We start from the raw sequence: 115,343 nt of genomic DNA on the forward strand, positions 1-115,343 counted from the left end.
ACTTGGTATTGAGCAAAGATCATCGCGAAAACAAACAAGTTGTCTACGCTCAATGATTTTTCTAGCAAGTAACCGGTAATAAATGACACGGTTGCTTTTTGGGCTGTGTATTCACTATTCGGCGCATAGATGTCCCAAAAAAGGTAAATGGAACCAGCAAATAAAAACGCGAGCACAAACCAGAAAACGCTCCAAATTGCCGCTTTCTTGATGGTTACACTACCACCACGAGTCTGATAGATATCAATAGAGACGAGAATGACTGTCAGCAGGAAAAAGCCCGCATAAGTCGTCATGATTGGCGATGAAAAAAAGGATTCACTATTTGTAGATAATAGAGATTGAGTTGAGTTCATTATTCCTCCGGGCGGAAGAACTGTACAAAGACCTTCCGCAAACAAAACTATCAAGTTCCACGACGGATCTTGATTGTGATTGCGTTGGTCTCGTTGAAGTGAAATATGGGATTTCACCTTTACATACCGGATAGACTCTTGGCCTAACGAGATGACGATATGTAAACTTGCGCTAACTACTCCCCAAACGCGTGGATAATATTCCTCTATCTTTGTTTCGTCTAGAAAAATTTTCGGAAATAAATAAAAAAGGAGCAAAACGCTCCTCATTTATTTCTATAGGCTTGTCAAAACGACATTCGTATTGATTCTGAGAATACTACTGAGAGGATTAACCCCTATTACCGTTACTCATGATACAAATCCGTTATTCAATGATACGAATAACGAACGAGTCTTGTACGCGCTTTGTCTGACAGCTCACTTCAAGGCACGCTACGTTATAAACCTGCAGCGGGTACCAAGTACACTAACGCAGACCAAACCGATACCCAACCAACCACCGCTACCGCATCTAACCAATCTTTCTTATCCATGCTTATCTCCACAAGAAGGCGACCTGCAGGAATAAAGCATAAACAATGCCAAATTTATAAATAGGCAAAACTAATAATACTAACCACAAGCATTACCTGTGCCTATCTAAATTACCTGTGACTATCTAAAACACTCCAAACAATTCAGCGGCTCGTTGTGTTGCAGTGACTCTGGGTGGTCTTGTAGAAACTCGATGAAACAGTCAGCCATTGAGTCGGTCGTAACCACGCCATCACCTATCATATCCAAGACGGCGTTATAGCCCTCTTTTCCTTTCATGGTATAGGCTGACGACGCGCCTCGGTAAATACGGTCACGAGAAACAGCCTGCCAGCCCAATACTTCAGAGTGAATTTCTAAATGGTGAACCCTATGCCCTAGAGGTGCTTCTTTGTGGTAACAAAACCTCAAGTTATGCGTATAAGGAAAGCTGCCTGAACCTGTCCCTACAACGCCATTATCCAAAGCATTGTTGATTGCACCTTCAAGCATGCCTGCGATCGTTTCACCTTTTACTTCATACACACCAATGGGTACGGCAAACGGTAGTAGTTTTCCGGCAATATCGGCAACAGAGACGTCGCCGCTATTCAGTGAATTTCTAACACCACCTGCGTTGTGAATGGCAAATTCAACCTGATGACCTTTTTTGTTCATTAGGTAGTGAAATGATTGAGCAACTAAGGGCGCTAGTTGGCTCGGGCCTTTCTCGTCCGGGATACGTATGTGGCGCAGTTTTGTATCTGCATGAGCAATAACTTGTTGCTGAAGCTTTCGAACTCTCGGCTGATATTTATCCGTAAGAATGCTCTGAAGTTCCGGATCTTTTTTACATACCGCAATATTGGGGTGGTTGTTCAAAAACTCACACGCCATATCGTGGGCATCGTCTTGCCCTACTTCACTCAATTTAGCGTCTATAAACAGTCGACGGCCTAACAGCAGTTCGTTCTTACCGTTGAAGTGAGTCACTTTGCCTTCAGCATCGAACTCGATTTCACAGTGTCCTAGACTCATTGCATGGAAACCCGCTTGCACAACATAAGTGTCACCGATTTTCACGCCGTAATCATCATCTTTAACTAAGCCAATATCAGAGAAATCACCTTGTAAGCGATGACTATGACCACCAACAATGACACCAATACCTGTTACGTTGGCTGCTAACTCTAAATCAGCTTCGTAACCAAGATGGCTAAGTAACACAATCTTGTTGATACCAGCTTTATGAATCTGCTCAATGGTCGCTTTTGCTGTTTCTAAAGCATTTTCAAATGGTGTATCGATATCTGGATTAGCAATGCCTGCCATCTTGTCGATGCTTAAGCCGAATATTGCAACCTTCTCGCCATCAAACTCTTTCGTTATAAAAGAAGCACTTCGCGTTTCAGTCAGATAAGGCTTAACAATTTCGTTGTCCGCTAAGGTATGAGTTTTATTGATATCCTCATTCGATAGATTCCAGTTACCGGCCAACAATGGGAATTTGATTCTTTTCGCGAAAATCGCAACGGGCTCATTACCCATATCTAGCTCGTGATTGCCAAGCGTCATGGTATCTATATTAAGGGCATTCAACAAATCGGCGTTGGCTTTTCCCTTGAACAAAGAAAAGTACAAAGTCCCCTGGAAGCAGTCACCAGCGTGTAGGAACAGGGTTCCAACCTTCTGACGCTGGGCATCTTGTTCTATTTGTTTAAAGCGTGTTGAAATTCGAGCAAAGCCACCTGCACTCACATAAGGTTCAATGATGTGGTTGTTCATTTTAAGTGATAGCTGTAACGAGGTTGGTTCAAAGTATGAGTGGGTGTCGTTGATGTGTGCCAACACTATTTTTGTCGGCTTATTCTTTTTAGTCATATTTTCTTCTCTCTTTGTCCCTTCATACTAGGTCGAGAATCATGACAGAATCGTGAATTTTATGAAACTGCACTGCAAAAAAATACTCGAGATAGATCAAAAATCTCGTTTCGATCCGTATAAATAAACAACGGGTTTTGTGACAGGTGAGCATACCGGATTGGTATTTTTCGATTATGATTAAAGATATCTGTTAGCTTTCAAATAATTAGCAGAGCCTTCCGTTAGGAGTAAGCCTATGCAACTAGAAAGAATCGAGATTTCTGGCTTTCGAGGTATTAAGCGCATGTCACTCGCGTTTGATGAGCTAACCACGCTGATTGGTGAAAATACTTGGGGTAAGTCTTCATTATTGGATGCCCTTTCCGTCGTTCTTCCCTCTGACGGTGTGCCATATCACTTCGAAATGACTGATTTTCATGTCGATTACTCGGTTTCACATCCACAGTCTCAACATCTTCAAATTGTTCTCGCATTAAAAGCCAATGACAAGAGCGAACTCAACGCTGGTCGTTATCGCAAGCTCAAACCTATCTGGGTTCAAGATGAGTTTGGCATCTATCGTATCTATTACCGAATCAGTGCCACATTAGAACAGTATGAAACGACCACAAACTACGCATTTTTAGGTTTAGACGGTAATCCGCTCAAACTTCATCACTCAGAAAAGCTCGCTCAAGAATTAATGACCTTACATCCTGTGATCCGTTTACGAGACGCAAGACACTTTGATCGCCCTTTCAACGGAAATTCACTCAACCACAATGCTCACCTGCCGACTAATGTTCACGCTAATAACGGTCACGCTAACAATGCAAACGGAAATGGGAACAACAACCCAAATAACGGACATGGGAACGGACATAATCACACGACCAATGGTCATAGCTCGAATGGAAATGGCAGCAACGGCAACGGCAATAGCAATGGCAATGGCCGTCAGGCAAGAATAGAAAAGCGCATCGACAACACCTGCCGCCGTCTTATGGCGATACCCGGACATGTTAATAAAGGTGAAATGCGCAGTAGTCTTGAGTCAATGCAAAGCTTAATAGAACACTACTTCTCGTTTAAGAGTGTCTCACGTAAGAATCCGAGAAAACCGCGTGACGGGCTACTGTACTCAGCTGGAGCGAACGACAAGAGCATTCATCAATTGGTCGAGGAGACCAAGAATAAGCAAACTCGGCTGTTATTCATGGGGTTACTTAACGCTTATCTACAGGCCAAAGGGCCGACAGACTTAAGACGATGTGCGCGCCCTCTTTTGATCCTTGAAGATCCAGAAGGTCGACTGCACCCAACGCACCTAGCAAGGGCTTGGAGCTTAATGCAGAAGTTACCCATGCAAAAAATCCTTACCACCAACAGTGGCGATCTACTTGCTGCTGTACCACTTCAATCGATTCGTCGTTTGGTGCGTCAGTCCGATAAAACCATCGCTAACCAACTTAACATGAATCACTTTAGCAAAGATGAGCTTCGTCGAATTGGTTTTCATATTCGTTTCCATCGTTCAGGTGCTCTGTATGCTCGCTGTTGGTTATTGGTAGAAGGTGAAACTGAAGTCTGGTTGTTTAACGAGTTAGCCAACCAATGTGGGTATAACCTTGCTGCGGAAGGCGTTCAGATTATTGAGTTCGCTCAATCAGGACTAAAGGCATTAATCAAAGTCGCGCAAGAGTTTGGCATCGATTGGCATGTCGTCACCGATGGTGATGCAGCAGGCAAAAAATATGCGGCAACAGTGCTATCTAAACTTGGGAACGATCAAGAGCGACATCGCCTCACAGAACTGCCTGATAGGGACATCGAGCACTACTTGTATATGAATGGGTTTGAGAACTTTTTCAGAGACATGGTTAAGATTCCTTACGATCACCCTATCCCAGCGAAAAAAGTCGTGGCTAAAGTTCTTAAGAAACACGCAAAACCAGATCTGGCTTTAGCGATCGTGTCTCATTGTGAGAATCAAGGACAAGACTGTATTCCCTTGTTATTAAGGTGGACGCTAAAACGTGTCATCACCATGGCAAACGGCAACACCTAAGCGCTTTAATTAATTGATAGATGCTATTGGTTCTTCTGCAGATGAATTTTTTGACTGATAGGCTTAACCAAGAACCAAAAAAGGCACACCAAGTGGTGTGCCTGTATAAATCGATATACAAATTAATTGGGGGTTATCTTGCAAGAGTTTACAGTCACTAAACTACGGCTTAACGTATTAATTAGGCCTTAGCTTGCTTAGTGTGTTGTTCAACCACTTCCGAAGATTGAGTCGATTTCTCGTGAAGCCATAGCCCCGTTGCTTTCATCAAGTATCCAAATACACCACCAAGCAGTAAAGATGGTACTACAAGTTGCCAATCGCCACCTGCAGCAAACGTCGCACAACAACCAATGAAGGTTCCTGGGATATAACCTAGCCACGCTTGTTTCGCTTGGATACACATAAAGAAAGCCACAATAGCGGTAATCATATAGCCTAAAATCTCTAACCCTGCGAAGGTTGAGCTTTCGATAATCACCATTGCCCAGAATACGCCTGTCATGTTGGTCAATAAGCTACCGGCTAGTCCTTTAACGCCGCCTGTTGGCGAAGCAAAATAACTGGTGCAACCTAAGAAACCTGCCCATGACAATAAGCCGAAAGAGATAGCAATCCATCCCCATAGACCTGACAAAATACCTGTTGTTAATGAAATCGCGACTAATGTACTCATACTATTTCTAAAGCCTAATTACGTAATTCATCGCAACCGGATTTAGCCTCACTTAAAATCAAGTAAGCATATTATGGGAAGAACGCCTTCTTTTAGCCGATCGTGATCACATTAATAATGTATGCGAACATGCATTTATCACCAGATAGAGACCGAAATCGCTTATCCAACACAATTGGTTATTAGTATTTTATCAAATCTACCTTACAGAACCGACGGTTTGCCTTTCATCATGCGCTTACCTTCTCGCTTAATACACTCAGCAAGCGGGTTTTCGGCCATATCAGCACGCCAGATAAACGAAAGCGTACGTTCCATTTCAAGCTCAGGAACATTCAAGGTAACGAGTTGGCCAGACTCAACAAACTGTTCGACATCGAGATAAGGTAAACACGTTAAATATGGGCCGTTTGCAACCAAACTTCTTAAAACAGGAACGTGTTCATACTCTCGCCAAACATCAAGATCACCAATTAAATGATGAATAGAGCTATCAAAAACTTTGCGAGTACCCGAACCATGTTCACGTAATACCCATTTTGCTTGTTCTAATTGCGCCAAGCTTACTCGTTCACGCTTGGCAAACGGGTGATGAGCCGATGCAACCACCGTTAAATGGTCAGTACACCACACTTCTTGGTGAACTCGGTTGTCATCACAACGACCTTCGATAACACCCAAGTCATATTGATAATCTAATACGCCATCAATAACCGCATCGGTACTTTGTACGCCGAGCGAGATTCGCATCTCAGGAAAGTCGTTATCAATAATACTGATGAGGTCAGGAACAAGGTGTTCCGCTGGTGTTTGGCTTGCACCGAGTTTGAGCTCTCCACTTAGTAAATGCTGCTCATAAAAACCCATCTCAATTTGCTGCGCATCTTGCAGTAAACGCTTCGCTTTAGGCCTTAGCCACATACCCCAATGAGTAAGGGCCATTTGCTTGCCCTGCCTTTCAAACAAAGGCCTGCCGAGCATTTTTTCCAACTGTGCAAGAGACATACTTGTCGCCGATTGAGTCAACGCCAATCTGTCTGCTGCTTGACTTACACTCCCGGAATCTGCCACTGCATCAAATACCGCGAGTTGCTTTAATGAATAACGCAAAATTCATCCTTAATTCTTTTAATAACTTGTGTCCTGTTGCTCGTTTTTTCTTAAGCCGATGAGCAATCAATTTCATTCTACGCGTAACCCAATCTATATCAATAAATTTGATGTGGTTTCTAAAAATTATCAATTTTACCTCTACCCCTCTACCCCCTAATCTGGAATGGCAGGACACAACGAGCCCTGCAAAAAAATCACGGATTAACCATTACGGATTAACCATTACGGGTTAACCAAGTCGTTAACACTAGGAATTACACATGACGGATTGTTCAAGGGGGGGATATGGCAACCAGCACTTCTGAAAATCAGCAACTGTTCTCGCCAACAGAAATGATGGCGGAAGCCGAGAAGTTTGCATTAAGCAAAGCAAATAAAACCAGCAGCATGACATTGAGTTTGGCAATCATGGCTGGCGCATTCATCGGGCTTGCTTTTTTATTCTACATCACGGTGACCACGGGTAGCGCTGATGCAGGATGGGGATTGAGTCGTTTAGCCGGCGGTCTTGCATTCAGTATGGGGTTAATCCTGATTGTGATTTGCGGTGGCGAGCTGTTTACCAGTTCAGTGTTATCAAGCATTTCATGGGCTAACAAGCAGATAACCTTCACCAAGATGTTGTCTATCTGGGGCAAGGTCTACGTCGGTAACTTTATCGGTGCCATGTTCCTATTGGCTTTGGTAAGCGCAGCAGGCTTATATCAACTGGATGGCGGTCAATGGGGCTTAAACGCTCTGAACATTGCTCAACACAAGCTACACCACAGCCCTGTTCAAGCTTTTGCTTTGGGTGTGCTTTGTAACTTATTGGTGTGTTTAGCGATTTGGTTAACGTTCAGCTCTGCGAACGCCATGACCAAAGCAATGATGACCGTATTACCCGTTGCAATGTTCGTTAGCTCAGGCTTTGAGCACTGTGTGGCGAATATGTTCATGGTTCCACTAGGCATCACGATTCAAACATTCGCACCAGAGAGTTTTTGGATGCAAATCGGAGCAACGCCTGCTCAGTACGCAGACTTAAACATCATGAAATTTGTCACCGCAAACTTAATACCAGTGACAATCGGCAACATCGTAGGTGGTTCGGTATTGGTCGGCTTAGCCAATTGGAGCATCTACCGTCGCCCGCAGCTTAAAGCAGCAAAAATTACAGCAATTACACAAACAACAGAAATTACGTCAGTTAAGGAAATCACTATGAACACAGCAACGACTATCAAGCAAATCATGAACACTCAACCAATTACACTGAGCGTAGAAATGCCTACATCAGTCGCGATTGACTCTCTTCTAGACGCTCAACTTGTTAGCGCTCCTGTTTGCGATGTTGAAGGTCGTCTAGTGGGTATCTTCTCTGTTCATGACGTAATGGTTGACCTTTGGTGCCAAGACTACATTCCAACTAAAGGCCAGAAAGTGGTAGACCTAATGAGCCGTGACGTAGTCGCTATCTCTGCTAGTGATAAGTTGGTCGATGTTGCTGAATTCCTATGTATCGACAAAGAGCAACTTTACCCTACTACAAGCATGGGCTACGCCACTCGCCTGACTTCTCTTTCTCTAGAAGAGCGTGCAAAAGCGATGAAAGTAAGCCAACCACATATGCTGCCAGTGTTAGAAAATGGCGTAATGGTCGGTGTGTTAACTCGCATTGAAGTGATGCAAGCACTACGTCCAATTTACGGTGACCGACTAAACGTGGTTCCAAAGGCTGAACTAGAAACGGCTTAACTAATCGTAAGTTGAACTATTAGGGATTAGTAGTTCAATTAGATAACTCAGTCATGGCAACGTTGACTGGCAGAAGTAAATGGTGGCTTAAGACGCAGTAAAAGGTTTGACACAAAACAGACCTAAACGCGTGGCCATTTACCTCAATAAAAAAGGCGCAAAGTGAAAACTTTGCGCCTTTCTCTATTTCTAGCTGTTTTACTACTTTCCCGATGACTAACTAACTAGCCAGCTGCTGACCTCTTTAGTATCGACCAAACTTTTGATGTTTCTAAAAAATGTTGATACCTGTCAGCGAATATTGAAGGCTAGATTATTTCTTTACACCTTCAACGTGCAGATCCATGTCTACATAGCTTGAAGCGCCCATTACTGGAATGTTGAAGTCAGCAAGCTCTAGACGAGTTGTACCAACGAAACCTGCACGCTCACCGCCCCATGGGTCTTGACCAGCACCAATGAATTCAGCTTCGATAACGATAGGCTTAGTTACGCCATGAAGTTTAAGGTCACCCATTACTTCAAGTTTGCCGTCACCTTTATCAACCACTTTCGTGCTGTTGAATGTAGCATCAGAAAACTTGCTTGCATCGATGAAATCACCGCTACGGATGTGCTTATCACGTTCTGCGTGGTTTGAGTCAAGACTTGTAGTATCAACCGTTACGTTTATTTTAGACGCTTCAACGTTGCTTTCATCAAATGAGAAATCACCTGAAAATGTGTTAAAACGACCTTGGATAAAGCTGTAACCTAGGTGGCTAACTTTAAAGTTAACTGAAGCATGCGCACCTTTTGTATCAATCACGTAATCAGCGGCGTTCGCAGCGAAAGGCATTGCCATAGCAAATGCTAATCCTGTAGCGATAATTGACTTTTTCATTTTGAAGCTCCTATCATTTTTCGTAGCGTATCGTCTTTGTCGATAACGTGGTGTTTTATCGCCGCTAAGGCGTGCACTGATGCCATAATGATCAGTACCCATGCAGCATAGTAGTGAACCGTACCTGCGAGATCAGATTGGTTTGCAAACAGTTCACCCATACTTGGTACAGTGAACCAATTGAAAACCTCGATCCCGCGGCCATCTGATGTCGAAATCAAATAACCTGAAACAAATAAAACTGCTAAGTTGATGTACATAAAGCCGTGAGCGATCTTCGCTGCTGCAACTTCATAGCTTTTACCTTCCACCTTAGGTGACGCGGTAACTAGTTTCCAAAGCAAGCGGAGAACAGTAACTGTAGCCAAAAGAATGCCTACCGAACGGTGGTAGTCTGGTGCTGTTTTGTACCACTCGCTGTAGTATGAAAGATCAACCATCCATAGGCCTACACCAAATAAGCCAAATATTGCGAGTGCTGAAATCCAATGCATTGCTCTTGCTAAGGGATTGTAATTTTTAACGTTGTTGTCCATGCATCTGTTCCGAATGTTAACGAGTCGTGTAATTTTGAAAAGCGTACCCTACACTAAGTTTGTGTAACATATTATTTACCAAGCTTTACATTAGTTACATCATTTCAAATTAAACAAGTTATTCAAAATTTTTGAACAAGTTGCTTTATTGACAAATTTCTTTGTCGAACAATCGTTTGCTGGGTCTATATTTCAACGATTTGTTCAATTTCATAGAGCTCATCTGAGATATCCAACATTTTTCGTTCCATGACTTTCTGAGCATCTTCTATCCCCTTGTTGTAATACACCGCACCAAACTTTTTGCTAATGAAGTCGACCAAGAATTCTGTGTCGAACTGACCGAGTTCTACATCAAGTTCATCTTGAAGGTACTTTTGAAGGGCATGGGTAAGCTCAGATTTTTGCTTCGAATCTAATTGAATGGTCATGAATGTTTCCAAATAAAGAGTAAGTAGATCAATTGTGATTAGCTGACTAAGATTAAGCTAGCCACCAGTAACTTTGCTAACTAAGCATAATCCTTCTAACTAATTAGAATTCCTAATAATTTAGAATACAGACAATTGAAGTGCCAGTGCTATCCATAAAATCGCTCGGCAATAGCTAATTTTGATAGAGGGATCAAGAACTCGCACTTTGGCGATAGGTAACGGAACCTCAATTACCGTACTATTGCCCATCAATAAGATAGTAACTGTGTATAAGGGACTTCATTGTTATTAGATCTAGTGATTAAAAGCGTCAATCAATTTCAAGATGATTGCCTAAAGCTATGTGAACGCCACTACCCTACGGTACACAATCAAGGAATCAGTGAGCATCACATCGGCAAAGCCTTTGCCCGACGAATGGAACACACCTTTGTTAGCTTTAACCATGCAAGCAACATCAGCCCACTCGAAATACTCTCTTCTGGTGAAAACCCTCGACACTTCCGAATCTCTTCTGAAATCGGTACCGTTTGGATGATCAGCCATCATATGGTGAGTGCAGGAAAAACCTGTCGTAAAAAGTTGATGCTAGACATTCATAACTGGCAGCAAGAGTATGGATTTGCCATTCAGCCAAATGACGTTTTGATCATTGTCTCCGACCATTGGATAAGCCGAAGTAAAAACAGTAGTGAGTTGTTACATTGGTGGATGGGAGAACTCCCAGACGAGATAACGGAATACAGCCAGCAGGGCATCACCCTAAGAGAGAGTGATTCTCAATTCGCTTCCGATTTAAATAACAATTTCAGAATCAGCCCTTGCTTTATTAAATTCAGCCACCCACTCAAACGGTCAGGAAATCAACAATTGGTTCGTAAATACCTGCAACTTTATGCGGTACTTCAATGGCAGTGATAATACGGGTCAACTTTTTCATTCAATATTGAAAGTAAATTGTTAGACCTTCATCCCAATATTTTATAAAAGACAACTCATTCCCTGTTCATTAATTATTCGAACCTTCTGTTTTAATTATTAATAGTTGTTGTACTTGCCGTCTCGATTTTGAGAGATAGATACCATTTCTATGTAACTCGCTTAGTCTCTCTGTTTTGTAACTTTGACATTCCCCCACAATCTAAGCCTTTAACCCTACTTTTCTCTGGTGTATCAGCATTCTAGCCTTATATTGGCTGGGGTTAATATGAGAGACGTTACTTAGCCATTAAATTCAGTGCAACTATCAAATGCAGTGAATGATAAGTAAATTTAATAGCTAATGTCATTTATCATGCTGATTTTTCGTTAATTATATTTATTTAAATATTGACCCTACAAATGAATTTTTATTAATTGACAATTTACTTACACCTGTCAATATTGTGACAGCCATGGCGTATATTTTCGTCATTAAATAAACACCTTTATTAGCGACTATGATTTTATCAGACAGAAGTGAATTTATTAGCTGTATATCTGTGGATGCCGATATGCAGTTTATTGCGAAATATCAAGACTTAACACTTAGAAGTGTCTATCAACCTATATTTGACAGTTCGATGACTCAGATAGGCGTTGAGGCTTTGGTTCGTATTTCGAATAGCAAAGGGGATGTTGTTCGTCCTGATCACTTCTTCCATTCCGACGATACCTTGTGCACTGACAAGATCAATGTAGAAAGGCTGAGTCGCGCTATCCATATCCGTAACTTCGCGCAATCGAATATTCGTCATTTACACCTCTTCCTAAACGTTCTTCCAAACGTTGGTGAGCTGTTTGCCGCAGAAAAAGTCAGTGACAGCCTGTTGGCTAAACGCCTGCATGAACTTAACCTTTCATGCGAACAAATCGTCATGGAGCTGGTAGAACTGAATGCAGAAAGTGAAGAACGCTTGAAAGATGCTGCTCACTCTCTCGCAGAGAACGGCTTTCAAATTGCTGTTGATGATTTTGGAACACAAGCGTCAACAGAACAGCGCGTTCGTCATATTAATCCTCATATCATCAAGATAGATCGCTCTGTCATGTTGGATTTTGAACAAGGCGACACAAGCGAGATGGAATTGGTTCTTAGCCTTGCTAATCAAATTGGTGCTAAGACCGTAATCGAAGGTATCGAAACCGAACAACAGCTCGCAGCAATGCAAAGCTTAGGCTTCGATATGTATCAAGGCTATCACTTAGCCATGCCAAAGCCGATTGAGTTAGATCTCCGCCTCGCAATCTAGAACTGCCCCCTATTCTCTATTCCCTATTCCCTATTCCCTATTCTACAGGAAGCCGCTTTACCATTGGTTAGCGGCTTTTTAATACCTATCTCTTTCTTAACGCAACGCTCGCTGACGCTATAGTCCCTTAGTCGCCAAATCACACCCATAAAAAAGCCCAATCAAAATTGACTAGGCTGGCTTAAAAGAATCTGTTTTATATCATTCCCTAATAACCCGCAGTGGACGGTTTGATTCTATATAGAATAGCGAACATCACTGGTACTACTATTAGCGTTAGTACTGTAGCAAAGCCTAAGCCTGCCATGATGGTAATCGCCATCGAGCCGAAAAATGCATCGAATACCAAAGGAATCATACCCAAGATAGTCGTCAATGCTGCCATAGATACCGGTCGCACACGACTAATCGCGCTGTCGACAACCGCTAGGTATGGGTCTTTACCTGTTGAGAGTTCGGTGTTGATCTGGTCAAGCAGGACGATTCCGTTTTTCAAAATCATGCCGCTTAGGCTCAGTAGGCCAAGGAACGCCGTGAAGCTGAATGGCATATTGGTACCTAACAGACCAATCGAAACACCAATGATAGAAAGTGGTACCGTAAACCAAATCACAAGTGGCTTACGAAGCGAATTAAACAAAAGCATGGTGATGATAAACATCAATAAGTAACCCATTGGTAGTGAACCAAATAGAGATTCTTGTGCATCTTTCGAACTTTCGTACTCGCCACCCCAGCTAATGTTGTAACCTGCTGCTAGCTCTAATGCTTCTACCTTTGGTTTAACACGAGCAAACAAGCTAGCCGGCGTTTCATCACCCAATACATCATGATCAGCCAGTACGGTTAGCGTACGTTTTCTATCACGACGTTGAATCAGTGGTTCAGACCATTGAAGCTCTACACCATCAATCACTTGTTCAACTGGAATGTAGGTTTGTAACGATGGGCTCCAAATCTTCACATTGTTTAGTGATTCAAAATCAAAACGCTCTGCTTCAGGTAAACGCGCAACAATAGGCAACATATGAGTACCATCACGCAGTAGACCGATGTTGTAACCGCCAAACGCCATCTGTAACGTCTCGGACAGATCCGTCTTTGAAATACCAAGACGACGAGCCTTTGATTCGTTAAACAGTGGCACGAGCTCTTTGGTACGTTCACGCCAGTCGTGACGAACATTTCGAGAGCCTGGGTCCGCTAACAAGATGTCTTCCACTTCAACCGCAATACTGCGCAAGATTTGTGGGTCGGCACCACTAATACGAGCCTCGATTTTTGAAGCTGGTGACGGGCCAAACTCAATCAATTTGAATTGGAACGTAGGTTGTTCAAATTTGTTGGCTAAGTCCTTGTCTAACTCTTCTAGGACTTCGAACATGGTGTCACGGTCAGTGGTTCTTACTTGTAACTGACTGTACGCTTCGTAGCTTTTCTCTGGTTGGTATGTCAGCGCGAAACGTTGCATGCCCTGCCCAACCGTTGTGGTTACAAACTCTACGTCGTCTTGTTGACGAATGTAGCTTTCGACTTTTTCTGTCTGCTTGATCGTTTCACGAACATCAGTACCTTCCGGCATCCACATGTCTACATAGAACATTGGCGTGTTTGATGGCGGGAAGAACTGCTGTTTCACCATACCAAAGCCGACAACGGAAACCGCTAATAGCGCAACCATGCTGACAACAGTAAGCCATCTAAATCGAAGCGCTACTTTCAGGCACGCACCAAATACAACGAACAAGATGCCTTTGTAAGGGTCTACGTTTTCATCAACCTTGTCTTCTTCTTTAAGCAACATCTCGGCCAGGAAAGGCGTTAATGTGAGCGCCGTTACCCAGCTCAAGAATAGCGAGAAACACAGTACCCAGAACAACGAGCCCATGAACTCGCCTGTCGCATCTTTCGACAAGCCGATAGGCGCAAAGGCTGTGATAGCAATAATGGTTGCACCCAATAGTGGCCATTGTGTTTGTGTCACGATGTCTTTCGCTGCTTGAAGCTTGGTTTTGCCTTTTTTCAGGCCAACCAGAATACCTTCAACCACAACAATTGCGTTATCCACCAGCATACCCAGTGCGATGATCAAAGCACCCAGCGAGATACGGTGCAGTTCAACATCGTTGTAGTCCATAAGAATGAACGTACCGAATACCGTCAGCAACAGAACCAAACCAATGATCAAACCACTGCGTAAGCCCATCGCGAACAGAAGTACGATGATAACGATAGCAACGGCTTCTACTAGGCTGATCAAGAAATCAGCAACAGACTTGTCCACTTCTTGTGCTTGGTTGTAGAAGTAATTCAACTCAACACCGGCTGGCTTAATGCTTTCTAAGCGCTCAAGCTCTGCATCGAGTGCCTGACCGATTTCCACTACGTTTACGCCTGAAGAGAATGCGATCCCGAGGTTGATGGCTGGCATACCATTGTAAGTGAGTACATTGCCTGGCTTTTCTTGGATTCCGCGAGTGACCTCAGCGACATCTTTTAAGCGAATTAGGTTACCTGTATCGCGGCCATGAATGATTAAGTTTTCTAGTTCTTCAACCGTACTTAAAGTGCCATTCGGTTTGATCGTTAGGCTTTGACCATTGAGCATTACCTCGCCTGCCGATACCACACTGTTTTGCTGTGCGAGCAATGATGTCACTGTCGACATGTCTAGGTTTAATGCCGCTAAACGCTCAAGTGACATCTCAACGAACAATTGCTCTTGTTGGTCGCCTGCGATACTTACCTTGCCTACGCCTTCAACCAGTTCGATTTCACGTGTGAGGTAATCAGCGTACTGTTTGAGCTCGACGTAATCGTAGCCATCACCCGTCAGCATAATCATCACGCCAAACACATCACCGAAATCATCAATGATCTGAACTGAGTTAACACCACTAGGAAGCGTGGGCTGTAGATCGTTGATCTTACGACGCATTTCATCCCAGATTTGAGGTAGCTCATCCGGACCATAGTCCATCTTCATGCTCACCATAATTTGAGACATACCATTCGACGACGTTGAGGTAATCTTGTCGATATAAGGCAGCTGTCTTATCTCTTTTTCAAGCGGGTAAGTCAGCTCTTCTTCAACTTCCATTGACGTAGCGCCAGGGTAAGTTGAAATAATCATTGCATCTTTAATGGTAAAAGCTGGGTCTTCCAAACGGGATAGATTACCAAAAGACGTAACACCACCAATGGCCAATATGACGAGAAACAGCCAGCTGATTACTTTGTTCTTTATTGAATATTCTGCGATGTTCATTCTGCTTTTCCTGACAATTTAATTCCGTCACGGAGTTTTCTTAGATTCGAGTTTACGAGTCGATCACCTTGCTCAACACCATGAGCGATTAATGCGCCTTGGCCACTGATCTTGTCGACTTCTACTTCGCTTTTGAATGCTTGTCCGTCTTCCATTTTCCACACATAAAACTGATTCGCTTCAGAACCCGCTTCTAAAGTTGTCATTGGTAATTGGTAGCCTTGAACATCGCTCAAGCCGGCTTTCGCCATATCCACGTTCACCGTAACGCTGGTACCCGGCAGGATTTCGTTTTTAGGTTGCTGCATCTGCATCCAAAATTCGTAAGTACGCGATTGCGGGTGCAATTCACTAGTGTGCTCCAAATACGTCAATGGATATTGCCCTGTATGACCGCCAAAGGTCGCCTCAGGACGATAGCTATTTGAACGCATGTCTGGACTGATCGATGCCAAGATCGAATCTGATACTTGAATTCGTACATATACCTTGTCGTTCTGGTACACGCTTAATAGTGTTTCACCCGGTGTCGTGTTTTCGAAACGTTGCTTGTCCACGGTAGAAACGGTCCCGGAAAATGGCGCTAAAAGCTCTGTGTAACTTAGCTTGCGCTCTGCAGCCGCCAAATTCGCCGATGCCAGCTTATAGTTAGCCGTTAGTTGGTCTAGCTCTGACTGCGACAACATCTTGCTACCAAACATCTCCGTACCACGGGCTAACTGCTTGCTCGCCAGTTTGAATTGAGAGTTAGCGTCAGTAAGATCTTGGAGATACGTTGCGTTGTCTAAGGTCGCAAGTAACTGCCCTTTTTCGACGTTGTCACCGGCTTCTACCAAGACTTGTTGGATTTCGCCTGCGAGCTTAAATGCCAAGGGGGTCAATTCAGCGGGCATTACCTGACCGTTAAAACTTCTGAATTGATCAGTCAGCGGCGCGCCAACTTCAAAGGTAGAAACTAACAGAGGGGGTTGTTCACGGTGTACGGCTTCACTGTTACAGGCTTGAAGCAACATAGCCGACGCGACAACAATTGATAATTTGGAAAGGTTCATTAAATACCGCCCTCACGTAACCAAGCTTTAACTTGCTGTCCATCGGATAACACATCCACACCCGCTTCAACGATAAGGTCGCCAGACGACAATCCATCAATAACCTTGCCTTGCTCATCAAGAAGGACTTGTACTTTAGAAATCAATTGAGACTCTGGGTTGTAGCGCCACAGTTCACCGTGGTCTGCTTCTTTGCTTAACCACGCTGAATCAACAATCCCAATACCGTAGTCAGATTTATGCTTCTGAACTTCAACTTGCGCTGTCATCCCAGAAAGTAAATTGATGCCTTCCGGCTTTTCGATGGACACAACCGCTTGGTAGCTGTTGGTGTCTTCATCTGGTTGTGTAGAGATTTCTTTAAAGCGAGTCGGGATACGAATACCACGGTGGCTATCCATCACAACCCACATGTTTGAGCTCGTTAGGTCTTGAATAGAACGGTCTTCAAGCTTTGATACTGGAATTGAAAACGTCACGTCCATCTCACTGTGATTCAAAATATTCAGTACAGGCTGCTTTTCTGCGATCAATTGATATTGTTTTCCAAACACCATCGATACCACGCCATCGAATGGAGCAACTAAGGTGGTGTAGCCAAGGTTTGTTTTTGCTTGGTCCAACTCAACGTCAGCGGCAGTAAAGGTGTTCACGGCTTGATCGTAGTAATCGGTACTGACTAACTTTTTCGCGTACAACTCAGAAGCTTGTTTGTATTGGCTATTCGCAAGATCAAATTTGGCTTGTGCTGCATCAACCGCAATACGGTAATCCGTCGCATCTAATACGGCGAGCACCTGACCTTTCTTCACTTCTTGTCCCATACGAACATCGAAGGTTTCAATGTCGCCTCCTACTTGGAAGGAAAGCGCAGCACGGTCGGTTGCATCTACTTTTGCGATAAAGCTATCAAGCTCGATATCCGTCTGCAAAGGAATCTCAAACAGCTTTACAGGCTTAACAACTTGAACCGTTTCTTCTGACTGAACCTTATTACATCCGGTCAAAGAGCCTGCGAGCAATAGTGCTGCAATCACAGCTCCCATGCGCTTGCTCGATATGGCATTGATAGACAAATTGGACTGCATGATGTCTCTCCATTTAATTATTATGATTTATTACACAGATGGGCAGTATATTCAAAAATCCATAATCCACAAGCTTTACTTTCCACCTGTGCAGTATTTTTTATTTGAGTAAAAACAGTGTAGAATGTGGTAATCAGGTAAATGTGTGAAATGAAGATGACTGAAAAGAAACAAGGCAGAAGAAGCGCAAAAGACGCTGAAGAGACGAGATTTTTGATCATGGGTGTTGCCGCGGATATGTTCTGTGAGCATGGTTATGATAGCGTTTCGCTTCGTAACATCAGTGAAAAAGCAGGCGTATCGCATAGCCTTATTCGCCACCACTTTGGCAGCAAAGAAAAAATCTGGCATGCGATAAGTGATTGTTTACACGCTTATTTTCAGTCTTATATTGCTAAGATAGTGGAAGAGTTACCAAAAGGCGTCGCACCAAACATTACTATCTATTTATTTAGTATGCGCCTCTTTAGCAACATGATTCACTCACGAAAACCGATGCAACTTATCACTGACTCTGTTCGTCAAAAAGACAACTTGGTCGATTACTTTATCGACACTGTTGGCGATGTCGAAAAAGAAATCAACATGTTAGCTGAACAATATAACGATGCGAATCCAAAGAACTTGATCAACATTTATGAGATTAAATGGCAAATGATCATGTATGCGCACGGAGCGGTATGCCTAACTCCCTTCATGGAAAGCACTTGGAATGAAGGCGATATGGTCACCTCGCCCGAAGATGCCCTACTTAAGCATTGGCAACTATTCAACTCACAAATGGTAAGTAAGTTTAGAATCGAAGACCAATGGGTGCTAAACCCAATTAGCCTAGATGAGCTAATTTATGAAGTGCCCTGTGTATGGAAGTGCAATCAAGAACATCATTAATCCAGTGTTTTATTTTCCTTGGTCATAAATTGATTTACTTGAAACAAAAATGCGCCGTTACAGAACCAACTGTAACGGCGCATTTTTATATCTATAGATCTTTAAACTAGAGCTTTGTCCAGCTTGTTAGCGACGTGCTTTACCGCGATTTTGGTGAATCTTAAGCTTCGCTTTCATCTTACGTTTTTCTGATGAACGACTTTTACTGCGACCACCGCGATCAGGGGCTACATCTTTTTCTAGACTTGGTTCAAAACCCTCTAACCACTCTTGAGGCAAGCGAGTATCAAGTAAGCGTTCAATGTCACCCAATAGGTACGCTTCATCCTGACTCATCAAAGAAATCGCTAAACCGGTATTACCTGCACGGCCAGTACGTCCGATGCGGTGAACGTAATCTTCAGCTTTAAATGGCATGTCATAGTTCACAACTTGTTCTAGCTGCTGGATATCAATACCACGAGCTGCCACGTCGGTTGCAATCAACGCTCTCACCTTGCCTGATTTGAAATCGTCCAGTGCTTTTTGGCGCGCACCTTGGCTCTTATCACCATTGATTGATGCCGCTTTGATGCCGTCTAACTTAAGCTCTTTAACTAGAGCATCAGTGCCCTGCTTAGTTTTCGTGAACACCAACACTTGTTGCCAGTTTTTTGAGCCAATCAAATAGGCCAACAGTTCACTTTTACGCGATTTATCAACCGGATAAACCATCTGGGTAACGGTGTCAGCGGTGCTGTTTTTTGGCGTAACTTGAATTTCGCTTGGTGACTGCATCATTCGATGTGCAAGCGCTTTAATTTTATTGTCGAACGTCGCAGAGAAGAACAGCGTCTGACGTACGTCGTTCATGCGAGAAAGAATGCGTTTGATGTCAGGCATGAAGCCCATATCTAGCATGCGGTCTGCTTCGTCTAATACCAACACTTCCGTTTGGCTCAACATGATGTTCTTGGTGAACATATGGTCAATAAGACGACCAGGCGTCGCTACAAGAATGTCGGCGCCTCCACGTAAGTTATCGGTTTGAACCTTCATGCTAACGCCGCCGTAAGCCACCACAACTTTAATATCGGTGCCTTTCGCATAACTCGTTACGTTATCAAACACCTGTTGTGCCAATTCACGCGTTGGCACTAACACAAGTGCACGAACGAGCTTAGGGTTCGGAATAACATTGTCTTTAGTCTCGATTAATCTTTGAATAATCGGCAAACCAAACGCCGCGGTTTTACCGGTACCCGTTTGCGCACCAGCCAGTACATCTTTGCCTTCCAGTACCAATGGAATAGCTTGTTCTTGAACACTAGTCGGAGCCGTAAAGTTTAGCTCTGATAGCGTTGTAAGAAGTTGCTCAGACAATCCTAGTTGGTTAAAAGATCGGGTAGATTCAGACATAGTATGATGCTCAAAGATTAAATAGGCGCGGATTGTAGCAAACCTGCATTACGCTGTTTACCTTTCCTTTTGATTTTTCTTCATTTGAAGTGCATTAAACTGCTTCGCTTCTTCTAAAACGCTGGGATACAGCTCATTAAAGTGACACTGCAACGTATCATAGTGACGTTCGAGGTCGTCGTAACAATTTTTGAGCATGCCTAACTTGGGCCTTCTCAACGCCATACGTTGCAATACCACCTCTATGGAAGACATGTCTTGATAGCTTTCCAGCCAACGTTGTTCTGCCATCTTTTTATGAATAGTAATGAAGTTCTCAGGCCAGTGAGGTTCTTGATGTTCAAAGATCTGTTGATGACTATCGAAACAAAAATGCTGTAACGTCTGCTGCGAGAACTGAGTCCAATGATTGGCTAAGCAGTGATCCCAAAATACATCCAGTGCAATAGGTGCAAAGCGACGCGTTTGGTCTAAAAAAAGCGATTTTGCCGATCGGGATACATCGTGGCGGTCTGTGTAACTATCCACGAATCGATGAAGTCTTATTCCGTCTGAAAGCGAGGTTGAATAGTGTTTATTAGGGTCGCCTTTAACGAAGTCACCTAGAAGGTTACCTGCTAAGTTGCTGTTACAGTGTTGAGCGATGTGGAGATGTGCGAGAAAGTTCATTGAACCTCATTAAAGTATCGAGAACTAAGTAACATGGTAAACGTACTCGTTTATCTTCGCGAACTTTAATGAGGATAGTTTTGTTATGACGTGTGAGCGAATGAGATTTGCTCAGTTTAAGAATTGTCTAATTTGAGAACGTTGAACTACAGAAACCTTTAGTTCAGGTAAAACCTAGTTCGAAGACTTAAAAAGTTCTTCTGCTAATTGTTTAACCGCCTGCTCGTAGTCAGATAAATCAATGCCAATTTCCATGGCATCTAACAACTCAAGACTTTCGTCATTAAAAGATTGGTCACTCATAGTGCCCCCTCTATTCCTTGATGCGGACATGATGTCCGATTAACTAGTGCACCATCTTGGACTTATATTATGTCACTTTGATGAACGCACTCTACTCTACCCATTCCATATTTATAGCTTGAAGCTACTCGCGATCATTAGCGCTTGTTTACGCTAAAGGGGTATACGCGAACGACATATGTACTGTCACCTTACACCAAGTACAACAAATTACTCTACAAATTTTGAAGCAGATCATGGTCAAACGTTTGCTTCGGGCATTTGAGTGCTTTCAACCCACCAGTCGTAAATTATAATTTACAGTGGATATTTTTAATTACATTAGACATTGCATTTGGAATTAAACTCAATCAGAATACTTTAAAATCGAGATATTCTTTGGGTTTATGCGCTTAAGCTAGAAGAATTACAATGAAAACACACCCTAACGTAAAGAATTATATACAATGAATAAATCAAAGGTTTTTGGTAGTACTTTGATCATTGCAGGCACCACTATTGGTGCTGGCATGCTCGCTCTTCCACTTGCTTCTGCAGGTATTGGCTTTTCAACCTCACTTTTTCTAATGCTTGGCTTATGGGCTCTAATGGCCTTTACTGCATTGTTAATGGTAGAACTACATCAATTCGCTGATTCTGACGCAACCCTACATACGCTAGCTGACAAAATTTTAGGGACAAAAGGTAAGTGGATCGCTAGCTTTGCAGTTATGTTCCTTTTCTACGCTCTGTGTGCAGCTTATATCGCAGGTGGTGGTGCGCAGTTTAATCAGCGTATCTCGGATATTTCAGGCTTTGAGCTTAATGGCCAAATTACAACCCTTCTATTCACACTGTTAGTTGCTGGCGTTGTGACGATTGGTACGCACAGTGTTGATAAAGTTAACCGCGTTTTATTCGGACTTAAACTGATTGCGATGGTACTGGTACTCAGCTTCCTAGCACCAAACATCACCTCTCAATACCTAATGAGCATGCCTTTACAGCAAGGGCTGATTGTTGCTGCAATTCCAGTTGTGTTTACCTCTTTTGGCTTCCACGGCAGCATCCCTTCAATTGTTCGATACCTAGATGGTGACGTTCGATCTCTACGTAAGGTCATGATTGTTGGTTCTGCACTGCCTTTGGTCATCTATGTTTTCTGGCAGAGTGTGACTCTAGGTGTGATCAGCCAAGAGCAGCTTTTGTCGGATACAAGCTTAGGCGCACTGTTAGTCTCATTGTCACAAACCGTTCATCAATCAAACCTTAGCGTGATCGTTGGCGTATTCGCAGACCTTGCACTGCTGACTTCTTTTATTGGTGTGAGCTTGGGGTTATTTGAATTCATGGGGGATTCACTGAGCAAGAAACTAGGCAGTGCAAAACGCGTTAAAACGGCCGCTATCACTTTCTTACCGCCATTAGGTTTTGCCTTGTTCTACCCACAGGGTTTCATTACAGCTCTGGGCTACGCAGCCATAGCACTTTCAGTGCTCGCAATTTTGCTGCCGACAGTGATGGTATACAAGATTCGTTACACGGATTTCTCTGTAGAACCTCAAGGCACAGAAGCGACTTACCAAGTGCTCGGTGGAAGTAAAGCGTTGTTTTTAGTTGGCAGCGTAGGCGTTTTTATCATTGCGATTCAAATCCTTATTTCAGTAGGGTTATTGCCTTCTCTAGGCTAATAAACCCATAGAGAACAAAAATACTTGATAGATATCTCATAAACGATATGTTGGTATCATTAATTTTCACAATTAGTCGATTGGCATCACATTTTTATTGAGGTCGGTTATTTAGAGTCCACGGTAAAGGATTTACCGTGGAGTTTTTATGAAAGAAGTACAATTTCGAACGATAGATAAACTGTTTATTAAAATGTCTATCAACGACAAGTTTTGGGTCATTTTCTTGATCTTTTTTGCCGCTGTGGCAAGCCTCGCTGGCCTCAACTACGTCAACAATATGGAACAAATTGACGCGAGTGCAAAACAGCAGGTTGAATATCAATTGCAAGGCATCTTATCAGCGTCAGATTCCCCTGCTTCCGTGCGTTCAGTTAGCCAACAAACACGTCCTCAAGAAACAACCATATTGAAAAGTGGTGCAGTTACAGCAACAGCCATTGCGCAAGATGGTAATTACTACTCTCTTACCGTTTCAAATCTCGATACACAGAATCAAAAGCAACAAGCACTGTACTCTTTATTACTCAGTTTTTTGTGGTGTATGCCTTTTGGTCTTTTCTGTTACTGGGTGGCGACTTTTCTAGGCGGCGCACTTTGGGTGCTTTACTCAACCACTCAAAAGATTGGTGATGGCGACTTAACATCACGCCTTGGTTTCCACCCTGGACGTGATGAGTTCGGTACGATTGGTTGTGCACTTGACCGTTCAATGGACACGCTTAGTGAGCTAGTCAACAACGTAAACCACAGTGCAGCGACACTAAGCGAAACATCGGCTTCTTTCGAAACAGAGATGAAGCGCAGTGAAACACAAATCATGAGCCAGAATGCGTCTCTAGACTCTGTTGCTACTGCCATGGATCAAATGACCGCTTCAGCCAATGAAGTCTCTAACATTTCAGCACGTTCAACTGAACAAACTGAACAAGACGCGCAGCAAATCAACGACAGCCATACGAAAGTTCAACAAGCCATCTCAGAGATCACCACGCTCTCTTCTTTGATTGAGCAAACCTCATCTTCAGTTACCAGCTTGAATGTGAACACTAGTCAAATTAATGAAGTGATCACGACGATCAACGCAATTTCAGAGCAAACTAACTTGCTTGCACTGAACGCGGCGATCGAAGCTGCTCGTGCGGGTGAACAAGGCCGTGGTTTCGCTGTTGTTGCTGATGAAGTAAGAACGCTTGCAAGTCGCACTCAGTCGGCTACGGTTGAAATCCAAGCGATGATAGAACGCTTACAGCAAGAGAGCCAAAATATCGCTAAGATCACCGAGCAAACGGTCGATCAAGCGCAAACTAGCAGCCAACTGATTTCAAACATTGGGGACGATGTAAACTCGATTGCCGACTCAGCTCAAGCGCTAATGGATATGAGTATTCAGATTGCAACCTCAGCGGACGAGCAAAGCAACGTAGCGAACACCATCGCAGCTGAGCTTAACGATATTCGCAGTCAATCCGATGTGATTAAAGAAGTGGCTCAAAACTCTTCAAATGGCGTGTCGACACTGACAGACGCATCAGTTTCTTTGTCTAAAACTTTGGCAAGATACCGCACTTAGATTTGAGTGTTCACTTAGGCTGACCAAGTTAAATTCAGCGAAACTAAAAAGGACTCATCATGAGTCCTTTTTTATCGACGTTCGTTAATAGCAGCGTCCGCCAATAGTAACGCCCGTTTATAGCAGCGTCCGTTAATAGCAACTTTCACTAATAACAACTTCCCTTAATAACTACAGGAAACACATGGTCTTTAACGATGAGATTATCATTACCATGAAGCAAGTCGCAAAGACGAGATTATCAAGTGTCAAAACTGTCTAATATTCGAGCTTAGGGGTAATCTAATTAAACGGGTCTTTTTTCGCTTACCCTCTTGCTGCAGGTGACACATAATGAATAAAACAGAAACACCAAACACCGACGACATTACATGCCCTTTATGCCAACACGACGAATATCTACTCTCAGAAAGTGGAGAAAAGTTTACTTGTGCCTCTTGCGGTTTTCACACTAAACAATTTAGTAAGGTAGTCAGCCTTCAGCTAGGCTCTACCCCACCAAAGCTGCAGGGTTCGGTATTCCACCACTTGAGCAGTGTTTGCCATTAATCCAAACCGAAATCTCTTCCAAACTGTAGATATCCTGAGCCGCTACCTCTGATGAGTCGGCTTCGGGATCTACGATTGATTCATTAATACTTGGGCGCAATCGGAATGATTGAATACCCGCACGAACACCCGCTTCAATTCCTTTCAAAGTATCGTCCACATAGATACACTCATTGGGTAAAAAGCCCATATTCATGGCTGTATACATAATCAGGTCAGGTTCTGGCTTCCAGCTGTTGGCATCAAAAGCTGAAAACACTTTACCTTTAAAGTCATCAAGCATTCCTGTCATGGCCAATGAAGATTCAACCCGAGACTTAGGCGCATTAGAAGCGATACAAAATTCGATGTCCTGTCGCTTTAGAAATTCAATGAGCTCGATAGCACCATCCATCGGCTTTAAATGACGTTGGAACAAGGCTTCTAATTCAATACGATATAACGGCTCAAGCGTATCAATCGAGATAGATAGCCCTAAACGTTCCTGTGTATCCATTAAGATGTCGGCCAGCTTTCCACCTTGAAAGTGCGCATAGCAGTCATTAACGTTTAGCTCCGCCCCAAAGCCGGTGAATACATTCACCAAGGCTTGGCAACAAAGCTTTTCGCTATCGATGAGTGTTCCATCACAATCGAAAATTACACATTTAGTCTGTTCTAACCGCATAGCTCTCTCACTCGCATTGAATTCAAGTTTTATCCTATAGTGTTCTTTCAATGCGCGGGATGATTGAGATAACAGTTTACAGACACAGGCTTATTTCTCTTCGCGAAATATGGGCTTGATCACCTTATGGCTCGACATAAGCAACAGCTTTCATCAAATTAACCCAGAATCTGCGAAACCAAATACTGCAAGGTTTACATAAATGACTTAATTTCAGTGGAAAATATAAATTGCCACGTCCTAGTCGGATTATGGCGAATTGATAAAGAAACCAAGACTTATAGACTATTCAGATAGAGCGAGAGTTAGCTAACAACCGACTCTTCTAATACCTTAACTTCAATCGAAGGTACAGACGCATATTCTACAGTTCCAGTATCGGGATACGAATCTCGGATGGCGACAAACTCGGGCAAGTGTTTCAGTAGCAGTTTGGTTAGTTTAGGGTCAAATTGATAGCCACACTCTCTATCGAACAAATCGACGACCATCTCTAATGGCCATGGCTCTTTGTAGCAGCGGGCACTAAGCAATGCGTCAAATACATCGGCTACCGCAGTAATGCGAGCAAACAAATGAATTTGTTCACCTACCTTACCATTAGGGTATCCAGTGCCATCCCAACGCTCATGATGTTCGTTAGCAATAATTGCTGCGAGGTTGGTAATATCACCCGCTCCGCTCTTCAGTAAATTGTAGCCCGCAGTGGTGTGAAGTTTCATTACATCCCACTCTTGGTCTGTCAATTTACCTGGTTTATCCAAGATAGATTCCGGAACCGAAATCTTACCTACATCATGCATCGGGCTTATGATCTCAATCATCTCGACCTCGCGATGGCTCAAGCCACGATACTTGGCAAGCAATGCGGATAACTTGGCTACACGCTTAACGTGATTACCCGTCTCGCCAGAGCGAGTTTCAATGGCTTCACCCAACACATGAATCATGTCCTTTTGAACATTCAAAGTTTGTTTCTGTAGAGCAAGGATTCGCTTGTTCTTTTTTGCCAACTCTTTCTTTTGGCGCAGGGTAATAAATTGCATCACGATAATCACGCTCAGCCCTGTAATGACCATGATTAAGCCCAACAACAATTGAAAGTTCTTTTGTAAAAAGGAGGAAGGCTCGTTAACAATCACAGATCCTGTCGGCAGTACATTATCACCAATACCAAACTTTTTAAGCGCCGGATAATTGAAAACAAAACGCTTGTTGTCACCGGGAACTAAAGGTGTAGAAAAATTAAGAGGCACATACTTATCCAATGCACTAACGGCCTCTTCGCCCATACTTCGCGAGTGGTTTACATAACCTCCGAGTACATCACCGACTATATTAAACTGCCATAACGCAAACACTGGTGCGGCGCTCGATGCAGATAAGGTTTCCGCGACCTCTTGATAGGTATGATATACACCTTGATCTAACTCAGTATTGTAGTGGCTCAGTAAGACCGCATCGTCAACAGAAACCCCTTTCAAGAACTCACTTGTTTGCTTGAGCGACAAATCGCGTATTTCTACCAAATTAATCGATGGAAAGTCTGCCATAATATGGCTTATATCTTTACGGATTAGCTCAGAAGTGACACTGTAATCATTGATGAAATAGAGGTTCTTTAGATTAGGTCTTAGTTTAGAGATCAGCTTAATATTGACGTCTATCTGATCGTTCTCATAAAGCACAGTCGCTCTATCAGACACCGCATACATATCGGTGCTTATGTCATTGATACCCGCCGCAACAATAGGTGTCGCACGGTCAATCAACGCACTCAGTGATTCAAGGAAATTAGCCGCATTATCGTCAGTCGCAATAACACCATCAAATTTATAACCTGCGTATTTGGCTTGTAAGTAATCGGTGAGAGAGTGGTAGTACTCAGAGCTATGGACGCGCTTTGTATCCAAATACTCGATTGAGAGTTTAACTTCGGTTTGAGATTGGCTGAACGCACTGTCTATCCCTTTCTGAAAGTCAGCAGTCCATTGGTAAGAAGGTTCGTATGAGTGTAAAACTAGGATGCGTTTGATATCCCAGTCGGTAGCAAAACTGACTGTAGAAAAAGCGCTAACACACAATACAGCGATTGATATCAATAGCTTGTACATACAAAACCCTTTAAAAAAGATGGGGTATTGTACTTAGATTAACGCTTTCTCAAAGAATCTTTAGTTCTCGACCCACACTTTATCGTGAGAAGCATGATCTTGTGCCCAAAAATCATGTAACTGCTTGGCAAAGCCGTTGATATCTTGACCGTTTTCAATAATCACGTCGGAGATCAACAGAGAGTCTTCCACTTCTGTGACAATAGCACTCGCCACAACATCACCATTTTGAGTTCCAATGTATAAAACATGCTCATCAGATAACATAATCTGACTCAAGAACTCAAGCATATGTGCCCTTTCGGTTTCATCGTGATAAACACTGGCTTGGTTAAGTGAAAAAAGTACCGTCAGTTTATGGAAATCGACTTTATGCAGTTCATCAATTTGGGAAGGAATTTGATCTTGAGCGAGGAGTTGGTAATTCTTGGATGGGAGTCTGCTTTTATAAAGTTCTCGACCTAGCAAGCTCTCCTTTGCGGGATAAGCAATGTCGAGTTGGCTAAACAGCCATTGGTTTTTCTTATGTGCGCTTTCAGGTATTTCGTTATTCATTCTTTTAGTACCTAAGATTAGTAACCCCAAATATCACAGTTATTTGGAAGACATATGGTCGGCGTAGGTGCCGAGCTACATGCAGAAAGGATACAGAGCATGACTAACGCCAACAAGTACTTTAAATGCTTCATATTTTTCATTCTCTCATAACATCCTTTCAGAACTCGGTGAAAAGCTCTACACTCGTATTCAAGCTTTCAATATCCTTATAGTAAACAGAACTATATAAATAAAAAGGACTTCTTATGAAAAAAGCCTTAATAGCAGCAGGTATCATCACAATGTTGGCAGGCTGTTCGGACAACGAGGTTGGCGACGTCTCTTTAGGATTCTTCACAATGAAGGATATCAAAATGTCATCTTTAGATGATGATAAGATCGAAGGTGTGACTTGTCACATTGCATCAATCGAAGCAAATCTTAGCCTTTCTGATCCAAGCGATAGCTCTATCTCTTGTCGTCAAACGGGCGAAATCACTCCAGAAATGATTGCTAAAATAGACAAAAGTAAATCAGGTGAAGTGGTATTCAAGCAGTCGAAAAGTATCTTTTTTAAAACGATGAAGGTTCGTCGTATCTACGATGCTGAGAATCAATCGCTGCTTTACTTGTCTTACACAACCAAAGAAACAGAAGGCAGTTTCAAACATAGCCTTTCAACCGTTCCGCTATGGGGTACAAAGGCTTACGTAGATCCGGCAACACTCGTTCCAGTCAAATAGTCTCACTGAAGCAAGAGTAAGCTGAATCACCTGTACAGACATTGCGCAGGTGATTCAAAATGTAATAAAAATGAAAGAAACAGAAACAAAATGTGATATCATGCGGCAAAATTTTTTCACTGTATTTGTCATATGAAATTTCCTGGACAGCGTAAATCTAAGCACTACTTTCCAACTCACGCCCGTGATCCGTTGGTCAACCAAATTCAACAAACACCTAAGCTTCACCGCGCAACAATTGTCGGTGTGGGTCAAACTATTGTTGATATCGAGGCCCGTGTTGACAACGCGTTCCTAGAAAAATACGAGCTGAGTAAAGGTCACTCACTAGTATTGGAAGAAAGTAAAGCAGATGCGCTGTATGAAGAATTAGTTCAACGCGGTTTGATCACGCATCAATACCCTGGCGATACTATCGGCAATACATTGCACAACTATTCCGTACTTGCAGACAGTAAATCTGTCCTGCTTGGCGTAATGTCTAAGAAGATTGAAGTTGGCTCATTTGGTTACCGCTACCTTTGCCGCACTTCTTCTCGTATGAACTTAAACCACCTACAAACCGTTGATGGTCCAATTGGTCGTTGTTACACGCTCATTACCGAAGATGGCGAACGTACGTTTGCGATCAACGAAGGACACATGAACCAACTACTCCCTGAAAGTATTCCTGAACAGATTTTTGAAAAAGCGTCTGCATTGGTTGTGTCTTCATACTTAATGCGCGGTAAGCCTGAAGATCCGATGCCAAAAGCGGTACAAAAAGCGATTGAATACGCGAAAGCGCACAATGTGCCAGTTGTACTGACGCTTGGTACGAAGTACGTGATCGAAGGTAACGCTGAATGGTGGCAAGAATACCTGAAAGAGAACGTAACCATCGTCGCAATGAACGAAGATGAAGGTGAAGCATTAACGGGTGAAAAAGATCCTTTGCTAGCGGCGAACAAAGCGCTTGAGTGGGTTGACCTAGTTCTGTGCACTGCAGGTCCTGTCGGCTTATACATGGCAGGCTACACTGACGAGCCAGCGAAACGCGAAACCACACTACCGTTATTACCGGGTAACATTCCTGAATTTAACAAATACGAATTCAGCCGTGCGATGCGTAAGCAAGACTGTAAAGACCCAGTCAAAGTGTACTCTCACATCGGCCCTTACTTAGGTGGCCCACTTGAGATTAAAAACACAAACGGTGCTGGTGATGGCGCGCTTTCGGCACTTCTACATGACATGGCAGCGAACAGTTACCATCACGTGAACGTACCGAATTCAGAGAAACACGAGCACGCGTGCTTAACTTACTCGTCACTGTCTCAAATTTGTAAGTACGCAAACCGCGTAAGCTACGAAGTATTGACTCAGCACTCTCCTCGCCTTTCTCGTGCACTACCAGAACGCGAAGATAGCTTAGAAGAAACATACTGGGATCGATAATCAACCATGCCAGGTTGTTAACTCATCAAAGTTGATGACCAGCTAGATTTTCCATTCCTGAAAGGCTGCTATATGCAGCCCTTTTTGTATTCAGTACTAATATAACTGCAGCTGAAGGTAGTCACATCGAATATTTTGCTCGTTTAACATTTGATCTCGCGCAATGACTCTTTAGATCTGTTATCTTCCAGCACATAATTCGTGTGGTTTGCCTTTACTTGGCAAATTTATGCAGTACTATCGCCACGCAAACGTTTACGTACCACCTTTCGGTTCTGATATAAGGATCAAATATGCTGTCTGATATTGATATTTGTCGCTCTACTCCCCTTAAAAACATCAGTGAAGTTGCCAAACAAGCTGGCCTGCAACACAACGAACATCAGCCATTAGGGCAATACAAATCTAAAGTGTCTCTGACATCACTTGAACGCCTCGCCAACCAACAAGATGGTAAATTGGTCGTGGTGACTGCTATCACACCAACGCCTCTTGGCGAAGGAAAAACCGTCACTACTATCGGTTTAGCGCAAGGCCTCGCAAAGATTAACCAATCTGCGATGGCCTGCATTCGCCAGCCTTCAATGGGCCCAGTATTTGGTGTCAAAGGCGGTGCTGCTGGCGGTGGTTACTCTCAAGTCGCCCCTATGGAGCAATTAAACCTTCACCTCACTGGTGACATTCATGCCGTGACAGCGGCTCATAACCTCGCCTCTGCAGCCATTGATGCACGCTTGTATCATGAGCAGCGTGAAGGATTAGAAGCCTTTGAAACGCGCTCTGGCTTAAAATCATTAGACATCGATCCAAGCAGAATCGTGTGGCGCCGTGTACTCGACCACAATGACCGCGCATTGCGCATGATCATAGTAGGCAAAAACGAAGCAGACAAAACAATTAATGGCCTTGAACGCGAAGACGGTTTTGATATCTCAGCCGCTTCAGAGCTGATGGCTATTCTCGCTCTTGCCGATGATCTACAAGATTTACGCAAGCGTATCGGCCGTGTGGTACTCGCATACAACAATCAAGGTTCGCCATTAACCGCAGAAGACTTCAACGTCGCGGGCGCTATGACAGTAACGATGAAGGACTCTATTGAACCAACATTGATGCAAACCCTTGAAGGCGTTCCTACTCTAATACACGCGGGGCCTTTCGCTAACATCGCACACGGTAACTCATCTATTATTGCTGATAAGATAGCGTTAAAGCTGAGTGACTTTGTGGTAACTGAAGGTGGTTTCGGCTCAGACATGGGTTTTGAGAAGGCGTGTAACATCAAGGTGAAAGCGTCGAACAAGAAGCCCGATTGCGCCGTAGTTGTCGCAACATTACGCGGATTAAAAGCCAACTCTGGTTTATACGATTTGAGACCGGGTACTCCATTACCTGATTCAATCTTTAATGACGATCAAGACGCGCTCACAGCAGGCTTTGAGAACCTTAAATGGCATATCAACAACGTTAAACAATACCAAGTACCTACTGTCGTAGCGATCAATCGATTCCCACAAGATTCAGCTCAAGAGCTCGATGCTTTGAAACAAATGATCATCGACTTTGACCCAAGTGTCAGCGTTGAAGTAAGTGAGGCCTTTGGTCAAGGTGGTGAAGGTGCAGTTCAGTTGGCTCACGCCGTGGTAAAAGCATGCCAAACAGAGAGTAAATTTAAGCCTTTGTACTACTCTGAGCAAAGCTTAGAAGAGAAACTGATGGCAGTCGCTGAAGTCGGATACGGCGCAGCAAGTATTTCACTATCACCACTGGCAAGAAAACAACTGACTGAGTTCAACCAACACGGCTATAGCGACCTATCGGTTTGTTTGGCAAAAACGCCATTATCGATTTCAACAGAAGCTCAAATAAAGGGTGCACCCACTCAGTTTGACGTACCCGTTAGAGAGTTAAAACTGTGTGCTGGTGCCGGCTTCATCTACGCTTTGTGCGGCAACGTAATGACCATGCCAGGCTTACCTGACAAACCGGCTTTCATGTCATTAGATATTGATAATAATGGCAATATTATCGGATTAAGCTAGGTAAAGTTAACGTAATACCTTTTGTTCAACGAAATTATTAACCACAACTGAACTAAGTGTACTTAAACGAGCAATGATTCCATAACGACATTACTGCTCGTTTCGCAACTCCAATTGCAAAAAGTTGCACTAAAACCGTAATAATATGCAGATCTTGTTCTAAGTTCTGGGTAAAGATCACATTAAAAACCCTATAAAATATATAGTATTGCGCTGATTCTTTGAGGACAGTGATGAATACGAGTATAAAAAAACTAATCAGCCAATTTCTATGCACCATATTTGCCCTAGGATTAGTCCCTGCCCTTTACATCAACTCTGAATTTGACCGGGTCGAAGCCCAACACACGTTAAATATTAAGCAATCCAGCCAAAATCAAATTGAATACAGCTTTCATGAGCTCGCAATAATTGTTGAGCAAATCTCCAACTCCGTGCCTTCTATTGCAAATTCTCAAACACTACTGCGTGCGATCGAAGAACCTTCGATTGTTCATAAAGAAGCGCTAGAAGATCTATGGGTGATGTTAGCGCGCGGACAACAATATTATTCTCAACTTCGCTACCTCGACTTAGAAGGTAATGAGGTTTACCGCATTAACTACAACAACAATAACGCGACGATAGTTCCAGTTAATAAGCTTCAAGATAAGTCGGCTCGTGGTTACTTTAAAACGCTTCAACAATTAAAAATTGGAGACGTCAGCTCCAACGGTATCGATTTAGAGATTGAAAATGGTGAAGTTGTCCATCCTTTGATACCAGCCCTAAGGATAATGACCCCTGTCGCATCAGAAGATCGTATTATTGGCTACTTTATCGCTAACTTGAATATGCTCGAGGTCTACGACCGTCTTCTTTATCAAATCGGTACATCATCCGCCGTCCCTGTCATTCTTAACAGGACCGGCCATGTCATCATGGGCCCGGATATCGAAGAATCGTTTGGGCATCTTATTGAATCTCGTTCAGATAAAACCTACGCGAAGCTTTACCCGGAACTTTGGAAAGCCATTCAAGAAAATACCTCTTCTAGCTACTTTGATGGTAAAAACTGGTATTTCCACTCAGATATCAGCCCTAAAATAAAGCAATTTGAAGGACCAATTTATTTAGTTCTTCATGTTGAAAACCAACTGTTCAGCAGCCAGTACCTACAAGAAAAACAAGCTATATTCGTGCAGGTCATCACCTTATCTTTCCTAATTTCTATGATCTCTGCTGGTTTTGTTTTGTGGAACAGTAACCATAAAAAGAACAGCATAGATAGCCAACTGGCCAAAGCAGCAATGAACGGTATGTCTGCACTGGTCATTACCGACAGAAATAACCGAATCATTAAAGTTAACCAAGAATTTACTCGAGTCAGTGGCTACGAACTGGAAGAAGTAAAAGGTCGACAACCATCGATGTTTGCCTCTGGGCGCTATAATCAGGAGTTCTACATCAAGATGTGGAGCGTAATCCAGAAGAAAGGCATGTGGGAGGGAGAAGTGATAAATCGTCGCAAAGACGGTTCATTGATTACCGAAATACTACGAATCCAAACCATCAAAGATTCGAAAGATGTGATTCAGTTTTACGTCGCTTCTTTTGTCGATATTAGTAAGCACAAAGAACTCGAGAAAAAGCTCAGAAATCTAAGTGAAAAGGACGCATTAGCCGGTTGCTGGAATCGAAGAAAATTTGACCTTGAACTTCGCGACGAATGTTCTCGTGTTAATCGTTACCCTACTCGCGAGCAATCTTGCTTAGCTATCTTGGATATTGACTACTTCAAACGCATTAACGACAGATTTGGACACGATTACGGTGATCGAGTCATTCAAACAGTCGCTCAAGTGCTTCAGCGTGAATGCCGTGAGACCGATTTTGTTGCTCGCATTGGTGGCGAAGAGTTTGGTGTTATTCTGCCTCACACCACAACAGAAGAAGCTGAATACGTTCTCAACAGGCTGAGGATTGCTGTCAGCCTTGAACTCGATAACGTAGTCACTGTGAGTGGCGGCATTACTAACGTCACCAATGATCCAGCGCTGAACTACAAGTGCGCTGATTTAGCGTTATACGAAGCTAAAGCGGCAGGTAGAAACAATGTATGCTTATTCCTAGACAAAGAAATGAGTGAAATAGCCTAACAAAAGATAGTACAAGCACTCTTGTTAGGCTCTCGATCAACTTGGGGCCGGATAAAACTCTAACTTGTTCCCTTCTACCACCAGAATACAATCCATGTTCGCAGCATGAGCAGCTTGCTTACCTAAGTTCGTATCTTCAAACACAACACACTGCTTTGGCTGTAATCCCATACCAAAACACGCATCTAAGAAGGTATCTGGATTGGGTTTGTGATTCTTAACATCTGTTGCTGTCACTAGGATATCCAGCTTGCTCAAAATGTCTGTTTTGTCCAACAACTGTTCGGCACTTTTACGTTGACTACCCGTTCCTACTGCAATCTTCTTATTACCCAGATGCTGTAACAGCAGAGAGTGAGTACAAGGGATAATATCTCCTTTGTCTTCAATCGCAGCAAACGACGCCATCTTAAACGTAGAAACCGCTTGTGGGTCGAGCGATAAACCGTACTTACTGTTCACTTCACTGGCGATCTTATAACTCGGCATGCCACCTAAGCTATGCAGCCAAGACGCTTCAAAATGAAAACCGAATTCTTCAGCCGTTTGCTGCCACGCCTTTACATGTGCTGGCATTGTATCGATCAACGTACCATCCATATCAAAGATTAATCCATCATATGCCGTTAAATCTATTTTCATCACTACTACCACTCTTTGAGAAAGTTACTGATACCATAACCAATATTCAGTATCATGACCCCATATTACCGTTCAAAATGGATGTTTATGTTACAAATATCTAACTCTGTTTCGATTCAAGACTGGGAACTCCAGTTAACTGCGATCAGAGCACAAGGAGCAGGCGGCCAAAACGTCAATAAAGTATCAAGTGCGATACATTTGCGTTTTGACATCAAGCACTCCACCCTACCAGATTTCTATAAAGAGAAACTGCTTGCACACAAAGATAGCCGCATTACTAAAGATGGTGTGATTATCATTAAGGCGCAGCAGTATAGAACTCAAGAACAAAACCGTGATGATGCTTTGGTACGTTTGAAAGAACTGATCTTGGAAGCAACAAAAGTTCAAAAAGTAAGACGAGCAACTAAGCCGACGCGTGGCTCTCAGAAAAGACGTTTAGAAGGAAAGAAACAAAGAAGCACCACCAAGCAACTGCGTGGAAGAGTAGAATAATTGTTTCATGTCATCAGTGAACACACCACCCATGAAACAACCGCTCTAAGTCTATTTATTTAGATAAAAAGACGATACCTAGTAGAACAAAACTCTACTGCTGTTTTTTAACCGACAAAATCAGCTTGATTAACAACATGCGCTCTTCGCTGGTCAGTAAACGACTGACCGCCGCTACGTCTTCCGCCGTCGCTTGTGATGCGCCAACGACATCCAGTACCACATCCAAATCGGTAACTTTCAACGTCCTCGTGAGCGAACGATACTGAGACATTTTGATATCAGCTTCACCACGTTCGATTCGTTGATAGGTTTTTAAACTCATTCCCGCACTTGAGGCTAATTTTTCCTGGGACAAATTGGCGAGCTTCCTACGATCAATCAGCGCCATGATTATGGGTTCTTGTGACATAAGCTTATCCTCAATAGACAGTTATGACCTAATTTCAGCAAGAAGCAGACCATATTGACTCGCAACGGTTTACATACGCCATTAAAGGCATATTATTCGATTATTAAAAAACGTTACGTTTCATAAACTTTGACACTTAGATCGGTCGTGAGCGTACTGGCTAGTAAACTTGAATATTCAAGTGTTGGGAAATAAGAAAAATTGCAAATTGCGAATAATGAAGGCGTCAAATTGGAAATTGCGAATCGCTATACATTGGCATTTCCTTGCATCAAGCACGCATTAGAATCAGAAAATACCCGCAATCAAATTATCGCGGTACAGCATAGGCTACTCACTTACAAAGAAGTGTTGTTGCACGGGAACATGTTGGAAGACAAGGAATTAAGACAGGCTTTTTCTGCGTTGAACCAAAATGAAAAAGATGTCGCGCAAGCTGGTATCAAAAGCATCAATGATGCAATAAAAGAGATGGATGAGATTCTAGAAAGGTACAGCCGAAAAACGTTTGTAGAACTGACTAACTAAGCAACTAAGCGGGTAAATGACTAAACAGCTAAACCTGCAGACATAAAAAAGTCGACGCTATCGTTAGATACAGCGTCGACTTGTTCAAAACATTGAAGTTCTAACGTAACACGGCTTTTCTAAGACCCGCGAACAACATCAGCATGCCTAGCAAACCAAATGAAACACTACCACCACTGCTACCAGAGCCAGTCGATGTACGTGCATTCACATAAGCTGTTCGCTTAGCATCAGTAGAAACAAACTTAGCGGTTTCAGTACCAGCAATAACACTGTCAATCCAATTTCTATAGTCATAGATTTCTGTGAACACAGAAGTTATGGTGGAGGTGCCACCACATGTGCCTGGACCGAAGCTAGTGATTCCAACCTGCCTATAGTCAACACCATCTCTCCAGTACACTGGACCACCTGAATCACCTTGGCACGTACCATTGAATAGTCCGGTAGATGAGCTGTAGTTGCCGTTAAAGCAGATCTGTTTGTTAGTTAAAGCTGCATCATCAATAAAATCGGCCGTTGCACAAGTCGCGTTATCTACATAATTAAGATCGGATTTTTGTAGCAAGGTAGTACCGTCAAAACCAGAACGTGTATCACCGTGACCCACAGCAGTAAACGTCTCTAAAGAACTACGATAGCCCTCAGAAATTGGTCGTTTAACAATATCATTAATTGAATCGACATTGAGTGCACTTTCAAGTTTTAAAATGGCTACGTCATTACGTAACAAAACATTCAAGCTATTAGAATAATCGCTAGGATAGAACACCTCTGAGACTCGGATTTTTTCAATGCTTCCTTTTGGGAATTGAGAAGTGTCTTGTAGTTGAGGGACTACGACAGTAAATAGCTGAGCGTTTTCATCTCCATAAATACAGTGTGCAGCCGTTAAAATATGCGTTGGATCTAAAATTGTCGCTCCGCAGTATGGGCCCGTCGAATACACGCCATCATAATCTATTCGATCGATGAACAAGCTAGCCATTGAAGGGAATTCCGTTACTGAAGCGTTACTACCATTCACAATATAAGGAGTGACACCAATATCAGGATTGATCTCAGCCGTGTTTTCCGTCGCCAATACACTAGATGTATAAATGAACGGTGCCAATAGCACTAAAACGGCTTTACGAACCGGACTCACTGTATAGTTCACATTCATAGTCAACTCCTTGTAACCACTACGACTTATTTATAAAAATGATGTGTGGCACCATAACACGGCATAACCCTGAGTATAGTAAGTAATTGTAACGATATAGCCACATATCTCATTTTATAAACGAATTTATAAACAACTTACCTCAGCTCATCATCTTAAGTTTTATACGTTGCGAAAAACAAAAAAGCCTACCGTCAAACATCTTAGTATAAAGAGGTAAACAATAGGCTTTGATTTAGCTTAGTGGTTTCTCTTAAAAGAGATTAGCCACGGTAGTAACGCTGAGGTACGAAAGGCATTTTTTCTACTGTCATTGGTAGCTTCTTGCCACGAACGTCAGCGAATACTTCAGTGCCAATAACCGCTAGGTCAGTGCGAACGTAAGCCATAGAAACAGGCTTGCCTGCGTTAGGGCCAGCAGTACCACTTGTTACAACGCCAATCTTGTTGTCTTCAGCATCGAACAATTCAGCACCTTCACGTACTGGTGCTTTAGTTTGACCAACTAGACCAACACGCTTACGTTGAACATCTTTCGTTGCGATTTGCTCAAGGATGATATCAGCGCCTGGGAAACCGCCTGCACGCTCACCGTCAGTACGACGAACTTTTTGAATACCCCATAGAAGGCTAGCTTCAACTGGAGTAGTTGTTGTGTCTAGGTCGTGACCGTATAAACATAGACCACACTCAAGACGAAGTGAGTCACGAGCACCAAGGCCAATCCACTCTACTTCTGCTTCTGATGTTAGTTTACGAGCAAGTGCTTCAGCGTGATCGTTCGGTACTGAGATTTCGTAGCCGTCTTCACCGGTGTAACCACTGCGGCTTACGATGCACTCTACGCCGTCAATATCGACTTTTTGAACGTCCATGAACAGCATGTCTGCAACACTTGGTTGGAAACGAGCAAGAACTTCAGACGCTTTAGGGCCTTGAAGTGCTAATAGAGCGCGATCATCAATCACTTCCATTTCTACGTCAGCTGGAAGGTGCGCAGTTAGGTGGTCGATATCTTGTGTTTTACAAGCCGCGTTCACAACAACAAACAGGTGATCGCCTAGGTTAGCCACCATAAGGTCATCCATAATGCCGCCCTGCTCGTTGGTAAAGAACGCATAGCGCTGCTTACCAGAAGGAAGGTCAATAATATCTACAGGAACCAAAGATTCTAAGACAGCTGCTGCGTTTGCGCCATGAAGACGAAGTTGCCCCATGTGAGAAACATCAAAAAGACCGGCAGCATCACGAGTGTGTAAGTGCTCTTTCTTTACACCTAGTGGATACTGAACTGGCATATCGTAGCCAGCGAAAGGAACCATTTTTGCACCCTCTTCAACATGAAGTGCATGTAGTGGTGTTGTTAGTAGGTCTTGATTAGCGTGTTCTTGAGTCATTTTCTTCTCCATGAAGCGTTGCAGGCTTTCCAAAGTCGAGTCTGCCGCTTATATCTCTATTTAGAGTCGTCTCTAACGATAAGTCTCATCATTAGTCACCTCAGCGTATTCGCGTTAGTCACCTTGACGTCTTAACCTTAGAAACAGTAGATAGTAAAAAGTGATGTCTTTTATATAGGCTTATATCGTTAGCTTGATAAATCAGGTTAGCTGTACAAAAGCTCTACAAGTCACTTTCTAAGAATTTACTTCAGTAAACTTCAATCAACATGAGTAAACCGTGTTCACTATAATAAACAAGCCTGAGTCAGTTTTACACCCTTAACAATAGTAAAACAGTTCAAAATGTGACATTTAACAATTTAAAAACAATTTTTCGATGTATACAAAAACGCGATATTGATGATTATCACATCAATATCGCGTCTGTTGGCTCACGTTAGAAATAATAGCAAACGGTTGTATTCACTATAAGAAATTCCAACTTTGTTAATTTATTTTGCTGTCACCCACAAAATGAGCGCATCTTCTGCGCTGGTCGAGATAAGCATGTGACCCATATTGGCATCGTAATACATGCTATCACCTTCACTCATTGGCACAGGTTCATAGAATTCTGAGTAGAACATCACATCACCAGAGATGATCATCAAAAACTCTTCACCGTCGTGACGTACCCAATCGTTATACTCTTCAAAAGTACGCGCTCTCACGCGACTCTTAAAGGGCATCATCTTCTTATTAGACAGCTCTGTTGCAAGCAGTTCATGCTCGTACGTTGGGGTTGGGTGAGGTTTACCTTGACCGGCCTTAGTTAAGTCACGACGCCCTGTTGCGACCTTTTTCCTTGGTGGCTCAAACAGTTGGGGCATATTTATTTGTAAGCCCATCGCTAGCTTTTGCATCGCTTGGAAGGTTGGAGAGATTTGCTCGTTCTCAATTTTGCTGAGCGTAGAGCGAGCTAAACCAGTACGTTGGCTCGCTTCTTCTAACGTAATCCCAAGCTTGCCGCGGATATCTTTAATGCGCTGGCCAAGCCTAAGTGGTTCGATATTCTGGTCTAACGTTTCCTTCGCCAACGTTAAAGATGGGTACTCATCATAAATGTCTTCTGACATAGGTCCCTCATTAAATTCTTGCTTCCTGTCTATTAATTTCATTGTTGCATGAAGCGCTTTGTTGATTAAAGAGCACACAGAGAAATAAAGCGTGCTCCCCGTAGCAAAACAAGAAAAGTTGTTTCCTATTGGAAATTTATGTTGAAAATTGATTTTATCGGAGCTATGTTATCGACTTGTTAGATGAAGAGATGCTACTTCAGCTTGCAGCAAATGATAGATTTAACATTTGTAAGAGCTGTTTTTTACCCGAACTTTTTGGGAAACAATTCGTGCTGCATTGACCCTACAACGATCGCTTAGACGCTGTAAGAGTATATTTATAACGCAATTCACGTTTATCTATACCTATATAGCGCAAACGATACCGATGCAGAAATCAACGTAAGACCTAATGGACTATAAAAATAATCACCATTAGCTTAATGAAAGGTCTCGACAATGAACGCTTACCAAAACCATAGCTTAGACAGTTTTTTCACTACGAACCTATCTGGTACTGACGACGCAGTATTTGCTGGCATCCAAGCAGAGAACACTCGTCAAAATGAACAAATCGAACTTATTGCTTCTGAGAACATCGTTTCTAAAGCAGTAATGCAAGCTCAAGGCACTTGCCTAACAAACAAATACGCAGAAGGCTACCCAGGCCGCCGTTACTACGGTGGTTGTGAACATGTAGATACAGTTGAAGCGATTGCGATTGAACGTGCGAAGCAACTATTCAAATGCGAATACGTAAACGTACAGCCTCACTCAGGCGCTCAAGCAAACGGTGCAGTTAAACTTGCTCTGCTTCAACCTGGCGACACTATTTTGGGTATGTCTCTTGACGCTGGTGGTCACCTTACACACGGTGCACGCCCTGCAATGTCTGGTAAATGGTTCAATGCCGTTCAATATGGCGTAGACCGCGATACTCTAGAAATCGATTACGAAGCAGTTCGTACTTTAGCTATCGAAAGCCAACCTAAAATGATTATTGCTGGTGGTAGTGCTATCCCACGCGTTATTGATTTCGCTAAGTTCCGTGAAATCGCTGACGAAGTTGGCGCTATCCTAATGGTCGATATGGCACACATCGCGGGTCTTATCGCGACAGGTGCTCACCCGAGCCCACTACCACACGCACACGTTGTAACCACAACAACGCACAAAACACTTCGCGGCCCACGCGGCGGCATGATTCTGACTAACCACGAAGACATCAACAAAAAGATTAACTCTGCAGTGTTCCCAGGCCTACAAGGCGGCCCACTAATGCACGTTATCGCAGCGAAAGCAGTCGCGTTTGGCGAAGCTCTTGGCCCAGAATTTAATACTTATATTGATTCAGTGATCGATAACGCAAAAGTTCTCGCTGAAGTGTTGCAAACTCGCGGTTGTGACATTGTGACAGGCGGAACAGACACACACCTAATGCTGGTTGACCTTCGCCCTAAAGGCTTGAAAGGTAACGTAACAGAAGAAGCGTTAGAGCGTGCTGGGATCACATGTAACAAAAATGGCATACCATTCGATACAGAGAAGCCTATGATTACTTCTGGTATCCGTTTAGGCACGCCAGCTGGAACCACTCGTGGTTTTGGCACTGAAGAATTCAAACTTATCGGTGAATGGATCGGCGATGTACTTGATGGCTTAGTTGAAAGCCCTGAAGGCAATGCTGAAGTTGAGCAACGTGTTCGCAAGCAAGTTAAAGAGCTTTGCAAGCGCTTCCCTCTTTACCGTTAAACCGTTTTTAAGATTTAAATTAAAACCTCATAAATTTTTGGAGAATAAGCAATGGACAATACACTAAAGTTTGCAGACAGCCACGAGTGGGTAAAAGACAACGGTGACGGTACTGTAACTATCGGTATTTCTGAGCACGCTCAAGAGCTACTAGGTGACGTTGTGTTTGTTGACCTGCCTGACACTGGGGACGAAATTGAAGCTGGCGAAAGCTTCTCTCTCGTTGAGTCAGTGAAAGCAGCTTCTGATATCTACGCACCAATCTCTGGCGAAATCGTAGAAATCAACGAAGAATTAGAAGATAGCCCAGAGTTAATTAACGAAGAATCTTATGAAGGTGGTTGGATTGTTAAAGTGAAGATGTCTGATGCGTCTGAACTAAACAACCTTAAAGATGCGGAAGAATACCTAAGCTCTGTAGAAGAAGACTAATAGGTAACCTCATTACGATAAAGCTGCTCTTGTGAGCAGCTTAATTTTAGGGGCTAGCTCACGGCTCCAGAGAGAAAGTAGAACATATCATGACTGAATTACTTCAAAGCCAATTACTGAAAGACTTGGGTACTCAAAACGAGTTTGTTGCTCGTCATAACGGCCCTAATAAAGCAGACCAGCAAAAAATGCTTGAAGCGATCAACGCGACTAGCTTAGACGCACTGATCGACGAAACGGTTCCTGCACAAATCCGTCTTGAAAAACCAATGACACTTGCTGCGCCTCTGAGCGAAATGGACATGCTGACCTCTCTTAAAGAGATCGCTAACCTAAACCAAGTGAAACGTACTTTCATAGGCCAAGGCTACTACAACACATTCACTCCAAACGTTATTCTACGTAACGTTTTAGAGAACCCAGGCTGGTACACAGCTTACACACCATACCAACCAGAGATTTCTCAAGGTCGCCTTGAAGCTCTACTCAATTACCAACAAATGGTAATGGACCTAACAGGTATGGAAATCGCGAACGCATCCCTTCTTGATGAAGCGACAGCGGCTGGCGAAGCTATGACACTGTGTAAGCGAGCTGGCAAAAGCAAGAGCAAAGTATTCTTCGTTGCTGACGATGTTCACCCTCAAACACTAGAAGTTGTTAAAACTCGTGCTGAGTACATCGGTTTTGAAGTAATGGTAGGTGCTCTTGAAACACTTCCAGAGCAAGACGTATTTGGTGCGCTTCTTCAATACCCGAGTACAACGGGTGAAGTTCGCGACCTAACAGACATCATTGCGAAAGCTCAAGCTAACAAAACACTGGTAACAGTTGCTACTGACCTACTTGCTTCTGCTCTACTTAAGCCTGCGGGCGAAATGGGCGCAGACGTAGTCATAGGTTCAGCACAACGTTTCGGCGTTCCTATGGGTTACGGTGGTCCACACGCTGCATTCATGGGTACTCGTGAAAAACATAAGCGTACAATGCCAGGTCGTGTAATCGGTGTATCTATCGATACTCACGGTAACCAAGCGCTACGTATGGCAATGCAAACTCGTGAGCAACACATCCGCCGCGAGAAAGCGACATCGAACATCTGTACAGCTCAAGCACTTCTAGCAAACATGGCGTCTTTCTACGCGGTTTACCACGGCGCAGAAGGCCTACGTACTATTGCTCGTCGTACACACCATATGACAGCTATCTTAGCGGCTGGCTTGACTAAAGCGGGTTACGAGCTAACGAACAACAGCTTCTTTGATACCATCACAATCAACTCTGAAGAGAAGACTGATGCACTGTACGCGAAAGCGCAAGCAGCAGACATCAACCTTCGTCGACTTGTTGGCAAAATCGGTATCAGCTTAGATGAAACAACCACAATCGACGACGTGAATGCCCTGTTCGCAATCTTCGACGTTAAAGAAGACGTTCAAGCACTATCTTCTGACATTGCATCAAACGAGTTTGCAGCAATTCCAGAAAACTGCCGTCGTGAATCAGAGTTCCTAACTCACCCAGTATTCAATACGCACCACAGCGAAACGCAAATGATGCGTTACCTAAAACAGCTTGAGAACAAAGACTTCTCACTAACGCACGGCATGATCCCTCTGGGAAGCTGTACGATGAAGCTGAACGCTGCTGCTGAGATGATCCCAGTAACATGGCCCGAGTTTGGTTCAATTCACCCATTCGCACCTCTAGAGCAAGCTGCTGGTTACACGGCACTAGCAAAAGATCTTAAAGAGAAGCTATGTGAAATCACTGGTTACGACGATTTCTCACTCCAGCCTAACTCTGGTGCATCTGGCGAATACGCAGGTCTAATCGCAATTCAACGTTACCATGCAAGCCGCGGTGAAGCTCACCGTAACGTTTGTCTGATTCCAAGCTCTGCGCACGGTACTAACCCTGCTACAGCATCAATGGTTTCAATGAAGGTAGTGGTTGTTAAGTGTGATGAAGATGGCAACATCGACATGACAGACCTAGCAGCGAAAATCGAGAAGCACAAAGAAAACCTATCAAGCATCATGATCACTTACCCTTCTACGCACGGCGTATACGAAGAGCAAGTGAAAGAAGTGTGTGAACAAGTTCACGCAGCGGGTGGTCAGGTTTACCTAGACGGCGCGAACATGAACGCTCAAGTAGGTCTAACTTCACCTGGCTTCATCGGTTCAGACGTATCTCACTTGAACCTACACAAAACATTCTGTATCCCACACGGTGGTGGCGGTCCGGGTATGGGTCCTATCGGTGTTAAATCGCACCTAGCACCTTTCCTACCGGGTCACATCGAAAACGGTGTACAAGGTTCTGACTACGCGGTATCAGCAGCAGATTTAGGTAGTGCTTCAATCCTACCTATCTCTTGGGCTTACATCGCAATGATGGGCGAACCTGGCCTAACGGACGCGACTAAAGTTGCGATTCTAAACGCGAACTACGTGATGGAGAAACTACGTCCTCACTACCCTGTTCTTTACCGTGGCACTAACGGCCGCGTAGCTCACGAATGTATTATCGATATTCGTCCGCTTAAAGAAGACACAGGCATCAGCGAAGAAGATATTGCTAAGCGTCTAATGGACTTCGGTTTCCACGCGCCTACTATGTCTTTCCCAGTAGCTGGCACTCTAATGGTTGAGCCAACTGAATCAGAAGATTTAGAAGAGCTAGACCGTTTCTGTGAAGCGATGATCGCAATCCGTCACGAAATGGCAGCAGTGAAAGCCGGTGAATGGCCACTAGACAACAACCCTCTAGTGAACGCACCTCACACTCAAGTTGACCTTTCAGGCGCAGAATGGGATCGCCCTTACTCTCGCGAACTGGCTTGCTTCCCATCGAAAGCAACGAAGAACTCGAAGTACTGGCCAACAGTTAACCGTGTAGACAACGTATACGGCGACCGTAACCTAATCTGTTCTTGCCCAAGCATCGACAGCTACGAAGACTAATTTTTGTAGATTTTAGATAAACAAAAGCGAACCACTTGGTTCGCTTTTTTGTTTAGCCCGATTTACGGACAGTAACTGACTACTTGAGATTACAACTTACTAGAGAACACTGATTTCTAATCAAGTGCTCTTGAGTTATTGCCAGTGAATTCTCCTCAATGAAGGTTAAATGCTCTCGGATTGATGCGCTAACAACTCTGTTCTTTAGCCTATCAAGCTGTTCTAGTTGCTTCAAAAATTCATCTAGCTTGTTGATACTTTGGAACAACTCCAGATTTTCGACAGGTACAATCCAATAGTGTTTATCATTACTTAGTTGGTCGATCATGTCTAAGCCTGCTGGATCGTAATCAAAGAAAAAACCCACCTCAACATCATTGCTGTCAAAGCACTCAATCATGGTAGGTAGGTCTTTTTGGTTCTTTCCGTGACCACGGTAGACGAGCACTGCGGATTGCCATTCCACAGGTAAAGAGTGTACGACATCTCTCCATCGAACAATAAGTTCACCATTTTCAATAATGAGGACACGGCTAAAACGCTGGAAATCAAGGTCATCCAATTCTACAGAAACAATATAGCTAGCTTCTTTCAGTACATCTGGCTGGTTCTTTAACGGGATATTCACATTACCAGCTAAGCTAATTAGTTGCTGAAATACACCACCTTTAGCTGATTTCTCATTAATACTAGGGCCTGCTGCGTCCAATCTTGAATTACTACACTGTTGAAAGGTCAATAAATTTTGCCCCAATGCAGAAGTAAAATAATTATCAATTTCCCTCAATTCGGAGCGGGATACGAGAATTGAATTGCCACTGACAGTCCCTACTTCCACGAGTCTGCAAACTTCAGTATTGGACTTGTTGGCAGATATCCTCTCCCTAGAACTGGCAACAATCCTCTTAGCTGCATTAATTAACGATCGAGATAACATCATTAAGCACCACCGATTGCTTCAAAAACAATGTCACTAATAATCACATTACCGTCATAAGGAAGTATTACTTCTCTTTCTTCCTTGATTTGGACAATGCTCTTCAAACCAATTTTTTGCGCACTAATGTATCCATCGACCAATAAAAGCCAGTCTTCTAATTCTATATTAAGGTCAAACATCATATAGCTTTGCGCAGCAGACAGAGGGAGAATGTTCAGATCAGTTTTTATAGCCTCAAACATTAATTCCAACGCTTCGTCTACCTCATTAAGTTCAAACTCTTCCTCATCTTCACGGACATCCATAACTTCGATACTGTCTAAATCTGAAGCTTTACCTTTCTTCCGCTCACCGCTAGCAAGAGCCCTCACTGCCAAATCGATTAAGTCATCAGCTTGGATCTCACTGTTAGTATTTCCATAGGCTCGTACTTCCGTTTCCGAAACCTGAGACAAGCAGTCAGGCAAGCATTCAATTGAATCTATGGATGGAGAGAAGGTTTTGTCATCTTGGAATTTAATTGCAAAAACATCAATAATACGATTAAGCTTGGACGATTTCTTATCTCGCTGAAGCTTTGCCAACATATCGACCATTTTTTTGTTTGATACATTTAAATCCTTCAATGCTAGATCAATTTTAGATTTAAGTACCTTAAGAAGGATTCTCTCAAGATGAATATCAGTTTGTACCCACTCCCTAAGCTTTTTCACACTTAAGTGCTCGAAGATATCATTGATTCTACCGATCTCACGTTTGCATCGACCGATTTGGCGAATTTTGTCATCAACATCCGTGACCATGCTAAATTCATCCGCAACGATCCTATGAAAAGAAGACACAGTCTCAACCAAGGCGTCATTTATCTCGACGGTTATCTCTCGAATTTCATCTAAATAGTTTTGTTTTTTATCATCATTGAAATCCTTAACTCGTCTATAACTATCAACGGCATAGTCCAAATTTTCAATCTGATTAGAAAACTCACCATGACGTTCTCTGAATCTATAACGGCTAGTCACCCTATCTAGTAAACGCTTAACAGACGAATGGATTTGGACTCCATGTTCATCATCTAAGTCATACGCTAACTGATGCTTTGTAAGCGCAGCGATTGCAGCCTTATTGCTTTCACTATAATGAAGTACTCCAGCATGCTCATAGCAAGCCTCGTCTACTACCTCAGTATGAGTACTCAGCGCTCGTACAGCTTCTTTTGACTCCACCTGTCGAGACATCTAAATTAACCCCATTTGAGTATCTAGTTGGTTTTCAGCATCAGCTTCGATTTCCAGCATCCCTTCATTAGTAGCGATAAACTCCAAAGTCTCATAAAGCAGCGACCATTTCGCTGTAGCAATAAAAAGAGAACCAGTTGAGGATGGAGATACAAAGTATCCTTCTTGGACAAGGTAATCTAAGATCGACCTCAGCTTCGTTTTACTCTCTTTGCTTTTATGAGCTCTTTTAAGTTTATGTGCAATATGATCAAGCTGATTTTGAAGAGAGTTACTTTCCTCTATTGCTGCGAGTAACTCTGACTCCGATAGTTTGCCACCAGCCATTATAGGTCTTGAGTCTGAGTCAATATTTCGGGCTAGCTTTAGCCAAGCTATTATCCCTTCCATTGTCTGCGAAAAAACTTCAAAGTCTTTGAGAACTTCGTTTTTCTTACGTGTGTTATCTATGTTCTCGTATCCACAGTAAAAACCTAGCCCGTCTTGTGTTTCGACTGTTGTCATACTTATTCGAGACAAGTATTGGTTCATGTCACTTCGATTTCTGGTATCGGATAAATATGTGTACTCAATAGGAGTCGCATACTCACAGATCACTTTTTTACTCATGAGCAGTCGGAAAACCGATTCGAACTTATTCATTCAACCACCTCTATAGACTGATTTTGCTTCGACTCAGAAAGCAATGGATTGACTTTGCTTCTACGTCCGCCAATAAATGATTTAACACCTACATTCTTCACTATGTGATTTTTAGTCGCGAAGTATTTGTAAGTGGCTGGATGCAGATCTGGTTGAGCAGTGAACAAGCAAATACCTTTTTGAGCCATCATGTCGAATAAAATAGCTAAGTTAGAAATAGAGATTTTCCCTAATTCGTCTAGCGGCCAGTGAATAACAACGTCTTCATCCTGGCACAAGAATCGAGTCATCCCACAGAAAACAACGATAATAGCTAGTTTGGAAATCCCTTCGGAGCCGACCTTTTCTAGATCTTCATCATTTCGAACCACTGCTGGGCGTCCATTCTCAACAATCGTTATCTCCATCTCGACCAAAGACTCTAGGTTCTTAGATATCTGAGCCTCTTTAAATGAAGCCAACAATTGCTTGAAAGAAGCAAGAAACGCTTTGGAAGGTAGACCTCTTGAGGTTTCGCCTGACCATCTATCCAACTCTACACTAAAGAGATTGAGGTCTTTCCAAAGATCAAAAGTATGGATCTTGCTTGATAGTTTGATGTGTATGCTGTCGATAGCAGGGAAAGGATTGCCTGTTTCAATCGACTTGTCCAAAGTGCTCGAAACTGAATCTACTTTACTATTCACCTGTTTAAGGGTTTGGTGGTAGTTAGAAACCTGAGTCGAGATTGAACGAAGAGTTTCAATTTTAACGTCCCTAACATCTGGAATCACGTTTAGGACAAGCTCTTCAAGGTCTCCCAAGCAAGCAAGGGAAAATTGAGGACTATCGTAGTTGATAGCATAGTCATAATTTTCTGAAAGCTTCGTCATGGTCGCAGAGCGCATCTGCTCCCACATCATTTTTATTTCATTGTTGTCGTCCAATCCTAAGATTGTGTTACTTACATCTTTTACTTTACTAACGATTTCTTTCTTAAGCGTGTTAATAGCAGTGATTTTGTCTGTCACTAGACTTACGGCATGCTCAACAGAATGAAACTCTAAATCTACAGATACATCTTCTAAGCTAGCTAAATCTGATTCATCGACTGCTTTTTCCAAGTTATTGGTACAAGTTGTAAGCTGCCCTATAGCCTCCTTGACTGAAATTAGCTCCTGTTCATCCAATTTAATTGAAGTCGCTACGTCATCGATTTTTCTGCCCACCGATTTTTCATAATCGTCTCTCTTCGCAACGCCTCTCGCGATCTGTCGCTCTAAATCCAGCTTCTCAGAATTATAAGTATCAATATATTTCCATTCTGCTTCGAGCCAAGTGTGGTAGTCGATAATTAAAGCTTGAAAAGATTTGATCTCCTCACACTGGCGTTCGAGCGCACACCACTTCGACTTGGCACTCTCGATGCTGACTGGATCTACGCCTTTATTCATCAACGCATGGTTGAACGCTAACTTGCAGTCTCTGATTCTGTCTGAAGTGACCGTTTCTTTATCTTTGATCAAAGCTTCAATAGCACTTTTTTTCGCGTCTTCTTCTGACAACCTATAGTCAAAATTAGCTTTTACCTGAACACGCTCCTGTTGGTGGCGCTGTTCTTCGTTTTCAAGGTTTGCTTTCAACTCGGACTTAATGGTAAAAAAATCAGACTCTAGTACGCTTTTTTGTTTCTTAACTTCGTATGTACGACTTTCAGCATCACTTTCAAACTGGCCTGTTTTTTGATCTTTTAGGAGGCTAAGCTTACTCAGTTCATCCTCAAAGACTTTTGATCTTTGACTCTGAATTTTCACTTCTTTCTGAAGATTCTCTGTTTCTTGCTCATCACTTTTGGCTCGACTCTTAGCTTTCTCTTCGCGTGTTTCTGTTTCCAACTCTTTAATTTTTAAAGTATCTAGACGCTCTAAAAGCTTTTCTTCACTAAGACAAAAATCAGGAAGCGCAATTGAATCAAGATCCAGATGAAGACCGAACATTGACTCAGTCGTATCGAGGTCAAAAATTGGCTTTAGATTCTTTGAATTTAACAAGTTAGGGGCGATTACTTTACCTATATTGCAACGCCAATCAGGCACTTTCTGTTCTAAAAACTCGTTGAGTGACCCTTTTGTAGGCAACAATACACGACTTACAGAAATGATTTCATCTGAGATTTCTTTCAGCTCATCCCTACAAGCATGGTAAGCCGATAGACTGTCCTCATGAGTTTTGGTTGCTTGACGAAGTTGCTCATTTAAATGAATTACTACACTTTGCGAAGCACTAAGGTCTTGGCGCTTACCCTCAAGATCATTTTCCAGACTACGTAATTCACCCTTTTGTTCTTGTGTGAACTCAAGAGATTGTCCTTCAAGAACTGCAAGTCGAACTTGTTCTTGTCTTATCTTTTCAGACTGTTCATCGAACTCATCTTGCAACCTTTTTCTTTCAAGGTGAAGGTCACTTTGCATCGCCTCTATACGGTCAGACTTGTGCTCGAATATCTTTTCCTTAGTTTTAAGTATGCCATTGATTTCTTGGTGCTTGCGAGAGCGGAAATCCGAACATTCGAGTTCCAGTTTTTGAACCTGAGCGTTAAATGTACTTTCTTCTGTTTGTACATCTTCCAGTAGATTGTCGTAATGGTTCTGGGCCGATTCCGCTTCCTTCAGCATATCGCTCAAGCTATTGTAAAACGTGATTTTTCCTAAAATATCATCTTCACTTTCATACTTGTCACGCTTATTGTAAATAGCATCAATAACCTTGGATTTCCTTTCAAACTCAGTTCGATGGATGCTTAACTCAGTGTCGAGCTTTTGAAGATGGCCTTTCCTCTCACCGACTAACGAGCTGTACAGCACCTTCTGCGAACGAATCTTGTCTGACAACTGAGTGTCACTAAATGCCAGTTGATGCAAGTAAGAAGAGATTTGAGCTCGGTACGAGTTTAATTGCTTGATGTACTCTTCAAGGCTGTCTTTACTTGCAACTGCTTCATCGAACTTGCCCTTTTTAGTGTCTAGTTGAACAAATACGTCTAGGCTATTTGCTAGGTTGATATACTCTTTCTTATATGGGACATCGTCCATCGATGTATTGTTCAAGAAACAATCTACAATCATCGTCTTAAAACGACTCAACATTTTCTTGTGGCGCATCATTGTCGCTGTCAAAATATCGATATGATTCATGCTATGGTTCGCAGAACACAACGAGTACTCATGAGCGATTGCAACTAAGTTTTTACCCGCACGGTGCCTATGGGCCAAACGCTTTTTGTTATTTAGAATTACTGAGCGGTAATCGACGCTGGTTTCTATTTGCGAACTTACCGACATTGACTGAGACACAACGTTTTTAAGCCATGTTCGAGTTTCACTTCCTTGCTTAATCAGCTCGTCGTACAAATGCTGAGAAAACAATTGTTCAGCGGTTCCCGTCAAAAATCTATAGGCGACACTGGAGCCATTCCGATACATTACAGAGCACTTTCTCTCACCAAGCTTTTCATATTCGAACACGATGACAGATTTTGGAGTCGGTAAATAGTAATCAACGAAGGAAACTTTATCCGCTTGTCTGTCCACCAGTTTACTTGGATCGGCTCCATAGAACGCAGGCAATAAGCTTAATAAAGTAGACTTGCCAGCTCCGTTATCACCTGTATTGTTGCTATGCCCAATAGCTTTGACCTTGAATAACTTTCCAGGGATAAATGAGTGAAAAAGTATGATTCCTAGTAGCTTTGAACTCTTCGTTTCAGTTTTATTTATTTCTTTCATTACAGTGCGGTAGAGATATTCTCAACCCCTCGGCTAGTGAATGATTTACAACAAACTTACTGACTCGGCTGCCATTAAGTTAATCCGTTATTTGCGCTTCCAACTTCCACTAGAGTTAAGAGACATTTTAAAAGAGAAATGCCTCAACACCCATAAGAGCCGAGTGTAACGTGTCTACTAGCGGTCAGATAATCAACTGATTTTATATTACACTGGTATCAAAAGATTCGTTAGAGTAAATTAGTACAGTTCATTTTGATAAGGGTAATCATTGTGCGTTGTGTTGAATCTCCACAAACAAAACGACTAAGGCTTATTGATTTCTATCTTTGCTTCTTCGGGAAAGTGAATCGCTCCGACCTTATTCAGCACGGTGATATTGCCGTTGCTACAGCAAGCCGCTCTTTTAACTCTTACAAGGAGCGTTTTCCCAAAAACACGGTTTTCAACGAAAGCATGCGAGCATATATGAGGTCAGCATCGTTTAGCCCTGCTTTTGAGCATGAACCAGAAGCCGCTCTTAGGTTAATCGCGTGGGGGCAGGAACTAAACTCTATTCCAGTAACAACTTATGGTGTAAGCAGCTTCGCGACAGTGTTAGATTCGCTAACAATTGATATCGTCTCTCAAGTCACAAGATCGATCCTGAATAAACACTGTATTTCTGTCCTGTACAGCTCCTCAACTAGCACCGAAATTAGAACCCTTACACCTCATTCTCTATTCAAAGGACTTGGGGCTTGGCACATCCGTGCTTGGGATAGTAAAAGACGTAAATTCCTGTGCTTTAGAATCAGTCGCATTCTTAAAGCTGAGCAAACTGACAGCTCATACGACAAGACTATAGAAGACGATTCTCTTTGGAACCGTGATGTCGTCTTAAGTGTTGCACCACACTCTAAGCATGAAAATAGAAATGACTTAGCCATTGATCTTGGTATGCAAGGTCAATACGTGCGAAACATTACAATCAATGAAGCGTTAGCGGGCTACGTGCTCAATGATCTTCACGTAGACTGTACGCCTGATGCTTCTTTGCCGCCGCATGCTTTCAACTTGCAGTTGATGAATAGGCACGAGCTAGAAAATGTAGATTCTATTCAGGCTTTAGTTCCTGGGTATTGAAAGATGGTAACAACCCAATGGTTACAAATGCTCTTTCATTCAGCTTCGAAAATTTGGAATCTCTTGAAAATTAGGCATCGACATAGAAGTCATTGATTTTTTTTTTTAATAAGCCTAGGCTTAGATACCCAAAAACACTGTACCTTTTCATCCGATTATAATCGACCTCGATAGGGGCAGCTATTGTCGCAGAATATGAAACAATTTAAATTGTTTATGCAATGTGATTAACCGTTGGTAAAGCGTAAGGAATAACGCCTATGGACAATTTAGACAAACAAGTTACTCAGGTAAAGACGCTGTTGTCTTTACCTCACTTAACTATTCCTGCCTACCAGCGACCTTATAAGTGGTCGCAAGAAAACTTGGCTGATTTACTCAATGACTTAAAGGTGTATCGAAAAAAATCAGCTTACCGTTTGGGTTCTGTAGTGTTTCACAAACACTCAGATGGATACTCAGAAAAGCTTGATATTGTTGATGGACAGCAACGCACACTAACGCTGGTGCTTCTGGTAAAAGCCCTATTAGAAGAACGCTTAGCAGGCTTAAAGCGCCAAGATGTTAAAGAAACACTTATCTCCCTTAAAGAACCTGTAAATGCCTTTTTAAAACGACAAACCTTCAATAGTGATATTTCACATCGAAATTTGCATCAAAACTTTATGGCGGCAAAACGTGCGATGGCACGCTGTGATTTTACTGAAGCAGATATTGAATTTCTTTTGAACCGCTGTGAAGTAGTTACCTTTGTTCTGGACGATATATCTGAAGCGTTTCAATTTTTTGATTCGCAAAATGCCAGAGGCAGAGATTTAGACCCACACGATTTATTAAAAGCCTTTCACTTGCGAGAGTTTTCGCAAAGTGAAGTGGATTTAAAGGCCAACTCAGTGAGCCATTGGGAAAGCTTGGAGAGCGAGCAATTAGCACGGCTGTTTGCCAACTATTTATTCCGTATTCGCAACTGGGCACAGGGTAAATCGGCACAGTATTTTAATAAATCACAAGTGAGTCTATTCAAAGGGGTGAACCTTGATCAGGTTGGGCTTTACCCTTACGTTGAGCCACTTCGTATTTCTCACCATTTTGTTGATGAGTATAACGGCCAGTACCAACGTTATATTGACCATCAGCATATGAGTTTTCCATTCCATCTTGACCAGATGATTATCAACGGCAGGCGATTTTTTGAAATGACCAGTCATTATCAACATAAGATTGCTGAGATAGTTAGTGGTGAGCGTAGCTATCCAATAAAAGAGAAAAATATAGATTCAAAACAAGCTATACGCATATTAGATCACGACCTAGAGCCTTTAGCTTGTCAGGTTCTACATACTCTTAATACCTACGGTTCTCGCACCCGCACAGGTGATGGTTATGTTCGTACTCTGTTTGATTGCGCGGTGATTTTCTATTTAGACAAGTTTGGTGCACATGAACTCTCACAGGCCATAGAAAAGCTATTTATTTGGGCATATAGCTGCCGATTACAAATGCAGGTAGTCGGTATAGAGCGAATGGATAAACATGCACTCACGCAAAATGTGTTCGAGCGCATCAAGCAAGCAGTGCAGCCAAGTGATGTTTTAAGTTGGCCGCTAATGACACTTAAGGCATCAGATTGTAAGGGAACTAAACTTGCTGAGATTACCGAACTGTTTAAGGAAATGAAGTACTATGAGTAACAAGCAAACGCCACAAATGCAGCGCAGTAATCAAAGCACTAGTACAGTAATTAAAAACTATAACGTTAAAGCACTATTAAGTGATACTAGCCATTATTTAGTACCTATGTACCAACGTAACTACGCTTGGGGTGAGGGTGAAATCAACCAGTTAATACAAGACGTATTGGACTACCAACAAAATAAACCTAATCAATCCTATTATATTGGCACTTTAGTGGTATTTGAGCGCAAGGATGGCAACTTTGAAGTGATTGATGGTCAGCAACGTTTTACCACGCTCACTTTACTCATTTTTGCACTCAAACGCTTATCTTCCGCAAGTAAAACTGTTGTCGATATGAGTTGGTATGACGTGGCAAACCTGAATTTTGAGAGCCGTCAGAAATCGTCAGATACCTTTGCTAGCTTGATACAGGGTGTGGCCTTAGAGTACTTGAAAACCGATGACTATAACCTTGATGTAGTAAATGGTTACGCACTTCTTGAGAAAGGGTTGATAGCTTTAGGCGATAAGCTTCAAGGGTTCTGCAATTACCTTTTCGAAAAAGTAGAAATAGCACGTGTTTTTGTTCCTAAAGATACTGATTTGAACCATTACTTTGAGGTTATGAACAATCGAGGTGAACAACTTGAAAAACACGAAGTGGTTAAAGCAAGGTTAATGTCGGTATTCAATAACATTGAAGACCAAGATGAGAGAGCACAACACGTACTTCTACTCAGTAAAGTGTGGGACGCAACCGCCAATATGGAACGTTATGTTCAGTATGGTTTTAGCCCAGACGAGAGGCACAATATATTTGGTAAAGAGGATTGGGGGCAATTTACACCAACAAACTACGCTGAGTTAGCTGCGACTATTGAAAATGTAGCAACAAAACAAAACGAGCAAACTAAAAGTGTATCGCTTTCGCTCAATGACATACTAGCCAAGCCGCCGCTATCGCCTTCTGGTACTGATATTACGCTAACACCAGAGCGGTTTAATAGTGTGATTAACTTTTCAAACTTCTTGCTCCATGTTTTGAGGGTTTTAACCGAGCAAGATATCGCGTTAGACGACAAACGTTTGTTAGAGCAGTTTGATGCCTATTTAAATGATAATAATAACAAAATCAAAGCAGTAAAAGACTTTGCATTTGCACTACTCAAGTGCAAATACCTATTTGACCAATACATCATTAAGCGCGAATTTAGTGATGGCAAAGATAAGTGGAGTTTGAAGAAGCTACACTTTTACAATGCTAAAAGCCAAAGCTATATCAATACCTTTGATGACAGCAAAGAGCAAGATGATGAAGATGGTTTTGAAGGGATAAACCGTCAGGTTTTAATGTTGTTAAGTGCATTACACGTTTCAACACCCACACTCGTTTATAAGCACTGGCTAAATGGCGCACTATTCCATTTATTCAGTATGGACAGAGTTACTCCTCGCCAATACTTGAAGAAACTAGAAAACCTAGCTCGCCAGTTTGTATATGGTCGATTTTTAAGTGTGGAACCCTCAGATTATTACCACATGATTTATAAAAATGAGGGCTACTCCGAATTTGATTCGACAAGCCAACAAGCAATGAAAAAGCTACGCTATGGCGTAATTGAAAATAACTTAGTGTTTAACTATCTCGATTATTTGCTTTGGTGTGATGGCATACAAAATGCGATGGATAGTGTTATCTCCCAATTTGAGTTTACCTTTCGAAGTTCTGTAGAACACTTTTATCCACAGCACCCTCTTGATGGGCATCGCATCCTGCCTGGTAATGTTTTACATCGTTTTGGTAATCTATGTTTAATTAGCCACAGTAAAAATTCAAAATTGAGCAACTTACTACCAACTGCTAAACGCGATCATTTCAAAGCAGCCATCGCAGATAAGAGCATTGATACCCTTAAGCTGTATGAAATGATTAAGGCAATGAATAGCGCTAACGAGTGGAGCGATGCTCAAATTTCCGCACACGAACAAGATATGTTAAGCGTCTTAGTTGACGACTCGAAAAAGGAGTTTAGCTATGAGTAATGTTGACAATCGCCACAGACTTAGTTGACTCCTTTTAGATAGACAAACAGGCTATCAAGTAGGAGCTTATTAAGCGTAGAAGCTTCACCTGAAAATGGTCATTTCAGTATTCTTCGCCTCAATCATGGTTTACAAGCGGGACTTTGGCTACAATAGGCTTAGGTAAGAGAAGGATTAGTCGAATTGAAAAATCCCTTCCACCCGCTCTATCGCCGAATTAATGTAGGTACTTCGGGAGAGGTTTAAAGTTAGAGCGACTGCGAAAAGCGTATATACAAAAGGTAATTCGGTGATATCACGCCCTCACTTGTGGGGGCGTTTTTTTTGTTTACAGATTTTGATCTCTAATATAAGAGGAGTTAGTTGATTTAAGTTTATCTACTTTTCTCAGCATAATGTTGTTTTTAAGAACATAATTCCAATTAAAAGACAGCCTTCGGAGGTGACTAGGTGACCCGAAATCTAACTGGTGCTCTGCTCCTGTAAGGCTAGTCAAACATCTTAGCGGCAGCTAGTCTCTGATCTATAGGGGCTTACTACTGATTCAGCATTCAAAACTCTTTTCTTATGATCATTTCATGACCACTTAATGAACCGAACTAGCAAAAACACCAGATTAATAAGCTAACTTGTGAAAAACATCAGATTATATGCAGCCAAAGGAAAAGTATCAGATTAAGAAGCTAGTTTGCGAAAAACATCAGAGTAAATGCAGCCAAAGGGAAAAGTATCAGATTAAGAAGCTAGTTTGCGAAAAACATCAGAGTAAATGCAGCCAAAAGGAAAAGTATCAGATTAAGAAGCTAGTTTGCGAAAACATCAGAATAAGAGGTTTGAAAGAGAGTGCCACAAAAAATGAAGCTCTTGCAGGCCATTTCTCAATGATGTTTAACTATATCAAACAGTGGCGGTTCGCTGTATGGAAGCTAAAACAGACTAATCACTACTACCCTCCTAGTTTCCATTTTAGTTATCGCTACGAAGTTCAACCAGACTTCCAAATTACCAAAAGTTTCCAACTTGGTTATCCTTAACGTGACTTCCAAACGATTGATACAGAAAGGTAGCAAGTTTCCATCTTAGTTATCTGTGATCAGTAGATTTTAGATAAACAAAAGCGAACCACTTGGTTCGCTTTTTTGACATCCTAGATTTTAATTATTAACTAATCTAACTTTAGCGCTGAATTATACTAATAGGGTTGTATTTTGTTGCTAAACACAAATAAACTAAAAGCTAGCATAGAACGGTTAATCCGTAAGTTCTCGTCGCACATCATTCCTATCATGCAAGACATTTTTTTTATATTTATTTATAACTGCAGTGACAACATCTCCATGCCTCATATGCGATAACACGATTTCACTACTTTGGGTAAACCGCTGGCTAATTTTTATAGTATACGACTTAAATAACCAGTTGAAAAAATTCTGGCAACATACAGCCTGTTCAAAATTACACCACTTAACTCCATATGTACCTTTACTCCACGGAAATATTCCAGAATAACACCACACCCCCGACTCATTGATATAAATCTTTACGCTCCTTATTTTAAATATTTTAAATATTATTCTAAATATATAAACGACTAAAAAAGCAATAACCACAATAAGTATAGATTCATGGTGGTCACGAGGGAATAGCCTGAAAATCAAAGGAAAGTTATACACTATGATAAAAAGGATAACTAAAGTTAGTACCGGGTCTATATACGCAGTCCACGATTTCCTAAAAACGTTATTCCCCTCTAGAACCAGACTATCCCTCACTGTGTGCACTCCTTTTAATTAAACTGTCATATTAAATATTAATAATTTTTAAAATCGCTTGTAATAATTTCATAGTTTTCGCGCTAAAAGTATTCTCGCATAGGTTTAACCAGTAAATATTCGACACAACTCACTAATGTAGGCCATTAAAAATGAACTACAAATAACTAAACCTAGTGACCAAAGTTGACGTATATTATTCGTTTTCAGCGCAACGACAAGCATATCTAGTCTTAGCGACGACTAATTCGTAGCTGTGCTAAGAAGCAAAACATAACAAAAGGCGAACCAAATGGTTCGCCTTTTGTTATTTGAAATTCAAGGTAAACAAATGCATTGACCTTACCGTAAGGGAAAGGTTTATGGTGATATGACGGTCACGATGAATTAGGAAATGATTATGGGATGTTGCAATAAAGCTCCGAAAGGTGGAGCCCCTCTTAGTTTACTTCTAAAAGTAACGCTTGGGATTGGGTTATTTGTGTTTCTGTTGGCTCTGTGGCAGTAGGAGGCTGATACGGTACTAGGTTTGAAGCTAAGAAATGATGGTATGTAAAAGATAGATAGCGCCAAATTAGCTATTGGCGCCATAGCCGTTTGTTAGCTTTGTACTCCAAGCTCGTGCATTAGCTTCTTTCGGCACTTTTCAACAGATTCAATCGCTGACGAATAACCTGGAACAGCAGATTCTAAAATTGCTTCGTCAGGATCATTGTTGAGAGCTAGCTCCATACTAGATAGCATCCCTATGGATTGAGATAAGTCTGATAAAGCTCGCTTTGCTGCTGAAGTAAGGTAAAGACCGTGAACCATTTTAACTTTATCTATAGCGACACGATAATAATGAAAATGTCGATTGTCGGCTAAAGTGTCGACATTCCTCCAGACGTAATGTTCATTTGGTGATCGTTCAGCAAGTTGCTTCCAACTGTATAAATGAATTTCTACGAGTAACTCATCAATAGCAGTCAGAGCGTCCAAGCTCTTAGATTGAAATGACTGACGAAGAGCCCCTTTTACATCAAGTTCTGTTTTGACCTTTTCGAGTTCAACGGCATGCTGACGTTTAATGGATTCTACTTGGTCTGTAATCTGCCCGATGTCTTCTTTTGTCGCTAAGTTTTTGGCTTTTTCAGACAAATACTTGGGAACGTAGTTTCTGACAAGAAAGCCACCGATGGATATGGATACCACCACAGCAATGTTTAAAATTAATACTAAATCTTCCAATTGACCTCCAAAAAAGCTAACAGTTCTTAGACAGAAAATCCTGCATTTAAATACAGAATATTTCTATCTAGCTCTTTATGCCATCAATTGTACTAGCCTTTGTCTTTCCATAACAATCACTTATACCACAACCTTAGTGATTAGCGTGGCAAATATAGAAATTATCCATCTAGCATGATTCACAATAAATCAATAAGTTACGTGAGTTGGTGTTGTGTTTTGACCATCAGAATCTGCCCCTACCTCAAAGCTAGTGAAACTCTATAAATCCAATGCTTGACCCTATACGGTAAGGTGTTTATATTGTCGCCCGCCCAACAGGGCACATCCTAAAATACACACCGGCCATCCTGCCATCATTCGTGTATTTATATTGGTGTTGTGAACTTCCATGCTAACGAAACTTCGTCCTTTTACTCGTGAATCGGGTGCGCTCATGCATCTTTCGATTCCAATCATTTTGACTCAAATAGCTACCCAAGCGATGGGATTTGTCGATACGACAATGGCTGGCCAAGTAAGCCCTGCCGATCTCGCCGCTATTGCACTTGGCACTAGCCTTTGGATTCCTGTGTTGCTGCTACTGCGTGGCGTAATTATGGCGTTAACGCCTGTTGTCGCTTACCACCGCGGCGCACGCGACTTTCAAAGTATCTCTGTCGAGTTCTTCCAGATGGTTTGGTTGGCATTAATCGCGAGCGTACTGCTTATCGCTTACTTGGTGAGTGCGAAACCGATCTTAGAATGGATTGGCGTAGCCGCTGAGATCATTCCAATTGGCAGTGACTATGCGTTTGCCCTAGCCTTTGGTGTGCCGGGTATTGCTCTGTTCTACACCTTGAACGGCTTCTGTGAGGGTATGAACAACACCAAAGTGCCGATGATCATTTCGGTGGTTGGTTTGTTGGTTAATATTCCTGTTAACTACGTGCTTATCTACGGAAAGTTCGGCTTCCCTGAAATGGGCGCTGTAGGTTGTGGTTGGGCAACAAGTTTGGTGTATTGGTTAATGTCGGGAATGCTGTATTCCTACATTAAAGGTCATCACCACTACAAGACCATTATTAGCTTTGCCGATGCAAAACCAAAAGCTAAAGAAATGCTTCACCTTCTAAGATTAGGTTTACCTATCGGAATGAACATCGCTGTATGTGGCAGTATCTTTGCGGTAATCGCTCTGATGATTGGTCGTATTGGTGCAGAGAACGTGGCAGCGGCGCAAATTGCTCTGAATATATCGAGCCTGACTTACGTGATTCCAATGAGTATCTCGTTTGGCATTACAATTCGTGTTGGGCATGCACTAGGCGAGAAAGATGAACTAGGCGCAATTGAACGCAGCAAAGTCGGTATCTTAGTTGCAGCATTAATCTCGCTTCTTTCAGTAGCGATGTTCTTACTGTTCCCTGAGTGGATCATTAGGCTTTACACCACCGACCCTGCAATAAGCGCTACAGCAGCGGTATTGTTGACCTTCACGGCGATGTACCAATTCAGCGATGCATTACAAACATCGGCTAACGGTGCATTACGTGGCTATAAAGACACTAAGATCCCAATGATCTTAGCCATCGCTTCATATTGGGGCTTGGCACTGCCACTCGGCATGGTGCTAGGACTAACAGACCATATTGTTCCAGCAATGGGTGAAGAAGGCTTTTGGATTGGTATCCTAACGGGATTAAGCGTTTCAGCGACGCTGATGCTAATTCGCTTGCGATACGTGATTAAGAAGCGTGGCTTGCCACCAGCAAGTACTCCATTGGTAAACTAAGACAAATCATTAAGCTAATACAAAAAAGCGCGTTATTGCTACTCGGCAATAACGCGCTTTTTTATTGAATTTCTATAAATCAGTTGGTGTGCTTGGTTTAACACTCATCGTTCATAACACGAACTGTACACTCACAACCATCTACTGGACATGTGTCTCCACTTGTCCTGCCGCCAAAAGAATCATAGAGAACATAACAACCCGAAGGTAAGGCATCGTCGGTAATATTATTGCTGTTCAGGTCCGCGTCGCTAAAAGGTTGATTGTATCCGACTACCGTATGTCTATTTCCATAATCTGAGATAATACTGTCATCATCTGACAATGTGAGGAAATCGAGCATGTTCAATTTATCCCCTGACTCCCCTCGGCTTTCAGGGCAAAGCGTTCCCCAGTCAACTTCAACACTGCCGATACCAAAATCGATCACATAGTTGCTCTGATCACCTGGGTTTGTTGCGTCCGGGTTAAGCCCAACAATAATGGCCTTAGAAGTCACCTGCGTGATAACGCCTTCCATCGCACCAGCAACCCCCTCTAGTACCGCTTCTCTTGCTGACTCTTGAATATTAAGAAACCTCGGGGCTGCTGTAACGGCTAATACTCCGAGTATCACGATCACAATGATTAATTCCATTAAAGTAAATCCGTTTTTCTTCATAACACCCACATCAACTGACAGCTAAAGATACAATTACTGAATGAATTATCAATAACTATACATCGTGATGAGATGCGGAACACCTTATGTGTCGCGTCAGAGTTGTTGTTTAGTCGATTTTTAGACCTTGCGCATGGGAGGATGAAAATTAGCGCCTTGTTGGCGCTGTCTTATTTGATCGCGTTGTTTTGAATGAGCTAAATTGTCGATATTACACTGCAGGTACATTCTTCATTTCTGTTGCGCTCTATCGGAGTATCTGTGTCTGCATATCGCAAAAAAAAGCGCTCATGTATGACATAAGCGCTATTAAATAACTGGAGACTCAACACATCTATCAAAGAGATATGTTGGGAAGTCTAGATTTTGAATGAACCGACATAACGATCGAGAACTTGTGATAACTCTGCCAGCTGCTGGCTTGATTGCTCTAACTTCTCACTTGCGCTCAAACCGTTTTTGACTGAGCTATTAACCGTATCCATGTTCATATTAATTTCATTCGCTACCGCTGACTGCTGCTCCGTTGCCGTTGCGACTTGCGTATTAATATCAAGAATAGCCAAAACTTGCGTGGAAATTTTTTCCAAAGCTTGGCGAGCCATTTCAGTTTCAGTCGTACCCTCTTCAATTAAGCTCTTACTATTACTCATCGAACTAACAGCGTTCTTAGCTTCGGTTTGAAGTTGGTTGATCATAGTGTCAATTTCATCGGTAGACTGCGCGGTTTTTGTCGCTAGGTTACGAACTTCGTCAGCAACAACCGCAAAGCCTCGGCCAGCCTCACCAGCACGCGCAGCTTCAATTGCAGCATTAAGTGCCAGCAAGTTCGTTTGCTCAGAGATACCTCGAATAACATCAAGAATAGTACCGATCGACTGGGTATTATCAGCAAGGCTAACAATGATGTCAGAAGCACTATTCATTTCGGCTTCAAGGTTCGAAATTGAAGTCGTGGTCTTCTCAATCGTCTTATGACCTTCTTGAGTTTCACTCGCAGCCATGTTTGCCGCGCTTGCAGCACCAGCTGCGCTAGATGCAATTTCATTAACCGTGGCAATCATTTCATTCATAGATGTCACGACCAACATGGTTTGTTCGTTCTGCTCTTGTCCTCTTTGCAATGCTTGCTGTGACTGCTCACGAAGCCCAATAGCGGTGCTATTTAATTCAACACCCGTATTCACTGTTTGAGTAATAATCTCGTGCACCTTGCCAACGAACACATTGAAAGCCGATGAGATTTGAGCAACTTCGTCATTCCCTTTGATAGGCAAGCGTACTGATAGGTCACCATCACCTTCAGAAATATCGTGTAATGTGTTTTTCAATACTAAGAGAGGCTGCATCAGTTTGCTAAGAAGAAGCGATAGAACAACGAGACAAACAACAAAAATGAAAACCATTGAAGCAAGCTGGTAGCTAATAATGCCATTCGTTGCTTGGCTAACCTCTGTGATAGGGATACCGATATCAAAAGTACCGTACAGCTCACCGTTGACGTAGATAGGTGCCATGATGTCAAACACCCACACTTGTTGAACATCAGCGTACCATTTTGAATACTGTTGTACGCCTTGGGTCGCGCCTTTAACGGTATAGCTATCTTCATAAACTTTATTCAGTTTATTTTTGTCGCTGTGAGCAATAGCACTTACGTTACTATCAATAACAATGGCATAAGTGACATCAGATCGCTGTTTCAGCTCGCCCACCAGCTTTTGTAAATCTTGAACTGGATTGTCCGAATTCTCTAAGATATACCCAGCATTCCCAGCCAAGAATTCAGCTTGAACTTGAGATTTATTCAATATTATCTCATCAATTTTTTCGCTTGAAATGAAATAAGTTGACGCCATACTCGCAGCGACGGCAATGCCAAACATAATAAAAACGGCAAATAGGATTGTTTTCTTCATTTAGGTTGTCTCGACGCAAGTTTGTTAAAAGTTCTCTAAAGGTTTCAAAAAGCGAAACCAAAGCTCGCACGTTTTATCTCGTGTTAGAGCTCGCCTCTATTCCTTTATCTGTAAAAAGCCCGATAACTTTAGCCGAAGAATACAAAAAACATATATTGATCACGTTTATGCAACACGTAAAATTCTTCAATAAAGGTCAATTAACTGGAAATCAAGTAGTTGGAGTTCAGGTTAGAAGAAAAAAATGTCGATGAACAAATAAGTGCAAGAACACCAATTAAAGTAGCGTCGGTTCAGGTCGAAATACCTAATCTAATCCAATCACATAGACAGCCCAATAAGAGCCTTCTTTGGTTCGCTTCGATACAAAAACACTCTTCCCATTAATCGACTTCTAACAAAGACGTCACCCATTTTTGTAGCGGATCATCGTTATACCTTGGGTGCCATGCGGCTATCACATCAAAACTCTCGGGTGATTGTTCCATTGGAATAGTCACCAAGTTCAGCCCTTCGATTGCCCTTGATGGTAAGAAAGCAATAGAGTCAGTAGTGTTTAAATACATAGGTACGATAGAGAAACACGGTGCAGATACCACCACGTTACGCTTTAACCCAAACTGACCAAACCATTCATCAATCGACCCTTTGAAGTTTGGACGCGATGGTGAAGCAATAATGGTTGGATAGGTCGCCACCTCCTCTAATGAAGGCTTGATCTGTGCTATTGAAGAATGAGGTGATGCAACACACACATGGTGCTCTTCAAACAGCTTGATTACTTTGTAGCTGCTTGGAATGTAGTCTGGAAACGCGATCGCTAAGTTAACTTTGCCGCTTTCCATTAGCTCGTGCAGGTTGTCGATTTCGAAGTCACGCACAATCAACTTTAACTCTGGCGCTTGTTCCCTTAGCTTTGCAATTAAGCTTGGTAATATGATCTGCTGGGCATAATCCGTCGCCGCAATCACAAACGTCCCGTTAGCTTTCTCTGGTACGAAATTTGTTCTAGATAACAACAAATTGAAATCGATCAGTAAACGATCAACACCAACAGATAACTCTTGTGCGAAGGTGGTCGGAACAAAGCCGTTGGTTTTTCTAACAAACAGCCTATCGTCGAACACTTCTCGCAGCTTCTTCAAATGCTCACTAACCGCTTGCTGGGTCAGCCCCAATTGATTCGCAGCTTTAGACGCGTTCTCTTCACGGATTAAAGCTTGGAAAACTCTAAGTTGCTTTATGTCTAATCGGTCTAGTTTGCTCACACGCACTCGCTTCGGTGAAGTTGGATTCCATGTCAGTGTAACACTCAACAAGTAAAACCAGTAACATTCACAACTAAGCTTTGTTTCTACTTGTTTGGCTCTTTGGTTAAAGTTCTTCCATCGAAACGAAACATATACAGATCGGAGAACAACATGAAAACAATCATTCTAATTGGCGCACGTGGCAAGATGGGTCAAGCAGCATTAATGGGCTTAGGCAATCATAACGTTATCACTGCGGGTCGCTCTGGCGATGTAGACCATATTGTTGACATCACTGACACACAATCAATTGAGGCGCTTTACAAGAAAGTGGGACACTTTGATGCGGTTGTGAACACCGTCGGCCTTTGCGAATACAATACCTTTGCAGATATGACTGAAGAACAGTGGATGACTACGGTAATGAGCAAAATGATGGGACAAATTAACCTTGTTCGTATCGGCCAAAAGTACATCGCTGAAGGTGGTTCATTTACGCTGATTAGTGGCATATTGAACGTTAAACCAATCCCTTTCGCTATTGCAGACGCAACCACCAGCGGTGCGATAGACACCTTCGTAAAGTGTGTCGCTTATGAAATGCCAAGAAACACACGTATCAATGTAATCAACCCAACGGTTCTTGCTGAAGCATGGGATGTTTACGGTGAAATGATGCCAGGCTTTGAACCCGTCCCAAGTAAGCTCGTGGGTAAAGCATTTGAGCGTTCTGTCGATGGCTTCATTACCGGTGAAGTGATTTTTGTAGATGCTTAGATTTAGCAAATGAACCGTGTTTATAAGCGCTCGCTTTTTATACGAATAGTTTTTACAAGCACATAGTCCATTTCTCTCTAACAAAAAAGGCGAGCCATTCGGTTCGCCTTCTTGTTTAAAGAGTCGTGCTTAAAAAGTCGTGTTTATCGATTTATCGCCAAATATGAGCCAGCAGCAATCATTATTCCACCTGCACTTTGATTTAACCTTTTATGTGCACGTGGCGTTTTCAGTAAACTGGCCATTCTGCCCGCGCCCATTGCAATTAGCATTAAACCAGACATCAGCGCAACAGCCGCCAAAACAGAAACCAATATGATATCTTTCGACTGCAAAACCGTCAGGTCAATAAACGTCGGCAAAAATGAAATATAAAAGAGAATCACTTTAGGGTTTGATGCTGAGATCAAAAAGCCTTGTGCGAAACTTGCGAGTTCTGATTTCTGACTTTGTTTGGCTGCGAGTTCCGCTGAGCCTTGCACTTCCGGTAGGCTCTTAAACATCTTGTAGCCTAAGTAAATCAAATAAGCCGCACCAACGTAGCGAATTACCTCAAAAGCAAACGACCAGTTCTCAGCAATCGTCGCGAGACCAAAACAGGCAAGCGCAAGATAGATAAGATCACTGCATATCATTCCTAACGAGAGAGTGATGCACTTTCGCCAACCGTTAACCATGCCTCGAGCTAAAATGGCAAATACGCCAGGCCCCGGAGTAATACCAAATATAAACATGGCAATAAAGAATGTAATCGCACCTTCTAATGACATTGGACTGTCCTTATCTATAACCCAACATAATTGATCATGAACGTATCATGGAGCTTCGATTCGGGTAAAGAACGTTTTTGACTAAGCACGTTTAACACAACTCATGTTTTGAATAAGTGTCACACGTAATTTCCCCGCTAAGCCTAACCTAAGCCTGAAACTGAAACTGAAACTGAAACTGAAACTAAGCGTTTTTCGTTAAGACACAAAAAAGGCAAACCTAATGGCTCGCCTTTGAAAAATATTGATTACAAATCAACGTAACAAGATTAGTTCGCTATTGGTGACAACAACTCTGGGTTTACAACTATGTTTCTCACTCCATGCGCGTGATCTTCGTTGAAGTCATTGCCTTCACACCAGCTGCCAACCGTCGCAATGTTTACTTTCGCGACTTGCGGTCTCACGCTCCATGTTACTTGGAACGGTGAACCTTGCTCATTGTAACCTGGGCCCGTTGTAGAGCCTGCGTATTGAATCGCTGACCCCGTATTTTGTGGAATATTTGGAGCTTGGTTTAAACCGTTGACTTTAGAGTGTTTCGCTAATGCTTCGAAGTCGAGAGCTTTGTCGTCATTAACTAATACATAGACTTGAGTTTCAACACGCAATTGTGGATTGGTAATCGCATCGTTAAAACAAGCGCCCAATGTTTCACCCGGTTCAACTTGCGCCGTTGAATACACGTAATGCACCTCAATAGTATCTCCCGAGTGAAGAGAACCATGATCACTTGGACAAACCTTTTGATCGAATGGTTTAAGTTCAACCGCACTTAGCTTACCTGTGTATTTGAAACCACTTTGGAAGCCCTTACCATCACCATTGCCAGCGTATTGAGTAAACTCACCCCCTTTATGCTCGGCGTTCTTGTGAAAGTGAATATTACATAAGTTCATTGCTGTTGAATCTGGCGCATCCGAAAACAGACGGGCGTTAGTTCCCTTTAAAGAGTCTAAATCTCGTGGGGCTTGCGGTCCAAAACCTTTCCCTTGAGTATTTTCAGAAAGGTTCGCTCTTTGTTCGGCGATAACTCCATCTGAAACAGCTTCATGATTCGCGCTAGATGCATTTGCTTGAGCCGATAACATGACCATCGCAACGCTTAAAAACACACTCTTGTTCTTCATATCTCTTCCCTAGAATATTGATAACTTAATCTAAACATCGAACTTCACAACAAACATATTACTATGCTCCAAAGTGAATATAAGACATTGTCTTAGCAAGATTAGATTTCATTGCTTACTTTTGGGTAAGAGTATTAAAAGCCTTGATGCATATAACAAGTCGAATACAGTAAATACGACTAGTCCCTTCCAGAACGAGAAAATTCCTACTTTAGTTGACTGTGTTTTGACTTAATCAGATAGAGCTGTGGATATTGAACAACAAACATAATAGCCAACAGAACGATGAGTTAATTAGGCTGCGATATAAAAAAGGCGAACCACTTAGCTCGCCTTCATCGCTTCATTAAAAAGTTTAGCTTGGAGTTCGCCCCCAACTTGCTTATCCATGGCCCGTCGCAAATATCCCGAAGGTCAGAATGTTCAATGTGTCTGTCACACCCTCTAACGATTTAATGACCTTCTTGGTTGGTTCATTATTTTGCAAGAAATAGTTTCCTATGCCCTTTTCACTATCGTGCTCATCGGGCGCGTGTTTTGCCGTTATTTGAGGGGTTTCTGTTGATGTAAGCTCTGTCTTAGCGTATGTATTCGAATCTTCATTTGAGTCAGACGATGTATTTACATCTAAAGTCGTATTTGGTTCTAGGTTCGCTTTGGAATTTGGGAGCACATTAGAATCATCGTTGCCACCAGCATCATATAAAGGCTCATCACCCGTTTTAGCATTTGCGTCAGTACCGGAGTTTGTTTCTGTACTAATGTCTAGATTGGTCTCTTCCTCTACACTTTTAGATACAGTGTCTTCGTTACTTAATGTCTTATCATCAAGTTGATTGTTGCTCGTTGTAGAACAAGCCGTCAAAAGAAATAGGCTAACGATGAATGTGATTAAATTTCTCAGCATAGGGATTAGAGTTTGAATTAATAAAACATTGTTCGATTGTAATTTATTTGCCTTTCAACATCCAGCATCTATTGGCTCTAAAGGCAGTTGGTGTGCTATTAACTTTCTATTAAACGGTCTGGTATTTTGCTCTCGCCAACATCTAGTAATTGGATATTTCAATCAGGTTCCCATCAGGGTCTCGAACATAGACAGAAACGATTTTACCCGTTGCACCTGTTCGCGGTACTGGTCCCTCTTCTATCACGACTCCTAGCGCTTGGATATGCTCAATAACATCAATCATGGGCGTATTGGTAATAAAGCAGAGATCGGCACTGCCAGCTTGCACGCACTCAGCCTTTGGCTCGAACTCATTACCTCTTTGATGAAGATTAATCTTTTGATTACCAAACGATAAAGCCAAACGCCCTTCACCGAATTGGATTGGCTTCATACCTAACACGTTTTGATAAAAATCCACCGTCACGGATAAGTCTTTAACGGTTAATACCAAATGGTCCAAATGGCTAATTTCCAATTTAATCATCCTTATCTCGTCGTTACTAAATGTTGAATATTAAATGCTGAATAACGCTAAGTTACATACTCTAACGTTGGATTTGCTAACACAAGATAAGCGTACACCCTCACTTCTCACTTTGAACGAATAAAGGGAGCACAGACTGCGCTCCCTTCTCATCGGTTTTAGCTAACTTAAATCACTTTAAGTCGTTTTAACTAGTCACAAGTACCTTCAAATACCCAGTACCAATAATTGTTGAACGGGTCGGCTCCCCAGTTATCCGCAGACGCTGAGAATCTATTGCCATAATATTGAATTGCTGTGCCTGCGGGGTAATAGTAATTTGGGTTCCACTCTTGAAGGTTATCGCACAAACCTTGTCGTTCTGGCTCTGGCTCTGGTTCTGGTTGTGGCTCAGGTTGAGGAGCTTCTAGGTCAGCACTCACAGCAACATACGCATCCATCGAACCTTGAGTCCCAGAGGCCATCACGTAAATGTCAGCGCCCGTTACACCATTGAGACCACAATATTCTCGGTTGCCTTGATTAGTTGACGCACAATCGTAGTCACTCAGCGTGGCTGGTCGACCGATTGCAACGTACATATCTACTTCACCGTACCCATTATAAGTCTGCACCCATACCTCATCGGCTGGTGTGTTTTTGAGAACGAACTGTTGCTGATCCTCGCCGTCACTCAAGATAGGCGTTGGCATATTGATCTCTAGGTCCACAACGTCTGAAGTTGGTGATGGTAATGGTGGATTAGGCTGACCAGAACCACAGTGTTCTACATCAATGCCTACTTCGTTAAAAGCAATCCTTACCGCAGAGGTTTCATAACCAAGATCTTGGGCCGCTTTGCAGACATCGTCAGCACCTTGTTGGAAATCCGAGTTAGGTGTCCAATAAAGTTGGTTAGCGGTCGCGTAGGCCTCAAAAGCTTTCTTAATTCCCCAGTTATTGCTTGTTGATAAATGGTAGAACGCTTTATTGAAAATGCCTGAACTATGGTGAACATCAATGCCATTGTAGTACTGGTTGACGTGGTCAATAGACACACCATCTTGGCTTGGTTGAATGAAGTAACGCATTGCATCACTATGTTTCATCACATGTTCGCCCATCTTCCAATTGAAGCTACCGTGTACATATTCACTTAATGCTGCTGCTGCCACATCAGAAAAGGATTCATTCATTCCTCCCGACATTCCACGATATTCTAAGCCTGAGTTTTGTTCAGTAAAGCCGTGGCTTACTTCATGGGCGATCACATCCCATGTCGCTAGCGGATACATCGATTGGTTACCATCGCCGAATGTCATTTGACGACCGTCCCAAAATGCGTTCCCATAATTCGAACCATAGTGAACACGCATAGTGAGCTTTTGTTTAATCGGACGTGTATTTAGCCAATCTTGGTACATGTCGAATACACGTTGGCCAAAATAATGAGCGTCATTCATCGGCGCATACGCACCATTCACTGCGCGATAATTGTTAACGTTCACGCCATTATTATCGCTACAGCTAAACTGATGTATCTGCCCAGAGCTTTGCTGATTGTTCATGTTCAGAGTAACGACGTTCTCGCTGTCCATTTGGCAATACGGGTTAACCTGAAAACCGCCATACTGTGTGTTTGAGCCAAAATAATAACGCCCACTTTTTTCGTTACCGCCAGGACCTTCAGCCTCAAGAAAAGCGATGCCTTCCCACTGTTCCAATAGCTCACCAGATTTAGCATCCACAAGCGTAATCGGCCTTGAAGGAGCCATCCCTTTAGTCTGTAAGAAATCAATTTTATAGATGAGCCGAGCAGACTGCTGATCATCAAGCCAAATAACAAGCTCAGTGTGAGGGTCACGGATAGTAGCTGCGGCAATACCTTTGTGTTGTGACTTCGCAATATCAACTGCCTGTTTAGCATTAATCATGGGCAGTGTTGAACCAATATCTGACTCAATACCGGTTAACACTTGGCCATCAACAGCTTTTGTCACACCTTGCTTAGAAAGATCAACGACCACAGATTGTCCATAAACAGGGATTCCATAATGGAGCTGCTTCTTACGTAAAAGTGTTGTTGTATTGGTGTTTACTCGGCTTATATCTTGATAAGACAGTGGTTCACTGGCTACTGTAAGCCCTTGTTTTGTATTATTAAGTACTTTAGACAAGTCAACCTTCGAATAGTCAACAACATTAGCAGCTTGAGAAGTAAACGCTATCGGGAATAGCATTATTAAATGTGCACTACGCATATGTAACCTTTTATAATTATGTTTTACAAATTCACCAACTTGATGAGCGCGTATCTTAACGATAGATATTCCACATATAGAAATAAACCTAGTTGCATACGTGAGCTTAATTCAAAACATAATTACTGGTGCAGGACGAACTGAGACATGCAGTCAAAAAAAGTAAGTGAAATCTGATGGTTAACTGAAGCAATGTAATAAGAAGAACGAGAAAATACGAATTTATCCTCATGTCTTTTATATCCATATACAAAGAACTGAACCCAAAAATTGAACATTATTCGTCGCCTCTTTTGGTTAACGACGACGAAAGCGCAGCGTCGACAAATTCAACGGTTTGAATTCCATGATTACCTTCCGAAGAATAACCATGATGAGTGCTTGCTGGTACTTTGGTGAAACGTGTTATTTATCAACCCATATCAGCAATAAACAGATATAGGTTGGAATTCATTAACTTAGTCTTCACGCTTGTTTAGTGTGTAGTTAACTACACTGTCTTCTCCCACAATGAACACCCAAACATTTTCGCCGTCGACAAAGTGAAATTCACTGGTCGATTCAGTCGGCTTTAGTTTCGCAATAAACTCGGACAATGCTGGCTCGTTGATGATAAAGCGTCCTTTTGAAGTATTCGCATCCAGATCGTTATTCACTTCAATATTCAAAGTAGATTTAGGCAGGATGTCGGGTAACCAACCTCTGTCAAACAAGCGCTCCTCTTTGGCTTGTGCATAAGTCGAGTATTCATCGCTGACTACATCTGAACAACCCGACATTAGGGCCAGAGCCGAAAATAAGACAGGGAGTAAAACGTTAATTTTCATTTAATTACCATTACTTGAAGATAAGGTTTTGAGATCGTGCTTTGCCACATAACCTCAAAGACATTCATAAAAGACATTTTATAAATCAATCGTAATCACCATTCAAATCAATTGACTTTATTTACATCCAAACCAGTCATTGAATACCAAACTCTTGATTGCTAAGTCATCGCGCTTTCACTCTCCCGCCGTTTAGCCTGTGACAGGTGCAGTAAATGCTAGATAATATTCAGACCAAAGACGCCTTTTACATCGAACAATACCTTTTGCGTTCTTTCCCTAGAGACTTCGCTACCATTTCGCAAAATATCGATGAGCTGCGCTTTGTCATCCAGCAACTCAGATCTTCTTTCACGAATAGGACGAAGCATCTCTTGCAGGCACTCTTCCAATACTTTCTTAGTTTGTCCATCGCCTAGCCCACCTCTTTGATAATGCTCTTTTAGCTGACTGACATAGTTAACGTCTGTGTGAAAAGCATCAAGATAAGTGAACACGATGTTCCCTTCTACCTTGCCTGGGTCTTCAATTCGTAGATGGTTTGGGTCGGTATACATGGATTTAACGGCAGCTCTGATCTCTTTTTCTGTTGCACCAAGATTAATGGCGTTGCCCATCGATTTAGACATCTTACTTTTACCATCGGTGCTAGGGAGACGAGATGCATTGCTTAGAAGCGGTCTACATTCATTCAAGATTGGTTTGCCAGCGAGCGAGTTAACCTTTCTTACAATCTCATTGGTTTGTTCTAACATCGGCAGTTGATCATCACCGACAGGCACTAAAGTCGCGTTGAAAGCGGTGATGTCTGCCGCCTGTGAGATGGGATAAGTGAGGAAGCCTGCTGGAATTGAACGTCCAAACTCTTTGTTCTGAATTTCACTTTTGACTGTTGGATTGCGTTCCAAGCGAGCGATAGAAACAAGATTACTGTAGAACATGGTGAGCTCAGCTAACACCGGCAACTGTGATTGAAGACAAATAGTAGTCTTAAGCGGGTCGATACCAACCGCTAGATAGTCAGCGACTACATTGAGAATGTTAGAAGAAACCTTTGAGGAATTATGGGCGTTGTCGGTAAGCCCTTGCATGTCAGCGACCAATATCGTTTGGTTGTGAACATGCTGCAAAGAGACTCTTTGTTTAAGTGAACCGACGTAATGGCCTAAATGCAAAGGCCCAGTTGCTCTATCGCCAGTCAGAATGATTTCAGGCTTGTTGGTATTGTTCTTGCTGCCAGTATGGCCGTTGCTGTCGATATGGCTGTTTGAATTGGTTTTCATGAGGTATCTCCAAGTTAGAAAGGCTACTGGAGATAAAAAGAGGCGACATTTTTTATGACATTCTTAGCTACCGTCCAGCAGCTAAAGAATGTGAGTATTCCGTGCTGCTCTATTGAGAGCACCACCAAAAGAAAATTGAAGTTGAAGCAGAATTAAATTTCATGGTTAAAACCTATCAACAATACAGACGAGCGACAACTGTTATTTACGCGCACCAGGAAAATAGGTCTTAAGATTAACAGGTTATAGGCTTAATCTTTACCGGAACACAGTTCAGTAATTCGGTCACACATGGCTTGATTGACCGTGAAGTGGGTGTTGAGGAATGCTAATTGGGCAAGTGCCGATTCAGCCGTGCGCTCGTAACCTTGTGTAAAGGTTGGTAGCAATTGAGCAAACTTAGGAAAGCGTGCTTCTAGCCTTCTATCCGACATAAATTCATCAACGAATTCAGGCTCAGATTGTTCAGTTTGATCCACAAGATCAATCAAACGATCGAGTGCGTAAGATTGAACGAACCGACTGCCCGACAGCTTTTCGCCTCGGTTATAACGAGACATGCCGACATAAAGATTGGTTAGAGCCTCACCAATGATCCACTCTTGGGAGTTAGTGTGTGCCTCCCCTTTTACTGGTGGAACACAACACTGCGTATCAAATTCAGGTTGCTGCCAAACAATGCGCCCTTCAGCAAATGGAATATGCGCTAACTCATGGGATTCAAACACCGCAAATTCGCAAAATATTCCGTCAGCGTATAAGACTTTATAGCCATCGACGGTGTTTCTCACCGCGTAGTCGATTGGGTGAATATCAGATAGCCAATGCAAGCAGTCTAAGAAATACTGCTTATGCCCCGTTTGTACTATCGCGAAAAAATCGACATCTGAATACTGATCAAGTCGCTCCGTTTCAATACCTACGGAGCCCAATCCCAGTAAAGCATGAGCCTTACCCGATGCTTCCAAAGACTCCCCAATCGCATCTAAACGCTGGAGTAATTTTTCTGGTGTGTTTATGTGTCTTGTCTGCATCACTTTATCCGTTTGCATTGCTAAATCCCTATCAAGTTGAATGCCACTCAACCTAACTGATAGTTAGAACACCTAAGAAGCCTAATTTATAAAATATGTGTTTCGGATAACGATCTGCGCAAGTTATTGTTTGAATAACGACTGGATTTAGGAGTAACAAAGAGTGCGTTCAACCGATAAACAACACTCTTCTATCATGACTTATCTTTTTAAATGCTTATATTTGTAACAGCTAAGCATCAACAAACAGCGAGCTTATAAACGCTTTAGGGCTAAACCGACAATTTTTCCAAGTAAGCGGCCATTTCTTCTTTCGGCACCATGCCTCCGCCAGTTGCCCACACAAGATGCGTTGCATTCGCTAGCGTCGACTCATCAATTTGTAGACGAGCAAGGTATTCGCTATTTTGCTCAACATGAATCACGCCCGGCATGCCCGCGAGTGCTGAAGGCTCTAGTTGAATCCCCTCGGCTTGATTCAGTTCACTTAGTAATTGATACATGTGCTCGTCGGTTAATGTGTAGTAACCATCAAGCAAACGCTCCATCGCACGACCAACAAAGCCAGAAGCACGCCCCACCGCTAAACCGTCTGCAGCAGTTAGATTGTCTATCCCCAGATCTTGCACTGCGATCTCATCATGCAAACCCGAGTGAACACCGAGCAACATGCAAGGCGAATGAGTCGGCTCAGCAAAAATACAGTGCACGTGATCACCAAAAGCCATTTTCAATCCAAATGCGACACCACCGGGGCCACCACCTACTCCACATGGCAAGTAAACAAACAAAGGATGCTGTTCATTAACCACAATCCCCTGTAACTCGAATTGCTGCTTAAGCCTTTCTCCTGCGACAGAGTAACCAAGGAACAGTGTTTGTGAGTTTTCATCATCAATGAAAAAGCATCGAGGATCTTGTTCTGCCTCTTTCCGTCCTTGTTCTACTGCAACGCCATAATCTTGTTGATACTCGACTACGTTAACACCGTGCTCTCGCAGTTTACTTTTCTTCCAAGCTCTCGCGTCTGCCGACATGTGAACAGAGACCGTAAAGCCCAATTTGGCACTCATGATACCGATCGACATACCTAGGTTACCCGTTGAACCTACCGCAATGCTGTATTGTTGGAAGAAGTTACGAAACTCAGGTTCGAGCAACTTACTGTAGTCATCGCTCTCACACAGTAACCCGGCTTCAATCGCAAGCTTCTCAGCATGCGTTAGTACTTCATAAATACCTCCGCGCGCTTTGATTGAACCTGAAATCGGCAAATGGCTGTCTTTCTTCATCATCAAACGCCCTTTTATTGGCTGCTGATAATGAGTTTCTAATGCCAACTTCATTGCAGGGATATCGATAAGCTCAGATTCGATGATGCCATTCGTCACATGAGTTTCAGGAAATGCGTTCGCCAGATAAGGGGCAAACCTTTGTAACCTCAAACTCGCATCATGAATATCTTGCTCGCCCAATCCCACATAAGGTAAACCGCGCTCCAGAGTCGTCACATTTGGGTTAAACCAAACCACTTCTTCCAATGCAATCACTTGTTGAAGTAATGGGAAATTTGAGATGAGTTTATCGATATTCAATTCAGTCATGGGTGACCTTCTCTGGTAAAGCGCGTACTGCGCACATTCAATCATTAGTAAACCTATTTAAACGGTATTTGTGTAATCATTCAATGACCTGTAGGCTAGCTTTTCTTCTCATAAGCGAACAGTAGAACAATCTATGAGCGCCTCTCTTCGTAATAGCATTTTCGTCATGTTAGGGATTCTATTCCTAGCACTTAACCTTCGTGGTCCTTTTACGAGCTTGGCTCCTGTGCTTTCTCAGGTTATGGAAGGCCTCAACCTTACGTCGTCGGCTGCTGGCTTCTTAACAGCTTTGCCACTGTTAACTTTTGCCTTATTCTCACCATTAGTCACCAAGGTATCCGAACGAATTGGTCTAGAACCAAGCTTGCTCTTAGGCTTAGTTTTGATCACTACGGGTATTACACTGCGCTCTTTTGGAGCAATTCCGACGTTATACATCGGCACAGTAATGATTGGACTTGGTATCGCGATTGGTAATGTGTTGTTGCCCGTAGTAGTGAAAACTAGCTTCCCTACTCGTATTGCGACAGTCACTTCTTTGTACATTTTTACGATGGGCATCGGTTCGACGTTAGGCTCAAGTTTGATGGTGCCGTTTTCAAATCTAACCCTATTTACGATCACGGGTTGGCAATTAGCACTGTTAATGAACCTAATATTCCCAATGTTAGCTTTGATGATCTGGTTGCCTAAAATCAGAAAACGCTCTTCTTCATCGACCAATAACAAGCATCAAGAAAAGCCAATTCCGATGAAGAAGATGATCAAGAGTGGCGTTGCATGGCAAGTGACACTAGCTCTTGGGCTTAACTCATTTACCTTCTATTCTTTGGCAGGCTGGCTTCCACAGATCTTGAACGACCTTGGCTACAGCGAAATCGATGCGGGTTATATCTACGGATTTCTACAATTTTCAACTATGGTTCCGGGATTGCTGTTACTGCCGTTCTTAGGTCAAAGCGATAACCAACAATGGCTCATTACGCTTTGTACTTCGAGTGTATTCATTGGATTAATTGGACTGCTGTATTTGCCTGAGTTTGCGATCTTTTGGGTGGGACTCTTTGGATTAGCCAACTGCTCTACGTTTATTATCGCGCTCTCTTTTGTTGGCCTGAGAACATCGAATAGCAGCCAAGCCGCATCGCTGTCGGGTATGGCGCAAGGAATTGGTTATGCTTTAGCAGCAACAGGCCCAACGCTGGTGGGTAAGCTTCATGCTCAAACCGATTCTTGGAGTGTTCCCATTCTGCTGATCGCATCTGTTGCTTTTGCGTGCACGATTTTCGCGGCATTGGCAGCACGAGACAAAAAAGTGAGCGTTTAGGACAAACAGATTAGTTATGGCGTCGCGACTGTATTGCTGACGACAGTTTTGATGTATTCGCTTGGCGACAAACCAAACTTCCCTTTAAAGCGCTGACTAAAACGCCCCTCCGATTGGTAACCGCAAGACTGAGCCAACATCGCCACATTCTGCTGCCCGTTTTGCATTAGATAAAGCGCATGACTCAAGCGAACTTCAGCCAGTACCTCACGATATTGCATACCTTCCAGTTTGAGCTTTCGGATAAGCGTGGCACGGCTCATCGCAAAACGCTCCGCCACCGACTCTAGTGGGTGCTTCTCATCAGGTGAATGTGAAAGGTAATGGCTGAGCTTTTGGCTAAACAAGACGTTGGCACTGGCAAACAATCGATGCAACACACCTTTTTCAGCTAATTGTTGGTATAAGCCCTGCAACCAAAACTGTTGGGTCTCTTTGCTCATGCTCTGTGTATCAAACGAAAACAGCGCGTTGAGTGAGTCTTGTAAGCTTCGGTCCGCTTGTACTGTAGGCAGCCCCAGATCATTCGAGCGTTCCTCACTTAAATCAAGCATCCCTTGAGAAGGTTGGAATTGAAAGCTGAATACTCGCGACAAGAAACGTCCTTTGTGAGGCATATTCTCAAAACTTAATGACGCTGATGCCTCACACAACAGCAGCTCAGAATGTGAGAGTTCTGCCGCTGAATCTTTCCAAAACAGGCGCTTACTGCCTGTAATGATCTGAATGATACTAGGAGATAGAATCCTCACATTACGTAGCTTTTGTAACTGCTCTGCACGAAAGATCGTCACTTGATATTGATGATTCATCTCATCCCCCTTGTTTACTTATTATCAACGACCAGCTATCGCATCAATAACTGGTCGCTTTATTAGCTTGTGTCAATTACTAACGTGTATAAAGCTATTAACGTGTGTAAGTTGTAGTCAGTTTCGCTTTGTCTAGAGCCATGCTGTTCAACGTGAATCCAACCACAGCCGACGGCGTGTTTTCGTCTAGGTTGAGCTTATCCGTTGGCAATGCCCAAACCGTGAACTGGTAGCGGTGCATGCCACCTTTTTCAGGAGGACAAGCGCCACCGAAACCTACCGTTCCATAATCTATGCGGCCTTCTTTGCCACCCATTTTAGAGATGTCGACACCACGAGGTAGCTCGCTCACTGTTGCTGGAATATCAAACACGACCCAGTGCCAGAAACCACTTTCAGTCGGAGCATCTGGATCATAAGCCGTGATTGCAAAGCTTTTGGTTCCTGCTGGAGCATCTTTCCACATCAACTGCGGTGACAAGTTTTCGCCATCACAGCCCCAACTTGAATATTCAAACGTCTTCGCCATTGGGTGACCTTCTTGAATATCATTACTCGTTAATTCGAACGCCTGAGCCGAGCCCGCTGTTAAGATACTAAGTGCCAATACTGATTTAATGAGTGTTTTCATGGTGGTTCCTCTGATTAGGTATGAGCCCAGTATAGTCCCCTCCATCCGTTCAATAATGACAATAAGTACACAATTATCTAGTTTAATTCATTAAAATGATACTTACTGTATTTCCAATTTATTATTTTAAAACATGACCCACTCGACAATTTGTTGTTAAAGGAACACTTGTTGACATTCAGGTTACAAATCACGTCCAAAATTCTTTAGACTCGCCCCACGACTTTTAACGAGAATGATTGGATGCGCAGGTTTACCTTAGCCCTTGGCTTGATCTTTTGGCTCCCAACTCTAGCCAATGCCCAAAGTTTGCAAGACAAGTGGCAAACCCTGTATCAACTGAGCTGGCAATCATCCCCAATCCTAGTATCTCAACAAGAGTTGGCTCAGTATCCGAAAGTTCTGCTTCATGAACGTAGCCGCTATCCTGATTTCAACCAATTCAGTTGGGACGACATCGCAGCGTTAGCGTCAATACAAGATCACTGCCGAACGATTGAAAGCAATAACCCTTCATTAGATGACGCCATCGAGTTTGAGCTCGCTTTGTGTCAGCAACAAGCATTGGATTCCATTTGGTTTGCAGCACACTCCAAACGACACCCTGCAGGTGGCAGTTTTGCTGATCGTTATTTAGTAGCTTACCCAGATGTGAGCGAGCAGATACGCCCATTTTTGAGTCTTACCAACCCTCAGCACCCTTTATATATCAAGCTAGAATCGCTAACCGCTCAAGGCAGAGAAGCACTGCTCAATGGATACCGCGCTTGGCAACAGGACGATGTGCTTTGGTTAAGTGGCGAACAAGGCTGGAAAGCCATTCCCTTAAATGTTTGGCAACCTATTGCAGAGCAGCAAGAGGTGTCTTTGACGGGTGAAACCTGCACTTTTCGTTACAGCAACGTCTGCTTAAGCGAACCTAGCAATGACAATCTGATCATGAAAACGTTGATCTTTACATTGCTGTTAACGTTGCTTTCCGGACTCGGTAGAGTCTTATACCTAAGAACAAAACAACGAAAAGAGAGGCAGTTCGTTTTACAGCTTCTTACTCATGAACTTCGCACGCCCATTACTAGCCTAGGTCTAACCGTCGAAATGTTTAGAAATCGCTACGATGACTTTTCTGATGAAACTCAAAATGCGGTTTGGCGTTTAATATCCGACTATCAAAGGCTCTCTCAGCTCACCGAAAACAGTAAAGTGTATCTAAGTTCGGATCAGTCAGAACCTTTGTTGAAGCAAAACGCTTCATTAGAAGAGTGGCTCGATCATGTATGTGAAAAGCACAATATCGAGTATCAATGTGATTCAAGTGATGCTGAACTTAACCTACCGTATTACTGGCTAACCATCTGCTTAGATAATTTGATAAAGAATGCCAAACAACATGGCAAAGGCAAGGTTTTGGTTAAAGTAGCGCTCGCAGAAAAGTTAACGATTGAAGTTCAAGACGAAGGGCATTTCCCTTCCTTAATACAACGCCTTATTTCACGAGTGACACCGACCACCATTCATAAGCAAGATAACATGGGCATTGGCCTAACTATTGTTGAGCACTTGGTGAAACAAGCGAATGGCCGTCTCATTATTCTTCGTAACCCAACCCGATGTATTTTGGAAATAGCTTATGAACACCCTACTGCTGATTGAAGACGACCATCTACTTGGACAAGGCCTCGTCAGCTTCTTTGAGTCCAATGGTTACCCATGCCTTTGGGCGAAGGATTCAGAGAGTGCCAGTAAGCAATGGTTCCGAGCCGATCTAGTGATACTGGATCGACAACTCGAAGACGGTGACAGCTTGCGACATTTGCCGAATTGGTTACTGCTCAAAGCCCTACCAGTGATTGTGTTAACGGCTAAAGTGGAAGTCCAACAACGCGTAGAAGGCTTAATGGCAGGTGCCAAAGATTACGTCACTAAACCTTTCTCAAACGAGGAGTTGCTTGCTCGAGTCATTACCCAACTTCGTCCGTTAGGTGTGAGCCAACTAAATTACGCCAACATTGAAGTCCGCTTGTCTGAACGAATCGCTTATTTGGATGAAAGCCCGATCACGTTAAAACCTAAAGAGTTCCAGTTATTGGTCTTGTTTGTTCAGAACCAAAGTCGTGTGTTTCATCGTGATGAGTTACTCAATAAGATTTGGGGTTATCAAGCCTTTCCAAGTACCCGAACCGTGGATAATCACATACTGCGCTTGCGCCAGAAGCTGCCAACCCTAAAGATCGAAACACATCGCGGCGTTGGTTACCGCTTAGCTGGGGAATCATAATGAGAGTCACTTCGTTAATCGCATTGATCTGCGCTTTGCCGTTTGCGTGTCACGCCGCTTGGTTTACCAACACGCCATTACAACATACGTATCAATCTCTGCTTGATGAACAACCTCAAGTTGCGTGGCAAGAGCTTCAAATCGCACTCGATCAACAAACACTCGATAGTGAGCTTTGGCTGCCTGTGAAACAAGAGATATTGAGCCAAACTCAATGCGGAACTTCACTAAGACAAGACACTGAGACGAAACATCACATTCAAGTTAGCTTCATTCGACGTTACGGCCTGTCATCGCAAGGTTATCAAATCAAAGTCGCTGCAGAACAACTCAGTGAAGACATGAAAATCCAAACACAACCTATCTCTCTGGTCTCCCCAAGAGGTAAAATCCTTCTCGATGGACAACTCCCTTCTAACAATGAGTATCAAGAGATTGAGACCAGTGAAATGTTTATCAAACCCGAATCTGGTGTTTATCAACTAAGGATAGGTTCGAACCACTATCCTATTGTTGTGGCTTTAGACGACAACAAGCGATGGTTAACACTCGAAAGTAAACTCAGCGAACCACATATCGTGATCACGCCACCGAAGGTGATCGACAACTGCCCTAACGCCAATGTGAGTTGGCAATGGTTCGATGAGAACTACAACCTGTTAGGCTACAAAGTGCCAATCAAGACAGCGCAAGCACCCGTTCCCACAGAAAGCCCACTAGGGACTAATGCCAAACACTTGAGTGCCTCGGTTGAAATGTTTGAATACCAAGGCGCGATTGAAGTCCAATATGTGCAGCGTGTCGCGGTGCCTTTCTAATGGAATGCATTCAGAAGAAGATTAGAACTAGGTAATGCAGAAAATAGAGACATATAGGTGACAAAGCACAAACGCTACTTGGGTGTAATGACCGTACTTACCCTTTACGGAATCTAGATATGCTCAGCGTACGTCACCCACTCAACCTTTCTACTTGTGCCATTGTAGCTTTAACAACAGCTTGTCTGTTTTCATCCAATGCACAAGCGAGCCAAATAACGCTAACCAGTAATAGCAGCGTTAGCGGCAGCAGTATTCGCGACAACGCTAACAGTGCTACCAACAATACCGTCTCTATTTCATCGAATACTTTAGAGATAGATTGGAACGGCTTAAGCGTTAACAGCGGCGCTCTCACCGTTGATAGCCAACCACAGAAAGTGACCAATCTAGTCATTGGTCTTTCCGATAAAACTAACTCAGCAAAGACCGCAACTTGGACCTTAGTACCTAGTGGGATAAACATTGAGGCAGAACTAAATCAAGATCAACTCACTTTTCAGTTCAGCTTCCCTTCCAATATACAGGTGAAACGTAACCAGCCCGTAGAGTTGGCGTGGTTTGATCTTGCAGAACAACAAACTCAGATCCTATTTCTTCCTTTTAGCGAAGGCATGCGTGTACCTACAAATAACAAGCTTTGGGGTAGTTATCTAGTCGACAACCATTCTGGAAGCAACACCACTCAAGACCTAAAGATGCCTTTTTGGACAGCACAACAGAACGACCACTTCATTAGCTACCAGATGATTAATGCAACCAACAATCAACTGCTCTTTTCAGATGCGTCCTCTAATGCTTCCTCAAATACAAAGACAAAAATTGATATGAAGGCATCACACCAATTTACGACGCTCAATCAGTCACAACCTTTTATTGCTCGTATCACCCTTGGAGACTCGTGGTTAGATGGAGCGAAACACTACCGCGATTGGCGCATCGATAATGACCAGTCCGAAACACTTGTAGCAAAGCAAAAGCGCAATCCAGATGTGAGTAAGTTGATCGGCGCGAGCCACGTTTATTTGTTTGGCAAAGATCCACTAAGCGTCCAAGATGTAAGCGACTGGTGGGGATTGAAAAGCTGGTATCTAAAGGGCTCTAAACTCAACGTTTCCAAGGAAGCAAAAAGAGAGCTTTCATCACTCTCCAAGGCTAAAGATTGGTTCAGTCAGTACCACAAACAGTTATTGTTGGATTCTATTAGCCAATCGTTACAGAAGTTACTTCCAGTCGGTACTCCGACACTCGAAAACAACACGATCAAAGCTCAATACGTGGCAGCGCAGAATAAGAAAAATTGGTTGGTTGAACACGCCTCCCCCTACCTAAACTCGTCAGACACTTGGGGACAAGCGTTGTCTTCAGACATGGTAACCAATCTAAATAAGGCAGGCTTAAACAAACTTTGGCTCGGATTTGATAATTGGATGCCAGCATTCTATCAACCTAACGCTGTGGGTCTGGCAAAACAGTCAGGATATCTGGTCGGCACCTATGACTCCTACAACACAGCCATTCCTGCGAAGCTGAACGACAACTGGCTAACCGCTCAATTACCAGAGCCAATGCGTCAAAGTTGTGCCATTGAACTAGCGGATGGCAGCCTAAAAAAAGGGTTTCGAGGTAACGGATTCTATCTTAATCCGAATTGCCATTTAGATTACGTAAAGCAGCGCGCTCAAGACATTATGAAATTCGGCAACTTCAACAGCTTGTTCTTAGATGTTGATGCAACCGCTATGGCACGTGAGGATTACAGCGGCTCTATAGACAGTCATAGCAAGAGTCATAGCAACAGCAATCTCAATGGCGATACAAACGAATCGGATATGCTTTCTGCCTTCAACAACCGAATGCAGTGGCTAAGCGAGCAACCATCGTTAGTATTAGGATCTGAAGACGGCAACAGCCTAACAACAAAAGGCATCGTGTTTGCACACGGCTTAGAAACGGTTGGTTTTGGTTGGACAGATAAAGACATGAAAGAGAACCGCCGTTCTCCCTATTACTTAGGTCGTTGGTACCCAGACCACAAGCCTGACTTCTTCTTTAAACCCGCCGAGGTTAAAGAGCCCTACAAGTCGCTACTGTTTTCGCCACAATATCGAATTCCGTTATACCAAGCCGTTTTCCATGATGAAGTAATCAATACGCACCATTGGCACTCAGACAGCCTTAAGTTCACTAATGTACAAGCAGAACGTGACTTAACCGCGATGCTGTACAACACACCACCGATGGTTCACTTGACCAGAGATGAAGCTTTATCAAGTCCAAGGATCAAAGCACTCAAACGCTATCAAGATGGCTTTGAACCGATGCACGAACAGTTATGGGATAAAGAGTTGGTCGATTTCGACTGGTTAGATAAGAACGGCGATGTTCAACAAACCGAGTTCAGTGACGGGAGTAATATCATAGCCAACTTCTCCAACAAGGCATTTCGTCACAACGGTATCGATATTGCTGCCCTATCGGTCAAAGCTATATTAGTGAATGGACAAGTCGTCGACTGGCAGTCAACTTATCATTAGCTTCGATACGGTTTAGGCAAAGCGATTAATAGGAAGCCTAAGCACTTATTTACCCGCTAAGGTTATCCCCGTTACTTTTGCTTCCTATTTTGAAAGGCAGTCAGTAGATAGTCGATAAAGACCTTTTTACGTTTCGGCATCAACTGCCTGTCTGCATACACTAGGCTTACTGAAACTTCTGGCATCTCATATTCAGGTAACAAACGAATCAGCTTACCTGTCTTGAAGTGTTCCCGACAAATGAATTCAGGAAGCACCGCCAAGCCTAGCCCATCCACACACGCCGTTAGGCATGCCGTGATGGTATTCACCCGCAACTGACACGGTAGATCGATCAAAATCGACTCTCCGCCTTCTAATTGCAAATGCCACTTAGGTAGACGTGCCGCCTTGTTCACCACCTCAATCATCCTAAATGGAGGCTTAAGGTCATCGGGTGAAGAGATTTCACCGAACTGTTCTAAATACTCAGGGCTGGCTACCAATACACGCTTCGATGTTGTGAGGTAGCGAGAAACCAAGCTCGAATCCACCAGCTCACCAATTTGCGCGTAAAGATCGATCCCCTCCGCAATGATGTCGACTTCTCGATTCGACAGTTCTAAGTTCAAAGTCACGTTTGGGTGCTCTTTTAGGAAACTGTGGATGTATGTGGCTAATACTTGATGTCCCAATTCGACAGGCAACACAACATTCAACTGCCCTCGGATCAAATCCTGATTGGCAGAAACCTCTAACTCAGCTTGGTTCATGATCTCTTGCATCTGCATACTCGACTGATAAAAGCGCTCACCCTCTGGCGTTAAAACTAAACTTCGTGTCGAACGAGTGATCAACCTCACACCTAGGTGCTGCTCCAGCTCGTCTAGCTTTCGGCTGACGGTCGACTTGGTCATGTTCAATGCTTCAGCTGCGTGCGTGAAACTCCCACAATCAACAACTTGTGTAAAAACAGTCACAGCATTTAAGTCCATCGTACTTCTCCCAAAGCCCTATTAGTAAGATTTTTGCAACAGTGTTTCCCTTTTTTCCTATCTTATCAATCAATCGAATTCATTTACAATTCGTTACATCTAAATAAAAACAAAATGAGAAATAAAAAATGACAGAGAACAACAACGCTTCGCAATCAGTAAGCACAAAAAAACGTAAAAAAGCCCCGCTTATTGCTACTGCGATCATGCTGTCATTAGGTCTTGCTGGTGCCGGATATTGGTACGGCTATGGCCAATACTTTGAATCTACCGACAATGCCTACCTACAAGGCGACATCACTAATATAAGCCCGAAGGTGTCTGGTTATATTGTTAAGTCTTACGTGAGTGATAACCAATCGGTTAAACAAGGTGACTTGTTGGTTCAAATTGATGATCGTGATTACCAATCTGCACTTGCTCAGGCGAATGCGCATTTAAGCGTCGTTCAATCAAGCGTACACAACCTTATCGCTCAACAAACGTTACAACGTAGCCAAATAAATCAAGCTGAGAGCCGTGTTGATTCTGCACAAGCTGAATACGAGCGTGCAATCCAACAAGTCGTGCGTTCCCGTAGCTTATTAAAGCGTAACTACGCTTCGCAAGATGAAGTCGACAGCATGGTCGCACAACAAAAAGTCACCCAAGCAGAACTTGAAGAAGCAAAAGCAAACCTCGTCGCAAGTAATGATCAACTAATCGTGATTGCGAGTGAAATCGAACAAGCAAACGCATCCGTGACTGAAGCTCAAGCACAAAGAGATCAAGCACAACTTAACCTTGATTACACCAAGGTTTACGCGCCAGCAGATGGCGTGATTGGTAAACGTAGCGTCCGTGAAGGCTTGCTGATTCAAGCAGGCGCGCCATTGATGAGTTTGGTACCAGACAACCAAGTGTGGATTGAAGCTAACTTCAAAGAAACTCAATTAAGCGGCATTCACAAAGGCCAAACCGTAGAAGTCGAACTGGATGCCTTTCCGGGTCAGCCACTTGAAGGCGTGGTAGACAGCTTCTCCCCTGCAACTGGCGCCAAGTTTGCGCTACTGCCACCAGAAAACGCGACCGGTAACTTTACTAAAATCGTTCAACGTGTGCCGGTGAAAATTACCATTCCAGATCAGCAAGAATTGAAAGGTAGACTGCTTCCTGGTTTGTCTGTGGTAGCGACCATCGATAAACGAGGCTAGATCATGAGTAATACTGGTGTTGTCACCCACACTAATGATGATGACGAAGTTTCAAGACGCCATTGGATCGCCCTATTTGGCGGCTTAATTGGTGCGTTTATGGCGATTTTGGATATTCAGATCACCAACTCGTCTCTTAAAGATATTCAAGGTGCGCTGTCTGCCACCTTGGATGAAAGTTCGTGGATCTCTACGTCTTATCTAGTCGCAGAGATGATTGCTATTCCACTCAGTGGTTGGCTTTCTAAAGCACTCGGTAAACGCCGTTATATCACGTGGACGACGGCCATTTTCACCATTTCATCTTTGTTATGTTCGTTCTCTTGGAATATGACCTCGATGATCGTATTCCGCGCGATGCAAGGCTTCAGTGGTGGTGCTTTAATCCCGCTTGCTTTCTCGTTAGTGATTCAGTTATTACCTGTTAACAAACGCGCTGTGGGTATGGCACTGTTTGGCGTAACCGCGACCTTTGCTCCATCGATCGGCCCAACATTTGGTGGTTGGCTGACGGAGAACTTTTCATGGCACTATATTTTCTACATCAATATTCCGCCTGCTTTGCTTGTGATCACCATGATCCGATATGGCTTGGATGATGAAAAGCTCGACCTTGGCACGCTGAAAAAAGCAGACTGGTTTGGTATTGCCACCATGGCGTTAGGGCTAGGTTGTTTGGAAGTGGTACTAGAAGAAGGTAACCGTGAAGAGTGGTTCAGTTCGAGCTTTATTATTGGCTTGAGTATCGTGTCGGCGGTGAGTTTGGTTTACTTTGTGATAAACGAACTCCAACACAAAAAGCCATTGGTTAACCTGCGGCTATTGCGGGATGGGCAGTTTGCTATGTCTTGTATCGCCTATTTGATTTTGGGGATGGCGTTGCTTGGCTCTATCTATGTGCTGCCGATGTATCTCACTCAAATTCAGCAATATAACGCGATGGAAATTGGTGAAGTGCTAATGTGGATGGGTTTCCCACAACTTCTGATATTCCCAATTGTCCCCAAGCTAACACAGATCATTAAGCCTAAGTACTTGGTTACCTTTGGCTTCGCGATGTTCGGTTTCAGTTGTTACGTAAATACACACATGACAATCGATTTTGGTGGGCAACAGCTGATTTTATCTATGGTTCTGCGTGCTATTGGTAGCCCATTTATTATGGTTCCGTTGTCTTTGGTTGCCATGAAAAACATCAGCAAAATAGACACGCCAGACGCATCAACGTTAACCAACGTGATGCGAAACTTAGGGGGCGCTTTCAGCATCGCGATTATCGCTACGCTATTGGATAACAAAACCCGTGAGCACTTGGCACACATCAAGGAGTCGTTACCTTCTGTGAGTCAACTTGGTTGGCAGACGCTTGAGCAACAACAAGCGTTTTTCATTCAGTCAGGAAGTGATTCCGCAACGGCGATGCAACAAGCGCAAGCAAGCTTACTTGGTACAATGCAACGTGACGCTGCCATCATGGCTTACAACGATGTGTTCTTAATGATGACGGCGTTCTTGGCTCTAGCGGCAGTATTGATTTTGAACATGCGTGATTAGCGCTAGTTTTTTAGTAAGAAAACAGAGAGGTAAGCTTATCGGCTTACCTCTTTTTTATTTCTAAAACACGGATAACCCCACAAAAATAAGGTAAACGTAACCTGCGTTTTAAGGCTTTCATAAATGTTATCGAATACTCTTTAATTACCAATAGTTTATTGAGTGTTTGTATGTGATATAGGCACCTTGACAATGTGCAACCTGACACCTAAATTAAACATAACATTTGGTATTGAGGAAAATGGATTTGACCTTACCAACAGACCTGCGGGTTTTGATTGTCGACGACTCTAAGAGCGCAACAATACTTATTAAGCAGCAACTCTCGAGCATGGGCATTTCACATGATTGCATCTTTATTGCGACCGATTATCGACAAGCCATCAAGGCGGTCGAGACGCACTCATTTCATGTACTCCTCATTGACTACCACTTAGAGCAATCCTTCACGGGGTTTGAGCTTTTGGGGATCCTCTATCGAAACAGGCTCATCGATCATACAGTCGCCACGATTCTTGTTTCTGGGGATATGCGTCAGGAAACCGTATTGACTGCCCTTTCCGGCGAAGCACATCACTTTGTTTCTAAACCGATCAATACTCAATCTTTAGGCAAGAAGATTCAAAGTGCTGTGTCCGTTTCGAAGAAACTCACCCAACTGAATGATTTATATCCGATCACTAATCTGGAACGATTGACACAAGCGTTAGCGATCTCCCCCAATGGCAATAGCGTTCAGTTTGAAGCGACGTTGATTGAACACTTAATTGGAGGCAAAGAATGGGATTTGCTTTCAAGCACAATCAACAACTCGAACACGAAAATGCACCCGACCAAATTAGTCGCAGAGGCATTAATTCTAGACAGCTTGGGGAAACCGAACCTAGCAATAGAAAAGCTCCACAATTACCTGATTGCTCAGCCGTTGTCATTAAACGTTATTGATTGTTTAAGCTGCATTTATGAAAAACATAATATGTTACTGCCCGCGCTTAAACTGGCCATAAGAGCGTTTGAAATGACGCCTAGCATCAGTCACCGTGCGATAAGAGCAATCGACTTGGCAGAAAACGTCGACAACACCCTGATGCTTATCAAGCTTGGTGAGATGTACGCGACGCATATATCGTCTGCCGACATTGATATTATTCATTCCATTGGCGCTCACTTCAGTTCACTAAAGGCGACCTACCAACGTGAGACACAATTAAAGTACAAACGTATTCTGCTGGAACATGCTAATCAATTCACAGAGTTGGTAAATCTCAAACTTCCGGTAAAACAACAGCAACAAGTTCTGGCCAGCCTTGCCCTATTTCAAAGTAATATTTTACTCATTGAGAACAGCCCTCAAGTTGCTCACAAGAAAGTGATTCGAGCCTCGACACTGTTAGCAAATAACTTTTACAACCAACCCACTCACTTATTGCTTCAATTGCTGCCTCTTCTGACTTACTTTGGCGAGTACTCCCTGTACCACTTAGTTGCAGAGTGCTTAAAAGCTCGAGGTGAGACAATAAACCATCAACTCGAATCAAAAGATGTAGACCCTTCTACTTGTGTAAATATCGAAAATTCCGATTCCATCCAAGAACTAAAGGACTACATTCACAATTACCCATATTCAATTGCGGCGAAACTTGACTATATATATGCCGTCCATAAAGCTCATATAGAAGAAAACCTTATACACGAATACTTGAAACAGCTCGCGCAGCTAGAGCTTCCACCAAGATGGAGCCAATGGCTCAGTGATTCATTAAGATCTGGTTTTTCTACTAAGCCGCCCAGCCCATTTTCAACATACAGCCGACAGGAGTCTATATGCTAGATTTTGATGCCCTAAATGCCTACTTAGATAATGACAAAGAAGTGATTTTCGCTGTGTTGTCTGTGTATCAAGAAGACCATGGCAATTCATTAGAAGAGATACAAGAACTGGTACAGCAACAGGATTGGGGCAAGCTTCATTTTACCGTGCACACATTAAAAGGCATATTAGCCAGCTTCGGCGAAGAAACCGCCACCGTGGCCTTAGAAAGAGTCGAGCAAAACACACTTAATAAGCTTGCACCTCAAGATGATGATCTTTCTGTTATCTACAGCGAAATGAAGATCATCAACAAACAAATCGATGAGGTGCTCAGCACTTATTAGTCAATTCACTGAGCTTTTAGTATTCCGTAACAGCTTTTAGTCTTCAGTAATAACTTTTTGTCTTCACTAATCGGTTTTCTAGTTTTACGCAGCAAACAATGTCAGCTGAACAGGTTAAAGAGCTGAGGTACTTTGGCAACATGGAACCTCGACTCTTGCCACGTTCTCCTCATTTTCCCTATCAATTATATAGCCGCCCGCTCCTATAAATTCACTCGGTTTATCTACATACGCCAATGCATAACACATACTTTATAAGCTATGCATGTTCATGTTTCCTATGAAAAACCGACACGTTCGATGAGATGTAAAATGGTTAAATACTTGTAGATCTTTTTGTGACGTAAGTATACGAAATTGCATTTTATTTATTGGTAAAGAAGAAACTGTTATCTACACTCTAATGAAACCAAGCGTTAATCACTTGGTGGCATAATAATAAAATAAAAAAATAAAACGTTCAGTCGGCTAAAAAAGGACAAGGAAATGAACAATGACAGTTTTGCTGCGTTTCAGGGGTTCACGGATGACACACCCATTAAAGAATCATTTTCTACCACTGCAGAACCTTATGCTCACTATCTAAAGGATATTGTGGGGATTGATCTGCTGTCGCGTGAAGATGAGGTGTATTACGCAAAATTGAATCGCGCGGGTGACAAGCAAGCACGTGACATCATGATCGAATCAAACCTGCGACTTGTTGTAAAAGTCGCAAAAAGTTACCTAAAACGTAAAGGCAACAACTTCACGCTGCTCGACCTGATCGAGGAAGGTAACATCGGCTTAATCAAAGCAATCGATAAATACGACCCCGAACCCGGTTATCGCTTTTCGACTTACGCCGTATGGTGGATTCGAGAGAATATTGAAGCAGCATTGATGAACAAAGGTCGTACTGTCCGATTGCCCGCCCACGTATGCAAAGAAATAAACAGCCTCGCGTCCAAGAAGCTCGATGTAAGTAAAAAAATGAGTAAAGAGATTTCTATTTCAGAGTTGTCAGACAGCTCTGGCGTTAAGGCAAAACGTGTCGACCAACTCGTGGCGCTTAGCGGGTTTATTGACGTGACAACAACGGTTGGTATCAGCCACGCACCGATAGTACTTGAACAGTGTGAAAGTGAGTATATCCCTGACCCGCAAAAAGATTGTGAAGATCAGTCTTTTACCCAAGCTCTAGAGCAAATCATAAACACACTGCCACCCAAATTACAGAAGGTTCTCATTCACCGTTTTGGATTCTTTGATAACAAGGTGAAAACACTGTCTGAGGTGGGACAAATGCAAGATGTAAATGTTTCTAATGAGCGTGTTAGACAAATGCAGAAAGAAGCAGTCGAGAGAATTCAAAAACGACTCAAATTTGATGGTTGGGTGTAAGCCATAACCCTGCTTAGAAGTGGGTGAAAATAACGTTAAGCCGAAACAGCAACGTAAGTAAAAGAAATAACCTTAAGGGTGAGCCTCAAAGCTTGCCCTTTTTGTTTGCCTGTTTTGTTTACCTGATTCGCTAGAAAAACAAAAAGATCGTAAGAACACGAACCGTAAGTCGTTAATGGCTAATGGCTAATGGCAACAGCATTAACTTACCTTAGAGAAGTGACTCGCTCACTGCGTAAAATGAGATAATTGATGTAAGTGGTTTCAAGGCAATCTTGTTCCCACACAGATAAAATCCGTTTGGCCGCAAAATAATAATCTTTGTTTCTCAACAGCATCCCAACGGTGCCGCTGAGCTTTTCAAATCGAACGTGATCGCTCGCAGAGATGTAGTCATCTTCACTTTCAATAATGGGCGCTAAACCATCAGCAAACCAATTATTCAATATTTCTCGCATCTCTAATTCAGACTCAGGCACGTCCACACTAGACAACTCTCGATGTTGAGGTGGTGGCACGATGTACTTCGACGCTTGCGGTGAACTGACATAACGATACATGTCGTCCCTCCTTTCTAACTAACTCTTCTAATAATTAAGGACATTTTTATCTGTTCTCAAGTTTATTTAGCGAAACAAACAATATTATTTAGAAGAACAAGCAATAAAAAAGCCATGTATCAATAACCCTACATGGCTTTAATGAGGGCAACTTTACGCTGCCCTATCTACTTGTTGGTTTAGACTAAATGTCGGTTCAGACTAAAACTAAGCCTTCTCGATTAAATCGAGCTTTGGTCGAAGTCGTTGCCTTGATCTGTTCCAGTTTGAGAATCTGAATCGAAGCTTCCAGAGTCGTCCGTGAAGTCAACACCTTGATCTTGACCACCTGAACTTGTCCAGTCGCTGCCTCCAGATTCCATACCCGCCATGTCTGGTTGCTGCTCTTGGGTAGAACCTTGCATGGTGTATTGATCATCGACCTCAACCTCAACAGAACCGCTAGCACCGTCTATTGAACTACCCAATTCGTCGTAACCTTGGAATTGGATCTCGCTAGTACCTTCATAACCTTCTGGAAGTTCAACGGATACAGGCTGCTCTAGGTTGCCACTGATTGTGAAGCTACCATCACCGTTATCCAGTGCGTTGCTCACAGTAGCGCCCTCAGGTAAGCCAGACATATCAGCGTAATCAACCGATTCGTTACCACTTACCTCATCTGGAATCGAGATAGAGATGGTATCACCCGGTGCCGCGGTTACATCTGCTGTACTGTCTTCAGTTTCAGCATCTTGAGCTTGGTCATCAGCTTGTTGAGCCACTTCCACTTGTTGCTCTTCTGTTGCTTGAGCAGCTTGGACTTGTGGTTCATCACTTTGTACTGAATCATCTTCAACTTGAATGCTTAAGCTATGACTTGATACTTCACCGCCGTCGTTAACTTCAACATTCATCGCTAAGTTGCCATCGAAGTCTTCGTTCGGCCAGTAAGTCCACTCACCTTCACCTGATTCGGCAAAGAAGCCAGCATCGTTCGCGTCTGCAACATCAACAACTTGTGCAGAATCACTCACGCCCAACTCATCCACCAGCTGTGCATCCGTGATAGTTAGTGAACCATCATCAGCTAAGGCATAACCTTCACTCGCCGCTGCTTCATCTCCGCCTTGGATATCCACATTGAAGAAGCTTTCGATGCGATTTTCGCCATCGGTCGCTATAAACCCAACTTGAACATCGCCGGTGTAGTCTTCAGCAGGAGTGAATTGATAGTTACCTTGGTTATCGCTCTCTATTACGCCCTGACCTTCCATCAAGCTTACTGATTCAATGCTCAAGCTATCGCCTTCTGCATCGCTCAGGTTCGCTAACATGTCTTCATCAGTGAACGATAAAGTGGCATCCGCTGCGATTTCCGTCGTTGTGATACTGTTAACTTCTGGTGCTGCATTGTCTTGCGAGTCGCCTTCTTTCACGACTACGCCAGTTTGCTCATCATGAAGCACGCCATCTTTATCAACTACGTATGCAATGTCTGCTTCGCCCGTAAAGCCTGGTGCTGGTGTGAACGTCCAAGTGCCATCGCCATTATCGACAATCTCACCTTGGCTGCGGTCGGCAAGATGAACCAGTTTCACTTCATCATCGCTGTCAGCATCCACATTCTCAGCCAAACCGATTAGGTCGTCCGCCGTTAGGATGATGGAATCACCCGCTACGGTTTCGAAATCACCAGAATCGATGCCATCTTCAAACGCTTCCGGCTCATCTCCGTAATCAACCGTTGTTGCGCTAACCGTTACGAAGAACTCACCATGGAAGTCTTCAGGAGGCGTCATTTGAATGTTTGAGATTTCCCAATCGAACAGGTCGATGTATTGACCCGGCTCGGTGATCATCACGGTATTCACACCATCTGTTACCTCGAATCCAACAGGGAAACCTGTCATCACCAAGTTACTCAGTGTCTCTGAGTCATCGACTAGGCCAACGTTCAGTCCCAAGTGACCCGTTTCATCTTCGCCGAAGACTAATGGACCGTCATGGTCAGTTGAAATAACCGCGCCATCTGCGACAGGACGTACGTACACAGGAACATCGAGAACGGTTTCAAACTCACCGTCACTCACGACAACTTGTAGGTCAGAAACACCTGCAAAGTCGCCTGTTGGTGTGAATGTCCAAGTACCATCACCGTTGTCTGTTACTTCTCCGCCATCTTCACCGTCTGCGGTGATAATGCGAGAAACAACAAGGTCAGCGGTATCAATGTCACCGAACAAGTTCATCAAGTCGCCAGCATCGAAAGTGAACGCGCCATCTTCGTCTGTGGTCATCATTGCGTTGCCGACATTGAATGGTGCGTCGTTAACCGGAATGACATCCACATTCAGCGAGCCATCAACCACTTCTTCACCGTCAGTCGCTTGATAACCCAGTTCTACTAAGCCATTAAAGTCTTGAGTAGTCACTAAGTGATACATGCCGTCTGGTTGCTGAGTTAAGGTCGCATTCGCTGGAGCTCGAACTGTGATGCTTTCAATGCTGATCTCATCGCCATCAAGGTCTGTAACTTGATCCGCGATGTAAGCTGGGTCAATCACCATGACCACATCTTCTTCGCCTTGCATTTGAATCATTGGCGCTTCAGGTGCATCATTCACTGGCGTGACATCAATGTTGCCGTCAACGGAGATCGTCTCTTGACCATCGCTAACGTTAAACGTCATTGGCACATCGCCATTGAAATTTTCGTTTGGCGTAAATGACCAAGTACCATCTTCGTTATCTAGCAACTCACCTAAGCTAGGGTCGATTTGTAGACCAGAAGCTGACAGCTCGTCTGCGGTGTTATCGATGTCGGTAGCTTGAGCTAACAACATGTCTTGTGTGATAAGAATGGTGCTGTCTTCGGCTGTGGTTAGTTCCACTTCCTCAGATTCTGGTCCATCGTTCACAGCCAGAACTTCGATACCTGCCGTTGTTGTTGCAGTTGCACCGTCATCGTCGGTCACAACCACATCTAGGCTGATATCACCATTAAAGTTCTCGCTTGGCGTGAAGGTCACCGAACCATCATCATTTTGAACCAATGCGCCGTCAGAGCCAGTGTAAGTCACGCTTTCAAGCGACACTTCACCATCAACGTCTGAGCTGTTCGCAATCAACTGCTCAGGGCTAATAGTAATCGTGCCATCTTCGTTCATCTGGTAAGACGTCGAACCCGCCACTGGTGCATCATTCACATCCGTTACCGTCACATCAATATTGGCATCGACTGTCTCAGTGCCATCAGACACTGTGAAGCCAAGGTTTACATCGCCATTGAAGTTCTCGTTTGGAGCAAAGCTGTAAGTGCCATCACCGTTATCAGTGAACACACCTTCAGCGCCCGTGTAAGACACATCCGTAATAGACAGGTCATCTCCGTCGATGTCTGCAGCGCCTGCTAGTAAGTCTGCATCCGTGAAGGTTAGCGTTCCATCTTCCTCAACGGTGAAGCTTTGGTCAGCAGCTGTTGGTAAGTCATTAACAGGGTTAACCGTTAAGTCGACGCCTGCTTGAACAGTTTCAATGCCATCTGACACATCGAAGCTTAGGTCTATGCCGCCGTTGAAGTCAGCATCAGGAGTGATAGTAAATGAACCATCATCGTTCGCTGTTACAGTCGCATTATCGCCTGCAGATAGGTTGCTTGCGGTCAGTGCATCACCATCAACATCGGATGCGTTAGCCAGCAACTGCTCTTGAGATAACGTAATTGAACCATCTTCATCAACCGAGTAAGCCACGTTTCCAGCCACTGGTGCGTCGTTAACTGCAATCACTTCAATACCAGCGGTAGTTTCAGCCGTTGCGCCATCGTCATCAATAACCGTCACATCAAGACTGATGTCGCCGTTAAAGTTTTCATTTGGAGCGAAGGTGACTGAACCATCTTCATTTTGAACCAAGATACCGTCTGCACCTGAATAGCTAACACTATCGAGTGATACTTCACCGTCCACATCTGAGCTATTCGCAATCAACTGCTCAGGGCTCAGTGTAATGGTGCCATCTTCGTTCATTTGGTAAGACGTTGCGCCCGCTACTGGTGCATCGTTAACGTCTGTTACCGTTACGTCGATGTTTGCATCAACCGTCTCTGTACCGTCAGATACTGAGAAGTCCAGACTTACTTCGCCATTGAAGTTTTCATTTGGAGCGAAGGTGTAAGTACCATCACCATTGTCAGTGAACACACCCTCTGCGCCGGTGTAAGACACATCAGCAACTGAAAGCTCATCTCCATCTATATCAGAAGCACCCGCCAGCAGTTGCTCATCTGTGAAGGTTAATGAACCGTCTTCTTCAATGGTGTAAGCCACATCTTCAACAACCGCGACATCATTCACTGGGTTAACAGTAAGGTCTGCCGTTGCGACAACCGTTTCAGTACCGTCAGACAGTTCGAAGCTTAGGTCAATGTCGCCATTGAAGTCAGCATCTGGTGTGATGGTAAATGAACCATCATCGTTTGCCGTTACTGTTGCGTTATCACCTGCCGTTAGGTTTGCAGCGGTAAGATCATCGCCATCAACATCAGACGCTTGAGCCAGCAATTGCTCTTGGCTTAAGGTGATTGAACCATCTTCATCCACTGAGTAAGCCAAGTCGCCAGATACTGGAGCGTCGTTGACTGCGATAACGTCAATACCCGCGGTAGTTTGAGCAGTTGCACCGTCTTCATCTGCAACAGTTACATCTAGGCTAACATTGCCGTTGAAGTTTTCATTTGGTGCGAAGCTGTAAGTGCCATCACCATTGTCAGTGAAGATACCGTCCGCACCCGAGTAGGAAACGTCGCTAACAGATACATCGCCTTCGATATCTGAGCTGTTCGCAAGAAGCTGCGCATCAGAAATAGTAATCACGTTATCTTCATCAACGCTGTAGGTCGTTGAACCTGCAACCGGTAGGTCATTGACAGCAATAACGTCGATGCCTGCCGTTGTTTCAGCCGTTGCGCCATCCTCATCCATAACAGACACATCAAGGCTGATGTCGCCGTTAAAGTTTTCGTTTGGTGAGAAGGTGTAAGTGCCATCACCATTATCCGTGAACACACCATCTGTGCCGCTGTAGCTAACATCGCTGACAAACACTTCCCCTTCAACATCCGAGCTATTAGCCAGAAGTTGTGCATCGCTTAGGGTGATACTGCCGTCTTCTTCAACACTGTAAGTTGTAGAACCCGCTACCGGTACGTCATTGATTGGAACCACTTGAACATCAATGTTCGCCGATACAACATCAGTACCATCACTCACATCGTAAGTTAGGTCGACATTACCATTGAAGTTCTCGTTTGGAGCAAAGGTGTAAGTACCATCGCCGTTATCCGAGAACACACCGTCTGTGCCTTCGTAGTTAACCGACTCAACAGAAAGGTCATCGCCGTCAATATCCGTTGCACCAGCTAATAACTGTTCATCGGTAAAGGTCAGCGATCCATCTTCATTAATGGTGTAGCCATGATCGTAAATCACAGAAAGATCGTTGACTGCTGTTACGGTCACGTCTAGTTCCGCTGGAGTAACACCACCGTTACCATCGTCCACGTTGTAGCTAATGGAGAATTCACCGTTGAAGTTCTCTTCTGGTGTAATGGTGTAAGTTCCATCACCATTGTCAGTGATAAGCGCGTTCTCAATTGAGACGTCTCCAACACTTGGTTCGTTTCCACCCGTATCACCAGAGTCATCACCTTCATCGCCAGTTAGCAATTCAGAGATATCAATGCCGTTTTCATTCGCGAGCGCTTCTTCTGCCGTTGGCAAGTCGAATGCATTTTGAGTGCCTACATCTTGGCTTGGAACAATAACGCCGTTCACGATATCGAATACATGCCAGTGGTCACCCGATGGGCTTTCAGATAAATCAGGGCTAAAGGTTTCAACCAATGTATCGCCTACAAACACCTGAACTTGTACATCTTCAACACCATCTACATCCCAACTTCTGCTGGTGTAGTTGTGTACTGAATAGTGCATGTCCGCATCTTGGTAGTTTGGAATGGTGATGGTTTCAGGGCCGCCACCATTTGTGTCATCTACATCTTGTTGAACAACGTTACCTTCACCAAGATCATGGCTCATGTCGCGATAGTAAATATGGTCTAGCTCATTGCCATTCTCTGTATCGTAGAGCCATAGGTGGTTGTCCATATCACGTGGACTGTCGCCCCATGTGACCACGATACGCATATCTGTTTCTTCAAGGACTTCGGATATAGCGGTTACGCCACCGTTGGTATCTTCGCCTGCTGGAACCAGGAAGCTGCTGGTAATAGAGCCTTCTTGTTCAATAGTGACGGTACCTTGGTCAACAACAGGACCGCTCACAGAGTAGTTACCGGATTGATCCGTCACCGCTGTGTAAGAATGACCCGCGTTGTCGGTTAGCGTAACATCCGCACCTGCGATTGGATTACCAGTTTCAGCATCCAACACAGTACCGGTAACGGTCGTTTCATCGCCTTGCTCTCCGATAATTGCGGTCATGTCATCGTCTTCGATGTCAGTCGCGAATTGTAGGAGCTCTTCTTGAGTAATGGTGTATGAACCGTCTTCTTCAATGGTTATCGCCACATCAGCAGAAACAATTGGCGCGTCGTTCACTGGGTCAACGGTCAAGCCTAAGTTAGCGGCAATTGGTGTATCGCCATCGCTGATGCTGTAGGCAACATCAATGTAGCCATTGAAGTTTTCGCTTGGAGTGATTGAGAACGTGCCATCGCCATTGTCGACAATCGTTGCATCGTCACCGACCAAGGTTAAGTCGGAAGCGACAAGGTCATCACCCTCAATATCAGCGGCATTCGCAAGTAGCTGCTCCTGCGTGATAGTGATGACATTATCTTCATCAACGTTCGCATAAACATCAGATGTTGTTGGCAAGTCGTTGACTGGGTTTACGGTCAGATCGGCGTTCGCCACAATCGACTCGGTGCCGTCCGAAATATCAAAGCTTAGGTCGATATCGCCATTGAAGTTCGCATCTGGCGTTACCGTAAAGGTGCCATCGCCATTATCAACAACGGTTGCATTATCGCCTGCACTTAAGTTGCTTGCGGTTAGGTCATCGCCATCCACATCAGATGCTTGAGATAGCAACTGCTCTTGAGTCAGAGTAATCGAACCATCTTCATCAATGCTGTACGCCAAGTCACCCGACACCGGTGGATCGTTAATTGGAAGAACATCAATACTTGCGCTGGTGGCTACTGTCGCACCGTCTTCATCTGTCACCACTACATCGAGGCTAACATCACCGTCGAAGTTTGCGTTCGGTGCAAAGCTGAATGTACCGTTACCGTTGTCAGTAAAGATGCCGTCAGCGCCTGTGTAAGTAACGCTATCAATCGCCACTTCACCTTCAATATCAGAAGCGTTCGCCAACAGTTGCTCTGCACTGATGGTGATAACTTCATCTTCGTTGACTGAGTAACTGGTTGAGCCTGCGATTGGCGGATCGTTCACCTCAAGTACAGTAATTCCAGCTGTCGTTGGTTCGGTTGCACCATCTTCATCGGTCACAACAACGTCTAGACTCACTTCGCCATTGAAGTTTTCGTTTGGCGAGAAGGTATACGTACCGTTACCGTTGTCTTCAAATACACCATCGGCACCGGTGTAAGCCACACTATCAATCGCCACTTCACCTTCAATATCTGAAGAGTTAGCTAATAGCTGTTCGTTACTGATAGTAATCGAGTTGTCTTCATGAACCGTGTAAGACGTACTACCCGCCACTGGAGGGTCGTTCTCCGGCGTTACGCTCACATCAATATTGGCTTGAACCGTGTCCGTGCCATCTGACACATCAAAACTGAAATTCACATCGCCATTGAAGTTCTGGTTTGGTGAAAAGCTGTAGCTGCCGTCGCCATTGTCAGTAAGAACACCGTCCGCACCCGTGTAAGTCACACCTTCTACTGTTAGGTCGTCTCCTTCAACATCGGTTGCGCCAGTTAACAAGTCAATGTCCGTGAAGTTAAGAACCCCATCTTCACCAATAGTGAATGCTTGGTCTTGTGGCTCTGGCGCGTCATTGACTGGTGTTACCGTCAAGTCTAGGCCAGCAGCGACCATCTCTTCCCCATCGGTGACATCGTAACTAAATTCGATATTACCGTTGAAGTTTTCACTCGGAGTAATGGTGAAGCTGCCATCGTCGTTCATTTCAACGGTCGCATTTTCATCATTAGTGGTTAGGTTGATTGCTGATAGGTCATCACCATCAATGTCGACAGCGTGCTCTAGCAACTGCTCTTGAGTTAGCGTGATGCTGTTGTCTTCGGCCGTAACGGCACTGATGTCACCATCAACTTCTGGAGCATCATTCGCTGGCGAGATGTGAATCGTCACATCTTGTGTTGCCGTTGCGGTTGTTCCTGTATCAACATCCGTTGATGTCGCATTGACCGTTAGTACCACATCACCATTGAAATCACCTGAAGGGATAAACTCTAGCCCTGCAAGCTCTTCTGGCTGTAGAGACCATGTGCCATCACCGTTGTCGGTACCTGCAGAAAGCGAACTTCCCTCTGGTACATCTTCAATCAAGATAGCGAGATTTTCTGAACCATCGGTATCGGTTAACGCCGCATCAATATCCAGTGGTACTGGCGTATCTTCGGTACCAATAATTTGGTAATCCGCATCAGACACTGTGATTTCAATGTTATCGATGCCAAACGACTCATCACTCACACCTTGGTTCAAGGTTGAACCGAAGCCTAACTCAAGTTGGCCATCTTCAACTGGTACCGTTAGGTTGATTTGGTGCGCTTGGTCATTCCAACCACTGAAGCCTTCACCTTGCGACACGCCGTGAACAACTTCACCCACTTCATTGCCAGCGGAATCGTACAACGTTGTCGTGCCATCTTGAGTTTGGAACGCCGAGTTGTCTAACGAAGTAAGCTCTTCGCCACCGACAAAGATTTGGAATGACTCACCATCCCAAGAATCAATTTCGTAGAAACTGAACGAGATATTCACTTCGCTCACATCACTTGGAATGTCGTAAGTTTTGCTGACTGCTTCATCGCCACCAGTGCCACCAATACGACCTAGCATGTCACCTGATTCGAAGCCTTGTGAGCTTTCAGTGCCCGTATTCCAGCCGTTCGAGCCAGACTCGAAGTTGTCTGAAGCAATCACCAAGTCAGACGCAATCGACAGCTCTGGCATATCAACCACAGATTGAACATCAATCGTCGCTTCTGCTGGCACTGTCGCAGTACCGTCATTCACGTCGAAGGTCACATTCACATTGCCATCGAAGTTTTCATTCGGAGCAAATGTGTAAGTACCGTCGCCGTTATCAACCAGTGAACCACTGTCAGAAGCGACATTTTCAACCGATAAGTTATCGCCATCAATATCGCCTGCATTTTGCAGCAGTTGCTCTTCTGTGAAGGTAAAGCTGGTGTCTTCTTGAGTCACAAATTGTGGCTCGCCGACGGTTGGTAAGTCGTTGATTGGGTTAACCGTTAGGTCAGCCGTTGCTTGAATCGTTGCATCACCATCGGTAATGTCGAAGTTCAAATCAATGTCGCCATTGAAGTCAGCATCTGGCGTGATAGTGAAGCTACCATCGTCATTCGCAGTAACGGTCGCATTGCCGTCAACGGTTAGGTTAGCTGCTGATAGGTCGTCGCCATCAACGTCACCCGCTTGAGCAAGTAACTGCTCTTGGCTCAAGGTAATTGAACCATCTTCGTCCACGCTGTACGCCAAGTCGCCCGATACCGGAGCATCGTTAACAGGCAGAACATCAATGCTTGCGTTGGTCGCTACAGTTGCACCATCTTCATCAGTAACGACAACATCAAGGCTGACATCACCGTCGAAGTTCGCGTTTGGTGCGAAGCTGAATGTGCCGTCACCATTGTCGGTAAAGATACCGTCGGAGCCTGTGTAGTTAACGCTATCAATCGCCACTTCACCTTCGATATCAGAAGCATTCGCCAACAGTTGCTCAGAACTGATGGTAATCACCTCATCTTCATTCACAGAGTAACTTGTTACACCTGCGATTGGCGGATCGTTGACCTCAAGTACTGTAATACCTGCAGTTGTCGCTTCAGTCGCGCCATCTTCGTCCGCTACGACAACATCTAGGCTCACTTCTCCATTGAAGTTTTCGTTTGGTAAGAAGGTGTAAGTACCATCGCCGTTGTCTTCAAAGACACCGTCTGTGCCAGAGTAAGTCACACTATCAACGGCAACATCACCTTCAATATCCGAAGAGTTAGCTAGAAGCTGCTCATCGCTGATGGTAATTGAGTTGTCTTCATGAACGGTGTAAGACGTGCTACCAGCAACAGGTGGATCGTTCTCTGGTGTCACGCTCACATCAATATTGGCTTGAACCGTATCGGTACCATCTGATACATCAAAACTGAAGTTCACATCACCATTGAAGTTCTCGTTTGGCGCAAAGCTGTAGCTTCCGTCGCCATTGTCAGTAAGAACACCGTCGGCGCCAGTGTAAGTCACACCTTCAACCGATAGGTCATCCCCATCGATGTCTGTCGCACCTGTTAGCAGGTCTTCATCAGTGAAGTTCAAGACGCCATCTTCACCAATACTGAAGGCTTGATCTTGTGGTTGTGGTAAGTCATTAACCGGGTTAACAGTTAAGTCAGCGGTAGCAACAAGTGTGTCTACCCCGTCGTTGATGTCGAACGTTAGGTCAATATCACCGTTGAAGTTCGCATCTGGTGTGATGGTAAAGCTACCGTCATCGTTAGCGGTAACCGTCGCATCACCATCAACCATTAGGTTGGAAGCGGTTAAGTCATCACCGTCTACATCATTCGCTTGAGATAGAAGTTGCTCTTGGCTCAAGGTAATCGAACCGTCTTCCTCAACGCTGTATGCCAAGTCTCCTGATACTGGAACATCATTGATTGGTAAGACATCAACCGTAATATGAGTATCAACTTGAGCGCCGTCTTCATCTTGAATGGTCACATCTAACTGTACTTGGCCGTTGAAGTTTTCATTCGGTGCAAAGCTACATGTGCCGTCACCATTGATTGAGAAGATTCCGTCTGGGCCATCGTAGTTAATCTCAACAAGCTCAACATCACCTTCAATATCAGAAGCGTTCAACAGAACTTGAGACTCATTGAAAGTCAGTACTGAATCTTCATCGATGGTGTATGACGTTGGCCCAGCAACTGGCGGATCGTTCACCTCAAGGACAGTAATACCCGCAGTTGTTTCTTCGGTCGCGCCATCTTCATCCGTCACGACAACATCTAGGCTAATTTCGCCGTTAAAGTTTTCGTTTGGAGAGAAGGTATAAGTACCGTTGCCGTTGATTTCCAACACACCATCACTGCCACTGTAGGTGACGCTATCAATTGCCACCTCCCCTTCAATATCCGAAGAGTTCGCTAATAGCTGTTCGTTACTGATCGTAATGGAGTTGTCTTCATGAACGGTGTAAGACGTGCTACCCGCCACTGGAGGATCATTCTCTGGCGTCACGCTGACATCAATGTTAGCAGTTACCGTATCGGTACCATCTGATACATTGAACGAGAAGTTCACATCGCCATTGAAGTTTTCGTTTGGCGCAAAACTATATGTGCCATCGCCGTTATCTGTGAGAACACCGTCTGCGCCAGTGTAAGTCACACCTTCAACACTTAGGTCGTCCCCTTCAATGTCCGTTGCACCCGTTAATAGGTCTTGGTCATTGAACGTTAACACACCGTCTTCACCAACTGTGAACGCTTGGTCTTGCGCTTCTGGACCATCATTCACTGGTGAAACGGTTAACTCAAGATTGGTAGAGACAACATCATCACCATCCGATACATCAAATGTGAAGTTAACATCACCGTTGAAGTCAGCATCTGGCGTTAATGTGTAAGTACCATCACCGTTATCGGTAATCGTAACGCTCTCATCATCAGTTGCTAAATTCAGAGCGGTCAGCTGGTCGCCATCGAGATCACGAGCATTAGCTAACAAGTCTTCTTGCGTAATGATGATAGAACCATCTTCTTCCACAGTTGCAGCAACAGGAAGTGCTTCAGGTGCGTGTTCAATGTGGGCGCCTGTCGCGTTAATGTAGATGGTTTGAGAGACCGTTTCAGAATCATCATTCGATAGCTCTGTTGCGGTTGCGGTTACATGAACTTCAAGCTGCTCGTTGAAGTCTTCTGGTAACTGGATTTGTAGCGCATTTTCGATTGCCGTTGTTGGTAAGTTCACCGTACCATCAGGGCCAACCGTCACTTCACCGCTGTAGATTTGGCTGTTCACTTCACCCACATCGATTGTGAAGTTGAAGTCCGTGTAGTCAGCGTCACCACCGCCATACAAATCTTCAAAGCCGTAAACCAGCTCGCCGTCTTCATTAACCGTCGTACGAGTATGTTCGATACCATCTTGGTTTAGCTGAGAGCTTGAACCACCATGGAAGATCGCGTCACCGTTCTGCCCTTGCACTACGGTTTCGGTTCCATCTGCAGCAACAAAGACAAGTTGAGGATCAACCGTATCCATGTTCGCAGGCGAACCATCCTCAGCACGGAACTCGTACTGACCGTCTTGCATCGCATCAAAGTCGTTGTGCTGATGTCCGTTTGGAATTAAGAACAGGTTAAAGCTCTCACCTTCCTCGACTTGGAAGCTGAACTGATCTTGCCCAGGGACAAGGTCACCGCCGCCACCCACTTGTGATGCATTCTCGTAGACAACTTCAACACCTGTGATGTTGCCGTCTTCATCGACTTTGTAGTAACCCGCTGCGTTTTGGTATCCCGCGGTTTCGCCTTCAAACGTTACTGTGATTTCAGTATCGTTATAACTGGTGATACCGTTTTCTTGGTCATTCAGAACGCCTTCATTATCGTATTGAATAACCGAACCTTCTGGCACACCATCTACAGTTACGGTAAGTGTTTCAGACAAGTCCTGGTCGACAAGCGCCGCTGCAATATTCAGTTCAACAATGCCGCCTGGCTCAACCAAAATCGCTTGGTCATCGACGTTAACGCCATCGCCATCGGTAATCACAAGATCCGGCGCATCTGCGACCGCTTCAATGTGAACATTGAGGTCTTGTTCTACTTCAGTTGTGCCATCGGTAACTGTAAAACTGAACTGTAGATCGCCACTAAAGTGCTCTTCAGGAACGAAGCTGAACGTGCCATCGCCGTTATCGGTGACTGTGCCTTCATCACCAGAGTAATTGATGCTAGTAACACTGAGGTCATCGCCTTCAATATCAATCGCACCACTCAACAGATCTTCTTGAGTGAACAGGATGCTGCCATCCTCTTCAATGTGATACATGCCTGGAGCAACAATTGGAATGTCATTCACCGAATTAACGGTCAATGTCATATCATTAGACGTGCTCAGCTCGCCGTCGCTCACCTCATAAGTGAATGCAATATCACCGTTGAAGTTTTCAGAAGGTGTCACTGTGTACGTGCCATCACCATTGTCTACAATGCTTGCATTCGGATCGTTGGTTTCAAGCGAAGAAGCAAATAGCTGATCGCCATCTTGGTCGCTCGCGTTCTCCAACAGCATTTCTTGTGTAACGAGGATTGAACCATCTTCGTCGACATCTGCTACCATCGGCGTCGCTTCTGGCGCATCGTTGACGAACTCAACTTTTAGGTCGATGTTTGCGGCAACTACATCAGTGCCATCGCTCACATCAAACGCTAAGTCGACATTACCGAAGAAGCCCTGCTCTGGTGTTAATGTGTATGTTCCATCGCCATTGTCTGTGACTTCTACCATGTCGCTTGCGCTCGTCACATTCACAACTGACAGTTCATCACCTTCAACGTCTGTCGCCTGTGCCAGTAACTCAGCTTCGGTAATAGTAATCGCTTGACCATCTTCCGTAGTGAAAGACATGTCTGGAACGTCTGGCGCATCGTTGATTGGATTTACGGTTAAGTTGAGGTCAGCGGCAACAGTTTCGATTGCGTCAGTGACATCGTAAGTAAATTCAATCTCACCAAAGAAATCTGCACTTGGTGTGATAGTGAAACTACCGTCTGAGTTTTCGACTATCACAGCATTTGGATCGTTGGTCGCAAAGTTAACCGCTTCAAGGTTATCGCCATCTACATCGGTTGCATTCGCTAACAGATCCTCTTGAGTAATAGTGATTGAACCATCTTCATCAACAGCGGCTTCAATTGGACCACTCACCTCTGGGCCTTCATTGACAATTTCAACGTCAACTCTTGCAGTGCTTGGTGCGCTTGCTTGGCCATCACTGATATCAAAAGTCAGATTAACTTCACCGTAGAAGTCTTCTGCAGGTTCGAAGGTAAAGGTATTATCACCGTTATCCGTTAACGTACCTTGCGTTTGGTCTGCAAGTAATAGGTTTTCAACATGAAGAATGTCGCCATCAACATCGGTCGCACCAGACAATAAGTCTTTCGCTTCGATGATCATAGAGCCATTTTCAAGCATTTGGGTATGCAATGGTTCGCCCGGAACCGGCACATCATTGACCGGTACAACGGTTAGGTCTAAATGCGTTGCAACTTCATCAGTACCATCAAACACCTTGTAATCAATGTCGATTTCACCATTGAAGTGTTCATTCGGCATGAAGGTAAATGTACCATCACCATTGTCGACTAAGTCACCGTCATCACCACCGTAAGTGATGTCAGAAATAGACAGCGCATCGCTTTCTACATCTGTGGTGTTCGCCAGTAAATCATCAGCACTGAACGTAATACCTTGGTCTTCGTCTGTCGATAGAACCATTGGACCAGAAACGATTGGCGCATCATTCACCGACTCAAAGTTGATGTTAATGATGTTGTCATCAGTCAGTTCACCATCAGAAACTTGGTAACCCAGCTCAATTTCACCGTAGAAGTTTTCATCTGGTGTCACCGTCCAAGTACCATCGCCGTTGTCAGTCAGGGTTGCATGCTCTGAGTTTTCACCCACCAACTCAAGATTTTGAATATCAAGATCATCGCCATCGATATCTGATGCTTGTGCCAGTAACTGTTCTTCTGTAATCACAACAGAAGCAAATTGAGCAGAACCTTCCGTATCGATAGTGATATTAGGAAGATCAGCCGTTAGCTCAATTTCGTTGTCACCCGCATGGATGTTCAACTCAACCGTTTCGGTGATTTCTGAACCATCTACACCAATCGATGTGAACACGGCTTCATCATGACAAGTTTGTGACACTGTCATGTTTTGCACAACGTAAGTACCATTACCTTGCACTGTACCCAGTTCAAAGTAAGACACAGGTTGGTCAACGGTTAGCGTGTAGTCTGTCTCGAAAGTACCACGGTCTTCTTTGTGGTAAGTCATCGAGTCAATCATGTCACCGTCTTCATTGAAGGCGCGAATTTCGACTTCAGTAAAGTGGCGCGACTCTTCCATGAACCAGCCACCCAAACCATCTAGGTGGAAGCTGATTTCATTGATGTCTTGACCTTCAACCGAGATAGTCAGTATTTCATCACCACTCAAGCCTTGACGGTCAGTATCTCCGATACCGTGACCAATGTGCGTATTACCATTCCACGCACCAAGCGGATCGTCGTTACTTTGAACCGTGACGGTTAGGTCGCCATCCGAGAACTCACGAGTGTAAGGGTCAACTTCTGTACCCCAATCGTCTACGCTCGCGTTATCGTCGAAGGTACCAATTTGTGTGGTATGCGTACCTTCAGCCAAAGCGTCTTCACTTGGTACAAAGCGTACTTCTGTATCCGCAGGAACTTCTTGCCCAACTTCGAGTACTACCCACTCATTATTAACATTCGCTTCAATGATGCCGTTTTCTGGCGCTTGGTCTAAACGTAGTGCAGGTTCTTCACGCAGCGTCACACCAACCGTTTGATCTTCTTGCGCTTGGATGAAGATCTCTTCGCCCGCTTCTGGCGCATCATTAACTGGATTAACCGTTAGGTCGAGTGTGGTCAGAACTTCGTTGTCACCATCACTGATGCTGTATGTGAAGTCCAACTCGCCATTGAAGTTTTCTGTGTGCGTGATGGTGAATGAACCATCGTCATTAGCAACAATTGTCGCGTCAGGGTCGTTGGTTTGAAGGTTAGAAGCCGTTAACTCATCACCCTCAACATCAGTAGCATTCGCAAGCAGCTGTTCTTGAGTAATAGTGATTGAATTATCTTCGTCGACTTCGGCTTCAATACCGGACGTTTCAGGGCCGTCATTCACAGCAATGACATCAATGCCCGCAGTCGTTGTCGCCGTTTCACCGTCTTCGTCAACCACAACTACGTCTAGTGAGATGTCTCCGTCGAAGTTTTCATTTGGCGTGAAGGTGTAGGTGCCATTGCCGTTATCAACGAACGAACCGTCGTCACCAGCGTAAGTAACGCTCGATAGAGCAACATCACCCTCTACATCTGAAGAGTTCGCTAATAACTGTTCATCACTGATCGTGATTTGACCATCTTCTTGAACTGTATAAGCTGTCGAGCCCGCTACAGGTGGATCGTTCTCTGGCGTCACGCTGACATCGATGACAGCAGCCGTTGAGCCCGTGCCATCAGAAACATCAAATGAGAATTGAACATCGCCATTGAAGTTCTCGTTTGGTGCAAAGCTATATGTGCCGTCACCATTGTCACTCAGAACGCCGTCTGAGCCAGTGTAGAACACGTTTTCAATCGACAGTTCATCACCATCAATATCCGATGCTCCTGCGAGTAGGTCAGCATCGGTGAAGAGTAGTGTGCCGTCTTCTTCAATTGAGAACTGTTGATCTTGCGCTTGTGGCAAGTCATTCAGCGGATTCACGGTAATGTCTAGGCCAACTTGAACTGAACCACCATCGTTATCGATGATATCGAAGTTCAGATCTAGGTCACCGTTGTAATCTGCGTTCGGTGTGATGGTGTAGCTGCCATCATCATTGTGTTGGATGGTCGCGTTTTCATCGGTCGATAGATTGATAGCTTCTAAGTTGTCGCTATCAATATCTCCGGCACGTGCTAGCAATTGCTCTTGGCTTAGCGTGATGGAGCTGTCTTCATTGATGGTGTAAGCCAAATCGCCCGATACTGGCGCATCATTGATTGGCAATACATCAACGTTAATCTGTGTTTCAACGGTTGCACCATCTTCATCTTGAATGGTCACACCCAGTTGAACCTGACCATTGAAGTTTTCATTGGGTGCAAAGCTGCATGTACCATCACCATTTACAGTGAAGATACCGTCTGAACCATCGTAGTTAATGCCGACTAACTCTACATCGCCTTCTACATCCGAAGCATTCACAAGAATCTGAGATTCGCTGAATGTCAGTACCGAATCTTCGTCAATGGTGTATGACGTTGGGCCCGCAACTGGTGGATCATTCACCTCTAGAACGGTAATGCCCGCAGTGGTTTCATCAATCGCACCCTCTTCATCTGCAACAATCACATCAAGGCTAATATCACCGCTGAAGTTTTCGTTAGGAAGGAAGGTATAGCTGCCATCACCGTTATCTTGGAACACACCATCAGTGCCACTGTAAGTCACAGTATCAACCGACACCGCACCTTCAATATCCGAAGAGTTAGCTAGCAACTGTTCATCAGAAATTGTGATGGCATTGTCTTCATTGACCATGTATGAGGTTGAACCCGCAACTGGCGGATCGTTCTCAGGAGTCACACTCACATCAATGTTAGCGCTGACTGTTTCTGTGCCATCAGACACATCGAAACTGAAGTTCACATCACCATTGAAGTTTTCATTTGGCGCAAAGGTATAAGTACCATCACCGTGGTCGGTCAGTACGCCATCACCACCTGTATAGCTAATACCTTCAACGGTTAAGTCGTCGCCATCAATATCGGTAGCACCGGTAAGTAAGTCGGCATCTGTAAATTGCAGCGTACCGTCTTCAGCAATACTGAATTGTTGGTCTTGAGGGACCGGCAAGTCATTAACTGGGTTAACAGTAAGATCGGCGGTTGCTTGAACTGTGTCAGTACCATCAGTGATGTTGAATTGAATATCAATGTCACCATTGAAGTTCGCATCTGGTGTGATGGTGAAACTTCCGTCATCGTTAGCTACAACCGTCGCATCACCACCAACCGTTAAGTCGCTCGCGGCTAGGTCTTCACCCTCAACATCGGACGCTTGAGACAACAGCTGATCTTGGCTCAATGTGATTGAACCATCTTCGTTAACGTTGTAAGCCAAATCACCGGATACTGGCGCATCATTGATTGGCAGTACGTCAACATTGATGACGGTTTCAACTTCTGCACCGTCTTCATCACGAATGGTCACATCAAGTTGAACTTGGCCATTAAAGTTCTCATTTGGTGCAAAGCTACAAGTTCCGTCACCATTGACTGAGAAGATGCCATCTGGGCCGTCGTAGCTAATACCGACAAGCTCGACATCCCCTTCCACATCTGACGCATTAAGCAACACTTGAGACTCATTGAAGGTCAGTACTGAGTCTTCATCAATGGTGTAAGACGTTGGGCCTGCAACTGGCGGATCGTTCACTTCAAGAACGGTAATTCCAGCGGTTGTGGCATCGGTTGCACCCTCTTCATCGGCAACCACGACATCAAGAGCAATTTCGCCGTTGAAGTTCTCGTTTGGCGAGAAGGTGTAAGTGCCGTTACCATTGATTTCAAGGACACCGTCACTACCAGAATAGGTCACGCTATCTATCGATACATCACCTTCAATATCTGACGATGTTGCCAATAGTTGTGCATCAGAAATGATAATCGAATTGTCTTCATTCACCGTGTAGGACGTTGAACCCGCAACTGGCGGATCGTTCTCAGGAGTCACGCTAACATCAATGTTTGCAGACACGGTATCTGTACCGTCTGACACATCGAAGCTAAAGCTCACATCACCATTGAAGTTTTCGTTTGGAGCAAAGCTGTATGAGCCGTCACCATTGTCTGTTAGTACGCCATCAGTCCCTTCATAACTGATGCCTTCAACCGTTAAATCATCACCTTCAATATCGGTTGCGCCTGTAAGCAGGTCTGAATCGGTAAATTGTAGAGTTCCATCTTCTTCAACGCTGAACTGTTGATCTTGAGGGACTGGTAGGTCGTTAACTGGGTTAACTGTTAAATCTGCTGATGCTTGAACCGTATTGGTACCATCTGAGATATCGAAGCTGATATCGATGTCGCCATTGAAGTTTTCATCTGGCGTGATGGTGAAACTGCCGTCATCGTTAGCAACTACTGTTGCATCGCCATCAACCGTTAGGCTGCTGGCTGTCAGGTCATCACCTTCAACATCTGATGCTTGCGATAAAAGCTGTTCTTGGCTCAAACGGATAGAACCGTCTTCGTCCACTGAGTAAGCAAGGTCACCCGATACTGGCGCATCATCAACCGCCGTTACACTCACATCGATGTTCGCAGACACCGTATCGGTACCGTCAGACACATCGAAGCCGAAGTTTACATCGCCGTTGAAGTTTTCATTCGGAGCAAAGGTGTAAGTACCATTACCGTTGTCGGTAAAAATACCGTCGCCGCCATCGTAGGTCACACCTTCAACCGTTAGGTTGTCGCCTTCAATGTCCGTTGCACCGGTTAGTAGGTCTGCATCAGTGAAAACAAGCGTGCCGTCTTCTTCTATTTCAAAGGTTTTATCTTCTGGTACAGGTGCGTCATTAATAGGACGAACCGTTAAATCAATTGCGCTGCTTACGGTTTCTTGACCGTCACTAATATCAAAAGTAAGGTCAAGCTCACCATTAAAGTCAGCGGAAGGTACAACTGTGAATGTACCGTCACCATTGTCTTGAACCGTTGCATCTGCGCCGACTTGAACGTTTGAAGCAACCAGCTCATCGCCATCTACATCACTTGCGTATTCGAGTAATTGTTCTTGAGTGAATGTTATGGAGCCATCTTCATCCATGATGTAAGCTAGATCTTGTTCTGCTTCTGGCGCGTCATTTTCACTTTCTACATTGATTTGGAAAGTTTCACTTGTCGTTTCAGAATCAAAATCTTCTTCTACTTGATTCGTTGCTTCACCGCTTTGGTCCTGAACATCGACTGCAAACGTTTCTTCTGCGGTTTCCGAGTCTAGATTATCACCACCTTGTGACCCTTCAGAATCTGTTGACGAGCTTGATGCTGCAGAAGTTTGTACTGCTTGACCTTGGGCTTGATTGCCTTCTGCATCAACTCCCCCTTCAGATCCGGCAGCGCCACCGCCTCCCACAGCTTGCGCGCCTGCATCAGAATCCCCACCACCACTTCCCGATGCACCTTCAGCATTTCCCCCGTCAGAAGCCACACTGTCGACCACATTGGATTGTGCCGCGTCTGAATCTCCATCGCTTTCTGGCGTCTCGTCTTGAACAGCCGCACCAGAAGCCGACGCACCTTCAGAATTACCTGCGCCACTCGGGTTGTCTTCTAAAGCCTGATTAACCTCGTCGGCCGCATCCGTGTTTTCAGCACCCGTCGCTATTGTCGACGCAATCGTATTTTGTTGATTTTGTTGATTCTGCTGTTGGGAGGGCGTACCCGCGTCATTCGTGTCCGTTTGTTCTACCGCATCATTTAGATCTTCATTTTGGTTGTTTTGGTTATTTTCGCCTGCCATTACAGCCTCCGTTGCTACTAGCTAACTGATCGTATTTAGAGGCATTAAAGGACACCATTTTGAAAAACCAAGTTTTTATACAACATTTTTCATATTTTTCTTTTTATGCATAAAGAATCAAAAAAAATTTGAAAACTACCTTTAAACATCCTTAGTTATTGTGATTAAAGCAATTACGGCGGTGGAATGATGATAGACATGACGAGTTTGCTGCGTTCAATCGACAACAACCACAAAGGGCTTCAATTGCTATTAGGCGATTTTTATAAGGACTTTTCAGACGCAGCGATCAACATAGAGACGCTCCATAAAAGTGACCGTTTTGATGAACTCAACAACTACTCAAAGAGATTAAAGACCATCTTAACTTTACTGTGCGATCAAGACTTGCCACCCAAAATGGCCAAGTTGGAACATTTGAGTAAGCACGAATTCCCTGCACCAGAAGATCTTTTAGAGGATGTAAAAACTGAATTGCACAACGTCAATCGACAAATCAATCACTTGTTGGACATTAAGGAAGTAATAGATGACAAGTCATCGAGGTAGTCATGAGCAATAACCAAATAGAACATCACTTAAGAAAAGCGCTCGTTTCTAATAATGAGGCTTCTAAGGTCACAGCTGATGACACGATTGTGCTTGCAAGTGCCATGACCAGTGTTCACAAAACGTTGCTCATCATATTCCTACTCGCTTTAGTCGCTATCGCCGTGGCATCACAAGCGCGTATCGACATCGTCGTGTCTGTACGTGGTGAACTGTTGTTGGAATCTGACGTTGAGAAAGTTCAACACCTAGAAGGCGGAATATTAGAAGAGATGTTAGTCCGAAAAGGAGAAGTCGTTTATGAAGGACAGCCGATCGCACGAATACGCTCACTAGACCGCAACACTCAACTTGATACCGTGAATACCGAAATCACTCAGCTAGAGCTAGACAAAATTCGTTATGAAAGCCTACGCGACATGGTAGAACCAAACTTCGCTTCTTATATCGAAAAATTTCCAGAACAAGTTCAGGTCAACATGAATACGTGGCAACAAGAGTTTTCTAAAAACCGCTCCAACGAAGAGCTCATTACCCATGATATTAAACACAAAAACTCTCTGATTAAGTCGATGCTTAAGCGTCGTAAAAGCTCAGAGAACCAACTATCGCTCATTCGCAAACAACTCAACATTAAAAACACACTTTATAAAGAAGAGATGGCGTCTTATGTCGACGTTCTCAACATGAAAGTACAAGAATCCAATATGGTGCGTGAGATTGAGAACCTTGATGAGTCGGTCATGAATGAACGTTTTCAGCTCGACAAACTGGAAAAGCAACACCGTGACTTGGTTGAGAATCGAAACTCCGAGTACCAAGCACAAATCATTCAAGCGAATAAAGATCTCAAGCTAAAACGTATCTTACAACCACAACATTCCGACAAGGTTGATCGACTGGTTGTCTACTCACCAGTCGATGGCGTGGTCGACAAACTGCACTTCAATTTCCGTTCAGCTGTGATTCCGCCAGGCGAGAGTATCGCCGATATTGCCCCAATAAATAATTCGCTACACGGCGAAGCGAAGATTCCACGTAAAGACATGGGATTTGTTGAAATTGGCCAAGCGGTGAAAGTCAAAATGGACACCTATAACTTCGCAAAATATGGATTTGTTGAGGGAACTATCGCCTCAATCAGCCGTTCATCCTATGAAGAAGAAGATGCTGAATTCTATTTGGCAGAGATTGAAATTGACCGAAACTTTCTTGAACGAGGAGGCACTCAATACAAATTATCACCTTATATGGAATTTACCGCCGATGTAAAAACAGGCTCGCGTCGTGTGATCGAATACGCAGCGAAGCCAGTGATGTCAGCCATCGAAGATGCTTTCGATGAGAGGTAATCAATGAGCGGAAAACCTTCATACAATATTTCTGTACC

77 protein-coding genes (2 of these 77 running past the window's edge) are annotated in these 115,343 nt (G+C 43.6%); 34 read left to right on the top strand and 43 right to left on the bottom strand.

Going from position 1 to position 115,343, the window contains the following annotated elements:
* Positions 1–356 carry the beginning of a TerC/Alx family metal homeostasis membrane protein gene (locus AC3CID_RS19815; protein WP_029222116.1) on the bottom strand. Its footprint begins 646 nt before the window's first position, so only the first 356 of its 1,002 coding nucleotides appear in the window; it begins with the start codon at positions 354–356; its stop codon lies off the left edge, out of view.
* Positions 357–1,013: 657 nt separating this feature from the next.
* The gene (locus tag AC3CID_RS19820) at positions 1,014–2,753 is read right to left on the bottom strand and encodes a bifunctional metallophosphatase/5'-nucleotidase (protein WP_488527974.1); all 1,740 of its coding nucleotides are present in this window, start codon (positions 2,751–2,753) and stop codon (positions 1,014–1,016) included.
* A 238-nt stretch (positions 2,754–2,991) separates the two neighbouring features.
* On the opposite strand from AC3CID_RS19820, the gene AC3CID_RS19825 reads away from it, so the two are divergent.
* Entirely contained in the window at positions 2,992–4,803 is a 1,812-nt protein-coding gene (locus AC3CID_RS19825; RefSeq protein ID WP_488527975.1) for a DUF2813 domain-containing protein, read from the top strand.
* Between the two features lie 181 nt (positions 4,804–4,984).
* Here the strand turns inward: AC3CID_RS19825 and AC3CID_RS19830 are convergent, their stop codons facing one another.
* Both AC3CID_RS19830 and AC3CID_RS19835 read right to left on the bottom strand, forming a co-directional pair.
* A complete protein-coding gene (locus AC3CID_RS19830) occupies positions 4,985–5,479 on the bottom strand; it encodes a DUF1097 domain-containing protein (protein ID WP_017079195.1) in 495 nt (164 codons plus the stop codon).
* A gap of 204 nt (positions 5,480–5,683) precedes the next feature.
* On the bottom strand, positions 5,684–6,589 hold the full coding sequence (locus tag AC3CID_RS19835; protein ID WP_009845304.1) for a LysR substrate-binding domain-containing protein: 906 nt from the start codon (positions 6,587–6,589) through the stop codon (positions 5,684–5,686).
* 288 nt (positions 6,590–6,877) lie between these two features.
* Here AC3CID_RS19835 and focA point away from each other — a divergent pair, with 288 nt between their 5' ends.
* On the top strand, positions 6,878–8,329 hold the full coding sequence (gene focA / locus AC3CID_RS19840) for a formate transporter FocA (protein WP_054546901.1): 1,452 nt from the start codon (positions 6,878–6,880) through the stop codon (positions 8,327–8,329).
* Positions 8,330–8,642: 313 nt separating this feature from the next.
* Here the strand turns inward: focA and AC3CID_RS19845 are convergent, their stop codons facing one another.
* From AC3CID_RS19845 to AC3CID_RS19855, 3 genes are all read right to left on the bottom strand, one after another.
* The gene (locus AC3CID_RS19845; RefSeq protein ID WP_114635371.1) at positions 8,643–9,212 is read right to left on the bottom strand and encodes a YceI family protein; all 570 of its coding nucleotides are present in this window, start codon (positions 9,210–9,212) and stop codon (positions 8,643–8,645) included.
* On the bottom strand, positions 9,209–9,748 hold the full coding sequence (locus tag AC3CID_RS19850; RefSeq protein WP_146455689.1) for a cytochrome b: 540 nt from the start codon (positions 9,746–9,748) through the stop codon (positions 9,209–9,211). Before AC3CID_RS19850 ends, AC3CID_RS19845 begins: the two co-directional genes overlap by 4 nt.
* A gap of 185 nt (positions 9,749–9,933) precedes the next feature.
* Positions 9,934–10,179, bottom strand: coding sequence for a DUF2164 domain-containing protein (locus AC3CID_RS19855; RefSeq protein ID WP_048660209.1), 246 nt, complete (start codon positions 10,177–10,179; stop codon positions 9,934–9,936).
* 285 nt (positions 10,180–10,464) lie between these two features.
* Between AC3CID_RS19855 and AC3CID_RS19860 the strand changes: the two genes are divergently transcribed.
* Positions 10,465–11,100 carry a hypothetical protein gene (locus AC3CID_RS19860; protein ID WP_114635373.1) on the top strand — a complete coding sequence of 212 codons (636 nt, stop codon included), beginning with the start codon at positions 10,465–10,467 and terminating at the stop codon, positions 11,098–11,100.
* Between the two features lie 575 nt (positions 11,101–11,675).
* The gene (locus AC3CID_RS19865; protein ID WP_081279982.1) at positions 11,676–12,413 is read left to right on the top strand and encodes an EAL domain-containing protein; all 738 of its coding nucleotides are present in this window, start codon (positions 11,676–11,678) and stop codon (positions 12,411–12,413) included.
* Between the two features lie 208 nt (positions 12,414–12,621).
* Here AC3CID_RS19865 and AC3CID_RS19870 read toward each other — a convergent pair whose 3' ends face one another.
* From AC3CID_RS19870 to AC3CID_RS19880, 3 genes are read right to left on the bottom strand one after another with little or no spacing between them, the layout of a single operon-like run.
* Positions 12,622–15,681 (bottom strand): efflux RND transporter permease subunit, encoded by a 3,060-nt coding sequence (locus AC3CID_RS19870; protein ID WP_488527976.1) that lies wholly within the window; start codon positions 15,679–15,681, stop codon positions 12,622–12,624.
* The gene (locus tag AC3CID_RS19875) at positions 15,678–16,733 is read right to left on the bottom strand and encodes an efflux RND transporter periplasmic adaptor subunit (RefSeq protein ID WP_065206083.1); all 1,056 of its coding nucleotides are present in this window, start codon (positions 16,731–16,733) and stop codon (positions 15,678–15,680) included. The genes AC3CID_RS19870 and AC3CID_RS19875 overlap by 4 nt, the downstream gene beginning before the upstream one ends.
* Positions 16,733–17,821: an efflux RND transporter periplasmic adaptor subunit gene (locus AC3CID_RS19880; RefSeq protein WP_488527977.1), complete on the bottom strand. Its 1,089-nt coding sequence runs from the start codon at positions 17,819–17,821 to the stop codon at positions 16,733–16,735. The genes AC3CID_RS19875 and AC3CID_RS19880 overlap by 1 nt, the downstream gene beginning before the upstream one ends.
* Before the next feature lie 150 nt (positions 17,822–17,971).
* Between AC3CID_RS19880 and AC3CID_RS19885 the strand changes: the two genes are divergently transcribed.
* Positions 17,972–18,712: a TetR/AcrR family transcriptional regulator gene (locus AC3CID_RS19885; RefSeq protein ID WP_488527978.1), complete on the top strand. Its 741-nt coding sequence runs from the start codon at positions 17,972–17,974 to the stop codon at positions 18,710–18,712.
* Positions 18,713–18,838: 126 nt separating this feature from the next.
* On the opposite strand, the gene AC3CID_RS19890 is transcribed toward AC3CID_RS19885, so the two are convergent.
* From AC3CID_RS19890 to AC3CID_RS19900, 3 genes are all read right to left on the bottom strand, one after another.
* Positions 18,839–20,110 carry a DEAD/DEAH box helicase gene (locus tag AC3CID_RS19890; protein WP_017088235.1) on the bottom strand — a complete coding sequence of 424 codons (1,272 nt, stop codon included), beginning with the start codon at positions 20,108–20,110 and terminating at the stop codon, positions 18,839–18,841.
* Positions 20,111–20,167: 57 nt separating this feature from the next.
* Positions 20,168–20,779 (bottom strand): acyl carrier protein phosphodiesterase, encoded by a 612-nt coding sequence (locus tag AC3CID_RS19895; RefSeq protein WP_488527979.1) that lies wholly within the window; start codon positions 20,777–20,779, stop codon positions 20,168–20,170.
* 174 nt (positions 20,780–20,953) lie between these two features.
* Positions 20,954–21,082: a hypothetical protein gene (locus AC3CID_RS19900; RefSeq protein ID WP_004730901.1), complete on the bottom strand. Its 129-nt coding sequence runs from the start codon at positions 21,080–21,082 to the stop codon at positions 20,954–20,956.
* 446 nt (positions 21,083–21,528) lie between these two features.
* Between AC3CID_RS19900 and AC3CID_RS19905 the strand changes: the two genes are divergently transcribed.
* Together AC3CID_RS19905 and AC3CID_RS19910 are read left to right on the top strand one after the other, a co-directional pair.
* Positions 21,529–22,752 (top strand): aromatic amino acid transport family protein, encoded by a 1,224-nt coding sequence (locus AC3CID_RS19905; RefSeq protein ID WP_114635379.1) that lies wholly within the window; start codon positions 21,529–21,531, stop codon positions 22,750–22,752.
* Positions 22,753–22,900: 148 nt separating this feature from the next.
* Positions 22,901–24,325 carry a methyl-accepting chemotaxis protein gene (locus tag AC3CID_RS19910; RefSeq protein ID WP_114635380.1) on the top strand — a complete coding sequence of 475 codons (1,425 nt, stop codon included), beginning with the start codon at positions 22,901–22,903 and terminating at the stop codon, positions 24,323–24,325.
* Between the two features lie 490 nt (positions 24,326–24,815).
* On the opposite strand, the gene AC3CID_RS19915 is transcribed toward AC3CID_RS19910, so the two are convergent.
* From AC3CID_RS19915 to AC3CID_RS19925, 3 genes are all read right to left on the bottom strand, one after another.
* Positions 24,816–25,541, bottom strand: coding sequence for an HAD-IA family hydrolase (locus tag AC3CID_RS19915; protein ID WP_029224226.1), 726 nt, complete (start codon positions 25,539–25,541; stop codon positions 24,816–24,818).
* Positions 25,542–25,846: 305 nt separating this feature from the next.
* The gene (locus tag AC3CID_RS19920) at positions 25,847–27,655 is read right to left on the bottom strand and encodes an HD domain-containing phosphohydrolase (RefSeq protein ID WP_114635382.1); all 1,809 of its coding nucleotides are present in this window, start codon (positions 27,653–27,655) and stop codon (positions 25,847–25,849) included.
* A 60-nt stretch (positions 27,656–27,715) separates the two neighbouring features.
* On the bottom strand, positions 27,716–28,210 hold the full coding sequence (locus AC3CID_RS19925; RefSeq protein ID WP_054546913.1) for a hypothetical protein: 495 nt from the start codon (positions 28,208–28,210) through the stop codon (positions 27,716–27,718).
* A gap of 248 nt (positions 28,211–28,458) precedes the next feature.
* Here AC3CID_RS19925 and AC3CID_RS19930 point away from each other — a divergent pair, with 248 nt between their 5' ends.
* The 4 genes from AC3CID_RS19930 (at position 28,459) to AC3CID_RS19945 (ending at position 34,552) form a co-directional block, all read left to right on the top strand.
* Entirely contained in the window at positions 28,459–28,935 is a 477-nt protein-coding gene (locus AC3CID_RS19930; RefSeq protein WP_488527980.1) for a CreA family protein, read from the top strand.
* Between the two features lie 132 nt (positions 28,936–29,067).
* Entirely contained in the window at positions 29,068–30,372 is a 1,305-nt protein-coding gene (locus AC3CID_RS19935) for an inosine/guanosine kinase (RefSeq protein WP_054546914.1), read from the top strand.
* Positions 30,373–30,665: 293 nt separating this feature from the next.
* Positions 30,666–32,414 carry a formate--tetrahydrofolate ligase gene (locus tag AC3CID_RS19940; protein ID WP_488527981.1) on the top strand — a complete coding sequence of 583 codons (1,749 nt, stop codon included), beginning with the start codon at positions 30,666–30,668 and terminating at the stop codon, positions 32,412–32,414.
* Positions 32,415–32,647: 233 nt separating this feature from the next.
* A complete protein-coding gene (locus AC3CID_RS19945) occupies positions 32,648–34,552 on the top strand; it encodes a sensor domain-containing diguanylate cyclase (protein ID WP_488527982.1) in 1,905 nt (634 codons plus the stop codon).
* A 36-nt stretch (positions 34,553–34,588) separates the two neighbouring features.
* Here AC3CID_RS19945 and AC3CID_RS19950 read toward each other — a convergent pair whose 3' ends face one another.
* Positions 34,589–35,194 (bottom strand): beta-phosphoglucomutase family hydrolase, encoded by a 606-nt coding sequence (locus tag AC3CID_RS19950; protein ID WP_488527983.1) that lies wholly within the window; start codon positions 35,192–35,194, stop codon positions 34,589–34,591.
* An 87-nt stretch (positions 35,195–35,281) separates the two neighbouring features.
* On the opposite strand from AC3CID_RS19950, the gene arfB reads away from it, so the two are divergent.
* Positions 35,282–35,692, top strand: coding sequence for an alternative ribosome rescue aminoacyl-tRNA hydrolase ArfB (arfB, locus tag AC3CID_RS19955; RefSeq protein ID WP_004730912.1), 411 nt, complete (start codon positions 35,282–35,284; stop codon positions 35,690–35,692).
* A 94-nt stretch (positions 35,693–35,786) separates the two neighbouring features.
* Here the strand turns inward: arfB and AC3CID_RS19960 are convergent, their stop codons facing one another.
* Positions 35,787–36,104, bottom strand: coding sequence for a helix-turn-helix transcriptional regulator (locus tag AC3CID_RS19960; protein ID WP_004730913.1), 318 nt, complete (start codon positions 36,102–36,104; stop codon positions 35,787–35,789).
* Between the two features lie 201 nt (positions 36,105–36,305).
* On the opposite strand from AC3CID_RS19960, the gene AC3CID_RS19965 reads away from it, so the two are divergent.
* Complete coding sequence (locus tag AC3CID_RS19965; RefSeq protein WP_054546918.1) at positions 36,306–36,632, top strand: hypothetical protein; 327 nt, start codon at positions 36,306–36,308, stop codon at positions 36,630–36,632.
* A 100-nt stretch (positions 36,633–36,732) separates the two neighbouring features.
* Here AC3CID_RS19965 and AC3CID_RS19970 read toward each other — a convergent pair whose 3' ends face one another.
* The 3 genes from AC3CID_RS19970 to AC3CID_RS19980 form a co-directional block, all read right to left on the bottom strand.
* Positions 36,733–37,797: a S1 family peptidase gene (locus AC3CID_RS19970; RefSeq protein WP_171328530.1), complete on the bottom strand. Its 1,065-nt coding sequence runs from the start codon at positions 37,795–37,797 to the stop codon at positions 36,733–36,735.
* A gap of 263 nt (positions 37,798–38,060) precedes the next feature.
* Complete coding sequence (gcvT, locus tag AC3CID_RS19975) at positions 38,061–39,194, bottom strand: glycine cleavage system aminomethyltransferase GcvT (protein WP_029221995.1); 1,134 nt, start codon at positions 39,192–39,194, stop codon at positions 38,061–38,063.
* Between the two features lie 494 nt (positions 39,195–39,688).
* Positions 39,689–40,312, bottom strand: coding sequence for a helix-turn-helix domain-containing protein (locus tag AC3CID_RS19980; RefSeq protein ID WP_017082298.1), 624 nt, complete (start codon positions 40,310–40,312; stop codon positions 39,689–39,691).
* Positions 40,313–40,753: 441 nt separating this feature from the next.
* On the opposite strand from AC3CID_RS19980, the gene AC3CID_RS19985 reads away from it, so the two are divergent.
* From AC3CID_RS19985 to gcvP, 3 genes are all read left to right on the top strand, one after another.
* On the top strand, positions 40,754–42,046 hold the full coding sequence (locus AC3CID_RS19985; RefSeq protein ID WP_017079171.1) for a serine hydroxymethyltransferase: 1,293 nt from the start codon (positions 40,754–40,756) through the stop codon (positions 42,044–42,046).
* A gap of 51 nt (positions 42,047–42,097) precedes the next feature.
* Positions 42,098–42,478 (top strand): glycine cleavage system protein GcvH, encoded by a 381-nt coding sequence (gcvH, locus tag AC3CID_RS19990; RefSeq protein ID WP_017074376.1) that lies wholly within the window; start codon positions 42,098–42,100, stop codon positions 42,476–42,478.
* A gap of 89 nt (positions 42,479–42,567) precedes the next feature.
* Positions 42,568–45,447, top strand: a complete 2,880-nt coding sequence (gcvP, locus tag AC3CID_RS19995) for an aminomethyl-transferring glycine dehydrogenase (protein ID WP_171314469.1) — start codon at positions 42,568–42,570, stop codon at positions 45,445–45,447.
* A gap of 79 nt (positions 45,448–45,526) precedes the next feature.
* Here gcvP and AC3CID_RS20000 read toward each other — a convergent pair whose 3' ends face one another.
* From AC3CID_RS20000 to AC3CID_RS20015, 4 genes are read right to left on the bottom strand one after another with little or no spacing between them, the layout of a single operon-like run.
* The gene (locus tag AC3CID_RS20000) at positions 45,527–46,387 is read right to left on the bottom strand and encodes a DUF7281 domain-containing protein (protein ID WP_171314470.1); all 861 of its coding nucleotides are present in this window, start codon (positions 46,385–46,387) and stop codon (positions 45,527–45,529) included.
* A complete protein-coding gene (locus tag AC3CID_RS20005) occupies positions 46,387–47,625 on the bottom strand; it encodes a hypothetical protein (protein WP_102290488.1) in 1,239 nt (412 codons plus the stop codon). The genes AC3CID_RS20000 and AC3CID_RS20005 overlap by 1 nt, the downstream gene beginning before the upstream one ends.
* Entirely contained in the window at positions 47,626–48,267 is a 642-nt protein-coding gene (locus tag AC3CID_RS20010; protein WP_061017102.1) for a condensin complex protein MksE, read from the bottom strand. It lies immediately after the preceding gene.
* Positions 48,264–52,031 (bottom strand): ATP-binding protein, encoded by a 3,768-nt coding sequence (locus AC3CID_RS20015; RefSeq protein ID WP_488527984.1) that lies wholly within the window; start codon positions 52,029–52,031, stop codon positions 48,264–48,266. The genes AC3CID_RS20010 and AC3CID_RS20015 overlap by 4 nt, the downstream gene beginning before the upstream one ends.
* A 273-nt stretch (positions 52,032–52,304) precedes the next feature.
* Here AC3CID_RS20015 and AC3CID_RS20020 point away from each other — a divergent pair, with 273 nt between their 5' ends.
* The 3 genes from AC3CID_RS20020 to AC3CID_RS20030 all read left to right on the top strand — a co-directional run bounded on the left by AC3CID_RS20020 (position 52,305) and on the right by AC3CID_RS20030 (position 56,876).
* Positions 52,305–53,156, top strand: a complete 852-nt coding sequence (locus AC3CID_RS20020; protein WP_488527985.1) for a WYL domain-containing protein — start codon at positions 52,305–52,307, stop codon at positions 53,154–53,156.
* 260 nt (positions 53,157–53,416) lie between these two features.
* Positions 53,417–54,847 carry a DUF262 domain-containing protein gene (locus AC3CID_RS20025; protein WP_102290485.1) on the top strand — a complete coding sequence of 477 codons (1,431 nt, stop codon included), beginning with the start codon at positions 53,417–53,419 and terminating at the stop codon, positions 54,845–54,847.
* Entirely contained in the window at positions 54,840–56,876 is a 2,037-nt protein-coding gene (locus tag AC3CID_RS20030; RefSeq protein ID WP_102290484.1) for a DUF262 domain-containing protein, read from the top strand. The genes AC3CID_RS20025 and AC3CID_RS20030 overlap by 8 nt, the downstream gene beginning before the upstream one ends.
* A 2,372-nt stretch (positions 56,877–59,248) precedes the next feature.
* Here the strand turns inward: AC3CID_RS20030 and AC3CID_RS20035 are convergent.
* A complete protein-coding gene (locus tag AC3CID_RS20035) occupies positions 59,249–59,878 on the bottom strand; it encodes a hypothetical protein (protein ID WP_237288914.1) in 630 nt (209 codons plus the stop codon).
* Positions 59,879–60,269: 391 nt separating this feature from the next.
* Between AC3CID_RS20035 and AC3CID_RS20040 the strand changes: the two genes are divergently transcribed.
* Positions 60,270–61,652, top strand: a complete 1,383-nt coding sequence (locus tag AC3CID_RS20040) for an MATE family efflux transporter (protein WP_488527986.1) — start codon at positions 60,270–60,272, stop codon at positions 61,650–61,652.
* A 97-nt stretch (positions 61,653–61,749) separates the two neighbouring features.
* Here AC3CID_RS20040 and AC3CID_RS20045 read toward each other — a convergent pair whose 3' ends face one another.
* From AC3CID_RS20045 to AC3CID_RS20055, 3 genes are all read right to left on the bottom strand, one after another.
* A complete protein-coding gene (locus AC3CID_RS20045; RefSeq protein WP_269460864.1) occupies positions 61,750–62,313 on the bottom strand; it encodes a type II secretion system protein in 564 nt (187 codons plus the stop codon).
* A 359-nt stretch (positions 62,314–62,672) separates the two neighbouring features.
* Complete coding sequence (locus AC3CID_RS20050; RefSeq protein ID WP_488527997.1) at positions 62,673–64,199, bottom strand: methyl-accepting chemotaxis protein; 1,527 nt, start codon at positions 64,197–64,199, stop codon at positions 62,673–62,675.
* A 416-nt stretch (positions 64,200–64,615) separates the two neighbouring features.
* Complete coding sequence (locus AC3CID_RS20055; RefSeq protein ID WP_488527987.1) at positions 64,616–65,500, bottom strand: LysR family transcriptional regulator; 885 nt, start codon at positions 65,498–65,500, stop codon at positions 64,616–64,618.
* 153 nt (positions 65,501–65,653) lie between these two features.
* On the opposite strand from AC3CID_RS20055, the gene AC3CID_RS20060 reads away from it, so the two are divergent.
* Positions 65,654–66,259, top strand: coding sequence for a short chain dehydrogenase (locus tag AC3CID_RS20060; protein ID WP_488527988.1), 606 nt, complete (start codon positions 65,654–65,656; stop codon positions 66,257–66,259).
* 143 nt (positions 66,260–66,402) lie between these two features.
* Here AC3CID_RS20060 and AC3CID_RS20065 read toward each other — a convergent pair whose 3' ends face one another.
* From AC3CID_RS20065 to dsdA, 9 genes are all read right to left on the bottom strand, one after another.
* Positions 66,403–67,029 carry a LysE family translocator gene (locus AC3CID_RS20065; protein ID WP_488527989.1) on the bottom strand — a complete coding sequence of 209 codons (627 nt, stop codon included), beginning with the start codon at positions 67,027–67,029 and terminating at the stop codon, positions 66,403–66,405.
* Between the two features lie 269 nt (positions 67,030–67,298).
* Positions 67,299–68,159 (bottom strand): delta-class carbonic anhydrase, encoded by an 861-nt coding sequence (locus AC3CID_RS20070; protein WP_237288917.1) that lies wholly within the window; start codon positions 68,157–68,159, stop codon positions 67,299–67,301.
* Between the two features lie 382 nt (positions 68,160–68,541).
* The gene (locus tag AC3CID_RS20075) at positions 68,542–69,066 is read right to left on the bottom strand and encodes a hypothetical protein (RefSeq protein WP_488527299.1); all 525 of its coding nucleotides are present in this window, start codon (positions 69,064–69,066) and stop codon (positions 68,542–68,544) included.
* Positions 69,067–69,208: 142 nt separating this feature from the next.
* A complete protein-coding gene (locus tag AC3CID_RS20080) occupies positions 69,209–69,586 on the bottom strand; it encodes a VOC family protein (RefSeq protein WP_488527998.1) in 378 nt (125 codons plus the stop codon).
* A gap of 200 nt (positions 69,587–69,786) precedes the next feature.
* Positions 69,787–71,835, bottom strand: coding sequence for a M4 family metallopeptidase (locus tag AC3CID_RS20085; protein ID WP_488527300.1), 2,049 nt, complete (start codon positions 71,833–71,835; stop codon positions 69,787–69,789).
* Between the two features lie 458 nt (positions 71,836–72,293).
* Positions 72,294–72,662, bottom strand: coding sequence for a YbbD-related protein (locus tag AC3CID_RS20090; protein ID WP_488527301.1), 369 nt, complete (start codon positions 72,660–72,662; stop codon positions 72,294–72,296).
* Between the two features lie 218 nt (positions 72,663–72,880).
* Positions 72,881–73,945, bottom strand: a complete 1,065-nt coding sequence (gene trpS / locus AC3CID_RS20095) for a tryptophan--tRNA ligase (protein WP_488527302.1) — start codon at positions 73,943–73,945, stop codon at positions 72,881–72,883.
* 251 nt (positions 73,946–74,196) lie between these two features.
* Positions 74,197–74,997 carry a hypothetical protein gene (locus AC3CID_RS20100; RefSeq protein WP_488527303.1) on the bottom strand — a complete coding sequence of 267 codons (801 nt, stop codon included), beginning with the start codon at positions 74,995–74,997 and terminating at the stop codon, positions 74,197–74,199.
* Between the two features lie 254 nt (positions 74,998–75,251).
* Complete coding sequence (dsdA, locus tag AC3CID_RS20105; protein WP_488527304.1) at positions 75,252–76,583, bottom strand: D-serine ammonia-lyase; 1,332 nt, start codon at positions 76,581–76,583, stop codon at positions 75,252–75,254.
* A 133-nt stretch (positions 76,584–76,716) separates the two neighbouring features.
* Here dsdA and AC3CID_RS20110 point away from each other — a divergent pair, with 133 nt between their 5' ends.
* Complete coding sequence (locus AC3CID_RS20110; protein ID WP_488527305.1) at positions 76,717–77,910, top strand: MFS transporter; 1,194 nt, start codon at positions 76,717–76,719, stop codon at positions 77,908–77,910.
* 14 nt (positions 77,911–77,924) lie between these two features.
* Here the strand turns inward: AC3CID_RS20110 and AC3CID_RS20115 are convergent, their stop codons facing one another.
* Both AC3CID_RS20115 and AC3CID_RS20120 read right to left on the bottom strand, forming a co-directional pair.
* Positions 77,925–78,722 carry a helix-turn-helix transcriptional regulator gene (locus AC3CID_RS20115; RefSeq protein ID WP_488527306.1) on the bottom strand — a complete coding sequence of 266 codons (798 nt, stop codon included), beginning with the start codon at positions 78,720–78,722 and terminating at the stop codon, positions 77,925–77,927.
* Positions 78,723–78,819: 97 nt separating this feature from the next.
* Complete coding sequence (locus AC3CID_RS20120) at positions 78,820–79,353, bottom strand: YbhB/YbcL family Raf kinase inhibitor-like protein (RefSeq protein WP_488527307.1); 534 nt, start codon at positions 79,351–79,353, stop codon at positions 78,820–78,822.
* A 243-nt stretch (positions 79,354–79,596) separates the two neighbouring features.
* On the opposite strand from AC3CID_RS20120, the gene AC3CID_RS20125 reads away from it, so the two are divergent.
* The 4 genes from AC3CID_RS20125 to AC3CID_RS20140 all read left to right on the top strand — a co-directional run bounded on the left by AC3CID_RS20125 (position 79,597) and on the right by AC3CID_RS20140 (position 84,986).
* Positions 79,597–81,006, top strand: a complete 1,410-nt coding sequence (locus AC3CID_RS20125) for an ATP-binding protein (RefSeq protein ID WP_488527308.1) — start codon at positions 79,597–79,599, stop codon at positions 81,004–81,006.
* Positions 80,984–81,631 carry a response regulator transcription factor gene (locus tag AC3CID_RS20130; protein ID WP_017087069.1) on the top strand — a complete coding sequence of 216 codons (648 nt, stop codon included), beginning with the start codon at positions 80,984–80,986 and terminating at the stop codon, positions 81,629–81,631. Before AC3CID_RS20125 ends, AC3CID_RS20130 begins: the two co-directional genes overlap by 23 nt.
* Positions 81,631–82,449, top strand: a complete 819-nt coding sequence (locus AC3CID_RS20135; protein ID WP_488527309.1) for a DUF2861 family protein — start codon at positions 81,631–81,633, stop codon at positions 82,447–82,449. The genes AC3CID_RS20130 and AC3CID_RS20135 overlap by 1 nt, the downstream gene beginning before the upstream one ends.
* 119 nt (positions 82,450–82,568) lie before the next feature.
* Positions 82,569–84,986 (top strand): glycoside hydrolase, encoded by a 2,418-nt coding sequence (locus AC3CID_RS20140; protein WP_488527310.1) that lies wholly within the window; start codon positions 82,569–82,571, stop codon positions 84,984–84,986.
* Between the two features lie 71 nt (positions 84,987–85,057).
* Here the strand turns inward: AC3CID_RS20140 and AC3CID_RS20145 are convergent, their stop codons facing one another.
* Positions 85,058–85,960: a LysR family transcriptional regulator gene (locus AC3CID_RS20145; RefSeq protein ID WP_017092646.1), complete on the bottom strand. Its 903-nt coding sequence runs from the start codon at positions 85,958–85,960 to the stop codon at positions 85,058–85,060.
* Positions 85,961–86,088: 128 nt separating this feature from the next.
* Here AC3CID_RS20145 and AC3CID_RS20150 point away from each other — a divergent pair, with 128 nt between their 5' ends.
* From AC3CID_RS20150 to AC3CID_RS20170, 5 genes are all read left to right on the top strand, one after another.
* A complete protein-coding gene (locus tag AC3CID_RS20150; RefSeq protein ID WP_488527311.1) occupies positions 86,089–87,153 on the top strand; it encodes an HlyD family secretion protein in 1,065 nt (354 codons plus the stop codon).
* Between the two features lie 3 nt (positions 87,154–87,156).
* On the top strand, positions 87,157–88,707 hold the full coding sequence (locus AC3CID_RS20155) for a DHA2 family efflux MFS transporter permease subunit (RefSeq protein WP_488527312.1): 1,551 nt from the start codon (positions 87,157–87,159) through the stop codon (positions 88,705–88,707).
* Between the two features lie 241 nt (positions 88,708–88,948).
* Positions 88,949–90,538, top strand: coding sequence for a response regulator (locus AC3CID_RS20160; RefSeq protein WP_488527313.1), 1,590 nt, complete (start codon positions 88,949–88,951; stop codon positions 90,536–90,538).
* Positions 90,532–90,864 carry an Hpt domain-containing protein gene (locus AC3CID_RS20165; protein ID WP_017079133.1) on the top strand — a complete coding sequence of 111 codons (333 nt, stop codon included), beginning with the start codon at positions 90,532–90,534 and terminating at the stop codon, positions 90,862–90,864. Before AC3CID_RS20160 ends, AC3CID_RS20165 begins: the two co-directional genes overlap by 7 nt.
* A gap of 486 nt (positions 90,865–91,350) precedes the next feature.
* A complete protein-coding gene (locus AC3CID_RS20170; RefSeq protein WP_488527314.1) occupies positions 91,351–92,247 on the top strand; it encodes a sigma-70 family RNA polymerase sigma factor in 897 nt (298 codons plus the stop codon).
* 206 nt (positions 92,248–92,453) lie between these two features.
* Here the strand turns inward: AC3CID_RS20170 and AC3CID_RS20175 are convergent, their stop codons facing one another.
* Positions 92,454–92,807: a hypothetical protein gene (locus AC3CID_RS20175; protein WP_017079131.1), complete on the bottom strand. Its 354-nt coding sequence runs from the start codon at positions 92,805–92,807 to the stop codon at positions 92,454–92,456.
* Between the two features lie 221 nt (positions 92,808–93,028).
* Entirely contained in the window at positions 93,029–113,404 is a 20,376-nt protein-coding gene (locus AC3CID_RS20180; RefSeq protein ID WP_488527315.1) for a tandem-95 repeat protein, read from the bottom strand.
* Positions 113,405–113,590: 186 nt separating this feature from the next.
* Between AC3CID_RS20180 and AC3CID_RS20185 the strand changes: the two genes are divergently transcribed.
* The 3 genes in view from AC3CID_RS20185 to AC3CID_RS20195 are tightly spaced (at most 3 nt apart) and all read left to right on the top strand, a layout consistent with a single transcriptional unit that may run on beyond the window.
* Entirely contained in the window at positions 113,591–113,953 is a 363-nt protein-coding gene (locus AC3CID_RS20185; protein WP_016793662.1) for a hypothetical protein, read from the top strand.
* Positions 113,954–113,955: 2 nt separating this feature from the next.
* Positions 113,956–115,305 (top strand): HlyD family type I secretion periplasmic adaptor subunit, encoded by a 1,350-nt coding sequence (locus tag AC3CID_RS20190; protein ID WP_488527316.1) that lies wholly within the window; start codon positions 113,956–113,958, stop codon positions 115,303–115,305.
* A gap of 3 nt (positions 115,306–115,308) precedes the next feature.
* Positions 115,309–115,343, top strand: the start of a protein-coding gene (locus AC3CID_RS20195) for an ATP-binding response regulator (RefSeq protein ID WP_488527317.1). It continues 2,197 nt past the right edge of the window; 35 of the gene's 2,232 nt are visible here — the first part of the coding sequence; it begins with the start codon at positions 115,309–115,311; its stop codon lies beyond the right edge, outside the window.

It is taken from the genome of Vibrio sp. QJM3NY_21, assembly GCF_057785975.1.

Bases quoted from the DNA above. Each gene is read 5' to 3' on its own strand.
- arfB (WP_004730912.1), top strand. From the start codon at position 35,282: ATGTTACAAATATCTAACTCTGTTTCGATTCAAGACTGGGAACTCCAG.
- AC3CID_RS19825 (WP_488527975.1), top strand. From the start codon at position 2,992: ATGCAACTAGAAAGAATCGAGATTTCTGGCTTTCGAGGTATTAAGCGC.
- AC3CID_RS20060 (WP_488527988.1), top strand. From the start codon at position 65,654: ATGAAAACAATCATTCTAATTGGCGCACGTGGCAAGATGGGTCAAGCA.
- AC3CID_RS20140 (WP_488527310.1), top strand. From the start codon at position 82,569: ATGCTCAGCGTACGTCACCCACTCAACCTTTCTACTTGTGCCATTGTA.
- AC3CID_RS20085 (WP_488527300.1), bottom strand. From the start codon at position 71,835: ATGCGTAGTGCACATTTAATAATGCTATTCCCGATAGCGTTTACTTCT.
- AC3CID_RS20130 (WP_017087069.1), top strand. From the start codon at position 80,984: ATGAACACCCTACTGCTGATTGAAGACGACCATCTACTTGGACAAGGC.
- AC3CID_RS19960 (WP_004730913.1), bottom strand. From the start codon at position 36,104: ATGTCACAAGAACCCATAATCATGGCGCTGATTGATCGTAGGAAGCTC.
- AC3CID_RS20170 (WP_488527314.1), top strand. From the start codon at position 91,351: ATGAACAATGACAGTTTTGCTGCGTTTCAGGGGTTCACGGATGACACA.
- focA (WP_054546901.1), top strand. From the start codon at position 6,878: ATGGCAACCAGCACTTCTGAAAATCAGCAACTGTTCTCGCCAACAGAA.
- gcvT (WP_029221995.1), bottom strand. From the start codon at position 39,194: ATGACTCAAGAACACGCTAATCAAGACCTACTAACAACACCACTACAT.
- gcvH (WP_017074376.1), top strand. From the start codon at position 42,098: ATGGACAATACACTAAAGTTTGCAGACAGCCACGAGTGGGTAAAAGAC.
- AC3CID_RS20120 (WP_488527307.1), bottom strand. From the start codon at position 79,353: ATGAAAACACTCATTAAATCAGTATTGGCACTTAGTATCTTAACAGCG.
- AC3CID_RS20050 (WP_488527997.1), bottom strand. From the start codon at position 64,199: ATGTTTGGCATTGCCGTCGCTGCGAGTATGGCGTCAACTTATTTCATT.
- AC3CID_RS20090 (WP_488527301.1), bottom strand. From the start codon at position 72,662: ATGAAAATTAACGTTTTACTCCCTGTCTTATTTTCGGCTCTGGCCCTA.
- AC3CID_RS19890 (WP_017088235.1), bottom strand. From the start codon at position 20,110: ATGTCTGAATCTACCCGATCTTTTAACCAACTAGGATTGTCTGAGCAA.
- AC3CID_RS20110 (WP_488527305.1), top strand. From the start codon at position 76,717: ATGAGCGCCTCTCTTCGTAATAGCATTTTCGTCATGTTAGGGATTCTA.
- AC3CID_RS20005 (WP_102290488.1), bottom strand. From the start codon at position 47,625: ATGTCTCGACAGGTGGAGTCAAAAGAAGCTGTACGAGCGCTGAGTACT.
- AC3CID_RS19925 (WP_054546913.1), bottom strand. From the start codon at position 28,210: ATGAATAACGAAATACCTGAAAGCGCACATAAGAAAAACCAATGGCTG.
- AC3CID_RS19980 (WP_017082298.1), bottom strand. From the start codon at position 40,312: ATGTCAGAAGACATTTATGATGAGTACCCATCTTTAACGTTGGCGAAG.
- AC3CID_RS19900 (WP_004730901.1), bottom strand. From the start codon at position 21,082: ATGAGTGACCAATCTTTTAATGACGAAAGTCTTGAGTTGTTAGATGCC.
- AC3CID_RS20185 (WP_016793662.1), top strand. From the start codon at position 113,591: ATGATGATAGACATGACGAGTTTGCTGCGTTCAATCGACAACAACCAC.
- AC3CID_RS19940 (WP_488527981.1), top strand. From the start codon at position 30,666: ATGCTGTCTGATATTGATATTTGTCGCTCTACTCCCCTTAAAAACATC.
- AC3CID_RS20030 (WP_102290484.1), top strand. From the start codon at position 54,840: ATGAGTAACAAGCAAACGCCACAAATGCAGCGCAGTAATCAAAGCACT.
- AC3CID_RS19915 (WP_029224226.1), bottom strand. From the start codon at position 25,541: ATGCGGTTAGAACAGACTAAATGTGTAATTTTCGATTGTGATGGAACA.
- AC3CID_RS20175 (WP_017079131.1), bottom strand. From the start codon at position 92,807: ATGTATCGTTATGTCAGTTCACCGCAAGCGTCGAAGTACATCGTGCCA.
- AC3CID_RS20160 (WP_488527313.1), top strand. From the start codon at position 88,949: ATGGATTTGACCTTACCAACAGACCTGCGGGTTTTGATTGTCGACGAC.
- AC3CID_RS19850 (WP_146455689.1), bottom strand. From the start codon at position 9,748: ATGGACAACAACGTTAAAAATTACAATCCCTTAGCAAGAGCAATGCAT.
- AC3CID_RS19935 (WP_054546914.1), top strand. From the start codon at position 29,068: ATGAAATTTCCTGGACAGCGTAAATCTAAGCACTACTTTCCAACTCAC.
- gcvP (WP_171314469.1), top strand. From the start codon at position 42,568: ATGACTGAATTACTTCAAAGCCAATTACTGAAAGACTTGGGTACTCAA.
- AC3CID_RS20000 (WP_171314470.1), bottom strand. From the start codon at position 46,387: ATGATGTTATCTCGATCGTTAATTAATGCAGCTAAGAGGATTGTTGCC.
- AC3CID_RS20190 (WP_488527316.1), top strand. From the start codon at position 113,956: ATGAGCAATAACCAAATAGAACATCACTTAAGAAAAGCGCTCGTTTCT.
- AC3CID_RS19820 (WP_488527974.1), bottom strand. From the start codon at position 2,753: ATGACTAAAAAGAATAAGCCGACAAAAATAGTGTTGGCACACATCAAC.
- AC3CID_RS20115 (WP_488527306.1), bottom strand. From the start codon at position 78,722: ATGAATCATCAATATCAAGTGACGATCTTTCGTGCAGAGCAGTTACAA.
- AC3CID_RS20065 (WP_488527989.1), bottom strand. From the start codon at position 67,029: ATGTCATTAGAAGGTGCGATTACATTCTTTATTGCCATGTTTATATTT.
- AC3CID_RS19865 (WP_081279982.1), top strand. From the start codon at position 11,676: ATGCAGTTTATTGCGAAATATCAAGACTTAACACTTAGAAGTGTCTAT.
- trpS (WP_488527302.1), bottom strand. From the start codon at position 73,945: ATGAAAACCAATTCAAACAGCCATATCGACAGCAACGGCCATACTGGC.
- AC3CID_RS19910 (WP_114635380.1), top strand. From the start codon at position 22,901: ATGAAAGAAGTACAATTTCGAACGATAGATAAACTGTTTATTAAAATG.
- AC3CID_RS20145 (WP_017092646.1), bottom strand. From the start codon at position 85,960: ATGGACTTAAATGCTGTGACTGTTTTTACACAAGTTGTTGATTGTGGG.
- AC3CID_RS19870 (WP_488527976.1), bottom strand. From the start codon at position 15,681: ATGAACATCGCAGAATATTCAATAAAGAACAAAGTAATCAGCTGGCTG.
- AC3CID_RS19905 (WP_114635379.1), top strand. From the start codon at position 21,529: ATGAATAAATCAAAGGTTTTTGGTAGTACTTTGATCATTGCAGGCACC.
- AC3CID_RS20150 (WP_488527311.1), top strand. From the start codon at position 86,089: ATGACAGAGAACAACAACGCTTCGCAATCAGTAAGCACAAAAAAACGT.
- AC3CID_RS19985 (WP_017079171.1), top strand. From the start codon at position 40,754: ATGAACGCTTACCAAAACCATAGCTTAGACAGTTTTTTCACTACGAAC.
- AC3CID_RS20045 (WP_269460864.1), bottom strand. From the start codon at position 62,313: ATGAAGAAAAACGGATTTACTTTAATGGAATTAATCATTGTGATCGTG.
- AC3CID_RS19830 (WP_017079195.1), bottom strand. From the start codon at position 5,479: ATGAGTACATTAGTCGCGATTTCATTAACAACAGGTATTTTGTCAGGT.
- AC3CID_RS20125 (WP_488527308.1), top strand. From the start codon at position 79,597: ATGCGCAGGTTTACCTTAGCCCTTGGCTTGATCTTTTGGCTCCCAACT.
- AC3CID_RS19855 (WP_048660209.1), bottom strand. From the start codon at position 10,179: ATGACCATTCAATTAGATTCGAAGCAAAAATCTGAGCTTACCCATGCC.
- AC3CID_RS19895 (WP_488527979.1), bottom strand. From the start codon at position 20,779: ATGAACTTTCTCGCACATCTCCACATCGCTCAACACTGTAACAGCAAC.
- AC3CID_RS19845 (WP_114635371.1), bottom strand. From the start codon at position 9,212: ATGAAAAAGTCAATTATCGCTACAGGATTAGCATTTGCTATGGCAATG.
- AC3CID_RS20015 (WP_488527984.1), bottom strand. From the start codon at position 52,031: ATGAAAGAAATAAATAAAACTGAAACGAAGAGTTCAAAGCTACTAGGA.
- AC3CID_RS20135 (WP_488527309.1), top strand. From the start codon at position 81,631: ATGAGAGTCACTTCGTTAATCGCATTGATCTGCGCTTTGCCGTTTGCG.
- AC3CID_RS19945 (WP_488527982.1), top strand. From the start codon at position 32,648: ATGAATACGAGTATAAAAAAACTAATCAGCCAATTTCTATGCACCATA.
- AC3CID_RS19970 (WP_171328530.1), bottom strand. From the start codon at position 37,797: ATGAATGTGAACTATACAGTGAGTCCGGTTCGTAAAGCCGTTTTAGTG.
- AC3CID_RS19880 (WP_488527977.1), bottom strand. From the start codon at position 17,821: ATGCAGTCCAATTTGTCTATCAATGCCATATCGAGCAAGCGCATGGGA.
- dsdA (WP_488527304.1), bottom strand. From the start codon at position 76,583: ATGACTGAATTGAATATCGATAAACTCATCTCAAATTTCCCATTACTT.
- AC3CID_RS20165 (WP_017079133.1), top strand. From the start codon at position 90,532: ATGCTAGATTTTGATGCCCTAAATGCCTACTTAGATAATGACAAAGAA.
- AC3CID_RS19930 (WP_488527980.1), top strand. From the start codon at position 28,459: ATGAAAAAAGCCTTAATAGCAGCAGGTATCATCACAATGTTGGCAGGC.
- AC3CID_RS20040 (WP_488527986.1), top strand. From the start codon at position 60,270: ATGCTAACGAAACTTCGTCCTTTTACTCGTGAATCGGGTGCGCTCATG.
- AC3CID_RS20075 (WP_488527299.1), bottom strand. From the start codon at position 69,066: ATGCTGAGAAATTTAATCACATTCATCGTTAGCCTATTTCTTTTGACG.
- AC3CID_RS20070 (WP_237288917.1), bottom strand. From the start codon at position 68,159: ATGAAGAACAAGAGTGTGTTTTTAAGCGTTGCGATGGTCATGTTATCG.
- AC3CID_RS20010 (WP_061017102.1), bottom strand. From the start codon at position 48,267: ATGAATAAGTTCGAATCGGTTTTCCGACTGCTCATGAGTAAAAAAGTG.
- AC3CID_RS20025 (WP_102290485.1), top strand. From the start codon at position 53,417: ATGGACAATTTAGACAAACAAGTTACTCAGGTAAAGACGCTGTTGTCT.
- AC3CID_RS19950 (WP_488527983.1), bottom strand. From the start codon at position 35,194: ATGAAAATAGATTTAACGGCATATGATGGATTAATCTTTGATATGGAT.
- AC3CID_RS20100 (WP_488527303.1), bottom strand. From the start codon at position 74,997: ATGCAAACGGATAAAGTGATGCAGACAAGACACATAAACACACCAGAA.
- AC3CID_RS20155 (WP_488527312.1), top strand. From the start codon at position 87,157: ATGAGTAATACTGGTGTTGTCACCCACACTAATGATGATGACGAAGTT.
- AC3CID_RS20180 (WP_488527315.1), bottom strand. From the start codon at position 113,404: ATGGCAGGCGAAAATAACCAAAACAACCAAAATGAAGATCTAAATGAT.
- AC3CID_RS19875 (WP_065206083.1), bottom strand. From the start codon at position 16,733: ATGAACCTTTCCAAATTATCAATTGTTGTCGCGTCGGCTATGTTGCTT.
- AC3CID_RS19885 (WP_488527978.1), top strand. From the start codon at position 17,972: ATGAAGATGACTGAAAAGAAACAAGGCAGAAGAAGCGCAAAAGACGCT.
- AC3CID_RS19920 (WP_114635382.1), bottom strand. From the start codon at position 27,655: ATGTACAAGCTATTGATATCAATCGCTGTATTGTGTGTTAGCGCTTTT.